Origin of the sequence: Pseudomonas sp. 13B_2.1_Bac1 (genome assembly GCF_025466155.1) — a bacterium.
GTDB classification, from domain to species: domain Bacteria; phylum Pseudomonadota; class Gammaproteobacteria; order Pseudomonadales; family Pseudomonadaceae; genus Aquipseudomonas; species Aquipseudomonas aylmerensis.
Genome location: NZ_JANLOH010000057.1, coordinates 1 through 115,343, shown reverse-complemented (window position 1 = coordinate 115,343; position 115,343 = coordinate 1). Strand labels below are relative to the sequence as shown.

The window sequence follows — 115,343 nt, the reverse complement described above, 5'->3', positions numbered from 1 at the left end:
TGGCGCCGAACAGACCGTAACGACGTTCATCCAGGCTGCTGTAATAGCGCTGCCACTCGATCGGCAGCAGTCCTGGCAAAGCGAAGTCCAGGTCGTCTTCACCGTCGAGGACCTTCGCGCCCGTGGCGCTGTGCACCGGGTTGGGCGAACCCGCGACCGCTGCAGTCACCACATTGCTTACCTGGCTGCTGCCCCACGACACCAGCCCGCCTACCGCCATGCACGGCAACTTGCTGAAGAACTTCGCGCCCCCGCCGCGCAACGCCAGCAACGCCGTCACCGCCAACCCCACGCCTGGCGTCTTGCCGCTGCGAATCTCACGCACCACCACGGGCGCGCCACCGATGATCACATTCGGCGAAATCTGTACGTTTCCGACCTTGGCTTCGCAGGTGCTCCGATCCCCACTGCGCACGGCGGGTTGACCATTGATAAAGACCCGGCTGGAGCCCTCCGCCAGGTATTGCTCCGGCATTGGCGGGTGTTTAGCGCAGTCGATCTTATCGGCAGGACAAGGCACAGCGCCTGCCACCGGGACAGCCACCGTAGGGCGCCATAGCTGAGAGAAAAAGCCTTCGGCGATATCCAGATAAGACGGCTCACCACTTGGCGCCGCGATGACATCCGAGAGTTTGCCGGCCGCCCGCGCGGCGGGTTTCCCGTTGATGAAGACGTTGGGCGAACCGCTGCTGATGAAGGCGTCGATGACCGGAGGGAACAGCGTATTGGCAAAAGACTCACATAATCGTGAGAGGCCTTTATCCGCGCCGGTTTGACTCATGCCGACGCCGACCACCACCCCCACGACGGCGCCCAGTACAACGCAGCCAAGGCCGCCCGTTGCCACGGTGAAGCCGGCTGCGGCAACAACAGCGGCTGTCGCCAAGGCCGTCATGGTCACGTTGGCGGCAATCTCCAGGACGCCGCCTAACACGTCGGTGAGCATTGAACTGTGCAGAAGCGCGTCACCCTCGCGGGCGGCCCACAGCGTGTCAGTCATGCGTAACGATCCGTGTCTGAAAAGACCAAGATCAAATCACGCGATTGTGTCCTTGCTCAGGTGAGACTTTCCGAGGGAGTTGTAGGACTGATCCCAAAGACCAGTTGAGCACCGGCCAGCGCGAGGCTGGCCGGAGATGGATCAGCGGCTGGCGAAGTACATGGTCACTTCGAAGCCGATACGCAGGTCGGTGAAGGCGGGTTTGGTCCACATGGGGAGAATCCTCTTGTTGTGCCGGAAGATTCCGGTAAGGGCATTAATGCATGGGGGGATGGGGGTGCGAATGCTACTTTCGAACGAAGCGGCGCCTGCATTGGTGGCGGGTGTACGCGGATCACAATGTGGGAGGGGGCTTGCTCCCGATAGCGGCATGTCAGTGCCATAAATATTGACTGACGCACCGCCATCGGGAGCAAGTAGAATCGTCGCACCGCCCTCCCACAGGAGACCACATTGCAGTCAGAGGGTCAGAAGAAACCCAGCGGGTTGATGTCGTAGCTCACCAGCAGGTTCTTGGTCTGCTGATAGTGGTCCAGCATCATCTTGTGGTTCTCACGCCCCACACCCGACTTCTTGTAGCCACCGAACGCCGCGTGCGCCGGGTACAGGTGATAGCAGTTGGTCCACACCCGACCCGCCTTGATCGCGCGGCCCATGCGGTAGGCCCGGTTGATGTCGCGGGTCCACAGCCCGGCGCCCAGGCCGAACTCGCTGTCGTTGGCAATCGCAAGTGCCTCGGCCTCGTCCTTGAAGGTGGTCACACCCACCACCGGGCCGAAGATTTCTTCCTGGAACACGCGCATCTTGTTATGGCCCTTGAGCAGGGTCGGCTGGATGTAATAGCCGCTGGACAAATCCCCCTCCAAGCGCTCGGCCGCGCCGCCGGTGAGCAGCACCGCGCCCTCCTCCTGGGCGATTTTCAGGTAGGAGAGGATCTTGTCGAATTGCTGCTCGGACGCCTGCGCGCCGACCATGGTCTCGGTGTCCAGCGGGTTGCCACGCTTGATCTTGACGATCTTCTTCATCACCTCGGCCATGAACGGTTCGTAGATCGACTCCTGCACCAGCGCCCGCGACGGGCAGGTGCACACTTCGCCCTGGTTGAAGAACGCCAGCACCAGGCCTTCGGCGGCTTTTTCGATGAATTGCGGCTCGGCCTGCATGATGTCTTCGAAGAAAATATTCGGCGACTTGCCGCCCAGCTCCACGGTGGACGGAATGATGTTCTCGGCGGCGGCATGCATGATGTGTGCGCCCACCGGAGTCGAGCCGGTAAAGGCGATCTTGGCGATGCGCTTGCTGGTGGCCAGTGCCTCGCCCGCCTCGCGGCCAAAGCCCTGGACGATGTTCAGCACGCCCGGCGGCAGCAGGTCGCCGACCAGCTCGGCAAACACCATGATCGACAGGGGCGTCTGCTCGGCCGGCTTGAGCACGATGCAGTTGCCAGCAGCCAGGGCCGGGGCGAGTTTCCACGCGGCCATCAGCAGCGGGAAGTTCCACGGAATGATCTGCCCGACCACGCCCAGCGGCTCGTGGAAGTGATAAGCGGCGGTCAGCTCGTTGATCTCGGCGGCGCCGCCTTCCTGGGCGCGTATGCAGCCGGCGAAATAGCGAAAATGGTCGGCCGCCAGCGGCACATCGGCGTTGAGGGTTTCGCGCACGGCCTTGCCGTTGTCCCAGGTTTCGGTCACGGCCAGCACTTCGAGGTGCTGCTCGATGCGGTCGGCAATCTTCAGCAGCACCAGGGCTCGGTCCTGGGCCGAGGTCTTGCCCCAGGCGTCGGCGGCGGCATGCGCAGCGTCGAGGGCCTTGTCGATATCGGCGGCGGTCGAGCGCGGGAATTCGGCGATCGCCTCACCGGTGACCGGCGAAGTGTTGGTGAAATACTCACCATTGACCGGCGCGACGAACTCACCGCCGATGTAGTTGCCATAGCGCGGCTTGAAGCTGACGACGGCGCCGGGGGTGCCAGGTTGTGCGTAGATCATGGTGAGGCCTCTGTCTGTTGTGGGTATTGTCAGGGGTTGATGCGTTGCATCTGCGTGCGTTCGTATTGCGGGTACAGATGGGTCACGCTGCGGATCAGTTCATAGCGGCTGAGGTTGATCGCCGCGAAACGTGCAGGGATCGGGCTGCGGATCAGTTCCGGCATGTCACTGCCGCGTGCAGCGGCGTCGCGCAGCAATTGATCGAGCCAGGTGAGGTAGTCGCGCATCTGCTCCAGCGGTTTGGCGTCGGTCGCCACAGGGCCGTGGCCAGGCACGATCAGGGTCCAGGGCAAGCCTTGCAGGGTGGCGATATCGCTCAGCCACACGGCCAGGCCCGGTGAGTGCGGGGTGGTGAGCGCACGCTGGTAGAACACCAGGTCACCGGCGAACAACACCCCCGTCTTCCGGTCGAGGATCGCCAGGTCCGCGCCGGTATGGCCGCGCAGCTGCAGCAGTTGCAGGTCGTGACTGCCGAAGGTCTTCACACCCGGCTGCAGGGTTTCACCGGGCAGCACCACTTCGGTGCCGCGCATCCAGTCACCGACCAGGCGATAGAGGTTCTCGGCCAGGCCGTCGCCCTGTTCATGCAGCAATGCGGTGGTGCCGGCGAGTGCGCCAATCGGCACGTCCTTGAACGCCTGGTTGCCCAGGGCATGGTCGGGGTGGTGGTGAGTCAACAGCACCTGGATCACCGGTTTGTCGGTGACTCGGGCGATGGCCTGGCGCAACGCTTCGCCGTAGCGCCGGGACGGCCCGGTGTCGATCACCACCACGCCGGGCTCGGTGACGATAAACCCGACATTGACGATGTTGCCACCATTGTCCTTGGCGAAATTGTCGGTGCTGCCTTCGAGCAACCAGGTGTTGTCGGCGATCAGCCGCGGCTTGAGGGCGTAATCCAGCTCGGCCAGCACCGGCAGGCTGAACAGGATCAGCCATAAGAGCGTCCAACGCAGGGTCATGGGATGGCCGCCTCGAACTGGCTGCCGCTGGTGTCGCGCAGGGTCAGCTGCGTGGGGCCGGTCGCCTGGATATCAAAGGCCAGGCTGGGGTTTTCGCTGACCGCGGGAAACAGCTCCAGCGTCGCCAATAACTGACCGTCGGCACCGTGGAGTTCGGCCGTGTTGATAAAGAATTCCGGAATGCCGCTGACCATGCCGTTATCCATCGGGTGCGCGACTTGCAACTTGACGCGGCTGAATTCGGCGCGCGGGTAGCGCCCGCCGAACACTTCGCCGAGGTGCTCTTCCCAACCCGCCTGGGTGCGCACCACGCTGGGTGCGGTGCAGCCGCCGCCGGCTGCATCGATCAGGGTCGAGCCGACATGCCAGAGGCCGTCCCTGGTCAGCACCGCCGCGCGCAACGGCGTGGCCTGTTCGATGCGAATCCGGATCGACAGCCACGGCAGCACACCCTCGCGGGGCTGGAAGTCGACGATATTCGGCAACGGGTTCAACTCGGCCCAGGCGAGGATTTTCACCACCTCGCCCTTGAACGCGCGGGCGTCGATTTCCAGCGGCACCTGGCGCGCATCTTCGGCGAACGGCGGGGCCAGCAGCTTGACGCGCGCGTCGAACACGAAGGGCGCATTGTCGAGAAAACGCTGGTAGTAGTAATCCCACATCACCGACGGCACCGGGTCCACGGGTGCGCCCCAGGCCAGCATCGGCAACCAGCAGATCCACCCCCCGCGCAGGCGCATGCCCTACTCCTCGACGTGCACGCTGTCGAGGTAGGTGCGCACTGCCCACAGGGCTTCCTGGCTCAGGTAGTCGGCCATTTTCGGCATGTAGACCCGGCCATCGCGCACCGCACCGTGACGCACCCGTTCGACAAACCATTCATCGCCGGCGTCGCCGACATCGAGCATGCGCAGGTCGGGTGCGATCCCGCCGGACTTGGCTTCCAGGCCATGGCAGGCGGCGCAGTTCTGGTTGTAGGCCGAGGCACCGACTTCCACCGCCTTGTCGTGCTCGGGCGAGGTGCGATAGGGGTTGGTGGCGGCCCAGCCATCGGCGTCCAGCGGCACGCCGGCGTCCTTGATCGGGGTCAGGCCCTTGGTTTCCACGGCGGTCGGTGTGACGTTGCCGTGGGCCATGACGGCACCGGCACCGAGTACCCCGGCAAACAGGCAGGCGGTCATCCAGGCGTTGCGTTTTGTTGTCATTATTTTTTCCCTCAGGAGTGCACGCAAAACCTCTTGGCAGAGGCTATGGCAACCATCTTAGGAAGCGCTCGGCGGCACCCGTATGCTGCTTTGGTGGTCGGGTTCTCATCCGTTGGTAGCAGGCCTTGTGGGGCACTGCTAAATCAGAGGCGGTTCGGGAAATTGTCCCGGCAACACCGGGACTTTTTCCGTATTCGCACACCCATGGACGTCGCACCCTGTGCAGGCCAAAACCTCCACTGGGAACTGCAACCATGACAATAAGATCGCTACCCGCCCTCTCACCCTTGAGCCTTGCCCTGCAAGCCTTTCTGCTGGTGGGCAGCCTGTCCCTCAGTGCTGCCAGCCATGCCGCTGCCGAACCTGCGAAGCAGACGCGCAACGTCACCTGGGAAGACATCGCCAACGACCACCTGACCACAAAGGACGTGCTGCAATACGGCATGGGCACCAATGCCCAGCGCTGGAGCCCGCTGGCCCAGGTCAATGACAAGAACGTGTTCAAGCTCACGCCTGCCTGGTCCTACTCGTTCGGCGACGAGAAACAGCGCGGCCAGGAATCCCAGGCCATCGTCAGCGACGGCGTGGTCTACGTCACCGGCTCCTACTCCCGCGTGTTCGCCCTCGACGCGAAGACCGGCAAACGCCTGTGGACCTACAACCATCGCCTGCCCGACAACATTCGCCCGTGCTGTGACGTGGTCAACCGTGGCGCGGCGATCTTCGGCGACAAGATCTACTTCGGCACCCTCGATGCGCGCCTGATCGCCCTCGACAAGAACACCGGCAAAGTGGTGTGGAACAAGAAATTCGGCGACCACGCCGCCGGCTACACCATGACCGGCGCCCCGGTGCTGATCAAGGACAAGGTCAGCGGCAAGGTGCTGCTGATCCACGGCAGCTCCGGCGATGAGTTCGGCGTGGTCGGCCAGCTGTATGCGCGCGACCCGGACACCGGCGAAGAAGTGTGGATGCGCCCGTTCGTGGAAGGCCACATGGGCCGCCTGAACGGCAAGGACAGCACCCCGACCGGCGACGTCAAGGCGCCGTCGTGGCCGAATGACCCGACCACCGAAACCGGCAAGGTCGAGGCCTGGAGCCACGGCGGCGGCGCACCTTGGCAGAGCGCGAGCTTCGATGCCGAGACCAACACCATCATCGTCGGCGCCGGCAACCCGGGCCCGTGGAACACCTGGGCGCGCACCGCCAAGGACGGCAACCCACACGATTTCGACAGCCTCTACACCTCCGGCCAGGTCGGCGTCGACCCGAGCACCGGCGAAGTGAAGTGGTTCTACCAGCACACCCCGAACGATGCCTGGGACTTCTCCGGCAACAACGAACTGGTGCTGTTCGACTACAAGGACAAGGACGGCAAAGTCACCAAGGCTACCGGCCACGCCGACCGCAACGGCTTTTTCTATGTGGTCGACCGCACCAACGGCAAGCTGCAGAACGCCTTCCCGTTCGTCGACAACATCACCTGGGCCAGCCATATCGACCTGAAGACCGGGCGTCCGGTGGAAAACGAAGGCCAGCGTCCGGCCAAACCGCTGCCGGGTGAAACCAAGGGCAAGCCGGTGGAAGTCTCGCCGCCGTTCCTGGGCGGCAAGAACTGGAACCCCATGGCCTACAGTCAGGACACCGGCCTGTTCTACATCCCGGGCAACCAGTGGAAAGAGGAATACTGGACCGAAGAGGTCAACTACAAGAAAGGCTCGGCGTACCTGGGCATGGGTTTTCGCATCAAGCGCATGTATGACGACCACGTCGGCACGTTGCGCGCGATGAACCCGACCACCGGCAAAGTGGTGTGGGAACACAAGGAACACTTGCCACTGTGGGCCGGCGTGCTGGCAACCAAGGGCAACCTGGTATTCACCGGCACCGGCGACGGCTTCTTCAAGGCCTTCGACGCGAAAACCGGCAAGGAGCTGTGGAAGTTCCAGACCGGCAGCGGCATCGTCTCGCCGCCGATCACCTGGGAACAGGATGGCGAGCAGTACATCGGCGTCACCGTCGGTTATGGCGGCGCGGTGCCGTTGTGGGGGGGCGACATGGCCGAGCTGACCAAGCCGGTGGCACAAGGGGGCTCGTTCTGGGTGTTCAAGATCCCGAGCTGGGACCTGAAAACCGCTCAGAAGTAACCCCTCCGAGAATGCGGGGTCGCCTTTTGTGGCGAGCGGGCATGCCCCGCGCTGGGCTGCGAAGCGGCCCCGGCATTCTTCCTTTCGCATCGGCTGCTGCGCAGTCGGTGCGACAGGTACCCCGCCACCTTCGAGGTCTCGTCATGAAATACCTGCCCTTGTTACTCCTGCTGTCCCTGCCCCTGGCCCACGCCGACGATGGCGACGACGCGCCCTTGGTGATCAACGGCTGCACCATCGCCGAACACAGCCAGTGCCCTGGCGCCAATCTCAAGGGCGCCAACCTGAGCAATCAGAACCTGAGCAAGATGAACCTGGCCGACGCCGACTTGCGCGAGGCCGATCTGCGCCACGCCAACCTCGACCTGGCCAACCTGGAAAAAGCCCAGCTGCAAGGCGCCAACCTGACCCGCGCGAGCCTGCAACAGAGCAACCTGCGCCTGGCCAATTTCACCGACGCGACGTTGATGGCGATCCAGGGCTGGGGCCTCTTCGCCCAGGGTGCGCAGTTCGAGAACGCCAACCTCAGTGCGGCCTACCTGCAGTTTGCGCGACTGTCCGGAGCCAAGCTGCACAAGGCCAACCTGCGCGCGGCGGACCTGGAAATGACCTGGCTGAGCAAGGCCGACCTGCAAGGGGCGGACCTGCGCGATGCAAATCTGCAGGAAGCCAAGTTCGGTGAAAGCAATCTGGAAAACGCCACCCTGACCGGTGCGCGCCAGCATTACGGGAATTTCCAGGACGCGAACATGGAAGGCTGCAAGGACTGCCCCACCACCTGGGATCGCTAGCACGCCGCTGACCAACATGTGGGAGCGGGCTTGCTCGCGAAAGCGCCGGGCCAGTCAGCACACCTGATACTGACACAACATATTCGCGAGCAAGCCCGCTCCCACAGGGGCCGCGTGCACCAGGTAGAGATCAGCCCGCCACTCGCACTACACCCATATCGATGCCCAGGTGGACCAGCTCGGCATGGGAACTCACCTGCAACTTACTCTTGAGCAAGGTCAGGTGGTTGGACACGGTCTTGCTGCTGATACTCAGTTGGGCCGCAATCGAGCGTGCCGGGGTGCCTTTGGCGAGCATCAGGAAAATCTCCAGCTCGCGCTGGGTCATGCCCTGCAGGCGACGGTCGGTGGGATGATAGGCCAGTTGCGTGGCCAGGTCCTGTTCGATGTAGGTGTGGCCGTCGAGGATGCGCTGCACCGCCTCAAGCATCACCGCCGGCGAGGCGTTTTTGGTCAGGTAACCGGCGGCGCCGGCGTCCAGGGCCTGGCGCACCACCGGCAGTTCCGCATGCTGGCTGAAGAACAATACGCGCAACTGCGGCAGGCGCTGGCGCAGGCGGCGGGTGGTTTCCAGGCCGCTGATCCCCGGCAGGCCGAAGCCGATGATCACCAGCGCGGGCACCGCCTCGTGCACCCGCGCCAGGGCCTCCTCGCCGCTCGCCGCTTCACGGACCACCACGCCCGGCAGCCCGTGGCGCAGCAGGCCGGCATACCCCAGGCGGACCACGGCGTGATCATCGACCAGCAGGATGTTCATAGTGCCTCCAATGGCAGCGTATCTTCCCCATGCTAGAACCCCGGGGTCTGCCGCGACCTACTACTTTGGTACTGGTTTTGCTGTCTATCGTCGCATTCCCAAGGCAGCGCGACTCACGTGTAATGGGCGCATAACGATAAGGATTGCCTTGCCATGCTGCCCGCTCGACTGCCCCTCGTGGCACTGCTGTGCCTGTTCGTCGGCTACACCTGCGCCGACACCCCACTGTTTTCCGCCGAAGGCTACCGTCTCAGCCTGTACCGCAGCCCTACGCCCGACCAATTGCCAGGCGCGACGATTGTCGACACCCAGGCCCTGCAAACCCTGCTGCGCCAAACGCCCGCTCCGGTGCTGGTCGATGTGTACCGCCGCCAGTGGCTGCAAGGCCGCTTCATCGAGGACCAGCCGCATGCCAACCTGCCCGGCAGCCACTGGCTGGCCAATACCGGCGACGGCGACCTCACGCCGGAATGGCAGGGTTATTTCGTGCGGCACCTGTACAAATACACCCACGGCGACCTGGGCCGGCCGCTGGTGTTCTACTGCCGCGCCGATTGCTGGCTGAGTTGGAACGCGGTAAAACGAGCCGCCAACCTGGGCTATACCTCTGTGTATTGGTACCGCGATGGCTTGGACGCATGGGAAGCGGCGAATCTGCCAGTGACGGCTGCAGCACCCGAACCCTTTGAATAAAAATCCACAACAAGAAGGTGAACGGCCATGTACAAAATTCTGATTGCCGACGATCACCCGCTGTTTCGCGAGGCGATCCATAACGTCATCAGCGACGGGTTCCCCGGCAGCGACGTGATGGAAACCGCCGACCTGGACAGTGCCCTCGCGCTGACCCAGGAACACGACGACCTCGACCTGATCCTGCTCGACCTGAACATGCCCGGCATGCACGGCCTCAATGGCCTGATCAACCTGCGCAACGAATCGCCGACCATCCCGGTGGTGATTGTCTCCGCCGAGCAGGACAAGCAGATCGTGCTGCAGGCCATCACCTATGGCGCCGTGGGGTTTATCACCAAGTCCTCGCCGCGCCTGCAAATGACCGAGGCGATCCAGCAGATTCTCAACGGCAATGTGTACCTGCCACCGGACATCATCCGCACCCACAAGCCCGGCACGCACCGGCGTCTCAACGAAAACCCCGGCTTCGCCCCCGAGCTGCTGCAAGCCCTGACCCGCAAGCAGCTGCTGGTGCTGGAGCGCATGACCAAGGGCGAGTCGAACAAGCAGATCGCCTACACCCTGGAGATTGCCGAGACCACGGTGAAGGCTCACGTGTCGGCGATTCTGCGCAAGTTGAATGTGCATAACCGGGTGCAGGCGATCCTCAGTGCCGGGGACATTGATTTCGGCTCGTACCTGCGTCGCTGATCCTGCCCAACTCCCCGGCCTACAGGGCGACGTGTTGGCCGAGCAAGTGACTCATCGCCGTCTTGAGCTTCATCGGCCGCACCGGCTTGTGCATCAGCGTGTGCCCCAGTTCGCGGATCTGCAGCTTCAACTCATTGCTGTAGTTGGCGGTGATCATCATCGCCGGGATCGCACGTCCGCGCCGGGCGTTGATGCGGGCGACGGCGTCCACGCCGTTCTGGTCGTGGTCGAGGTGGTAGTCGGCGATCAGCAGGTCCGCCTCGGCATGGTAGTTGTCCACTTGCCGCGCCAGGTCCTGCTCTGACAACGCCGTCACCACGCAACAGCCCCAGCCTTCAAGTAAGGTGCGCATTCCCGCGCAGATCGCCGCATCGTTATCCAGCACCCACACCCGCGCGCCCTGCAGGCGCTCCAGCAGCGGCTCGCTCATGCACGGCATCGGCAAGGACCTGGGCGCGATGGTGCTCAACGGCACCTCCACCGAAAACATCGAGCCCTGGCCCGGCCAGGACCTGACGCTGATGCGATGACCGAGTATCCCGGCGATTTTCTCCACGATCGCCAGCCCCAGGCCCAGGCCGCGATCCTGGTCCGGGCGCTGCACGTCACCGCGCTTGAACTCCTGGAAAATCTCCTCCAGCCGCTCCTCGGCAATGCCCATGCCGCTGTCCCACACCTGGATCAATACGCGCTGGTGCTGGCGTCGGCAGCCCAGCACCACGCGGCCCTTGTAGGTGTAGCGAATCGCGTTGCTGAGCAGGTTGCGCAGGATCCGCGCGAGCAGCTGGATGTCACTGTGCACCAGCGCCGAGCAGCCGACAAAATGCAACTGCAGGCCTTCGCTGCGGGCCAGCTCGGTGTACTCCGCCGCCAGGTTATCGAGCAATTCGCTCAGGGCGAACGGGGCGATATCGGCCTTGATCACCCCGGCATCCAGCTTGGAAATATCCACCAGGGTGCCCAGCAGGTTTTCCACGTCTTCCAGGGAGTTGCTCACGTTGCGCACCAGGGTTTCGCTGGGGCGTTCCAGTAATGCACTGGTAAACAGCCGCGCCGCGTTCAGCGGTTGCAAGAGGTCGTGGCTGACGGCGGCGAGGAATTTGGTTTTCGACAGGTTGGCCTGCTCGGCCTCGCGCTTGGCCTCGCGCAGGCGTGCTTCCATGCGCCGGCGCTCATCGATTTCCTTCAACAACTGGCCGTTGAGCGAGGTCAGTTCCGAGGTGCGCTGGGCCACGCGCTGCTCCAGGTGCTGATAGGCCTGGTGCAGGGCTTCGGCGGTGCGCCGGCGTTCGGTGATGTCGCGAATCAGCACGAAAATCCCCACCACTTCACCGTTGGCGAGCATGTTCGGCACATAGGAGCGCAGCATGTAGCGCTCCTGGTTATTGATGTTGGTCTCGGCGAACTCAAAGGTCACGCTCTCCCCGGCCAGGGCGCGGGCGACGTAGGCATCCAGGCGCTGGCAATGCTGCTCGCTGTGGACTTCGCGCAGGCTCTGGCCAAGCATCATCCCGCGCGGCCAGCAGTACCATTCTTCATAGACTTTGTTGGTGAACTCGTAGACCAGGTCGGCATTCAGGTAGCCGATCAGGGCCGGCACGTTGTCGGTGATCAGGCGAATCCAGCGCTCGCTGGCCTGGGCCTGCTGCGCCGCCACCTGTTCGCCGCGCAGGGCTTCGGCACGCAGCCGGGCGTTGATCAGCAGGTGGTTGCTGGCCTTGAGTTCGGCCATCGCCTGGTTCAGCGCGTCGGTGCGTTCGCGGACTTGCTCGGCCAGCACCACCGAATGCTGAAAGGTGGTGTAGGGATTGTTGCCCTGGGTCATGCCGGACTCGATGCGCTCGATCAGCGCCGCATTGATCCGCGCCAGCTTGTGGTTGTCCTGTTGCAGCCGGGCGACCTCGGCGAGCAGCTCAGCGCCGGCCACGGGCAATGGCGACCCCGGTGAAGGTCTGGTTGATGTGCATGCCATTGAACTGTTCTCCGTAGGTGTTGAACCCCATCACCCGCTGGTCACGCAGCAAGCCACCGATCTGCTCCAGGGTACCGGTGTCTTCCAGCTCCAGGCGGCGCAGGAAGCAGTCGCAGCCGATGGTCAGCAGCAGCTCGCCGAGGCGCGCGTGCAGGCCATCGAACAGGCCTTGCAGGTTCGGCAGGATCGGCCCGGGCTTCATCACGGTGAGGACGATGCCGTTTTCCACCGCGCAATAGAAACTCAGGCTCAGGTCGGCGTGCACTTGCTGGATCGCGCGCACGTAGTACTGGTCGTGGATGCGCACCGCGAGTGGGTGGGCGGCGAAGAGCCGGTGGTCGAGGTCGGCCACGGCCACGCCGATGTGCCGCGCGTACTCCTCGGCGGCGGGTTCGGCATTGAGCTCGAACACCCGGCGTGACGGGCTGTCGGCGCCGGTCACCACCAGCTTCTCGGTGCGCGGCAGGATGTGGTGGGTGGTGAAGACCTCGAAGTCCAGCCAGGTGTTGACCAGCACCACCACCGCCGCGCCGCTGTGGAAGGCGCCGTTGAAGTACACGTGGGTGTCGGTGAGGAAGTTGTCATCGCCGGCCGAACCGCCGAAGTGCGGGATGTCGCCGAGCGCCGCGCTGAGGGCGGCGAGCACCATTTCTTCACGGCTGGACAGGCCATCGAGTAAGGTCAGGGCGAAGGTATTGCCTTTGATCGGCGCCAGGGTATTGCTGCGACAGCCGCCGACCAGCCGCTCGACCATGTCCTGGGCGTTGATCAGGCTGAAGTGTTCAACCTGGTCGATGAGTTCGGTGGCAATGGAGAAGTGCGCGTGATTGAACCCCACCGCCGTGATGCAATTGCGGCCATAACCTTGGGGCGTGATCTCGCCGGCACTGGTGCAACCCACCACACGCACACTGCCAAAGCACTGCTGCAGGGCCTGGCCGAGTGCCTGGAGGTCGTAGGAAGCGGAACAGAAAAACAGCACGAACCCCAGGTACGGATGCAGCAGTTGCCGCGCCAACTCCTCGGCCGCGTGCCCGGCATCGGCGGCCTGGGACATGGCACTGACTACGCCTTCACTGTTGTGCATCGCTGGTTCCCCCTCTGAAGCATGAGTGTACGAAGGCCCGGGGGTGGGACCTATGCTACTTGGGTACTGGGTGGGGGGATGCGATGGGATGAATTGTCGTGGCGTCGCAGGCGTTTCACATCAGACCGCCGCCTTGACCAACATGCCGGCCGCCACCAGCACGCACAGGCTGGCAAACCCGACCTGCAGGGTCCGCGCGGGGATCACCGAGCACAGGCGCCGGCCGATCAACATGCCGACAATGCTCGCGGCGATGAACACCCAGCCCATCGACTCGATGCGCACACCGGCGTGGAACGCGCCGACCACGCCGATCAGCGAGATCAGGCTGATCACCATCAGCGAAGTGGCGACGATGCCGCGCATCTGCACATCGGTGAGTTGCTTGAACGCCGGCACGATCAGGAAGCCACCGCCGACCCCGAGCAGGCCGGACACGGCGCCCGTGACCGCGCCGAGTGCAGCGAGTGTCGCGCTGCACTTGGCGGTCCAGGCCAGGCGCCCGGTCTGCTGGTCGAGCATGCAGTTCTTCTGGCCCCAGGACGCGGCGCCATGGTCACTCGGCCCGGCTTCGACCTTTTCGCGCTGCAACATGCGCCAGGCCACCAGCACCATCAGCGCGCTGAACAGGCCCATCAGCAGCGCTTCCGGCATCTGGTGGGCGAGGAACACCCCCAGCGGCGAGAACAGCGCGCCGAGCAAGGCGATCAACAGCGCGGCACGGTACCGCACCAGGCCATGGCGCAGGCCGTCAATCGCACCCACCGCCGCCGCCGCGCCCACCGCCAGCAAGGACACGGGCGCGGCCTGGGTCATGCTCAGGCCCAACCCGAGCACCAACGCCGGCACGCCAAGGATGCCGCCGCCCGCGCCGGTCAGGCCCATGACCAGGCCCATCAAGATGCCTAAAACACTCGCCAGCAGCATTCAGTCCACCTTGCTCAAGCGGGTCAGCCACTCGCGCCCCTTGAGCATGCCGTTCCAGTAGAACCATGGCAGCAACGTCGCCTTGAGGAACCACATCGAACGCCGCGCGCGGGTCGGGTCGAGGGGAAAGGTCGGCAACAGCTTGCCGCCATAACCGAACTCGGCCAGCACCACCTTGCCCTTCTCCACCGTCAGCGGGCAGGAGCCGTAGCCGTCGTATTTGAGCGGCAATGGCGCCTGTTTGCGCAGGGCCAGCAGGTTTTCGGCGACCACCACGATTTGCTTGCGCACCGCGGCAGCGGTCTTGGCATTGGTGGTGCCGCACACATCGCCCAGCCCGAAGATGTGCGGGTAGCGCAGGTGTTGCAGGCTATGGGGGTTCACTTCGCACCAACCGGCGGCGTCGGCCAGCGCGCTCTGGTGGATAAACTCCGGTGCGACCTGGGGTGGCACCACGTGCAGCAGGTCGAAGGATTTCTCGACCACGGTGACGTTGCCCTCGGCGTCCTTCACGTCGAACCAGGCCTTGCGGGCCGGGCCGTCGACTTTCACCAGGTTGGCATTGAATGCCAGGCGGGCGTTGTACTTCTCCACGTATTTCATCAGCGGCGGCACGAAGGTCGCGACCCCAAACAGCGCCGCGCCGGCGAGGTTGAATTCGACGTCGATATTGTTCAGATGGCCTTGCTTGAGCCAATGGTCGCAGGACAGGTACAGGGCCTTCTGCGGTGCGCCCGCACATTTGATCGGCATCGCCGGCTGGGTAAAGATCGCCTTGCCGCCCTTCAATTGCTGCACCAACTGCCAGGTGTAGGCCGCGTACTGATAGCTGTAGTTGGAAGTCACGCCATTGCGGCCCAGCGTGTCCTGCAGCCCCTCGATCTTCTCCCAGGCCAGGCGCAGGCCGGGGCAGACGATGAGGTTTTGCCAGGTCACGCGCTGGCCGTTGTCGAGTACCAGGGTGTGTTCGTCGGGCAACAGCTCGGTGACCGCAGCCTGCACCCAGGTCACGCCATTGGGCAGCACATCGGCCAGCGGGCGGCGGGTCTTTTCCAGGTCATAGGCACCGCCGCCCACCAACGTCCAGGCCGGCTGGTAGCAGTGGTGGTCGCTGGGTTCGATCAGGGTGATGTTCAGGTGCGGGTCGCGCTTGAGCAGGCTGGCCAGCAGGCCGATGCCCGCCGAACCGCCGCCGATGACTACGATATCGCCACTGATGGTAGGGCCCCAGTGTTGGTCATTCATGGTCGATCGCCTTTCTTATACATGCACACAAGGGTCGCTGCCGGATGGCGTCACGCCCAGCTTTTCATGACCGCGCCGCAGTACAGCCCGGACAAGGTCTTCATCACTTGGATCACTTCGTGGCTGGCCAGCCCGTAGAAGATGTATTTGCCTTCCCGACGGGTGGCGACCAACCCTTCATCGCGCAAGATGCCCAACTGTTGTGACAGCGTCGGTTGGCGCACGCCGGTCATGGTTTCCAGCTCGCCGACGTTGCGCTCGCCCTGGGTCAGCTGGCAGAGGATCAACAAACGGTCTTCGTTGGCCAGCGCCTTGAGTAAGGAACAGGCCTTGGACGCCGATGCGCGCAACTGGGCGACTTCGCCCTCACTCAGAGTAGATTCCATTTGCCTCGGGTCCTTTCTGTCACTTAAGCTCAAAACATTATGTGTAAATGTAAACTGATTGTAACCACTTTTTTCTTCACCAGGGACCGCCGCCATGCCAGCGTTGATTCAAGCCTTTCTGGACGAGGCATCGTCGACCTACACCTACGTCGTGCATGAAACCGACGGTGGCCCCTGCGCCATCGTTGACTCGGTGCTCAACTACGATCCGGCTTCGGGGCGCACCGACACGGCCCAGGCCGACAAGGTCATCGCCTTCGTCCGCGAGCACGACCTGCACGTGCAATGGCTGCTCGAAACCCACGCGCATGCCGATCACCTGTCCGCGGCGCCCTACCTGCGCCGCCTCCTGGGTGGCAAGATTGCCATCGGCGCGTCCATCAGCAAGGTGCAGGGCGTCTTCAAGCACTTGTTCAACCTGGAGCCGGAGTTTCGCGTGGACGGCTCGCAGTTCGACCACCTGTTTGCGCCGGACGAGGTGTTTCATATCGGCAACCTCAAGGCCCAGGCGCTGCACGTGCCGGGGCATACGCCGGCGGACATGGCTTACCTGATCGACGACCAGTTGATCCTGGTGGGCGACACGTTGTTCATGCCGGACGTGGGCACGGCGCGCTGCGACTTCCCCGGCGGCGATGCGCGGCAGTTGTATGCGTCGATGCGCAAGCTCTTGGCGTTTCCCCCGCAGACCCGGCTGTATGTGTGCCATGACTATCCGCCCGAGGGCCGCGAGGCCAAGTGCCTGACGACCGTGGCCGAGCAGCGCGCGGGCAATATTCATGTGCATGACGGCGTCGATGAAAACGCGTTTGTCGAGATGCGCACCACGCGCGATGCCGGGTTGGGGATGCCGACATTGCTACTGCCGGCGATCCAGGTGAACGTGCGCGCGGGCAATCTGCCGCCGGCTGAGGAGAATGGCGTGACGTACCTGAAGATCCCCCTCAACCAACTGTAAAAACATCGATCCCGCGTGGTAGCTGGCTTGCCTGCGATGGCGGTGTATCAGGTGCAGATAAGCTGGCTGGCCCAGCGCTTTCGCAGGCAAGCCAGCTCCCACATTTGTCCGCGGTTGTGTCAGGGCTGGGGATGTCGACGCTGTTGCCAGCTGAGGAGAATGGCGTGACGTACCTGAAGATCCCCGCTCAACCCACTGTAAAAACATCGATCCCGTGTGGGAGCTGGCTTGCCTGCGATGGCGGTGTATCAGGTGCAGATAAGCTGGCTGGCCCACCGCTTTCGCAGGCAAGCCAGCTCCCACATTCGATCTCCATGCACCCGGAGACCTAGGCCTCACCCCTAATCCCCTGTGGGAGCGGGCTTGCTCGCGAAGGCGATCCGTCAGGTGGTGCATTCGGCGACTGATCCACCGCTTTCGCAGGCAAGCCAGCTCCCACATTCGATCTCCATGCACCCGGGGACCTAGGCCTCACCCCTAATCCCCTGTGGGAGCGGGCTTGCTCGCGAAGGCGATCCGTCAGGTGGTGCATTCGGCGACTGATACACCGCTTTCGCAGGCAAGCCAGCTCCCACGTTCGATCTCCATGCACCCGGAGACCTAGGCCTAACCCCTAATCCCCTGTGGGAGCGGGCTTGCTCGCGAAGGCGATCCGTCAGGTGGTGCATTCGGCGACTGATCCACCGCTTTCGCAGGCAAGCCAGCTCCCACATGTTGGGCTGTGTTTGGATCTGTGAGAGCGGTGTCAATCAATTGCCCAGGCTGATGCCATTGGCCGGCAGCGGCAGCGCGGTTTTGTAGCGCACTTGCTTGAGCGCAAAGCTGGAGCGGATGTTGGCCACGCCCGGCACCTTGGTCAGGAAATCCATCATGAAGCGCTCCAGCGACTGGATCGTCGGCACCAGCACGCGGATCAGGTAGTCCGGGTCGCCAGCCATCAGGTAGCACTCCATCACCTCCGGGCGGTCGGAAATCGCCCCCTCGAACTGCTGCAACGCCAGTTCGTTCTGCTTTTCCAGGCTCACATGGATGAACACGTTGACGTGCAGCCCCAGCAGGTCGGCATCGAGCAGCGTGACCTGGTCACGAATCAGCCCAAGTTCCTCCATCGCCTTGACCCGGTTGAAACACGGCGTCGGCGACAGGTTGACCGAGCGGGCGAGGTCGGCGTTGGTGATCCGCGCATTCTCTTGCAGGGCATTGAGAATGCCGATATCGGTACGGTCCAGTTTGCGCATGAGACAAAATCACCTGTTTATTATGTTTATGCAGTTTTTTTATCCGCAAATGATCCCGAGCGCAATGAAACACAGATAAATATTCTTCTACGCCACGCCTATGATTGTTGTAGGACAAGATTTCTTCTACCCGAAGACTGACTGTCAGCTAGCGCGCCCACTACAAGAAATTCACAAGATAGAGCGTAGAAAGCCATGACCCAGCAGTACGAACCACTGCGCCTGCATGTGCCTGAACCCTCAGGCCGCCCCGGCTGCAAGACCGACTTTACCTACCTGCGCCTGACCGACGCCGGCCTGGTGCGCAAACCCGCCATCGACGTAGAACCCGCCGACACCGCCGACCTGGCCAAGGGCCTGATCCGCGTCCTCGACGACCAGGGCCAGGCCCTGGGCCCGTGGGCCGAAGGTGTACCGGTGGAGATCCTGCGCAAAGGCATGCGCGCGATGCTCAAGACGCGCATCTTCGACAACCGCATGGTCGTCGCCCAGCGTCAGAAAAAAATGTCGTTCTACATGCAAAGCCTTGGCGAAGAAGCCATCGGCAGCGCCCAGGCCCTGGCCTTGAACATCGACGACATGTGCTTCCCCACCTACCGCCAGCAAAGCATCCTGATGGCCCGCGACGTGCCGTTGGTGGACCTGATCTGCCAACTGCTGTCCAACGAGCGCGACCCGCTCAAGGGCCGCCAGCTGCCGATCATGTACTCGGTCAAGGACGCGGGTTTCTTCACCATTTCCGGCAACCTCGCCACCCAATTCGTACAAGGTGTAGGCTGGGGCATGGCCTCGGCGATCAAGGGCGATACCAAGATCGCCTCCGCCTGGATCGGCGACGGCGCCACGGCCGAATCGGACTTCCACACCGCCCTCACCTTCGCCCACGTCTACCGCGCGCCGGTGATCCTCAACGTGGTCAACAACCAATGGGCTATCTCCACCTTCCAGGCCATCGCCGGCGGTGAAGCCACCACCTTCGCCGGACGCGGCGTGGGCTGCGGCATCGCTTCCCTGCGGGTCGACGGCAACGATTTCATCGCGGTGTACGCCGCCTCCGCCTGGGCCGCCGAGCGTGCGCGCCGCAACCTCGGCCCGACCCTGATCGAATGGGTCACCTACCGCGCCGGTCCGCACTCAACCTCCGATGATCCGTCCAAATACCGGCCTGCCGACGACTGGAGTCACTTCCCGCTGGGCGACCCGATTGCCCGTCTCAAGCAGCACCTGATCAAGATTGGCCAGTGGTCCGAAGAGGAACACGCGGCGGTCAGCGCTGAACTGGAAGCCGAAGTGATTGCGGCCCAGAAAGAAGCCGAACAGTACGGCACCCTGGCCGGTGGCCAGATTCCAAGCGCCGCGACCATGTTCGAAGACGTCTATAAAGAGATGCCGGAGCACTTGAAGCGCCAGCGTCAAGAGTTGGGGATCTGACATGAACGATCACAACAACAGCATCGAATTGGAAACCGCCATGACCACCACCACCATGACCATGATCCAGGCCCTGCGCTCGGCCATGGATGTGATGCTTGAGCGTGACGACAATGTGGTGGTATTCGGCCAGGACGTCGGTTACTTCGGCGGCGTATTCCGTTGCACCGAAGGCTTGCAGACCAAGTACGGCAGTTCGCGGGTGTTCGACGCGCCGATCTCCGAAAGCGGCATTATCGGCGTGGCCGTGGGCATGGGCGCCTATGGCCTTCGTCCGGTGGCAGAAATCCAGTTCGCCGACTACGTCTACCCGGCGACCGACCAGATCATCTCCGAAGCCGCGCGCCTGCGTTATCGCTCGGCCGGCCAGTTCACTGCGCCGCTGACCATGCGCATGCCTTGCGGCGGCGGCATCTACGGCGGCCAGACCCACAGCCAGAGTATCGAAGCGGTCTTCACCCAGGTCTGCGGCCTGCGCACCGTGATGCCGTCCAACCCGTATGACGCCAAGGGCCTGCTGATCGCCTCGATCGAAAACGATGACCCGGTGATCTTCCTCGAGCCCAAGCGCCTGTACAACGGCCCGTTCGACGGCCACCACGACCGCCCGGTGACGCCGTGGTCCAAGCACCCGCAAGCGCAGGTGCCGGACGGTTACTACACCGTGCCGCTGGACGTGGCCGCCATCGTGCGTCCGGGCTCGGCCGTCACGGTGCTGACCTACGGCACCACCGTGTATGTGTCGCAAGTCGCCGCCGAGGAAACCGGCATCGACGCCGAAGTCATTGATCTGCGCAGCCTGTGGCCACTGGACCTGGAAACCATCGTCAAGTCGGTGAAAAAGACCGGCCGTTGCGTGGTGGTGCATGAAGCCACCCGCACCTGCGGCTTTGGTGCCGAGCTGGTGTCGCTGGTGCAGGAGCATTGCTTCCATCACCTGGAAGCGCCAATCGAACGCGTCACCGGTTGGGACACCCCCTACCCGCACGCGCAGGAGTGGGCGTATTTCCCAGGGCCGTCCCGAGTGGGCGCGGCGTTGAAACGGGTCATGGAGGTCTGAATGGGCACGCACGTTATCAAGATGCCGGACATTGGCGAAGGCATCGCGGAAGTTGAACTGTCGGTGTGGCACGTGAAGGTCGGCGACATGGTCGTCGAAGACCAGGTGCTGGCAGATGTAATGACCGACAAGGCGATGGTGGACATTCCCTCGCCGGTGCACGGCAAGGTGATTGCACTCGGCGGCGAGCCGGGTGAAGTCATGGCCGTGGGCAGTATCTTGATCAGTATTGAAGTCGAAGGCGCCGGTAACGCCAAGGAAGCGCCTGCGGTAAGTGAACCGGTGAAAGCCGCTGCGGTGGTCGAAGCCAAGCCGGCGCCGGTTGAAAGCAAGCCGGCACCGGCAGTCATCAAGGCCCAGGCGCCCGTGGCGCGTGAAGCCGACGAACGCCCGCTGGCCTCCCCCGCCGTGCGCAAGCATGCGCTGGATGCCGGGATCCAGCTGCGCCTGGTCCAGGGCTCCGGCCCGGCGGGGCGCATTCTGCACGAAGACCTGGACGCTTATTTGCTGCAGCGCCCGGCGCACAATCACAGCGCCGCCAACCCCTACGCCGAACGCACCAGCGAAGAACAGATCCCGGTGATCGGCATGCGCCGCAAGATCGCCCAGCGCATGCAGGATGCTACCCGGCGCGCCGCGCATTTCAGCTACGTGGAAGAGATCGACGTCACCGCCCTCGACGAGCTGCGCGTACACCTCAACGAGAAGCACGGCGCCACCCGCGGCAAGCTGACCCTGCTGCCGTTCATCGTGCGGGCGATGGTCGTGGCGTTGCGCGATTTCCCGCAGATCAACGCGCGCTATGACGACGAAGCCCAGGTGATCACCCGCCTCGGCGCGGTGCATGTGGGTGTCGCCACCCAGAGCGACGTCGGCCTGATGGTGCCGGTGGTGCGACACGCCGAAGCCCGCAGCCTGTGGGGCAACGCCGAGGAAATCGCACGCCTGGCCACGGCCGCACGCACTGGCAAGGCCAGCCGCGATGAATTGTCGGGTTCGACCATTACCCTGACCAGCCTGGGCGCGCTCGGCGGCATCGTCAGCACCCCGGTGCTGAACTTGCCCGAAGTGGCCATCGTCGGCGTCAACCGCATCGTTGAGCGGCCGATGGTGATCAAGGGCCAGATCGTGGTGCGCAAGATGATGAACCTCTCCAGCTCCTTCGATCACCGCGTGGTCGATGGCATGGACGCGGCGCAATTCATCCAGGCCATCCGTGGCCTGCTCGAACAACCCGCCAGCCTGTTCCTGGAGTAAGGGCATGACTCAGACATTGAATACCACGCTGCTGATCATCGGCGGCGGACCTGGCGGTTATGTGGCAGCGATCCGGGCTGGCCAGTTAGGCATCCCGACCATCCTGGTGGAAGGCCAGGCGCTGGGCGGCACCTGCCTGAACATCGGCTGCATCCCGTCCAAGGCCCTGATCCACGTGGCCGAACAGTTCCAGCAAACCATCCACCACAGCCAGGGCTCGCAACTGGGCATCGAAGTGGACGTGCCGACCCTGGACATCCGCAAGAGCGTGGAATGGAAAGATGGCATCGTCGACCGCCTGACCACCGGCGTTGCCGCGCTGCTGAAGAAGCACAAGGTGCAGGTGATCCACGGCTGGGCCAAGGTGGTGGACGGCAAGACCGTCGACGTCGGCGACCAGCGCATCCAGTGCGAGCACCTGCTGCTGGCCACCGGTTCGAAAAGCGTCAACCTGCCGATGTTGCCGATTGGCGGGCCGATCATTTCCTCCACCGAAGCCCTGGCGCCAACTCGTGTGCCCAAGCGCCTGATCGTGGTCGGTGGTGGTTATATCGGCCTGGAGCTGGGGATTGCCTATCGCAAGCTTGGCGCGCAGGTCAGCGTCGTCGAAGCGCAGGACCGCATCCTGCCCGCCTACGACGCCGAGCTGACCCAGCCGGTGGCCGAATCCCTCAAGCACCTGGGCGTGAAGCTGTACCTCAAGCACAGCGTCACCGGGTTCGACAACAATAGCCTGCAGGTCCGTGATCCGAATGGCGACACCGTGTCGCTGGACGCCGATCAGGTACTGGTTGCCGTGGGTCGCAGACCCAACACCCAGGGCTGGAACCTCGAGGCACTGAACCTGGAAATGAACGGCGCCGCGATCAAGATCGACAGCCGTTGCCAGACCAGCATGCGCAATGTGTGGGCGATCGGCGACCTCAGCGGCGAACCGATGCTCGCGCACCGTGCCATGGCCCAGGGTGAAATGGTCGCCGAACTGATCAGCGGCAAGTCCCGCGAATTCAACCCGGCGGCCATCCCGGCCGTGTGTTTCACCGACCCCGAGCTGGTGGTGGTCGGCAAGACCCCGGACGAGGCCAAGGCGGCCGGACTGGATTGCATCGTGTCGAGTTTCCCGTTCGCGGCGAATGGCCGCGCCATGACCCTGGAGTCGAAAACCGGCTTCGTGCGGGTGGTGGCGCGGCGTGACAATCACCTGATCGTCGGCTGGCAGGCAGTGGGCGTCGGCGTGTCCGAGCTGTCCACCGCCTTCGGCCTGAGCCTTGAAATGGGCGCGCGCCTGGAAGACGTGGCCGGCACCATCCACGCCCATCCGACGCTCGGCGAAGCTGTGCAGGAAGCCGCTTTAAGGGCCCTGGGCCACGCGCTGCACCTTTAACGACCGCGGTGAGGCCATCGCGGGCAAGCCAGCTCCCACAGGTAAAATGCATTGCAAATGTGGGAGCTGGCTTGCCTGCGATAGCGGTGGATCAGCCAATACAGCTGCTGAATGGCCCGCCCACCCGCTCCCACACCGGCCAAGAATGAAGTATTGTTGCGCCCATCCAGAAAAAAACCGACAAGCCTGCCTTCGACCAGGCGGTTGACCAGAGATAGAGGGTGTCATGGGTAACGAAAGCATCAATTGGGACAAGCTGGGTTTTGACTACATCAAGACCGACAAACGGTTTCTCCAAGTCTGGAAAGACGGTGAGTGGCAAAAAGGCACCCTGACCGACGACAACGTGCTGCACATCAGCGAGGGCTCCACCGCCCTGCACTATGGCCAGCAGTGCTTCGAAGGCCTCAAGGCCTACCGTTGCAAGGACGGCTCGATCAACCTGTTCCGCCCGGACCAGAACGCCGCCCGCATGCAACGCAGCTGCGCCCGCCTGCTGATGCCACATGTGTCGACCGAAGACTTCATTGAAGCCTGCAAACAAGTGGTCAAGGCCAACGAGCGCTTCATCCCGCCGTACGGCAGTGGCGGCGCGCTGTACCTGCGCCCGTTCGTGATCGGCACCGGTGACAACATCGGCGTGCGTACCGCGCCGGAGTTCATCTTCTCGGTGTTCGCGATCCCGGTCGGCGCCTACTTCAAGGGTGGCCTGGTGCCGCACAACTTCCAGATCTCCACCTTCGACCGCGCCGCGCCACAGGGCACCGGTGCCGCCAAGGTCGGTGGCAACTACGCCGCCAGCCTGATGCCGGGTTCCGAAGCGAAGAAATCCGGTTTCGCCGACGCGATCTACCTGGACCCGATGACCCACTCGAAGATCGAGGAAGTCGGCTCGGCGAACTTCTTCGGGATCACCCACGACAACAAGTTCATCACGCCGAAGTCGCCTTCGGTGCTGCCAGGCATCACCCGCCTGTCGTTGATCGAACTGGCCAAGACCCGCCTGGGCCTGGAAGTGATCGAGGGCGAAGTGTTCATCGACAAACTGGCGGACTTCAAGGAAGCCGGCGCCTGCGGCACTGCCGCCGTGATCTCGCCAATCGGCGGCATCCAGTACAACGGCAAGCTGCACGTGTTCCACAGCGAAACCGAAGTCGGCCCGATCACCCAGCAGCTCTACAAAGAGCTGACCGGCGTGCAAACCGGCGACATCGAAGCCCCGGCGGGCTGGATCGTCAAGGTCTGACAGCCCACACCCGGCTGAGCCACACGACTCTGTAGGAGCCGGCGTGCTGGCGATGGCTACCTTGAATCCTGAATTGGATTCAAGGGCCTCATCGCCGGCAAGCCGGCTCCTACCGGTTTATGCCCCGCTCTTGGGGATGTTCGCGGCAATCTTCTTGCCCATGCTGATCCTCGCCTCCACCCCATACCCCAACGCCTCGTAGAACCCCGCCACCGCCTCGTTGCCACTGGTGACCTGCAGATTGATCTTCATGCAGCCCAGGGCCGTCAATGCCTGCTCGGCATAGCGCACCAGCGAGGAACCCAGGCCATGACGCCGATAGTCAGCGTGCACGGCTACCGAATACAGCCAGCCGCGATGACCGTCGTAGCCGGCCAGAATCGTACCGATCACCACCTTCTTGTCCGTTGCCACGAAAAACAGCCCATCGTTGACGGCCAGCTTCTTATCAATGGCCAGGGTTGGCAGGTTGTGCGCGGTGTCATACCCGAATGCCTCCTGCCACAACGCCACCACCTGCGCCCGGTGCTGGCGGTCGCGATAAAGCCCGATGGGATGGCGCGACAACAGCGTCTTCTCCATCACCAAGGTGCGCTCGTTGCCGTGGTAAACATCGCGGACCGTTTGAAACCCCAGCTTGGTATAGAACGGCTCGGCGGTCAGCGAAGACGGCACACTCAACACCGTCACCCCGGCCTCGCGGGCGCGCACTTCGATTTCAATCATCAACAGCCGGCCAATGCCCTGCCCTTGCAGCGCCGGATTAACGAACACCGAGCGCACCACATTGGCGTCCAGGGCGGCCGTGGCGACAATCACCTGTTCCTGCACCGCCACCAGCACCACCCGGCGCGTCAGCAATGCCAGCACTGCATCGGGGGTGAAGTTAGCCGCTACCCGGGCAATCACATCCGCGGGGTAATCCCGCGCATTGCTGCTGTGCAAGGCCGCCAGGATGACCTGGCTGATTCCCTCGGCATCGGCGGGTTGGGCAGTACGGACAGCGGTCGACATAGTTGCTCCTTGCTGCAGCGGTTTGGCAGACGCCACCATACCAATGTGGGAGCGGGCTTGCTCGCGAATGCGCAGTGTCAGTCACCCAATCCAGTGCTGACAGACCCCATTCCCGAGCAAGCCCGCTCCCACCTTTCGACCCTGCTCCAACCCTTACAGCCGATTCGGCTGCCCTACCCACCTTTTCAGCTTTCCCGGCTGAGCCACCCCTTCGTTTCAGCCGGGATTCATCCCGCACAAGCGACAAAATAGCGCCACTGCTCAACCCCATGGATCCGTGCACCCATGCAAACCACCAACACCGTCCTGATGATTCGCCCGGCGCGCTTTGCCTTCAACCCGGACACCGCGATCAACAACCGTTTCCAGCGCCCGCCCCTTGACCCGCTCAGTGCACAGCACAAAGCGCTGGAAGAGTTCGATGGCTATGTCGACACCCTGCGCCAGCACGGCGTGGAAGTCCTGGTGGTGCAGGACACGCCGACGCCCCACACTCCCGATTCGATTTTCCCCAACAACTGGTGGAGCAGCCACGCCGACGGCAGCCTGGTGCTGTACCCGATGGAAGGCCAGAACCGACGACTGGAGCGCAACAAAGGCGTGCTGCAAGTGCTGGAACAGCGCTTTGCGATCAAGCACACCATCGACCTGAGTCACCTCGAACAACAGAACATCTTCCTCGAAGGCACCGGCAGCATGGTGCTCGACCGCCAGCATCGCATCAGCTACGCCTGCCACTCCGGGCGCACCCACCACGACGCCCTGCGCCAGTTCACCGAACGCCTCGACTACCAACTGTGCGTGTTCCACGCCGTCGACCGCCACCACGCGCCGATCTACCACAGCAACGTGATGATGAGCGTCGGCCGCGACCTCTCGGTGGTGTGCCTGCAAGCCCTGCCCCATGCCGACGAGCGCCAGGCCCTGGAACGCTCCCTGCGTGACACCGGCAAAGACATCCTCGCCCTCGACTTCGACCAGCTCGAGGCCTTCGCCGGCAACATGCTTGAAGTCCACGACCGCGACGGCCAGCCGCTGCTGGTGATGTCGGCCAGCGCCTGGGGTGCCCTGCAACCGGCCCAGCGCGCGCACGTGGAACGCCACACCCGGCCGGTGGTGGTGAACATCGACAACATCGAACGCATCGGCGGCGGCAGTGCCCGCTGCATGCTGGCCGAAGTGCATCTGCCAGCCCGTCCCTCATTTCAATAAGGAGTCTTGCCATGACCCGTTATATCGACGTCAACGATCTCAGCTACCTGGTTTCGCAAAAAGGCCTGCAAACCTGCATCACCGAGATGGCCGAGTACATCCGCGCCGACTACCTGCGCTGGCAGGATTTCGAGAAGTGCGCGCGCCTGGCCAACCATTCGCCGGACGGCGTGATCGAGCTGATGCCGGTCTCGGACGCTTCGCTGTATGCCTTCAAGTACGTCAACGGCCACCCGAAGAACACCTTGGCCGGGATGCTCACCGTCATGGCCTTCGGCGCCCTGGGTGACGTCGACACCGGCAAGCCGGTGCTGCTCGCGGAAATGACCCTGACCACGGCGATCCGTACCGCCGCGACGTCGGCGCTGGTCGCCCGCTACCTGGCCCGCGACAACAGCCGCAGCATGGCGTTGATCGGCAACGGCTCGCAAAGTGAGTTCCAGGCCCTGGCCTTCCACGCCATGCTCGGCATCAACGAAATCCGCCTGTTCGATATCGACCCCAAGGCCACCGCCAAGCTGGCGGCCAACCTCAAGGCATTCCCGGCGATCAAAGTGATCCTCGCCGGCAGCGTGGCGGAAGCGGTCAAGGGTGCGGACATCGTCACCACCGTCACTGCCGACAAGGCCTACGCCACCATCCTCACCGATGACATGATCGAACCCGGCATGCACCTCAACGCCGTGGGCGGCGACTGCCCGGGCAAGACCGAGCTGGATCGACGTATCGTCGAGCGCGCCCGCGTGATCGTCGAGTACGAACCGCAAAGCCGTATCGAAGGTGAAATCCAGCACATGCCGGAAGATTCGCCGGTGACCGAGCTGTGGCAGGTGATCAACGGCCAACAGCCCGGCCGCGAGAATGCGCGCCAGGTGACCCTGTTCGATTCGGTCGGTTTTGCCATCGAAGACTACTCGGCCCTGCGCTACGTCCTGGACGTGGCCAAGGCGCTGGACGTGGGCAGCGAACTGGAACTGGTACCGGACCTCGCCGACCCGAAAGACCTGTTTGCGCGCCTGGCCCAACAACCCCGCGTACAGCAGAAAAAGCGCGCCTGAGACCGCTCTGGCCTGCCGCTTTGCGCCGGGGGCAGGCCAGAATTGAGGGGGTCAAAAGCCGATTCAGCGGGTGCGGCAGCCGATTCCGCTGCATTGGCAGTTTTAACAGCGCAATTTGCGCTTTAACCCCCAACCAAACGACACAAAAAACGCACCACTATGAAGCATTCTCTGTGCCGAGCGGGGTTGCCCGCGACGGGCTGTGAAGCGGCCCCGTACATGCTCCACGAACGACCCAAAAGACACGGTGACAGGATTTAGGACTGCTGCGCAGTCCAAGGGGGGCGAGCCCCCTCGCCACGAAGAGCCCTGCACCCTGGAAAACATTGCTTGATCCGTTTACTGCCCTGACATCAATTACAAAATATAGGGAATACACATGACTCCACTGCGATCACTTTTCGCTGCATTGCTGTTGCCACTGTGTGCAACCGCTGCCCACGCCCAGGATTGGCAAGAAATCCGCTTCGGCGTCTTCCCCGAGTATCCCCCCTTCGAATCCGTGGCCGCCGATGGCAGCCTGCAAGGCTTCGATATCGAATTGGGCAACGCCATCTGCGCCAAGCTCGAGGTCAAATGCACCTGGGTGCACAACGAATTCGACGGCATGATCCCGGCCCTGCGCGCGCGCAAATTCGACGCCATCATGTCGTCCATGGCCGTGACCCCGGCACGCGAGAAAGTCATCGACTTCAGCGACCGGCTGTTCCTCAGCCCAACGTCGGTGATCACCCGCAAAAACGCCGACTTTGGCGACACCCCGCAATCCCTCAACGGCAAGCAGGTCGGCGTGCTGCAAGGCTCGCTGCAGGAAGCTTACGCCCGCGCGCACCTGGCCAAGCTGGGTGCGCAGATCAAGGCATACCAGTCCCAAGAGCAAAACTACGCCGACCTGCAGAACGGCCGTCTCGATGCCACCCTGACCGACAAACTCGAAGCCCAGCTCAACTTCCTGTCCAAGCCTGAAGGCGCCGACTTCAAGACCGGCCCGGCCTTCAAGGACCCGACCCTGCCGCTGGACATCGCCATGGGCCTGCGCAAGAACGACCAAGCGTTGCGCGAGCTGATCAACAAAGGCATCGCCGCCGTCCAGGCCGATGGCACCTACGCCAAGATCCAGAAGAAGTACTTCGGCGACCAGGACATCTACAACGAGTGATGCCAACGCCTCACCCCTGTAGGACCTGGCCGGTGCGCAAGGCGCTTGCCGCCGATGACAGCGTGTCAGTCGACGCCGGTATGGACTGACCCACTGCTATCGGGGGCAATCCCCCTCCCCCATCAGCCGGCTGCTACAAGGGTCGTCTGCGCCCTTTAGAGACTCTCCCATGAACGAATTCCTCAACCTGCAAGGCTACGGCCCGATGCTGGCCCAGGGCGCCTGGATGACGCTCAAGCTGGCGTTCCTCGCGCTGGCACTGAGCCTTTCCCTCGGCCTGATCGCGGCTGGCGCCAAACTCTCCAGCGCCAAATGGCTAAGGGTGCCGGCCACGCTCTACACCACGCTGATCCGCAGCGTGCCGGACCTGGTGCTGATCCTGCTGATCTTCTACAGCCTGCAACTGTGGCTCAACGACCTCAGCGAAGTGTTCGGCTGGGATTACTTTGAAATCGACCCATTCACCGCCGGGGTGATCACCCTGGGCTTTATCTACGGCGCGTATTTCACCGAGAACTTTCGCGGTGCGATCCTCAGCGTGCCGGTCGGCCAACTCGAAGCCGCCACCGCCTACGGCCTGAGCCGCTGGCAGCGCTTTCACCTGGTGCTGTTCCCGCAGCTGATGCGCTTTGCCCTGCCGGGCCTGGGCAATAACTGGCTGGTGCTGCTCAAGTCCACCGCACTGGTGTCGATCATCGGCCTGTCAGACCTGGTCAAGGCCGCGCAAAACGCTGGCAAGACCACCAACGAGCCGCTGTATTTCCTGATCCTCGCCGGCCTCGTTTACCTGGTGATCACCACCCTGTCCAACCGCATCTTCAAGCGCCTTGAGCGGCGCTACAACCTCGGCATCAAGGGGATGGCGCGATGATCGAACTGTTCCAGCAATACGGCCTGGCCTATCTGTTCAGTGATGGCGCGGGGCTGTCCGGCGTCGCCATGACCCTGTGGCTGTTCATTATCTCGGTGGTGTTCGGCTTCGTCCTGTCGATCCCGCTGGCACTCGCGCGCGTCTCGGAGCACTTCTGGCTGCGCTGGCCGGTGGAGGTCTATACCTACCTGTTTCGCGGCACGCCGCTGTATATCCAACTGCTGATTTGCTACACAGGGCTGTACAGCCTGGAGGTGGTGCAAGACAACGCCCTGCTCAACCAGTTTTTCCGCAACGCGCTCAACTGCACCTTGCTGGCGTTCGTGCTGAATACCTGCGCCTACACCGTGGAAATCTTCGCCGGCGCGATCCGCAACATTCCCCATGGCGAAATCGAAGCCGCACGCGCCTACGGCCTGCACGGCTGGCGTCTCAACCTGTTTGTGGTGGTCCCCGCCGCCTTGCGCCGTGCGTTACCGGCCTACAGCAACGAAATGATCCTGATGCTGCACGCCACGTCGCTGGCGTTTACCGCCACCGTCGCCGACATCCTCAAGGTGGCCCGCGATGCCAACGCCGAGACGTTCCTGACGTTCCAGGCCTTCGGCATCGCCGCCCTGCTCTACATGCTGCTGTCCTTTGCACTGGTGGGCCTGTTCCGACTGGCCGAACGTCGCTGGATGCGTTTTCTTGTTCCTACCCGAGGCTAACCCATGAATCAGTCCGCGCAGGCCCTGGCCACTTATCCGGTCGACATACCCGTCAGCAAAACTGCAACGGCGGCCGTCAAGCTGCAAGTCGAAGGTATCCATAAACGCTACGGCGAACACGAAGTGCTCAAGGGCGTGTCCCTCAACGCACGCAACGGCGATGTGATCAGCCTGATCGGCGCCAGTGGCTCGGGCAAGAGCACGATGCTGCGCTGCATCAACTTTCTCGAACAACCCGATGCCGGGGTGATCACCCTGGATGGCATCAGCATCGAAATGCGCCAGGGCCGCGCCGGCACCCGCGCGCCGCACCAGGAGCAACTGCAGAATCTGCGCACGCGCCTGGCCATGGTGTTCCAGCACTTCAACCTGTGGAGCCACATGACCGTGCTGGAAAACATCACCATGGCGCCGCGCCGGGTGCTTGGCGTGAGTGCCGCCGACGCGGAAAAACGTGCACGCATGTACCTCGACAAGGTCGGTCTGCCCGGCCGTGTGGCGGATCAATACCCGGCGTTCCTGTCCGGTGGCCAGCAGCAGCGCGTGGCTATCGCACGCGCATTGGCGATGGAGCCGGAAATCATTCTGTTCGATGAGCCGACGTCGGCACTCGACCCGGAACTTGTAGGGGAAGTCCTCAAAGTCATACAGACGTTGGCCGAGGAAGGTCGTACCATGCTGATGGTCACCCACGAGATGGGCTTTGCCCGCCAGGTGTCCAGCCAAGTGTTGTTTTTGCACCAGGGCCGGGTCGAGGAACAAGGCGGCGCCGAGATTCTCGACCACCCCAACAGCGAGCGCTTGCAGCAATTTCTTTCCAACCGTTTGAAGTGAAACCCATGGATACCAAGGCCAACGGACCCCATTCTTCCCCTGCGCTGGACCGCATCGACGAGGCAATCATCGACGTACTGCGCCATCAGGGGCGTATCACCTACGAAAAGCTCTCGTCGCTGGTGCACCTCACGCCCAGGCCCTGTCTGGAACGGGTGCGCAAGCTGGAGCGACGCGGGGTGATCCGTGGGTATGGGGCGATCATCGATGTGCAGATGGTCTCACCGGGGCTGTCGCTGCTGGTGCTGGTGGCCTTGTCCAACCAGAGTGGTCGCTCGGCGCAAAAGGCCTTCGAAGCCTGCATCAAGGCCTGTCCGCAGGTGTTCGAATGCCAGTTGATCAGCGGGCCGTTCGACTACAGCCTGCGCATGCGCTGCCGCGACATGGAACACTACCGGGTGCTGACCGAGACCTGGCTGAACAATGATGAATTGCACATCGACAAGCTGGTGGCGCACCCGGAATTGGCGGTGGTCAAGAACACCGCCACCGAACTGACCTGAGGCCCCACCTGCCTGGACCATGAAGATCCCGTATGTGTGTGTGTGTGGGATTGGGTGTCGACCAATATTTGAGCGGGTGATACAACCCTGTTGCAACCTTGGAATACAGTCCAATGTGGGAGCGGGCTTGCTCGCGAAGGCGGTAGATCGGCCACCATTTTCGGCGACTGATACACCGCTTTCGCGGGCAAGCCCGCTCCCACAGTTTTGATCGCTGTTGGGGCTGGGGACTGGGGCTACATCCGAGCTGGCGACACAACCCGGGTCTGACCTTGGAATACAACCCAAGGTAGGAGCGGGCTTGCTCGCGAAGGCGGTAGATCAGCCACCATTTTCGGCGACTGATACACCGCTTTCGCGAGCAAGCCCGCTCCCACAGTTTTGATCGCTGTTCGGGCTGGGGACTGGGGGCTTGCCAATATCCGAGCTGGCGACACAACTCGGTTCAAACCTTGGAATACAACCCAATGTGGGAGCTGGCTTGCCTGCGATAGCGGCGCACCCGTCAACGTTGATCCAACTGGCCCGCCGCCATCGCCGGCAAGCCAGCGCCGCCATTGATCGGATTGGCAATTCTCTTTCCGGGTCGGGCTCCAATCAGCTTTGCCTGCCCGTCCTTCTGCTTGCCGGTGCGCGCCTCGCTGATCAATCCCGGGATCAACTTGCCCTCCGGCAGGTTCTTCCAGAACCGGCTGGGCAAGTGGCCTTCCATGACCTTGGGGTTCAAGCGCGCCGGGTTGAAGATGTGGCTGTAGTAGGTCAACCACATGGCACTGTGCGGGTCTTCGATATTCTGCGCCAGTTGCTGCCAGGCCTCGGGGCACTCGCGCTGATGAATCAACTGTTCGCCGTCGTAATACACCCCATCCAGCGGCGTGGCGATCATCCAGCGATGGCGTCCCATGCGCCCGATAAAATGCTGGCTCGCGCTTTTCAGGATGTCATGGGCCGGCTCATGCCAGGCGACGTACTCCGGCAACTCCGGCCCCGCCTCTGCTGGCACGGCGATAAAGCGCACAAACGCGTGCAAGTGATGGGCCTCGCGACTCACCTGCTTGATCCGCCGCTGCAGCTCGCTGCCGAGCTTGTCCCCCGCCAGCATCGCGGTGCGGTCGCCATGGCTGACGCGCCATAACACCTCATACAACAGGCTCCAGCGCTGATCGCCGTGGTAACAGGCAGCCGACTCGAGCAACTCCAGGAGTGCCTTGGGAATCCGCGCCTGGAACGGACCAAGCCCCGCCGGAATCGGCTCGTCGGTGGCAAACAGGTCCGCCACCTCGGCCTCGCCCCAGCTCACCTGGCTGGGGTCGACCTGATGGCTGAGCAACCAGCGCGCCTGCTCGCGCCAGGTGCTGAAGAGGTTGTCGCATTCGAGGCTGATCATCCCCACAGCCCCATCTGTTGCGGCTGTGGGCGGTCGCGCAATTGTTCGCGCAGCAACACGCTGGTGCTGTCGGCCTGCTGCGGGTGGTAATCGCTGGTGATGAAAAACGGCTTGGCCTTGGCCAGCACACAACGCATGCGCGCCAGGTCTTCGAAGCGGATCTTGCGCTCACGCCGCAGGTCGACCAGGCGTTGGGTGGTGCGCAGGCCAATGCCGGGGATACGGGCGATGAGCGTCGGCTCGGCGCGGTTGAGGTCCAGCGGGAACACCTCGCGATGTTCCAGCGCCCAGGCCAACTTGGGGTCGATGTCCAGGGCCAGGTGGCCGGGGCCCTGGAACAACTCACCGGCACTGAAGCCGTAGCTGCGCAGCAGGAAGTCCGCCTGGTACAAACGGTGCTCACGCATCAATGGCGGCGCGGCCAGCGGCACGCTTTTCGGGCTGTTGGGGATCGGGCTGAAAGCCGAGTAATACACGCGGCGCAGCTTGAAGTTGCCGTACAGCGCCTCGGCCCCGTGGAGGATGGTGCTGTCGTCGGTATCATCGGCGCCGACGATCATCTGCGTGCTCTGCCCGGCCGGGGCAAAACGCGGAGCGCGCGGTTCGTTGAATACCGTCTGTTCGCCGGTGTAGATGGTCTGCATGGCCTGCTTGATCGAGCCGATCTGTTTCTCCGGCGCCAGCGTCTGCAGGCTGGCATCGGTGGGCAACTCGATATTCACACTCAGCCGATCGGCGTAGCGCCCGGCCTCGGCGATCAGCGCCGGGTCAGCCTCGGGGATGGTCTTGAGGTGGATGTAGCCGCGAAAATCATGTTCTTCGCGCAGCAATTTGGCCACGCGGACGAGTTGCTCCATGGTGTAGTCGGCCGAACGGATGATGCCCGAGCTGAGAAACAGCCCGCTGACGCAATTGCGCCGGTAGAAATCCAGGGTCAGGGTCACCACCTCCTCCGGGCTGAAACGTGCGCGGGGCACATCGCTGGAACGGCGGTTGACGCAGTATTGGCAGTCGTAGAGACAGAAGTTGGTGAGCAGCACCTTGAGCAGCGACACACAGCGCCCGTCCGGGGTATAGCTGTGACAGATGCCCATGCCGTCGGTGGAACCCAGCCCCGCCTTGCCCTCCGAGCTGCGCTTGGCCGCGCCGCTGCTCGCGCAGGAGGCGTCGTACTTGGCGGCGTCGGCGAGGATGCTGAGTTTTTCGATCAACTGCATGGAGGGCTACCGATACTGGTTTTTTGTACAGTATCAGCGAGCAATCCCGAATACCAGCCTGGAATGATGACTGGTAGGCGCGGGGCTTGTCGTATCGTCGCACCGCGGCGATTCGACAAGCCGGGTTCCTACAGTGTCAGCTGGCGGTGGCGAGCAACAGGTCCTGCACCGAACGTGCGTTGCCGCGATGCCGGTCCAGCGCATGCAGCGACGCCGCGATCTCGTCCGCGCGGATCGGCAGCACCGACAGCAAGGTATCGCTCAAGCCGTGGCTGGCCTGGCTGAAGCCCTGGATGTAGATGCCGGCCTTGCAGCGCTCGTCGGTGACGATGCGGTAATCGCGGCTGACTTCAAAGTCGCCCATGTAGGCTTCCAGCGGTGCCAGCAGTTCGCGGTGCATCTGGCGCTCGTAGCCGGTGGCCAGGATCACGGCGTCGTAATGGTGGACGCTGGTTTCGCCGTTGGCGTTGTTGCGCAAGGCCAGTTCGATGCCCAGCGGACCCGGCGTGGCCTTCTCGACCACGGTCATGGTGCGGAAGGCCTGGCGGGCGATGCCGGAGACTTTCTGGCGGTAGAAAATCCCGTAGATGCGCTCGATCAGGTCCAGGTCCACCACCGAATAGTTGGTGTTCTGGTACTCGGCGACCAGTCGCTCACGCTCCGCGCCGACTTGCTGGAACACCAGGTCGGTAAAGGCCGGCGAGAACACTTCGTTGACGAACGGGCTGTCGTCGGCTGGCTTCAGCGCCGAGCCGCGCAGGATCATGTCGACCTGCACCGACGGGAAGCTGTCGTTGAGGTCGATAAAGGCTTCGGCCGCGCTCTGGCCACCGCCGATGATCGCAATGCGCATGGCCTTGCCGTCGACGCAGGGCTGCGAGGCCATGCGCTCCAGGTATTGGGAGTGGTGGAACACCCGGCTGTCGCCCTTAAGCGCCTTGAACGCGTCGGGAATACGCGGAGTGCCGCCGGCGCTGACCACCACCGAACGGGTGGTGCGCACATGCTGCTCGCCCAGCGCATCGCGGGAGATCACGCGCAGCGCCTCGACGTGCTGCTGGTGCAGGATCGGCTCGATCGCAAGCACTTCCTCACCGTAGCGCGCCTGGGCCTGGAACTGCCCCGCGACCCAGCGCAGGTAGTCGTTGTACTCCATGCGGCACGGGTAGAAGGTGCCCAGGTTGATGAAATCCACCAGGCGGTCGTGGGCTTTCAGGTAATTGACGAAGGAGTACGGGCTGGTGGGGTTGCGCAGGGTTACCAGGTCCTTGAGGAAGGAAATCTGCAGCTCGCTCTGGGTCACCAGGGTATTGCCGTGCCAGCGGTAGTCAGCCTGTTTGTCGAGAAACAGCACGTCCAGTTTGCCCTGGGCCTTTTCGCGCTCCTGCAGGGCGATGGCCAGCGCCAGGTTCGAAGGGCCGAAACCGATACCGATCAGGTCGTGAACCGCGGGCGAAGCAATTGCCTGTGTCATTCCAGTGTCCTCTGGATAAGCCCCTTGGCGGTGGGGCGGGAATACCTTCAAGACCTGCACAACAGGTCATGTGTTGATAGGAAACGAGGACAGTGAAATAAAATTTAACTGATCGGTGATCAGTGCGCGTCCCACTCGCGCATCCGCACCCGGCAGTGCTTCATCGCGTTGACGATGTGTTTTTCCACCAGCGCGCGGGAAATGCACAGGCGCTCGGCGATCTGCACGTGGGTCAAACCATCGAGCTTGCGCAGCATGAAACTGTCGCGGCACACCGCCGGCAGCTCGGCAAGGGCGCGTTCGAGCAGTTCCAGGCGCTGGCCGTGGTCGTGGGTGGCGTGGGGCGAACAGGGGGCGAAGCGTTCTTCGCTGTCCAGCACATCCAGCGGCTCGACCTGGCGCAAGGCGTTACGCCGGTGGCCGTCGATCACCAGGTTCAGTGCGGTGCGGTATAAAAAGGCGCGGGGTTGTTCGATGGGGGTGTCGCTGGAACGTTCCAGCACCCGGACATAAGCGTCATGCACCACATCCTCGGCAACCTGGCGGTTGCCCAGCTTGGCGTTGAGGAAACACACCAGCTCGCGATAGTAGTTTTCCAACATGACTCCCGACCGCCGGGTGGCGGCATTAGGTCCTTGAGTGCGAAAAAGACAGCGTATGAGGTAATGGCAGTTTGGGTGCGTGCAATTTATAGTAATTCTCATCTACTTTTAAAGCAGACTTGCACCGATGGACGATTATTTTTCTTCAAAGGACCTGTAACCGCTTGTGTAACAGCCTAAATCCCCGGGCAATTCTCTCGTTTAACTGTCAGCTCTGCGCAACTGCGCTCCGAACTTTCCTGGCTGGAACCTAAGCATGAAACGCCCTCGCCCTGCCCGACGCGCCTTGCTTGTTATCGCGTGCCTGATCCCCCTCATCGCCGTTGCCGCCTGGCAGGTGTTGCCGCCGGGGCGTGACACGCTCACCACCGTCACCGTCAGCCGCGGCAATATCGAAAACAGCGTCACGGCCCTCGGTACCCTGCAACCGCGTCGATATGTGGACGTGGGCGCCCAGGCCTCCGGGCAGATCCGCAAGATTCACGTCGAAGCCGGCGATCAGGTCCAGGAAGGCCAGTTGCTGGTGGAAATCGACCCGTCCACGCAAAAAGCCAAGCTCGACGCCAGCCGCTACGCCATCGAAAACCTCAAGGCCCAGTTGCAGGAGCAGAAAGCCCAGCACGAACTGGCGCGCCAGAAATACCAGCGCCAGCAGCGCCTGGCGGCCGGCAACGCGACCCGTGAAGAAGATGTGCAAACCGCCAAGGCCGAATTGAGCGCGACCCAGGCGCGGATGGACATGTTCCAGGCGCAGATCCTCCAGGCCCAGGCCAGCCTGCGCAGCGACGAAGCGGAACTGGGCTATACGCGCATTTATGCGCCGATGACCGGCACCGTGGTGGCGGTGGACGCGCGGGTCGGCCAGACCCTCAACGCCCAGCAGCAGACGCCGTTGATCCTGCGTATCGCCAAGTTGTCGCCGATGACCGTGTGGGCGGAAGTCTCGGAAGCCGACATTGGCCACGTCAAACCCGGCATGACCGCCTATTTCACCACCCTGAGCGGCGGCAACCGGCGCTGGACCAGCACCGTGCGGCAAATCCTGCCGATTCCGCCCAAGCCGTTGAATGAAACCCAGGGCAGCGGCAGCCCCAACAGTTCCAACAAAAGCGGCAGCGGCCGCGTGGTGCTCTACACCGTGCTGCTGGATGTGGACAACAGCGACAATGCCTTGATGGCCGAAATGACCACCCAGGTGTTCTTTGTCGCGGGGGCCGTGAAGGACGCGCTCACCGTGCCGGTCGCTGCGTTGCAGGGCACCTCGAGCGCCGATAGGCAGATTGCCCGCGTAGTGGCGGCAAACGGGCGCATCGAGGAGCGCGAAGTGCGCCTGGGCATCAGTGATCGCCTGCGCGTCGAAGTGCTCGACGGCCTGCATGAAGGCGATCACCTGCTGATCGGCCCGGCCGACGGCAACGGGGGTTGAGGTGACCACGCCCCTGATCGAACTCAAGCACATCCGCAAATCCTACTGCGGCGGCGACAGCCCGCAGGTCGACGTCTTGCGCGGCATCGACTTGTCGATCCACGCCGGGGAATTCGTCGCGATTGTCGGCGCGTCCGGCTCCGGCAAGTCCACTTTAATGAATATCCTCGGCTGCCTCGACCGGCCCACAACCGGCGACTACCTGTTCGCCGGCGAAAATGTCGCGCACCTGGACAGCGATGAGCTGGCCTGGCTGCGCCGTGAAGCGTTCGGCTTCGTGTTCCAGGGCTACCACCTGATCCCGTCGGGTTCGGCCCAGGAAAACGTCGAGATGCCGGCGATTTATGCCGGCATCAGCGCCGCCGAACGGCACGCCCGCGCCAAGGCCCTGCTCACCCGCCTGGGCCTGGCCGACCGCACCGGCAACCGTCCGCACCAGTTGTCCGGCGGCCAGCAGCAGCGCGTGTCGATTGCCCGCGCCTTGATGAATGGCGGGCACATCATCCTCGCCGATGAACCCACCGGCGCCCTCGACAGCCACAGCGGCGCCGAGGTGATGACCTTGCTCGATGAGCTGGCGAGCCAGGGCCACGTGGTGATCCTGATCACCCATGACCGCGAAGTCGCGGCGCGGGCCAATCGCATCATCGAGATTCGCGACGGCCTGATCATCAGCGATTCGGCCGAGGCCGACAGCTACGTCCCCGCACCCGCCAGCAACGGCGCGTTGCAGGCCGTGGACCTGCGCCAGCGCCTGGCCGACGGCGCCGAGCACAACGGCGCCTGGAAAGCCGAACTGATCGACGCAGTGCAGGCCGCCTGGCGGGTGATGTGGATCAACCGGTTCCGCACGGCGCTGACCCTGCTGGGCATCATCATCGGCGTGGCGTCGGTGGTGGTGATGCTGGCGGTCGGTGAAGGCAGCAAGCGCCAGGTCATGGCACAGATGGGCGCGTTCGGCTCCAACATTCTTTACCTCAGCGGTTCGTCGCCCAACCCGCGCACGCCGCTGGGTATCGTCACCCTCAATGACGTCGCGGCGCTGGCGGCACTGCCGCAGGTCAAGCGCATCATGCCGGTCAACGGCACCGAGGCAGGGGTGCGTTTTGGCAATGTCGACTACATGGCCTATGTGGGCGGCAATGACACCAACTTCCCGGACATTTTCAACTGGCCGGTGGTTGAGGGCAGTTATTTCACCGCCGCCGATGAGCGCGCCGGTGCCACGGTGGCGGTGATTGGCCACCGCATCCGCGAAAAGCTGTTCAAGGGCCAGGTCAACCCGATCGGCCAGTACATCCTGATCGAGAACGTGCCGTTCCAGGTGATCGGCGTGCTCGCGGAAAAAGGCGCCAGCTCCGGCAACAAGGACAGCGACGACCGCATCGCCATCCCCTACACCGCCGCCAGCGTGCGCCTGTTTGGCAGCTACAACCCCGAATACGTGGTGATCGCCGCCGCCGATGCGCGCAAGGTCCACGAGGCCGAGGTGGCCATCGACGCGCTGATGCAAAAGCTGCACAACGGCAAGCGTGACTACGAATTGACCAACAACGCCGCGATGATCCAGGCCGAGGCGCGCACCCAGAACACGCTGTCTTTGATGCTCGGCTCGATTGCGGCGATTTCGCTGTTGGTCGGCGGCATCGGCGTGATGAACATCATGCTCATGACGGTGCGCGAGCGGACCCGCGAAATCGGCATCCGCATGGCCACCGGCGCGCGCCAGCGCGACATCCTGCGCCAGTTCCTCACCGAGGCGGTGATGCTTTCGGTGGTCGGCGGCCTCTGCGGCATCGCCCTGGCCCTGCTGGTGGGCGGCGTGCTGGTGCTGGCCAAGGTGGCGGTCCAGTTTTCCCTGGTGGCGGTCCTTGGCGCATTTGGTTGCGCGCTGGTCACCGGCGTCGTATTCGGCTTTATGCCGGCCCGTAAAGCTGCCCGGCTCGATCCGGTTAAGGCATTGACCAGTGAATAAACCATCCCTGCCCACGCACCTGTCCCTGCTCAGCCTGTGCCTGATGTTGAGCGCCTGCACCGGCAGTCCTGGCGCTATCGACAGCGGTATTGCGCCGCCGGCCGCCTGGCAATTTGCCGAGCGCGACGCGACCCAGGCCACCAACCAGCGCTGGTGGACGCACTTTGGCAGCCCGCAACTCAATCGCCTGGTCGACCAGGCGCGGCGTGACAGTTTCGACGTCGCCGCCGCCATGGCCAGGGTCCGCCAGGCCCAGGCCAGCGCAGTGATTGCCGGCGCGCCGCTGCTGCCCGAGGTCAAGCTGAATCTCGACACCAGCCGCCAGAAACTGCTGCGCGGCAAGGGCGGACCGAGCCTGGACGCGTCGCGAAGCGATGAGGTTGTCGACAACTTCGGCGCCAACCTCACCGCCAGTTACGAAGTGGATTTCTGGGGTGGCCGCGCGGCTGCCCGCGACAGCGCCCTGCACAGCCTGCGGGCCAGCGAGTTTGACCAGGCGACGGTGGAACTGACCTTGCTCGCCAATGTGGCCGACCGCTACGCGCAAACCCTGGCAGCCGTTGAGCGCAAACAGATTGCCCAGCTCAACCTGGCGAACGCGCGCAACGTGCTCGACCTGGTGCAGACGCGCTACGACGCCGGCTCCGCCACGGCCCTGGAACTGGCCCAGCAGAAAAGCCTGGTGGCCAGCCAACAACGGCAATTGCCGCTGATCGAGCAATTGGCCGAAGAGTCGCGGATCACCCTCGCGGCGCTCCTCGGCCAACCGGTGCAAGCCCTCGACCTGGGCGCCGAACCATTTCAGGCGCTGAGCTGGCCGACCATCGGCGCTGGCCTGCCCAGCCAATTGCTCAGTCGCCGCCCCGACATCGCCAAGGCCGAGGCGCAGCTGGCGGCGGCACAAGCCGATGTAACCGTGGCGCGGGCGGCGATGCTGCCGGCCGTGACCCTCGGTGCGACCCTTGGCTCGGACGCCTACAAAGCCGCAGAAATGCTGCGCAGCCCGTACTACACGCTGACCGCCGGGCTGGTCGGGCCGATCTTCAACAACGGCCGTTTAAGCGCCGAGCGCGACAAGGCCCGCGCCCGCCAGGATGAGCTGCTGCAAACCTACCGTGGCGCGATCATCAACGGCTTTGCCGATGTGGAAAAAGCCCTCAGCAGCATCACCCGCCTCGACCAGCAGCGCGAATGGCAAAGCGAAGAACTGCAACAGGCGCAGACCGCGTTCCAGATCGCCGAGAGTCGCTACCAGGCAGGCGCCGAGGACTTGCTGACAGTGCTGGAGACCCAACGCACGCTGTACGCGGCCCAGGACTTGAACGTGCAACTGCGGCTGTCGCGCCTGCAGGCCAGCATCGCCTTGTACAAAGCGCTGGGGGGCGGCTGGGAGACTGATATCCGCTAAACAAAACTCCACTTTCGTACACGAGCTGTTTTCTCGACCTACATTCTTCAACCCAGGTCCTTGGTAAAAAAGCCGCCATCACACGGCTGCCCGGGACCTCCTGATGACTGTTGCAAAACACCTCGCTTGTGGCGGTATCTGGCTGATGGCAAGCACCGCCCTGGCCCAGCCACTGATCACCGAAAGCGCCATCGACTGGCTGCTCGACTGCCCCATCCCCCAGGTCGAACACCTGGACCCGGAAGTGCTGGCGCGCACCCAATGCGGCGTCGTCAGTGTCCCGCGCAACTACGCCGCGCCGCGCCAAGGCAACCTGCGCCTGTATGTCACCCGTGTCGGCGCGCGCGATCCGCTGAGCCGTGAAGGTGTGGTGTTCGCCCAGGCTGGCGACACCACCCGGCGCAACCGCGCCGGCACCTTCGCCGTGCAACTGGCCAGCCGCTGGGGTGCCTATTCCAACCAGGCTTATCGCACGCTGCTCAATCGCTATGACGTGATCGAACTCAGCCCGCGCGACCTCAAGCACAAGAATGGCCTCGAGCAGGCCGTGCGCGACATGGAATTCGTGCGAGCCCAACTCGGTGACGCGCAGCTGTACTACCTCGGTAACGCCGGCGCCACGCGCTTGGGCAGCCATTACGGCGCGCTGTTTCCCGACCGCGTCGCGCGCATGGTGCTGGTGAATGCGGCGCCCGGCGAAAAAGCCGCGCCCCGGGTTGCACAATTGCACCTCAAGGACACCGCCACGTCAGGCCCCAGCGGCTGCGTCAACCAATGGGTGGGCGACTTCCTTGCCTATGGCAAGCAGCCGCCGGCGTCGACGCGCTGCCTCGATTCAGGCGTTTGGGAGTAGCGCGCCGTTTGCGACCTGTTGCGGCCGAAAACGACACCCTGCGTTGACGCTGCGACCCAATCGTTATTAAGTACTATTTATCCGCATTAATACGATAAATCGAACCCATGCTAAGCCGCCCGCTACGACGCAAACGCCAGAAGCTGTCCGATGTGATTGTCGAGTCGGTCAAGCGCTCTATCGTCACCGATGCACTCAAGCCCGGCGATCGCCTGCCCACCGAGCGCGAGCTGATGGAAAGCTTCCAGTGCTCCAAGGGCTCGGCGCGCGAGGCGCTCAAGGCGCTGGAAGTCGAGGGCCTGGTGAGCACGCGCACCGGCCCCAGCGGCGGCGCCTACCTCAACCAGGCGGGCACCGAGCCGGCCAGCCGCGCCTTGCGCAACTACTTGCACTTCCAGCACCTGGATGGCGAGCAGGTCTACCAGTTGCGCAAGGTCATCGAAGTGGAACTGGCCGTCTCGGTACTCGGGCGCCTGAGTGAGGACGACTACCAGGCCCTGCAGGACAACGTGGATTTCTGCAGCGCGCCGGAAGACAGCGAGGCCGGCCAGCGTGAACAGCGCCTGGCGGAACTGGAGTTCCACAACCTGCTGGCCAAGGCGTGCCCCAACCCGTTGCTGAGCTTCATGGCGCAGTTCCTCAATGACCTGTTGCGTGACCTGGTGGTGCTGAAAAAGGCCTACAAGCCCAAGCGCAAGCAGTTCGACGCGGCCAACCTCGACTATCACAAACAGTTGCTGAGCGCGTTTCGCGCCGGCGATGAAAAAGCCGTGCGCAGCCTGATGCACGAACACATGTGCGACGCCGAACACCACATGACCGCGCTGGAAGGCCAGGTCAGCCCGCATTTTCTACTGGAGTTCGATCACTCTTAAAACACCACAGACCCAGTGCGGGAGCGGGCTTGCCCGCGAATACGGTGCGTCAGCAAAGCATCCGGAGACTGATGCGCCGCATTCGCGAGCAAGCCCGCCCGCACAATTCATGACCGCGTTTCGCCTCAATAAAAAGGCCTGCCCACAGGCCCTGCTCCACCGTATCGCCATTGCTACTCCTGCCAATAACTAAACCAGGGAGTCACCCCATGCAGCGTCGTACGTTGTTGAAAGCCAGTCTCACCGCCGCCGCCGCCCTCAGCCTTCCGCTGAGCGTGCGTTCGGCATTCGCCGCCGAGCCCTTTACCTTTTACGGCCTCAAGTCCATGTCCGGCGCCTTTGCCAGCTATGGCAAGTTTGCCGACATGGGTTCGCGGCTGGCGGTGGAACAGCACCCCGAAGTGCTCGGTCGCCCGCTGAATTACAAGGTGATCGACACCGAAGGCAACGCCGGCAAGGCGGTGCGCAAAGTCCAGGAAGCCATCCAGCAGGACGGCGCGCGGTTCTTCCAGGGGTGCACGCTGTCGTCGTCGGCGCTGGCCGTGGCCAAGGAAGTGGACAAGGTCGGCGGCGTGTTCATGACCCCGGTGGGTGCCGACGAAGTCACCGGCAAGGACTGCAACAAGGCGACGTTCCGCTGGTCGGTGCCGACCTACGGCGCGATCCGCGAAACCATGGTGCCGCTGATCAAGCTGCTGCCGGACGCCAAGCGCTGGTACACCATCACCCCGCAATACGTGTTCGGTGAAGCCCTGCTCGAAGGCGCCAAAAATGTCCTCAAGGAACACGGCCTGGAGCACGTGGGCAACAGCTATCACTCGTTGCAGGAACAGGAATTCTCCGGCTACCTGACCAACGCCATCTCCACCAAGCCCGACGTGCTGGTGCTGCTGAATTTCGGCAGCCAGTCGTCCAACACCCTGCGCCAGGCGGTGAACTTCGGCATCAAGGAGCGCATGAAAGTGCTGCTGGTGTGGTCCGCAGGCCTCGATCAATTCCAGGAACTGGGCAGCGATGTGCTCGAAGGCGTGTACCTCGGCGCGCAGTACTGGCACCAGGTCGACACCCCGCTCAACCGCGAGCTGGTCAAGCTGACCCAGGCCAAGTACGGCATCAACCCCACCTACCCGCTGGCCGCTGACTACATCAGCACCAAGGTCATGCTCGAAACCATCATCGCCACCGGCAGCTTCGAAGGGCCGACCGTGGCCAAGGCCATGCAGGGCCTGAGCTACGAAGGCCCGACCGGCAAGGAATCGATCCGCGCCGGCGACCACCAGGTGATCAAGGACTACTACCTGCTGATCGGCAAGGCCGCCGGCGACATGGCCGACAAGGACGACCTGGCCAAGGTGCTCAGCGCCGGCCAGTCCTTCCCGCCGGTGGACGCCACGGGCTGCACGCTCGCCTGACCCGCTGACTCGCTAAACACGACAGGGCCGCGTTCGCGGCCGCCTGTCCGAGGGTTTCTGCATGCTTAATCTTTATCTGTTCCAGATACTCAACGGCCTGGGATTGGGGATGATCTACTTCCTGATCGCGGTCGGGCTGACGATCATTTTCGGCCTGCTCAACTTCGTCAACTTCGCCCACGGTGCGTTCTTCCTGCTGGGCGCCTACATCTGCTACACCGCCGTGAGCCTCACCGGCAACTTCTGGCTGGCCCTGCTGATCGCGCCGCTGGTGGTGGCTGCGTTGGCGTGGGTGATCGAGCGCCTGTTAATCCAACGGATTTACCACCTGCCACACATGTTCCAGATCCTCGTCACCCTGGGGATCGCGCTGATCATCCAGGAAGCCAGCGTGATGATCTGGGGCCCGGTGGGCAAGAGCGTCGCCGTGCCGGAACTGCTGCGCGGGGTGCTGGTGGTCGGCGACTTCGTCTACCCCTACTACCGCCTGTTCCTCATCGTGTTTTCCGGGCTGGTCGGCCTCGGCCTGTGGCTGCTGCTGGAACGCACGCGCTTCGGCGCACTGGTGCGCGCCGGCAGTGAAAGCACCGAAACCGTGTCGCTGCTGGGCACGAATATCTTCCGCCTGTTTTCCATGACCTTCGCCCTCGGCGTGGCCCTGGCCGGTGTCGCCGGCGTGCTGTTTGCGCCGTTGCGCGGCGCGCAGCCCTTTGTCGGCCCGGAGATCCTCGGCGTGGCCTTCGTGGTCGTGGTGATCGGCGGCATGGGCTCGTTCAGCGGTGCGCTGGTCGGCGGTTTGCTGGTGGGCGTGGTGCAGAGCCTGATGACCACACTCTGGCCCCAAGGCGCGAGCCTGATGATCTACGGCGCAATGGCCGTGGTGATTCTGGTACGCCCTTACGGCCTGTTCGGGAGAGCCTGAGATGAGCGAGAAAAATCCGCTGCCGTTTGCCAAGACCCAATCCAAAGCCATGTTGCTGTGGGTACTCGCGGTGCTGATCGGCCTGCCCCTGGTGCTGCCCTCGGCGACCCTGGCCACCGAGATCCTGATCTTTGCCATGGCCGCCCTCGCCTGCAACCTGTTGCTCGGCTACACCGGACTGCTGTCGTTCGGCCAAGGCATCTTCTTCGGCGCCGGCGCCTATTGCGCGGCGCTGCTGATGATTCATCTGCAGCTGGGCCTGTTCACCGCGTTGCTCGGCGCTGCCATGGCCGGTGGCTTCCTGGCCTTGCTGGTGGGCGCCCTGGCGATCCGGCGCACCGGCATCTATTTCGTGATGCTGACCTTGGCGTTCAGCCAGATGGCCTATTTCGTGGCCTACACCTTGAGCGACTGGACCGGTGGCGACAACGGCCTGCTCAGCGTGCCGCGCCCGGAAATCCGCCTCGGCGACACCGTGCTGCTGTCGCTGGCCGATGCCCGTGCGTTCTATGGGTTTGTCGCGGTGCTGTTCCTGCTGATCTTCATCGGCGCACGCCGGGTGATCGCTTCGCCATTCGGCAGCACGCTGATGGCGATCCGCGAAAACGAAACCCGCGCCTCGGCCATCGGCTACGACACCCGCCACTTCAAGATCCTGGTGTTCGTGCTGTCCGGCGCGGTCACCGGCATCGCCGGCGCGCTGTACGCGATGCTGCTGCACTTCGTGCCGCTGTCGAATATCGACCTGGCGATGTCCGAGAACATCCTGATCATGACCATCGTCGGCGGCACCGGCTCGCTGTTCGGCTCATTGCTGGGGGCCGGTTCCATCGTGCTGCTGGGGGATTTTCTCTCCGACCTGTGGCCTCGCTGGCTGATGCTGCTGGGGGTGATCCTGATCCTGGTGGTGATCTTCATGCGCGGTGGGTTGTGGGGAGGCCTGGCGTCGCTGTTCGAGAAGGTGCGAGGCCCGCGCAAGGCCGCTGTCGTCACCAAGGAGGAAGTGCTATGAGCATCCTGCTGGAAACCAAAGACCTGGAACTGGCCTACGGCGCGTTCCATGCGGTGAATGGCGTGAACCTCAAGGTCGAAGCCGGCACCATCCACACCATCATCGGCCCCAACGGCGCGGGGAAGACCAGCCTGTTTCACTGCTTGACCGGTGAGCGCCAGGCCACTGCCGGCGCAATCCACTTCGATGGCAAGAACCTGATGCGCAAGCCCGCCCACGGCCGCGTCGGCCTGGGCATGGCGCGCTCGTTCCAACTCACCAGCCTGTTCCAGAACCTCAGCGTGCGCGAGAACCTGCGCCTGGCCGCCCAAGGCCGCGACGGTGCCCGCGCACTGAACTTCTGGCGCCGGGTCGACAGCAAGCGCGAACACCTGGAGATGGCCGACCAGGTGCTCGAGCGCCTGCAGCTCAGCGCGCGTGCCGACACCTTGGCCGGCGAGCTTTCCCACGGCCAGCAACGCGTGCTGGAGGTGGGCATGTCGATCTGCTCGAAACCGAAACTGTTGATGCTCGACGAGCCCACCTCGGGCATGGGCATCGATGACATTCCGATCATGACCCAGCTGATCAGCGACCTCGGCCGCGACCACACGGTGCTGCTGATCGAACACAACATGAGCATCGTCATGTCGATCAGCCAACGCATCACGGTGATGAGCCACGGACAGATCCTGGTGGAAGGCACGCCGGAATTCGTGCGGGCCGATGAACGTGTGCGCACGGCTTATCTTGGGGAGGCTGCCTGATGCTGATCGTCGACAATATCCATTCCTACTACGACAAGAGCCACGTGCTCGAAGGCGTGTCGCTGACCGTCAACCCCGGCGAGCTGGTGACGCTGCTGGGGCGCAACGGCGCCGGCAAGACCACCACGCTGCGCAGCATTCTCGGGATCATCTGCCCGCGCCAGGGCCAGATTCACTTCAATGGCCAGGCACTGGTGGGCCAGAAGATCTTTGAAATCGCGCGCCAGGGCTTGGCGCTGGTGCCGGAGAACCGCGGGATTTTCCGCCTGCTCACCGTCGAGGAAAACCTGCGCATCGCCGCGCGCAAGACCAGCCGCTGGCAGCTGGAAGACGTCTATGGCATGTTCCCGCGCCTCAAGGAGCGGCGCAAAAACGCCGGCCACGCGCTGTCCGGCGGCGAGCAGCAGATGCTCGCCATCGCCCGCGCCCTGCTCAACGATCCCAAGCTGCTGATCCTCGACGAACCCACCGAAGGCCTCGCCCCGGTGATCGTCGACGAGTTGGTGAAGATCCTGCGCAAGGTCAAGGACGACGGCCTCCCCGTGCTGCTGGTGGAACAGAACCTGATGGTCTGCGACAAGCTCGCCGACCGCCATTACGTGCTCGAACAGGGCCGCGTGGTCTACGAGGGCAGCGCCGCCGCCTTCCGCGCCGACCCGACCATCAAGAATCGCTACCTGGCCCTGAGCGCCTGACCGGAGAACACTGATGAATAGCTTTGCGCAACCGCTCCAGAGCAATGCCCCACTGATCAATCGCGACCGCCTGTGGCAATCGCTGATGGACCTCGCCCAGCTCGGCGCCACGGTCAAGGGCGGCGTGTGCCGCCTGGCCCTCACCGACCTCGATCGCCAGGCCCGCGACTTGTTTGTGCAGTGGTGCGAGGCCGCTGGGTGCAGCGTGAGTGTCGACGCCATCGGCAATATTTTTGCGCGTCGCCCTGGGCGCAACCCGGCCCTGGCGCCGGTGATGACTGGCAGCCATATCGACACCCAGCCTACCGGTGGCAAGTTCGACGGCTGCTACGGGGTGATGGCCGGGCTGGAAGTGATCCGCACCCTCAATGACCTCAACATCGAAACCCAGGCGCCGATCGAGGTGGTGGTCTGGACCAACGAGGAAGGCTCGCGCTTTCCGCCCTGCATGATGGGCTCCGGGGTGTTTGCCGGGAAATTCGACCTGCAGGACACGCTCGACAAGCTCGACGACCAGGGCCTGTCGGTGGGCGCCGAGCTGCAGCGCATCGGCTATGCCGGGTCCCGTGCGGTGCTCGGCCATCCCGTGGGGGCGTATTTCGAGGCGCATATCGAACAGGGCCCGGTGCTGGAAGACCAGGCCACCACGATTGGCGTGGTGATGGGTTGCCTGGGCCAGAAGTGGTTCGACCTGACCCTCACCGGCGTCGAAGCCCACGCCGGCCCGACGCCGATGCACCTGCGCAAGGACGCCCTGGTCGGCGCCGCCGAGGTGGTCAGCGCGGTCAACCGCATCGCTCACCAGCAGCAACCTCACGCCTGTGGCACCGTCGGCTGCCTGAGCCTGCACCCCGGCTCGCGCAATGTGATTCCCGGCCAGGTGCACATGACCCTCGACTTGCGCCACCTGCATGCGGACAAGCTGCAAGCGATGGTCGATGAAGTGCGCAGCGTGATCGAAGCCAGCGCGGCCCGGCATGGGTTGACGTTCGAGCTGACGCCGACCGCCGACTTCCCGCCCCTGGACTTCGCCCCGGCATGCGTCAATGCCGTGCGTGACGCGGCAGGCGCGCTGGGTTTGAGCCACATGGACATCGTCAGCGGTGCCGGGCATGACGCGATTTTCGTCGCCGAACTCGGCCCGGCCGGGATGATTTTCGTGCCGTGCGAAGGCGGTATCAGCCACAACGAAATCGAAAACGCCGCGCCGGATGACCTCGCGGCAGGCTGCGCGGTGCTGTTGCGCGCCATGGTCAATGCGGCACAGGGGGACCGGGCATGAGTGAGATGGGCCAACTGACAGCGGTGCAACTGCTGCAGCATTTTCGCGACAAGACCTTATCACCGGTGGACGTCACCGAGGACGCCCTGCTGCGTATCGAACGCTACAACCCGGTGGTGAACGCCTACTGCCACGTCGACCCCGAAGGCGCGCTGCAGGCTGCGCGAGCCTCGGAGCAGCGTTGGTTCAAGGGCCAGCCCTGCGGCGCGCTGGACGGTGTACCGGCGTCGATCAAGGACCTCACGCTGACAATCGGCATGCCCACCCGCAAGGGCTCGCGCACCTCATCCGCCGAAGGGCCGTGGGACGTCGACGCGCCGTTTTCCGCCTTGATGCGCAAGGCCGGCGCCGTGCTGCTGGGCAAGACCACCACCCCGGAGTTCGGCTGGAAAGGCGTGACCGACAACCCGCTGTACGGCATCACGCGCAACCCGTGGGACACACGCACCACGGCGGGCGGTTCGTCCGGCGGCGCCGGTGCAGCGGCGGCGTTGAACCTCGGCGTATTGCACCAGGGCAGCGATGCCGGCGGCTCGATCCGGATTCCGTGCGCGTTTACCGGCACTTTCGGGATCAAGCCGACGTTCGGTTATGTGCCGCAGTGGCCGGCCAGTTCCATGACGATTCTGTCGCACCTGGGGCCGATGACCCGCACCGTGGAAGACAGCGTGTTGATGCTGCAGACCATCGCCCAGCCGGACGCGCGGGACGGCCTGATCGGCGCGCCGCGGACCACGCCTTGGTTGACGGGCGCTGCGGACCTCAAAGGGTTGCGCGTGGCCTATAGCCCGACATTCGGCTATGTGGAGGTCGATCCGCAGGTTGCCAAGGTCGTGGCCCAGGCAGTCGAGGGATTGGTGCAATTGGGCGCCCATGTCGAGCAGATCGATCCAGGCTTCAGCGACCCACTGGAAGTGTTCAATACCCTGTGGGCCGCCGGTGCCGCGCGCCTGACCGGCGCCATGAGTGATGCGCAAAAACAGCTGCTGGACCCCGGTCTGTTGCGCATCGCACAACGCGGTGAACAGCTCAGCCTTGGCGACTTCAACGACGCCCTCGAAGCCCGCGCGGCGCTGGTGGCGAAGATGGCTGCGTTCCATGAGCATTACGACATACTGGTGTCGCCGATGCTGCCGATCACCGCGTTCGACGCCGGGCACAACGTGCCGCCGGGTTCCGGGATGCAGGCATGGATGGAGTGGACGCCGTTTACCTACCCGTTCAACCTGACCCAGCAACCGGCGGCATCCGTGCCATGCGGGCTGGCGGCGAATGGTCTGCCGGTAGGGTTGCATGTGGTGGGCGCGCGCTTTGCCGATGAACAGGTACTGAAGGTCTGCCAGGTGTACGCCAAAGCGTTCCCCACACCGCACTTGCAAGCGCCGCAGACCTGAAGTGGACTCAACTGAGGGGGCTTTCGGGGGTGGCAGGTCAGCCAACCCCTGTATCGCCCATGCCGCCGCCTTCGTAGCCTCGCCAAGGCTCGACAACTCCCACACTTGGGCTGCGTCGCGCCGGCTACTGCAATGCCACAGGGGATTGAAATAAGGGCCACACCGCCAATCCCCTGTGGGAGTTGTCGAGCTTTAGCGAGGCTGCGAAAGCGGTGTCTCAGGCGCAGAAAATGCCAGCAATGCCGCCGCCTTCGCAGCCTCGCTGGGGCTCGACAACTCCCACACTTGAGCGTCGTCGCGCCGGATATTGCGATCACACAGGGGATTGAAATCAGGGCCACACCGCCAACCCCCTGTGGGAGTTGTCGAGCTTTAGCGAGGCTGCGAAAGCGGTGTCTCAGGCGCAGAAAATGCCAGCAATACCGCCGCCTTCGCAGCCTCGCCAAGGCTCGACAACTCCCACACTTGGGCTGCGTCGCGCCGGATATTGCGATCACACAGGGGATTGAAATCAGGCCGACACCGCCAACCCCCTGTGGGAGTTGTCGAGCTTTAGCGAGGCTGCGAAAGCGGTGTGCCAGGCGAAGAAAATGCCAGCAATACCACCGCCTTCGTAGCCTCGCCAAGGCTCGACAACTCCCACACTTGGGCTGCGTCGCGCCGGATATTGCGATCACACAGGGGATTGAAATAAGGGCCACACCGCCAATCCCCTGTGGGAGTTGTCGAGCCTTGGCGAGGCTGCGAAAGCGGTGTCTCAGGCGCAGAAAATGCCAGCAATGCCGCCGCCTTCGCAGCCTCGCCAGGGCTCGACAACTCCCACACTTGAGCGTCGTCGCGCCGGCTACTGCGATGCCACAGGGGATTGAAATAAGCGCGACTCCGCCAATTCCCTGTGGGAGTTGTCGAGCTTTAGCGAGGCTGCGAAAGCGGTGTGCCAGGCGAAGAAAATGCCAGCAATACCACCGCCTTCGCAGCCTCGCCAGGGCTCGACAACTCCCACACTTGAGCTTCGTCGCGCCGGCTGCTGCGATGCCACAGGGGATTGAAATAAGGGCTACACCGCCAATCCCCTGTGGAAGCTGTAGTGGGCACCCGCCCCCGGTCTTGATCGCATTCCATTACACTGTGCCCCATTCATTCCCGGGGGCTTCATGGACATCGAACTGGCACGCACTTTCCTCGAAATCACCCGCTGCGGCAGTCTCGCCGCCGCGGCCGAGAAGCTGCACGTTACCCAGACCGCCATCACCGCGCGGGTCAAGAGCCTGGAAAGCCAGTTGGGCAGCACGCTGTTTATCCGCAACCGCGCCGGTGCGCGCCTGACCGCCGACGGCGAGGCCTTTGTGGTGTACGCCAACCAGCTGCTGCAAACCTGGGAAGCCGCGCGGCGTGACCTGCCGTTGCCCGATGGCTATCGCAACGTGCTGCATATCGGCGGTGAAGTGAGCCTGTGCAACCCACTGATGCTCGGTTGGGCCCAGGCCCTGCGTGAGCAGATCCCTGGGCACGCGCTGCGCACCGAAGTGCGTGAGGGCGAATACCTGCTGCGCCAACTCGAACTCGGTGTACTCGATGCCGCGCTGGTCTTCCAACCCCAATATTGGCCTGGGCTGCAGGTCGAGCAGGTGCTGGAAGAAAAACTCATCCTGGTGCAGTTGGTGAGCAAGCCGGACCCGTACGTCTACATCGACTGGGGCCCGGGCTTTCGCCAGCAGCATGACGCCGCCCTGCCCGACCGCGCCCGTGCCGCGCTGAGTTTCAACCTCGGGCCGCTGGCGTTGCAGTACATCCTGGAGAATGGCGGCGCCGGCTACTTCCGCACGCGGGTGGTGCAAAGCTACCTGGACAGCGGCGTGATGCAGCGCGTGCCCAAGGCCCCGGAATTCAACTTCCCGACCTTCGTGGTGTATTCGCGGGCGCGCGATTCGGCAGTGCTGCAACAGGCCCTGGCGTTGCTGCGCGACGTGGTCAAGGCCGAGAGTGACTGGTCGCAACGCTGGGACCCCTTGATTTAACCCGCGCACGGGGCAAAAACTCGCACATTCGCGCGCACCAACTAAGCTCAGTTTCCAATAAAAAAACCCTGAGCTGCCCGCCATGCCCCATCCCACCGAGACCTTCCGCGCACGTTACCGCGCGGCCGTCAGCCCCCTTTACAACCCCTGGCTGCACGCCAGCTTCGTCCTCGGTTATGGGGCGTTGTGCATCACCCTGGCCTGGTCTTCCACGGAAAACATCACCGCGCTCCAGTGGCTGACTATTCCCCTGACCCTGGTGTTTTTCAACCTGTGCATCTACCTCGTGCACCGTCACCTCGGCCACCACAAACACGCCCTCGCCCGCTTGTTCTACGCCCGCCACACCGGCGATCACCACAGTTTCTTCACCCCCGGGCACATGACCTACGACAGCCCCAGGGACTGGCGCGTAATCCTGTTCCCGGCCTGGCTGATCGTGCTGCACAGCCTGGCAATCACGCTGCCCGCCTGGTGGCTGCTCAAGCAACTGAGTCCCAACGTCGCCGGGCTGTTTGCCGGCTGCATGATTCTCGGCTACTTGCTGTACGAAGTGTTCCACGCCTGCGAGCACTTGCCTGTCGAGCACCCGCTCGCGCGCCTGCCGTGGATTCGCCAGATGCACCGCCTGCACGCGCTGCATCACCGCCGCGAGCTGATGCAGGGGCGCAACTTCAATATCGTCATGCCGCTGATGGATTACCTGTTCGGCACCCTGTACTGGGAGCCCGGCCCCCACGACAACCAGGAATCGTCATGAGTACCCGTCCCAGAAAACTGCGTCATCTGTTGTTTGTGTTGCTGCTGGTCGTGATCGCGTTTCTGCTGCTGATGCCCACCAAGGTGCAACCGGTGAACTGGACACCGCCCAAGGCGCCCTCCATGCAGGACGGCGCCTACGTGGAAAACCAACGCCTCAAGGGCGTGCAGAAAATCGGTGCCCAGGGCATCGACGGGCCCGAGGCGTTGCTGATGGATGGCCAGGGATTGCTGATCAGCGGGCTGCACGATGGGCGCGTCATCCGTACCTCGCCCGACAGCCGCAGCCTGGAAGTGCTGGCCAATACCGGCGGGCGCCCGCTGGGCATGGCGCTGCACCCGGATGGGCGCTTGATCATTGCCGACGGGATCAAGGGCTTGCTCGCACTCGACGCCCATCGCCAACTGACGTCGCTGAGCACCGCCGCCAATGGCGTGCCCTTTGGCTTTACCGATGACGTCACGGTGGATGCCAGCGGGCGTTATGCCTATTTCAGCGATGCTTCAAGCCGCTGGGGTTATGGCCAGGACGGCGAGGCAGTGATCGAGCACGGCGGCGACGGCCGGCTGCTGCGCTATGACTTCAGCAACGGCAACACCGAGGTATTGCTCGACCAGTTGCAATTCGCCAACGGCGTGGCCCTGGGGCCGGAGGAAAACTATGTACTGGTGAATGAAACCGGTGCCTATCGCATCAGCCGTTATTGGCTCAAGGGCGAGCGCGCGGGGCAGCACGATCTGTTTATCGACAACCTGCCCGGTCTGCCGGACAACCTCAGCTTCAACGGCCAGGACCGCTTCTGGGTGGCACTTTACTCGCCGCGCAATCCACTGCTGGACAGTTTTGCCGGCTACCCACGGCTGCGCAAAGTCATGGTGCGGGCGCTGATGGTGGTGCCCAAGCCGATCGAGCGCAAAGCCTTCGTGCTGGGACTGGACACCGACGGTAACGTCATCGCCAACCTGCAGGATGGCAGCACCGGCAATTACTCGCCGATCACCACCGCCCGGGAGTATGGCGAGTGGCTGTACCTGGGTTCGCTGAAGAGCACAAGCATGGCGCGCCTGCCGTTGAAGGTGGCGTTGGCACCATAACGCAAAAAGGGCATACAGGCGCCTGGCCTGTATGCCCTGGGTACTACGAGTCAATCATGTTCAGCTCTTGGTGCTACTCAGCAGGGTCTGCTTGCACAGGTGGCCAAAACTGACGAACTGGGTATTCTCGCCACCGACACCGATGCCCGGGTATTCCAGCACTTCCATGCGCCACACGCCGTAGTTGAAGTCGGTACGCCAGGTGTTGTTGTAGCCCTGGGAGTAATCGACAAAGGTGGTCTGGAAATCACCGCCGCTGCACGCGCCCACATTGATCGTGCCAGAGGCTTGCCCCGAGCTGTCGGTCGCTGCCGAATACGCCTTGTAGACGATGTCGCCGTTGGCCGGGTCGATCCGCTGGTCGAGATAGACGATCGGGTGCAGGCCCACCAGCGGTGCACCGGTGCTGTCCGACAGGCCCATGGTCCAGGTCAGGTCTCTATAGGCTTGGGTGGTCATGTAGCCATAGCCCACGTTGGAGGCCGAATACGGGATGCGCAACACGTTCGCCTCGCCCTTCACATCCGGGCTGTTGACCCGCGGGTTGGAACCAAACGACAGGTTGTACTTGCCCGTCGCGCTCCACGGCTCATTGGGGTGCTGGTTCGGCCGCACACGCACCTTGACTACGCCACCGACGCCCGGGCTGGGGATCGATGTCGACACGACGTTGGCACCCACGGTGACCCACTGGCCGCCATCGAAACGCTCGAGGATCCACTTGTTACGCGTGCTGCCACTGGCCGCATCGGCCGTCAGCGCAATACCGACACTCTGCCCACGGACGGCGGTGAAATCGAAGTAATCGACGTCATCCAGGCTGTCGGCATTGCCGTTGATGTAGTTGAGAGTGTCCGGCAGTTGGAAGGCCGTGTCCGGGGTGTCATTGGGCTCATAGGCGTCGAGGTTGGTATCGACCGCAACCCCGAACTGAAAGCTCGACCCCTGGACCGCCGCGTTGGCCTCCATGAACCAGTAGTAGTCACCGGCCGGCACCACGCCGCCAAGGCTTTCGTCGCCGGTGCCGGGGTTATTGGAAGTGCCCAGGGGCAGCGGATTGCCCTGGCCATCGTCCTGGAACAGCGACAACGACATATCGGTGCCTGCGGTCTGGTTGACCAGCAGAACGTTGATCCGCGCTTTCTGCGGCAGGTTGAAGTGGTAGCACAGCAGGTCGCCGGTTTGTACGCCATTGATCGTGTAGAGAGAGTTGATATCCAGCGTCTGTTCACAACCCTGGACCAGCGCGGCCTGTACGGCGGGCGCCGACTGGGCCGTGGCTTTTTGTACCTTGGTCACCCTGGCCGGCGCGGTGTTGTCTTCGACCACCGAGTCGGCTTTCGCCTTGGCGGCAAACAATGGTTTCTTCTGCTGGGCCCCCGCCAGCAGTTGCTGCTTGAGGGCGGCCGTCGCCTTGTTGGCGTTGATCTTCACAGCGCTTTTCAAGCCGTGCTTGACCGTGGGAGAAGCCGCTTGCGCAGCCAGGTGAGGGTATTGTTCAGCGAGGGCAAAGGCCGAGACAAAGCAGGTGGCCGCCATGGCCGCGCCCAGCATGAGAGCTTTTTTCGATTTCATTTTTTATCCATCCATAGTTAAAAAGTGAAGCTCAGGTGACATCCGGTCACCTGGGATGGAATGTAGGATAAGACTGGATGGATGTACAGTATTTTTATGAAAAAAATGCAGCCCCTTTCAGATGGGGATGTCGGCCCATCTACGCCAAACAGTCCAAACGACTGTTGCGATAACCCAAATAAAGCCAACGTAATAGGGCCACAACACCCAACGCTTCAGTCCTAATGGAACAGACGCCAGCTCGGCCTCGGTCACAACACCTGCTTTCACATAGCGTGCCGAGTCAGATAGGAAATCAAACATCAACAGCATGCGGTATTGCCTGTCGATCCATCGGTTTCGTCTCCAGAATCGCTTATTGGCGCGGACCCTTTCGTTATGACTGAAATAACCTTCCACCTCGTCGAGTTTTGTATATTCGGCAAACAGCGCCAGCCCCAAAACGACAAACGCCCCAACAAAATGCACAATGGTGAAGGCAAGAAAAAACGACACGATTAAGCCCCCTCTCGCTCGAAGATCAAATCACCGTTGACCTCCAGGATCTTTCCACCCAATAAGGCACCTTCATCACCTAGACCAGAGCCTACCGCCTGCCCACCCGCAGCGCCGCCAATAACTGCGCACGCAAGCGCACCTTGGCCCTTCATCGAAATACCCAAAAATAGGTGACAAGCACGAAGAGCGAAGGCTGCACCATACTTTCCCCCGACAGCCGCCCCCGCCACTCCCCCCACCAACCTCCCCGTCTCCACATACTTAGCCCTCCTGCACTGCGCCTCCCGTCCCGTCACACACGCCTCCTTGATCTCCAGCCCGGTCACGCCCACATCCAGCGCGATGCCAATGAAAGTCCCGTTTCCCAACCACTTGGACATCTGCGCAATCTCGCGCATGCGCTGTGCATACCCCGCAATCTCGCCTTTATGCAGATAGCTCCTGGTCGAAATCCCCAGCACCTTCTTCAACGACTCATTGCCCTGCAACCCCGTGCCGAACCGTGCCGCGCCTTGCAGTTGCAGATCCAAGCGCTGGAACAAGGCCTGGCGCTGTTTGATAAAGCCATCCCGGTCCAACGCACCGTCCTTCAGGCGCTGATGCAACCGCTCGATGTCCTCCAGGGTCTGCGCCACCTCATTCAGATGCCGCGACCAGGCCGATGTCGCCACTGCCGATACCCATCGAGCCGTAGGCCATGAAGCTCTGCAGCAAGTCATAGTTGCCGATCAATTCCCTGCCCGCCGAGGTATCCATTTCCAGGTTGCGGCGAACGGTTTCGGCATGGCGCATCAACCAGGCTTCCTCGCCCGAACAGCTCACGCTATACGGATCGGGAATAATCACCAATTGACCCGGCGCGACCAGGCCGGGGCGCAGGTGACGGTTGAGCACATCAAAATGATCGGAGCGCTGCTGGCTCGGAGCGCCGCCCATGAGGCGGGATTTCAAATGGGTGTAGTCCGTTGTGCGGTCGTTGATATAGCTCTGCGCCATGCCCTACATCCGAGATGCAAAGAAGATGGCGTCGAAATATAAGCAAGCACCTACGCCCCGAACACAAGCGCAGGTGGGTCGAATTGCATTTGGGAAGTTGCCTACTTCACGAAGAAACAGCGCCTACAGAAACAACCCTAATATCCGGTCATCTCCAAGTAACCCACCCCACCGTCAAACCGCACCGGTCCTTCCCAGTACGGAATACTCAGGTTCATCCAGGCGTTCGGGTTGACAGCCTGGGTGGTGATATCCAGCTGCTTGCTGGGAATCTTCAGCGACCAGCGTGTGGGAATGTGGCGTCCGTCGATGGCCGTTGTGTCCAGCGGTGCCAGTTGGATATCGGCGTTGTGCAGGGTCTGGGTGTGGCCTTCGTGGTCGATCCAGGTGCCGGTCAGGTAGGACCCGCCATCGGTTTGCCGCACCCGAAACAGCATCAACTGCTCGCCACGGTCCAGATGCAGGGAGAACCAGTCCCAGCCCGTCTGGCTCGCGCTCAGGGGTTGACTGCTCCATTCGCGATCCAGCCACGCCGGGCCCGTGACTTCATACACCTGGCCGTCGATGCTCACGCTGCCGCTGGCACTGAAAAACGGCTGGCTGTAGTAGTACGAGGCCTGGCCCTGGTCGGATTTGCGGCTGTAGCCGTTATCCCCCTGCAGCACCAGCGGGCGGCTGGAAGTCAGGTGCAGGTCATAGGCGAAGTGCGCGCCGCTGGCCTTGAGTTGCATATCGGCCAAGGGGCTCACGGCACCGGGACGGCTGGCGAAGTTCCAGTCGTCGATCCAGGCGTTGAACGGCACGGCCTGGGCGCCAGCCTGGCCGACGCCGCCGCGGGCGTAGCGTTCGGCGGCGTAATGGCGGGTGGCTGAGGTGACGGCGGCGTGGCCGAGCCAGACTGTCGCGTCCTGCCAGCCGGTTTGCGTCGGCCCGGCCTTGAGGGCGTTGCGAAACAGCGTCCATTGCACGCCGAACACGTTGCCCGGCGCATCCTTGAGGTTGGCGGTGACGTACCACCATTCAATGCGAAAGCCAGCATGCGGCCCATGGTCCTCGGGAAAACTGAAGACCTTGCCCGGCACTACCTGGCTGAAGTCCGCCGCATCGCTGCCCAGGCCGGCGAAACTTTCCGGTGGTGCGGGCGCCTGGTCGCACGCGCTCACCAGTAACAGCGCCAGCCACAGCAAGGATTTAATCTTCATGCGCAAACGTCCTCAACAGGTCCGCCGGACGGCTGCGGTACAACTGCCACAACGGCCAGGCCGAGGCCAGCAACGTGGCGAGCAATGCCAGCCCGAGCAATTGCGCCAGTTGCCAAGGAAATACCTGCAGGGGCAGGCGCCAGCCAAACGCTTGCACGTTGATTACCGCATCCAGGCACCACGCCAGCAGCAGGCCCAAGGGCAATGCCAGGATCAGCGTGAGCACCGCCAGCAGCCAGGTCTGGCCCAGGTTCAGCAGCATCAATTGGCGGCGCGTCACCCCCAACGCCCACAGCGGCGCAAGTTGGCCCAGGCGGCTTTGACTCTGGGTCAGCAGGCTGATGAACAGCGCCACCCCGGCCACGCCGAGGGTGAGGCTGTTCAGCGCCGCGGTGGCGGCAAAGGTGCGCTCGAACACCTGGCTCGACCAGCCCTTGAGCTGCTGTTGATCGACGATGCGGCTGTCTTCCAGGGCAAAGGCGCGTTGCACCGCCTGGACCAGCGGCGCGACATCCGCCGGCAACACCCGCAGGTTGAACCGCGCCGGTGACAGCGTCGGCCAGTGGGCCAGCAGGTGTGCGGCATTGACCAGCATGTGGCCCTTGGGGTTGCCATAATCGGCGTAGATCCCCACCAGCGTCGGTGACCACACGCCCTGCGGCGTAGGAATGCTCAGCGTGTCGCCCAGCTTGATCGCCAGCCGGCGCGCCAATTGCTCGCTGAGCATCAACGTGTCGTGGTGCTGCAACTGATCCCACGGCTCACTCACCGCCTCCAGCAATGGCCAGTGCTGGCGATAGGTCGGGTCATCGACCACGCCAAACAGATCCGCCGGCCAGCCCTGCAATTGCACCGCGACCTGCCAGGTCGGCAGCACGGTCTGCACGAGCGGTTGTTGCTTGAGCCACGTGTTGAGTTGTTCGGCCTGGGCCGGGGTCTGGGGATTGAGGTACAGCTCGGCGGTGAGGCGCTGCTCCAGCCAGTTATTGAAGGTGTGACGAAAACCCGAGGTCATCGAGCCCGCGCCGATATTCGCTGCCAGCGCCAACAGCAGGGCCATCAGCGCCAGGCTCAAGGCCGGCAATTGCTGGCGACAGTCGGCGAGAAACCATTGGCCGAGCACCGAGCGGCTACGTCCCAGTACCGCTTTGAGCAAGGCATTGAGCAGTACCGGCAAACCCAGGGCGGCGCCGAGCAACAGCGCGGCCATCAGCACAAAGCCGGCCGCCAGGCTATTGCCCAGCCACAGCGCCAGCACCGCGATCAGCACGGCCGTGCCCGCGACCCAACCCTGGCGTCGCAACCAGCGCCCGTGGGCCTCGTGCCAGGCCTGGGCATTGGCCAGCGTCAGCAACGGCAGGCGCGCCGCCCGCCACAGGCTGCTGGCACCGGCGAGCAAGGCACCGAGCAGACTCAAGCCGAGCCCCGCCAGCCACCACCCTGGACTCAGGCTCAACTGCCCTGGCACTTCGGCGCCATACAGGCCGCGCAGGCTGGCCGCCACGTCCGGCAGCAGCAAGCTCGCGAGCAGGTAGCCACTGGCGACGCCGAGCACACCGCCAAGCAACGACAAGGCGCCCAACTCGACCCCCAGGCCGAGGATCAACATGCGTGCGCTCACCCCACAGGCACGCAGGGTGCGCAGCAGCCCGCGCCGTTGCTCAAGGGCCAGGCCGATGGCCGCGTGCACGATAAACAGCCCGACCACGAAGGACAGGAAGCCCAGCGCGTCGAGGTTCAGGTGAAAGCTCTCGGTGAGGCGCGCGAGGTTGTTGTCCTCGCCCTGCTTGAGTTGCAGTTCGACAGGTGGCGTGGGATGGCCGGCGGCAAACGCCTTGTCTACCAGCAGTCGTGACAGTCGGTCGGGCATCGCCAGGAGCGGCTGGGCGAAGCCGATATCGGTAAGCAACAACCCCGGCGCCATGTCCGGCTGGACTTGCAACGGTGGCAGGCGCTGCCCGTTCAGCGTGAGCGGCTGCTCACCGGCGTGCAGCCCCAGGGCCTGCAAGGTCTGCGGCGCGATCCAGGTACGCCCGGGCGGATCGAAGAACGCCAGCATTTGCGCCTGGCTCAGACGCTGCCCCGCCACTGCGCCACTGCCGGGCAGCGACACCGGGTCGATGCCCATCAGTTGCAGGCGCATGTCCTCGTGGCCCTGGAGCTGCACCCGCCCCTGTACCACCGGCGACACCGGCCACCCGGCGCGGCGCAATTGGGCAAACAGCGCCTGCGGGAAACTCGCGCCGTCCGGCGTACTGAGGCTGGCCTGGGGCTCGCCGCCGATCAACTGGCTGGCGCGCGCATAACTGTCGCGCGCCTGGCTGTTGAGGGCCTGCACGCCGGTCAACAGGGCGGTGGCCAGCCACAAGCCGGTGAGCACGCTGAAGAACTGCACCGGATGGCGCCGCCAATGGCTGAGCAAGGCGCGCACCGTCCAATAAAACACACTCACATCGCCACCACCTGTCCGCGATGCAACACCACCTGGCGGTCCAGTCGCGCAGCGATCCGCGGGCTGTGGGTGACCATCAACAGGCTGGTGGGGCTGTCACGCAGCAGGTCCAGCAACAGTTGCAGGACTTCGTCGCTGGTGGCTTCGTCGAGGTTGCCGGTGGGCTCGTCGGCCAACAGCAACCCCGGGCGCGAAGCCAGTGCGCGCCCCACCGCCACCCGTTGCTGTTGGCCACCCGAGAGTTGTTCCGGATAACGCTTGAGCAAGTCCCCCAGGCCCAGGCGCTCCACCAGTTGCGCCTGCCACCGGGCATCGAAGCGTCCCGCCAGGCGCGCCTGGAATGCCAGGTTGTCGTCGACGCGCAAACTGCCGATCAGGTTGAACTGCTGGAACACCAGGCCGATTTCAGTGCGTCGCCAATGCGCCAGTTGCGCTTCGCCGAGTTGGTCGAGCCGCTGCTGGCCCACCTGGATGCTGCCGCCGTCCACCCGATCGAGCCCGGCCACCAGGTGCAGCAGCGTGCTCTTGCCGCTGCCGGATTCGCCCATCAGCGCCAGGCTGCTGCGCGCCGCCAGGTGCAGGTCGACACCGGCCAACACCGCCAACGGGCCTTGGGGCGTGGCATAGCTTTTGAAAACACCTTGCACCTGCAGCATGGGAACACTCGTGTGAGGGGTGGCCATCGAGAATAACGGCTGGTGATGGCGGCCACGCAAATTTTTCACATGGATTTCACCGGTTGCCCACCCACCGCACTTTAAATTACCGGCCAAACGTCAGGTATCGGCAACTTGTTAGTTGCCACGCCTGACAACTTTTACCCGCCACGTGTTCAGCGAAAAGACAGCCGTCCTGTGCCAGCCTCAAGTCATACTGCAGGCATTCGCCAACACGTTGCGTCAGCTAACTAATACAACACTGCCAACAGTGCCCAAGGTGAATGAAGTGGTTGACCTGACCCTGACCAAACCACGCTCGCGCAGGGCCGTCATCAAGCGGCTGCAACCGCTGTGGCTGGGGATTGTAGTGATCAGCCTGTTGCTCACCGCCAGCCTGCTGTGGCCGGCGTCACCGCGTGACCTGGGGGTGGGCAACCGCCTGCTGACCTCCCAGGTACTGCCGCTGTGGCGCGACGGTGACCTGATCGTACTGGTGCGTCATGAAGAGCGCTGCGACCGCTCGTCGAATGCTTGCCTGGGGCCGGTGGAAGGCCTGACGATCAAAGGCAGCCAACAAGCCGAAAACCTCGGCAAGGCCTTCAAGGCACTGGGCATGGACGGCAGCGATGTGCTCGCCAGCCCGGCCATTCGGACCGCCCAGACGCTGCGGTTCATGTTCGGTAAAAACGAGCTGACCTCCGGCCAGCAAGCCGTCTGCGGTGCGGCCATGGGCGAAGAGTTGCTCAGCCACAAGACCCCGGGACGCAACCTGGTGTTCGTCACTCACAGCGGCTGCATCGCCGACTTCGAAAGCACCCTGGGTTTCCCCCACGCCACCTTCCCCGAGTACGGCAGCGCGCTGTTCGTGCAGGTCTTGCCCAACGGCAAATTCAAGACCCTGGGCCTGGTCAATAATCAGGACTGGCCAGCCGCGTTAAAACAACTGTAAGTACTTTCCTGCCCGCCGCCGCCCTCTATGTTCAGCAAAAAGACAGCCATGTTCTGGCATGTTTAGTTGCGCCTTTTAATTAAGGACGTCATGAATATCTTCTGTCACTCAGTGAACGCTTTGATGTTTTCCGCTATTACTTTCTTACTGCAAATGTTTGCCAGTACACGTCAAGGAGCGACGTTGTGACGATCCGATTCAAACCCCTGCCGTTGTTGTTATTGGCCTTCGCCGCCTTTTACCTGTTGCCGCTGGGCCTGCACGGCCTGTGGACCCCGGACGAAACCCGCTACGCCCAGGTCAGCCAGGAAATGCTGCTGAGCGGCAACTGGGTCGCGCCGCATTACATGGGCATTCGCTATTTCGAAAAACCCGCCGGCGGCTATTGGCTGATCGCCCTGGGCCAGGCCGTGTTCGGCCAGAACCTGTTCGGTGTGCGCATCGCCTCGGCCCTGACTACCGGCTTGAGTGTGCTGCTGGCTTATGTGATCGCCCGCCGCCTGTGGAACACCCCGCGCAAGTCTTTCGCCTGCGCCCTGCTGTACCTGAGCTTTGGCCTGGTGGCCGGGCAAGCCGGGTATTCCAACCTCGATCCGCAATTTACCCTGTGGGTCAACCTCAGCCTGGTTGCCCTGTGGTTTGCGCTCGACAGCACCAGCACCCGTGGACGCCTGCTAGCCTGGGCCGTGGTGGGCCTGGCCTGCGCGATGGGCTTCATGACCAAGGGGTTCCTCGCGTGGGCGTTGCCGGTGCTGATTGCCGTGCCCTACATGCTCTGGCAACGGCGCCTGGGCGAATTGCTGCGCTATGGTCCGTTGGCCGTGGGCGTGGCGGTCCTGGTGTGCTTGCCTTGGGTGGTGGCGATCCATCTGCAGGAACCAGACTTCTGGCGCTTCTTTTTCTGGAATGAACACATTCGCCGCTTCAGCGCCGACGATGCGCAGCACGTACGCCCGTGGTGGTTTTTCCTGCCGATCATCGCCGTGTCCTGCCTGCCCTGGACCGGGCTGCTGCCCTCGACCCTGCGCACCACCTGGCGCGAAAAACGCCAGCCGGCGATCGCCTTCCTGGCCCTGTGGCTGCTGTTGCCACTCGGGTTCTTCAGCCTGAGCAACGGCAAGCTGCCGACCTATATCATGCCGTGCCTGCTGCCCCTGGCGCTGTTGATGGGGCACACGCTGGGCGACCTGCTCGACAACGGCCGCGCACGCACGATCAGCCTCAATGGCCTGCTCAACTTCGCAATCGGCATGGCCGCGATGATCGGCCTGATCTACCTGCAAATCGCCCGGCCGCTGTATGGCCACAGCCATGCCGAAATGTTCGGCCTGTCCCTGGCCTTTATCGTGTTGCTGGGGTGGATCCTCAGCAACCTGCTGCAGGCCTTCCGCCCGTTGACGCTGTGGGCGATGCCGACCCTGGGCATTGGCTTGCTGGTGATCCTGTTGCCGGCGAGCATGCCGGCACAGATCGCCGATAACGAAATGCCCGACCAGTTCGTGCTGGAGCATATGAACGAACTCCAGCAAACCCAGGCGTTGCTCGCCAACTCCCTGGAAAACGCCAGCGCCCTGGCCTGGCGCCTCAAGCGCACGCAAGTGTCGCTGTACGACACCGAAGGTGAACTGCGCTACGGCTTGCAGTACGCGGGCTCGATGCACCGCAAGGTGGAATTGGAACAGGTCCAGGCCTGGATCAGCGAGGCCCGCCAGCACGGTTCGGTCGGCGTGCTGATGCGCGTCAACAGCACCAGTGAAATGCGCGAGGCCGGGCAACTGCCGCCAGGCGGCAAGCGTTATCACAAAGGCTATCTGGAATTGATTGTGTATCCGCCGTTGCAGTGAGGTCAGCGCGGTTTGGACGTTGCAGGGCTGACCTCTTCGGTCGGCGCGACGCCGCTGCCCAGCACCTGCTCCTGCACCGCCCGCCCCTCCGCCCGGTTGCGGATAAACCCGGCGCGGGTAAAGCGTTCCAGGAATGGCACCGGCAAGGCTTTATCCGCGGTGATGGGCGGATGTTCGGCCGTGTCGCCGAACAGGGTGTAAGCCGCGCTCGGCAGATGCCGGGTATTGAGGTCGCCGGTGAGGCGCCCTTGCTGCAGCACAATCGCGCGGTTGGTCACCCGTTGCAGGTCAGACAGCCGTTGAGAGATGCACAGGATCGCCACGCCACGCGCGCGCTGGCTGTCGATCAGCCCGAGCAGGCGTTCGGCGTCGACGGCCGAGAGGGCAGCGGTGGGTTCGTCGAGAATCAGCAGCTTGGGGTGCAGGGCAAACGCGCGCGCCAGCACCAGCAGTTGGCGGTCGGCCTGGCCCAGGCGCTCTACCGGGAGTTGCAACGGCAGCTCCAGGCCCAGCCCGGCGGCGATGGCTTCGGCACGTTGCAACAGGCTTTTGCGATTGAGCAGGAAGTCGGCGTCAGGCTGGCCCAGTTCGTCGAGCAACAGGTTTTCGGCCACGCTCAGCCCCGGCGCGATGGCATCATCGGGACATTGGTGCACCGCCACAATGCCAACGCGGCGCGCCGATAGCGGCGAGGTGAAACGCTGGCGCTGCCCCTCCACCCACACTTCGCCAGTGTCCGGCGCGAGGCTGCCGCTGAGGATTTTCACCAGGGTCGACTTGCCCGCGCCGCTGGCCCCCAAAACCGCCACCCCTTCCCCCGGATAAATATCCAGATTGACCTGATCCAGCGCCCGCTGGGCACCAAAGGACTTGCTCAGGTCCAGCAGGCGGACCAGGGGCACGGGGGCAACGAGGTTGCTCATGGCGAATCTCTAAGGCGTAACGATGGCTCATTGCAACGCACGAGGGCGCTGATTTATTCAGCACAACAATGAGTTAGGCCTCGGATTAAATGCATTACCTTATGAACAATCCAATAGCTGAATCGCATAGCAAAAAGATTTTGAGTTATAAGCGCCTTGCCAGCAGTTTGTTGAATGCTTTCAGCACCAAGGCAGGCTTCTCCAGCATCAATTGATGACCACAGGCCTCCAGCACCTGGAAGTCAGCGTTCGGTAACTGTTCAGCCAGCGCCTGGCCACCGCTGGCAGGGGTCAGGCCATCACTGTCACCGGCCACCACACTGACCGGCAATGTCAGGCCGGGGATCTGTTGCGCATCCGGCCATTGGGCCTTACTGGTCAGGGCCTTGAACATGTGCAGGCGGTTGCGCTCGGTGAGTTTCTCTTCGTAAGCCACCAGCGCCGGGTCGACCGAGGCATGCCAGGCATGCTTGCGAAAGCCCTTGGCCAAGACCGGGCGCAGCCATTCCAGGAGCCACGCCGGCAAGGCCATCAACCCGCCGTTGACCACAGGGCGGTGAAGGCGCGCACCCAACAGCAATGCTGCGTCGATGCGCGCGGTGGGCTTGGCCAGCAACGCGCTGAGGCTCAGGCCGGTGCCGAAGGAATGCGCGACAAGCAAGTTACGCGTGCCGGCGTAGCGCTGGAGGATCGCCAGATAGTCGGCCACCAGCTCGGACCAGGCGTAGGCCTGGGCATTGCGCGGCCGGCCACTGTCGCCATGGCCCAGCAGGTCCCAGGCCACCAGGCTGTAGCCTTCGGCCTTGAGCGCCGGCCATTGCAGGCGCCATTGGTCCTTGTTGCCGCCGGCGCCATGGCAGAAAAACACCACGGTGTCGGCCTGGGTGGTGCCCACGTGGTGGGCAATGCTCAAGGTGCGATTGGGGCGGATTTCCAGCAACTCGCCGCGCACCACGGGTAAATCGGCAAAAGAGAACGTCATACACAGCCTTGGGTAGGCGCCGGTGTGCCGGCGATGAAAGATTCGGACGTGGCAGCGCTCGACAGGGCGCTATCGCCGGCAAGCCGGCCGCCACAGTGCAACAAGGTCCGGGTATAGGGATGGCGTGCATCGGCAAACAGCGTCGCCGTGTCGCCCTGCTCGACCACCCGGCCGTTCTGCATCACCGCAATGCGGTCGCACAGGCGCGCCGCGACACGCAGGTCATGGGTGATAAAAATGATGCTTAATTTGAGCCGCCGTTGCAGCGACTCCAGCAGCTCCAGGATCTGCACCTGTATCAACGCATCCAGGGCCGAAACGCACTCATCGGCGATCAGCACCTTGGGCTCCACCGCCAAGGCGCGGGCGATGCCGATACGCTGGCGCTGGCCACCGGAGAACTCATGGGGGTAGCGTTCGAACGCCGTGGCGGGCAGGCCCACCAGTTCCAGCAAGGCCCGCGCCCGCTGTTCGGCGTCGGCGCGGGTGCGCCCCTGCACCAACGGCCCGGTCATGATGATGCGCCCGACGGTCTGGCGCGGGTTGAGCGAGGCAAACGGGTCCTGGAAGATCATCTGCACTTCGCTGCGCAACGGGCGCAGGCGGGCTTCGGACAACCCTGCAACGTCCTGGCCCAGCCATTCGATCTGGCCGCTGTCGGCGCGCAGCAAGCGCACCAGGCAGCGGCCCAGGGTGGATTTGCCCGAGCCCGACTCACCGACAATGCCGAGGGTCTCGCCTTCACGGACCTGCAACCCCACGGCGTCCAGCGCCCGCGTGGTGTGCTTGCTCCACCAGCTCGTGCGGCGACTGAACACCTTGCCCAGCCGCTCGGCCTTGAGCACCACCGCACCGTCCACCGTGGTGCGCGGTGCCAAGGGTTGGGCCGACACGGCCGCAAGCAATTGCCGCGTGTAAGCGGCCTGCGGCTCGCGCAATACTTGCCGGGCGCTGCCCTGCTCCACCACCTGGCCCTTTTCCAGCACCAGCACGCGGTCGGCAATCGCCTCGACCACGGCAAAATCATGCGTGATAAACAGCAGCGCCATGCCCTTGTCCTGCTGGATGCGGCGCAGCAGCTCGAGGATCTGCGCCTGGGTAGTCACGTCCAGGGCCGAGGTCGGTTCATCGGCAATCAACAGCGCCGGATCAAACGCCAGGGCCATGGCGATCACCACGCGCTGGCGCTGGCCACCGGAAAGCTCGAACGGATAGGCCAGGCGCAGGCGCTCAGGGTCCGGCAAGCCGACATAGCCGAGCAACTCCACCACCCGAGCGCGCCGTTCACTGGCGGATTTCACCCCGTGGGCGCGCAGGGTTTCATCGATCTGCTCGCCGACCCGCAACAGCGGGTTCAGCGCGCTCATCGGCTCCTGAAAGACCATGCTGATGTGGCGCCCGCGCAGTTCGCGCATGGCCGCTTCGCTGCGCGCCGCCAGGTCTTCGCCGCGAAACAAGAGTCGCCCGCTTTGCACGCTCAACGGGCGCGGCAACTGGCGCAACAGCGCCTTGGCCAACATCGACTTGCCCGACCCGGACTCGCCCACCACACACAGGCATTCGCCGCTGCGCACCTGCAGCGACAGGTCATACAGCGCATGGCTGCGGTCGGCTCCCGGCGGCAAGGCAATGCGCAGGTGCTCGACACTCAATAACGTCATAGCGACCTCTCTGGTTCAAATGCCACGCGCAGGCCTTCGCCGACCTGATTCACCGCCAGCACGCACAATGCAATTGCCAGCCCCGGCAGGAAGCTCATCCACCACGCATCGCGCAGCAGGCCACGGGAGGCGTTGATCATGTAGCCCCAGCTCATCGCCTCGGGGTCGCTGAGGCCGAGGAATGCCAGGGCGGATTCGGTGAGGATCGCCGTGGCCATCACAAAGGTCATGACCACCAGCAACGGCGCCAGCGCATTCGGCAGGATCTGTTGGCTGATGATCCCCCACGGCGACTGGCCCAACACCCGCGCCGCCTGCACGAATTCGCGCTGGCGCAGGGTGAGGAATTCACTGCGCACCAACCGCGCGACGGCCGGCCACGCCACCAGTGCAATCGCCAGCACGATGGTGCCCAGGGACGGCTCCAGCACCGCCACCAGGATCACCGCCAGCACCAGTTGCGGGATGATCTGGAAGAACTCGGCGATGCGCATCAGCACGCCGTCGACCCAACCGCCGAAGTAGCCGGCGATGGCGCCCACGAGCAGGCCCATCAGCAAAGTCGCCAGGCTGGTCAGCACGCCCACGGCCAGTGACACTCGCGCGCCATACAGCAAGCCGATGCCGAGGTCGCGGCCAAGCAGGTCGCTGCCCAGCCAATGGGCCGGATCATGGAACGGCGCCAGCATCGGCTGGCTGTTCATTTCCCACGGCGAGCTGCTGGTCAGCCACGGTGCAGCAATCGCCAAGGCGGCCAGCACCAGCAAAAACACCGCGCCGAGCAGCGCCGAGGGTTGGCGCACAAAGCGCTTCAACAACCGCATCAGCCCTGCCCTCCAGCGCCAATACGCGGGTCGAGCACGCGGCAGAGCACGTCCGTCAACACGTTTAAACCGACCACCAGCATCGAGATCACCAGGAAGCCGCCCATCAACACGCCATAGTCGCGCTGGGCCAGCGAGTCATACATCAAGCGCCCGATGCCGGGCCAGGAATAGACCACCTCCACCAGCAAGGCGACGCTGGCCAACTGGCCGAGTTGCAAGCCGGCAAAGGTCACCACCGGCAACAACGCGTTGCGCAGCACATGCACCCAGAGAATCCGCCGTGGGTGCAAGCCCTTGGCGTGCGCGGTGCGCACGTACTCCTGGGCAAGGGCATCGAGCACGGCGGCGCGGGTCAGGTGGATGTACAACGCGAGGAACATCACGCTCAGCGACAGGCACGGCAACAGCAGGTGCTGCAGGCGATCGAGCAGCGAAAAGTCGCGGCCCACGGTCTCCATGCCAAACGCCGGCAACCAGTCCAGGCTCACCGAGAACAGCAGGATCAGCAGCATCGCCAGCCAGAACGACGGCATCGCATACAGCAGCAAGGCACCGTGGGAGATCAGGCCATCGAGCCAATGGCGCTTCTGCCGCGCGCGCGCCGCCAGCACGCCAAGGGTCACCCCCAGCACCGACGACAGCACGAACGCCGAGCCCATCAACGCCAGGGTCGCCGGCAAGCGCTCGGCGATCAGCGACCACACCGGGGTCTGGTTGCGGTAGGAGTAACCGAGGTCGAGGTGCGCGATATTGCCCAGGTAAATCAGCAGTTGCTGGAGCAGCGGTTTGTCCAGGCCCATGGTCTGGCGCAATTGCTCGATGAACTGCACATCATCCACCCCGGCCTCACCGGCCAGCAGCAGCGCCGGGTCACTCGGCGCGAGGTGAATCAACAAAAAGCTCAACACCAGCACGGCCACCACCATCAGCAGCGCCTTGCCCAGGCGCCCACCGATATACAGCACGCCATTCATGGTGCCGGCGCCTCGAGGTACACGCTTTCGTAGTCCTCGTTAAGGCTGGTGGCGGTCTGCAGCAGGTTTTTCACCTGGGTGTGGAACAGCGTCGGGTAGCGCATTTCGAAGATCGGCGCGATGGGCAGGTCGGTGTTCAGTACGTTCTCCAGTTGGCTGAAGAGTTGTTTGCGCTCGGGACCTTCCGGGGTATCCGCGATTTTGCTCCACAGCGCATCCGCCTCGGGGCTGTTGTAGCCGCTGACGTTGGCGAACGGCGAGGTCTTGAGGATGTAGTCGGAGCGGAACAGGTAGGCGCTGGTCAGGTACGGGTCGCCGATCTGGAAGATAAAGTTGTAGGTCAGGTCAAAGTCCCAATCACTCACGCGCTGGAACCAGGTCGCCGCATCGGACGTCACCACCTGCACCTTGAAGCCCAACGGCTGCAGGGCCTGCTTGGTGTATTCGGCCAGGCGCTCCCAGGCACCGCCCTTCTCGCCATTGAGCAGGCGAATGCGCACCGCGCCGACGTCCACGCCGGACTCGGCAATCAGCGCCTTGGCCTTTTTCACGTCATAGGTGTACTGCGGCAACTGCGGGTCGTGGTACGGCGTGGTCGAGACAAACTCACCCTGGGCGACCTTGCCCGAGCCGAAGAAGATGTTGTCGACGATGAACTGGCGATTCAGCGCGTACAGGATCGCCTGGCGCACCTTGGGGTTGTTCAGCGGTGGCTTGCGTGTGTTGATCTGCAGGAAGGCCAGGCCGGCATACAGCTCCCAGCCTTTCTCCGAGGACTGCACATTCGGCAAGGCGCTGAGCCGCTTGAGGTCGGCGTAATCCGCATCACCGCTGCGCAGCACTTGCACGTCATTGCGCTCGAACGCGGCGGCGCGCGAAGAGCCATCAGGGATCACGTGAAAGATGATGCTGTCGAGGTGCGGCAGGCCTTTTTTCCAGTAATTGGGGTTCTTGGCCAGCTTGATGTAGGCGCCGCGTTTCCACTCCACGAATACAAACGGCCCGGTGCCCACCGGCTTGAGGTTGTAGGGGTTGTTGCGAAAATCGGTGTGCTCATAGAGGTGCTTGGGCACCACCGGGCGCAGGCCGCTGCCGAGTGCCGAGAGCAATGGCGCGAAGGGTTTCTTCAGGTGGAAGACCACTTGCAGCGGGCCCTTGGCGGTGATGCTGTCGACGTACTCGGTGATGATCCCGCCGAGGCGCTTGTCGACCTCGGGGTAGAAGGTCTGGAAGCTGAACACCACGTCATCGGCGGTCAACGCCGGGCCGTCGTGCCAATGCACGCCGTCCTGCAGGTCGAAGGCGTAGGTGAGGCCGTCGGGGGAAATCGTCCAGGCCTTGGCCAGTACCGGCTTGGGGTTGAGGTCGGTGTCGAAGGTCAACAAGCCCTGCAGCACCTTGCCGCTCACGTATTGGGTGGACACGTGGCTGACCACGCCGTGCATCAGCGATGGCGGCTCCGGCTGGGCCACCAGGTTCAGCACCCCGCCGTCCTGGGGTTGCGCCAGTGCCTGGCCGGCCAGCAACGCGGTGCACAGTGCCACGGAGGTGAGGGCACGGCGGAAAGAAAATGGGCGCATGAAGGCTCCTCGACTGGAAAGACAGACGAGGGATTTTGCAAGGGCTGTGCCATGGGGGTATTGACGGGGGATTGCTGAGCCAAAGGCCCGGCAAGGTGATGAAAAAACCACAGCGGCCTGCGTGAGTGTGCAAAAAGCAACAGCCCGTGCAGGAGCCAGCTTGCCGGCGATGGTGGTGTATCAGCTAACGAATCCATCGCCGACCCACCGCTATCGCCGGCACGCCAGCGCCCACATGAGCGCCACGGTGTCAGCTGGCACAAGGTTTGCCCCTTCAAACCCATCTGAAACCAAGAGCCTCTTCACCATGCCACTGGATTACCTGGGCAACCCCATCGACACCACCGACCCCATCACCCGCCAGGGTTTGGACGATTTCATCGGCGGCTTCCTCGGCTACCAGCCCCGCGCCGAAGGCATCCTTGCCGCCGCCGATGCCAACCCGGACTCGGCGCTGGCCAATGCGTTTGCCGGCTTGCTGCTGATGTTCATCGAGTCTCCGCAAGGCCCGGCGCTGGCGGAAAAATACCGCCAGCGCGGCGCAGCCGTGAAGACCGACCACCCGCGTGCCCAGTTGTACCTTGACGTGCTGCATGCCTGGATCAAGGACGACCTCGATCAGGTCCTGCAGTTGAGCGAAAACCTGCTCGACCGCTACCCTCGCGACCTGTTCGCCGCCAAGCTCAACCAGTACCTGGAGTTCAACCGCGGCAACTGGCCGGCGCTGTTGCGCATCGGGCTCAAGGCCCGTGCCGGAGCGCCCGACATTGCCCACAGCCACGGCCTGCTCGCCTTCGCCTACGAGCAATGCCACCTGCTCGAAGAGGCCGAAGCCAGCGCCCGCGAAGCCCTGCGCCTGCAACCGTCGGAGCCCTGGGCCCAACACGCCCTCGCCCACGTGCTGCTGACCCACGGGCGCATCGAGGAAGGCACTGCGTTCCTGGAAAGCGTCAAGCACCACTGGGACGGCCTGAACTCCTTCATGTACACCCACAACTGGTGGCACCTCGCGCTGTTTTACCTGGCCCGGGGCGAGGATCAACGCGTATTGGCGATTTACGACCAGCATGTGTGGGGCATCCTCCCGGAGTACTCCCAGGACCAGGTCGGCGCCGTGTCCCTGCTGGCGCGCCTGGAATTGGCCGGCATCGACGTGGGCCAGCGCTGGCAGGCCTTGGCGCCCTATCTGCAACGCCGTACCGCAGACACCGTGCAACCGTTTTTGAGCGTGCAGTACCTGTATGGCCTGGCTCGCGCGGGCCAGCCGGAGGCAGACACCCTGCTGGCGGCGCTGCAGCACCACAGCCTTCACGCACGGCCGGTGTGGGGCGAAGTGACGCTGCCGTTGGCGCGTGGCCTGCTCGCCCATGCACGCGGCGATGCCCACGTCGCGCTTGAACAACTGGGCATTGCCCTGCCGCGCCTGAACGAAATTGGCGGCAGCCACGCCCAGCGCGACCTGTTCGCCCAGGTCGAGCTGGATGCGCGCTTGCAAGCCGGGGATTGGTTCAGCGCCCAGCAGGCATTGGAATTGCGCCGCCGGTATGACGGCTGGGACGTGCCGACCAATCGCAGCCTGGTGCGGGTATATGAGGCGCTGGGGTTGCCGGAGCAGGCAGCAAAAGCCCAGGAGCGGCTTGCACGCTTTACCTGATGTTCACAGATCCAAACAGTAGGCGCTGGCTTGCCTGCGATAGCGGTCGGTCAGCGGCATGTGGCCCAACTGACAGATTGCCATCGCCGGCAAGCCAGCCCCGACAGGAGTCCGTGCAGCTTATTGGCTTCGCGCGGCAAACACCCCCCGTGCAATCGCCCGCGCCACACAATCGGCCGCCGCCGAGCCAATACAGCCAATCTCCACCTGACGCCGTGGTCCGGCGGTCAGCTCCACTGCCGCCGACGCCAGCGCAAAGACCGTGTCGCCATCGAACGGCAAATGCGCCGGGCGCACGGCGCGGGCGATGCCGTCCTGGGCCATGATCGCCACGCGCTTGCACTCGGCAACACTGAGGCGCGCAGTGCTGGCGACCACCACCAACGTGGTGTTCGCCCCGGCTTGCAGGCGGCCCATGGAATCCAGGCGCGACAGCTCGGGGATCGGATCGCTGCAGTCCATCACGCCCTCGGGCCGCTGGCCGCCGAACTCACCGGCGACTTCCCAGGGCCAGGCCCAGAAGGTCTTGCCGTCGGGCATGTACACCGAGCCGATCGGGTTGGCGACCACCAGGGCCGCGACGATCAGCCCGTCGCCCAGGTCCAGCGAGGCCGTGCCCAGCCCGCCCTTCAACACCCCGGCCATGGCGCCACGGCCGGCGCCGACCGAGCCCAGGTCGAAGTCCTTGGCGGCATTTGCCAGCGCTTCAAAGCCCAGGCGCCGATACGGCGGTTCCAGGCCCCAGGCTTTGTCGCCGCCATTGGCCAGGTCATGCAACACCGCAGCGGGCACGATGGGGATCGCCGGGGCGCCCGGTTTCAGGTGCAGCCCGACCTGGTCCTGGGACAGCTTCGCGGCCACGGCATCCGCAGCGCCGAGGCCAAACACCGAGCCGCCGGCGAAGACCAGCGCATGCAGCTGGCCGACCATGTTTTCCGGCTCCAGGGCTGCCGTCTCGCGCCCGCCGGGGCCGCCGCCGCGGATGTCGATACTGGCGGTCCAGAAACCATCGGGGCGGATCACCGTGACGCCGGTGTCGACGTGCAGGTCCGTGGCGTGGCCGACCGTAAGGCCTGGGATATCAGTGAGGGCGTTGCGCGGGCCGGGTCTAGGCATACAGAAAAAGCTTCCTTGGGTTTAGGTATGGCGTGGGGAGAGCAAGGGGTGTGCCAAGCATCGGCGCCCCGGTCTCGCGAGGCAAAACCGGATGGCCCGGAAAAAACCCTGCACAAAAACCAACACCCTGCCTTCGCGCCTGTTAGAAAAACACCAGCGCCCTGCTCAACAACTCACCAACTCACTGTTTTTAAACGACTTTTCCACATGGCATAGGCCTTGCTCTCAAGCCTCCCACCAGAGCTTGAACTCAACAAGCCACCCTACCCATTGGAGTGTTGCCCATCATGAATGCATCCCGCGCCGCCGGCCGCAGGCCCCGCAAGGCCTTCGCCCACACGCTGTTATTCCTCGCCCTGTGCGAGGCCGCCAGTTACAGCAGCCTGACCCTCGCCGCCGACGCCCCGGCCAGCGACAACCCCCTGGACACCGTGGTGGTGATCGGCAACCGTGGCCAGGCGCGCACCCTCGCCGAAAGCCCGGCGCCGGTGGATGTGATCTCCTCCAAGCAACTGCTCGCCACCGGCCAAGGCGACCTGACCCGCGCCTTGAGCAAGGTGCTGCCGTCGCTCAATCAGCCGGCGTCCTCCGGCTTCGGTTCCACCTCGGTGGTCCGCCCGATCAGCCTGCGCGGCCTCAACGGCGACCAGGTGCTGGTGCTGGTCAACGGCAAGCGCCGCCACAACAGCGCGCTGCTCAACAACGGCACTTACCTCAACTCCGGCTCGCAACCCGTGGACCTGGACATGATCCCCACCGCCCTGGTGGATCACGTGGAAGTGCTGCGCGATGGCGCCTCGGCCCAGTACGGCTCGGATGCGATCGGCGGCGTGGTCAACGTGGTGCTCAAGCAGACCGACCACGGCGGCAGCCTGTCCACCAGCTACGGCCAGAACTATGAGAACGGCGACGGCGAAACCGCTCGGCAGACCGGCAATATCGGCCTGGCCCTGCCCAACGACGGGTTTATCAACCTGGCGCTGGACGTGAAAAAACAAAACATCTCCGACCGCTCCGACAACGCGCCGTACACCGACTCTGCCGGCAACACCAGTCTGCAGCACACCTACTACGGCACCGGCCTGCCCGAGGCAAAGAACTTCAGCCTGGGCTACAACGCCGAGCTGCCGGTGGACGATGCGCTGACCTTGTATTCGTTTTCCACCTACACCCACCGCAACTCGGAAAAGCCCCTGGCCTTCCACCAGCCGTCGAGCTTCAACGGCATCCAGACGCCCTATCCGGAAGGGATTGAAGACAACCTGCGCTTTATCGAAGAAGACTTCCAGGTCGCGTTCGGCGGCAAGGGCAAGGCCGCCGGCTGGGACTATGACCTGTCCAGCACGTTTGGCCAGGACCACGCGCGCGCCACCCTCACCGACACCTACAACCTGAGCTACGGCCCGACGTCGCCGACCTCGGTGGACACCGGGGTAAAAACCTTCAGCCAGTGGACCAACAACCTCGACCTGACCCGCGCCTTCGACCTCGGCCTGTACAAGCCCACGCAGATTTCCTGGGGCCTGGAACATCGCTACGAGGATTACAAGATCGGCAAGGGTGACGTAGCCTCCTACGCCAGCGGGCCGTTCAGCACCGGTGCCAACGGCGCGCTGATCCCGCCTGGGACCATTTCCGGTGCCGGTACCACGCCCGCCGACGCCGCCGAGAAAAGCCGCGACAGCCTGGCCGCCTACGGCGAAATCGGCCAGGACTTCACCGATAAATGGCACGTCGACCTGGCCGGGCGCTACGAGCATTACGACGACGGCTCCGGCAACACCACCAACGGCAAGCTCTCCACGCGCTACCAGTTGACCCCGATCCTGGCCGTGCGCGGCACCGTCAGCACCGGCTTTCGCGCACCATCGCTGGCCCAGCAGATCTACAGCGCAACCTCGCAGACCAGCGTGAATGGCCAGCTGTTCGACTACCGCAACGTGGCGGTCGATTCCGACGTGGCCAAGGCCCTGGGCGCGAGCAAGCTCAAGCCGGAAAAATCCACCAACTTCAGCCTTGGCATCACCCTGCAACCCACGGACGCCACCAACATCACCCTCGATGCGTACCAGATCAAAATCAAGGACCGCATCGCCCAGACCGGCTACCTCGGCGGCACCCCGCAGATCAGCGCGATTCTCGCCGCCGCCGGGCTCAACCCGAACCAGGCCGTCACCTACTTCACCAACGCCCTGGATACCACCACCCGAGGTATCGACCTGGTCGGCGACTATCGCCAGGACATCGGCGCCTGGGGCAGCCTGAAATACTCCGCAGGCTTCAACTGGAACACCACGCAGATCGACGACATCCACGCGTCCGCCGTCGCCGCCCAGGCCCTCGGCCCGGACGGTGGCTACGACCGTCAGCGCCAGGGCAACCTCAAGTACGGCCTGCCGCAATCCAAGCTGCTGCTGGGCACCACCTGGACCTACGACAAGCTGGAAGTCGGCCTCAACCTGACCCGCTACGGCGAATACACCCAGTACGGTACGGCTGAAATCTACGACCGCACCTTCTCGCCGGCGTGGATCACCGACCTCAATATCGACTACCACCTGACCCCGGCAATCACCCTGAATGCCGGCGCCAACAACCTGTTCAACAAGTACCCGGAACGCACCGACCTGGCCAGCAGCTCGGGCGGCTTCCCCTACGGCAACTTCTCGCCCTACGGCACCACCGGCGGCTACTGGTACACCGGCGTGACCTACAACTTCTGACCCAGCCCACGGGGCCGGTTCGCCGGCTCCGTGCCTGACCTCGATGGGAGCCCGTTCATGACCCGCCGCACCGATCAACTCAAACTGGGGGCCTTCCTCGCCAACAGCGGCCACCACGTGGCTGCCTGGCGTCACCCCCTCGCCCAGGCCGATGCGAGCCTGGATTTCGAGCACTTCAAGCACATCGCGCAGACCGCCGAGCGCGGCAAGTTCGACGCGCTGTTCATCGCCGATGTGGTCGCGCTGTGGGGCCATCACCACGACGCCCTCAGCCGCACCGCCCGCGCCGAACACTTCGAGCCGCTGACGCTGATGTCGGCCCTGGCCGCCGTGACCCGCAACATCGGCCTGATCGCCACCGCCACCACCACCTACAACGAGCCGTACCATATCGCGCGCAAGTTCGCCTCCCTCGACCACCTGTCCAAGGGCCGTGCCGCCTGGAACCTGGTGACCTCGGTGGTCTCCGACGAAGCCTGGAATTTCGGCCGGGAAAACCACGTGGACCATGGCGACCGCTACCAGCGCGCCGAAGAATTCCACGACGTGGTCAAGGACCTGTGGGACAGCTGGGACGACGACGCCTTCACCCGCGACAAGGCCAGCGGTGAATACTTCGACCCGGCCAAGTTGCACACCCTCAACCACCGGGGCGAACACTTTGCCGTCCGGGGCCCGCTCAACGTGGCACGTCCACCCCAGGGCCACCCGGTGCTGGTGCAGGCCGGCGCGTCGGAGCCGGGCAAGCAACTGGCCGCGCGCGTCGCCGAACTGATCTTTGCCCACGCCCATAGCCTTGAAAGCGCCCAGGCGTTCTACCAGGACATCAAGCAACGCGCCGCCGCCCTCGGGCGCGACCCGGACCACGTCAAAATCCTGCCCGGTGTCACCCCGTTCATCGCCGAGACCCGCGAGCAGGCCCAGGCGCTGTTCGAGGAATTCCAGGCGCTGATCGACCCGGTGCTGGGCCTGCGCCTGCTGGCCGACACCCTGGGCGATGACATCGACCTGTCCGGCCATGACCTCGACGGCCCGCTGCCGGACACCCCGGTGGGCCAGCGTGGCAGCCGTCGCGACAAAGTGCTGGAACTGGCGCGCAGCGAAAACCTCAGCATCCGCCAGTTGTACCTGCGCCTGGCTGGCGGCAACCCGGTGATCGGAACCGCCGAGGACGTCGCCGATTACTTCGAGCGCTGGTTCCAGGCTCGAGCCTGCGATGGCTTCAATGTGTTCTTCCCATACTTTCCCGGCGCCATCGACCTGTTCGTCGAGCAGGTGATTCCGCTGCTGCAGGCGCGCGGCGTGTTCCGTCTCGAGTACGAAGGCACCACCCTGCGCGACAACCTCGGCCTGCCGCGCCCGCCCAACCGCTTCACCCAAGGAGCCACCGCATGAAACGCAGCGCATGGATGCTCGCCTTTGCCAGCCTGATCGCCTCCAAGGCGTTTGCCTTGAACATTTTGCTGAGCAACGACGACGGTTATCAGCACCCCAATATTCGCGCCCTGTACACCGAGCTCAAGGCCCAGGGCCACAACGTCAAGATTGCCGCGCCGCAAAGTGACCAGAGTGCACGTGGCGGCGCGTTCTTTTTCGGCCGCGAAGTAACGGTCGGCCACGACAGCGACCCGGCCTATCCGGACAGCTATTACCTCAGCACCCTCGAAAAAGGCGTGTGCCAGAGCGCCGACTGCGCCGGCAAGGAGGTACAGATCGAAATCAGCGGCACACCAGTGATGGCGCTGCTGATGGGCCTGAATAAAATCCTGCCGCACCCCGACCTGGTGATCGTCGGTCCCAATCCCGGCAACAACCTGGGGGCGATCAATATGGCCTCCGGCACCTTCAATGCTGCCAGCGTGGCGTTGCAGGCCGGGATCCCGGCGTTGGCGGTGAGTACCGACCTGAAGGAAAAAGACCCGCAGCGCGCCGCCCTGCTGGTGGCGAAACTGGTCAAGGCCCTCGATCAACATCGCCAGCCCAACGGCGCGCTGTTGCCGCCGGGCCTGGGCCTGAACATCAACTTGCCCAAGGACGCGCAGATCAAAGGCGTGAAACTCACCCGGGTCGGCAGCTATGTGGGTTTCGAGGCGCTCTACACCGACGACCTCAAGCAGTTCAACCTGCCGGGCAAGCCGGGCATCGGTTTCCAATACAGCCCTGCCGCGACGGCTGCGCAACAGAACGACGAAGCGGTTTGGCTGAACAAGGGTTACCTGACCATTAGCCCCTTCAGTGGCCTGCCGGAATCAGTCAGCGCCGGCCCGGCGCTGCAAAGGCAATTGGCGCAGGAGGTGAAACCATGAGTGGCGGCTTTTCCCTGGGGTTCCTCAGCCGGGTCTACAGCCCCAGCGTTGACCCCAAGGTCTACCGCGACACCCTGGAACTGTTCAAGGTCGCCGAGTCGCTGGGCTTCGACAGCGGCTGGGTGGCGCAGCACCACTTCGCCAGTGAGCACGGACGCCTGCCTGCGCCGCTGGTATTGCTTGCCGCCGTGGCCCAGCGCACGCGGCACATCAGCCTCGGCACCGGGATTATCGTGCTGCCCCAGGAACCCCCGCTGCGCCTGGCGGAAGACGCGGCGGTGCTCGACCTGCTGAGCAATGGCCGCCTGGAGTTGGGCCTCGGCGCAGGTTTCGACCCCGAGACGTTCCTCGCCTTCGGCCGCGAACATGACGCGCGCCATCGTGACTACGAACAACACCTGCACCAGTTGCTCAACGCACTCGGCAACGCGCCCCTTACCGACAGCGGCTCGCGCCTGCTGCCACGCGCCAACGGCTTGAGCCATCGGTTATGGGAGGCCACCTCCCGCGTGGAACTGGTCGCCGAACGCGGCCACGGCCTGATCATGGCGCCCAACCCGCACCAGCCCGCCGACGCCGGCACAGACCTGGTGAACCGCTACCGCAATGCCTGGACCGGCGACAACGGCACTCCGGCGCGGGTCGCGCGGGTGCAGGCGCTATTCCCGGCACCGGACGACGCCACCCGCAACGACATCCGCGCCTATGTGCAGCGCCAGCAACGCATTGGTGTGTTCAAGGGCGCGATCGATGACGATTTCGACACGACTCTCAAGCGCCTCGGCGTCCTGCACGGCCCGGTACAGCAGATGATCGAGCAGTTGCAGCAAGGCCCGGCACTGACCGCCCACGACCATTTGATCCTGCAGGTGCAGACCGTCAGCACGCCGTTGCGCGATGCCATTCGCGCGCTGGAAATCATCCGCGAACACATTGCCCCAGCCCTGGGCTGGCAGCCCACAGGAACCCCGTCATGACGTTCAAACTGGGCTTTCTCAGCCACGCTTTTGGCGATGATCCACAGCAGGTCTACCGCGACCTGATCGAACAATTCGAAGTGGCCGAAGCCCTCGGTTTCGACAGCGGCTGGATTGCCCAGCACCACCTCAGCAACGGCTTTGGGCGCCTGCCGTCACCCTTGGTGTTGCTGGCGGCGGTGGCCGAGCGCACGCAGCGTATCGAGCTGGGTACCGGGGTGATCGTATTGCCGTTCGAAGACCCGATCCGCCTGGCCGAGGACGCCAGCGTGCTCGACGCCTTGAGCGGCGGCCGTGTGCAACTGGGCCTGGGCAGCGGCGGCGCCAACCTGGACAATTTCAGCGCGTTCGAACGCGACCCGAGTCGACGCCAGGCGGAGTTCGCCGAGCGCCAGCAAACGCTTCAACGGCTGCTGGAGGGCGAGCCACTGACGGGTGGGCTCACCCTGCAGCCGCCCGCGCGCGGTTTGCGCCAGCGCCTGTGGCACTCCCACGCCAGCATCGACGGCGCCACCTACACCGCCGAACAGGGCAACGGCCTGCTGCTGGGCACCGCGACCCATGATCCGCTGACCGTGCAAAAGCCCTTGGCCGATGCGTACCTCAAGGCCTGGGCCCACCCAGGCCGCGCGCCGCGTATCGGCGTGGTCCGGGCGGTGTTCCCGGCGGCGGACCGCGCCAGCGCCCAGGCGGAGCTGGCGGTGGATATCGAGCGGCACATCCCGCGCCTGCAACGCGAAGGGCTGATCGACCAGGCCGTCGATCTGCAGGAACACCTGCGCCTGATGAACGTGCACCACGGCCATCCCGATGAAGTGATTGAAAGCATGCAGCACGATCCCTCGCTGCTGCCTTATGCTGATGACCTGATCGCTGTCGTCCAGGCCGAAAGTTCGACCCAGGCGCAGATCCTCAAGCGCCTGGAAATCCTCGCCAGGGACATTGCCCCGGCCTTGGGTTGGAAAAGACCATGAAGAGTGGAGCGTGTGCATGCCCTTAGCATTCAGCTGGCTGATGCCCCTGTGTACCCCTGACTGGGCGGCACGGCCGGGGCAGTGGATTCAGCTGGCCCAAGCCGTGGAATACGCCGGCCTCGACGGCCTGTGGATTCCCGGCGGGGCCTTGTGTGCCGACAGCCTGGGCGTGGCGGCGGCGTTGTGCGCACACACCCAGCGGGTGCAATTGTCGGTGAGCGTGCCGCCCGAGGTGATGCTGCCGGCGGCGCTGGCCACGACCTTGCAAAGCCTGCAATCGATCAGCAACCACCGTGTGCAGTTGCACCTGCCCAACAGTGAGCGCAGCGCGTTTGGCGAGTGGCTCAACCGCGACCAGCGCAGCGAACGCATCGGCGAATACCTGGACATCCTCCAGCAACTGCTCGCGCCCAATGACACCGGCCTCGACTACCAAGGCCGCTACTTCCAGCTGGAAAACGCCGGCGTCGCCCGCCGTGAATTGCCCGCGCCCGCGCTGGTGCTGGACGACAGCCAGAGCCACACGTTGCTCGCCGCGCATGCCCAGACCTGCCTGCTTGCGCCCGGCCCTCCCAAGGCGCTGGCCAAGGAAATCCAACGCTGGCGCGCGATTCAACCGTCGCTCAAGTTTGCCTGCACCTTTGGCCTGATCCTCGGCGACAGCGAAGACCTCGCCTGGGAAACCGCCGCCACGCTGCTGCCGGTGCCGGCGTTGCCCGACGAGCTGCTGGCCACCCTGCCCCGCGCCCGCCACCCGCTGCGCCAATGGGAAGTGCACCCGAACCTGCTGCAGTTGGCGCCGGGCCAGCCGCTGATCCTGGTCGGCACGGCGCAACAGATCGCTACGCGCCTGCAGGAACTGCACGGGCTGGGTTTGAGCCAATTGATCCTGGAAGGCGGGCCGGCGGTCAGCGAAGTGCTGCGCTTTGGCGAACAGGTTGTCCCTCTCTTGCGCAAGGAGCGCTCATGAACACTGATGCACGCCCACCGATCCAGCTGGACTGGTTCCTGCCCACCAATGGCGACGGGCGCCACCTCACCAGCAGCGGCTTGCCCAAGGTCGGGCTGTTCCAGCAAGGCGAACGCGCGCCGACCCTGGATTACCTGCGCCAGATCGTCCGCGCCACCGAACAGGCCGGCTTCGACGGCATCATGGTGCCGACTGCCAGCGGCTTTGAAGACCCCTGGCTGATCACCGCGGTGCTGGCCCAGGAAGTGCGTCGCCTGAAATTCCTGCTGACCCTGCGTCCTGGCCTGGAGCTGCCCGCCTACACCGCGCACCGCGCGGCGACCTTGCAACTGCTCAGCGAAAACCGCCTGGCATTGCACGTGGTGACCGGTTCCAGCCGCTTCGAGCAGCGTTCCCTCGGCGACTTTCTCGAGCACGACGAACGCTACGCGCGCACCGCCGAGTTCCTGCAAGTGTTCCAGGCCGTCTGGGCCGGCCAGCCACCGACGCACCCCGGCCGTTATTACCGCAGCGGCATCCACACGCCCATGGCGCCGGGGGCGACTGCGCCGCCGATCTACTTCGGCGGCGCGTCCGAAGCCGCCGAACGCGTCGGCGCGGCCCATGGGCAGACCTACCTGATGTGGTGCGAGCCGCCTGCGATGATCGCCGAACGTATCCAGCGCATGCGCGACCTCGCTGCCGCCCAGGGCCGTACCCTGCGCTTCGGCCTGCGCCTGCACGTGTTCGCCGCGCCTACCGATGAGGCGGCATGGGCGCATGTGGAGCGCTTGCTGGAAGAAATCCCCAAGGATGCCATCGACCAGGCGCAACGGCAGATGGCGACGTATGAGTCCGTCGGCCAGAGCCGGCAGACCCAGTTGATGCAAGGCCGTGGCCGTGGGGCGCGGGAGCTGGAAGTGTCAGCCAACCTGTGGGCCGGGGTCGGCCTGGTGCGGGGTGGCGCCGGCACCGCGCTGGTGGGCAGTTATGCACGGGTGGCGGAGCGGATCGAGGAGTATCACCAGTTGGGCGTGGACAGCTTTATCCTGTCCGGTTTTCCGCACCTGGAAGAGGCGATTCATGTGGGGGCGGAGGTGTTGCCGCTGCTGCGCTAGCGGCACAGGTGTGCTCGACCTCTTGGGGATTGGCGAAGGGCTCACTGCTGAAACGATTAAAGGGCTGTAGGAAATTGGCTATATCCCGGCGCTGAATTTTTTTCAGGAATGACTTTTTAAAGTTATTTTTATCTTATTTATCAGCCAGTTATCCATATCTAAAGACTATTTACGATTTATCTCAGCCGGAATGGACCGTCAGAAACGTCGAATTAATGACGATGTTTTTATGGCACGTTGTGTCCCTCGTTTCTGCTACATACGTAGGACGAACCCCCAGGATAACTAAACGGTCGAGTGCCGACTCTGCTTCATGAAGAACGGATCGTCCCGTAGAGGCCCAGGGAGTGTGTGACGGTTTTCGACATCAAGGATGAGATGGCTATGAGTTTGACGAGTAGTTTTGCCAAAACGCAAAGCACGCATTTTTATGCCGAAATGGGCGAGTTGATTGCCAACTGTGGGCACGCGGATTTTGCCGCCCACATGCTGCACCTGGTGGATAAATGGGTACCGATCCACCTGGTGGACCTCAGTGAATGGACCCTGGACGAGTTGCGCGAGCGCGTGCTCGATATCAAATTGCTCGGCAGTGCCGGCCAGAACCAGGACCTGCCGCCGCCCCTGACCCTGCACTCGATCAACGACCACCCGCTGCTGCGCGACATGCTCGGCATGCAGGACCCGTTGCTGATCCAGCTCAAGGCCAAGGCCGACAGCGCGCACCCACGGGGCACCTCGCACCAGTGCAACCTGGTGTCACGCCAGGGCAATCGGCGCTGCGTGATTTCGTTCTACCGCCCGCCGACCCAGCGCGGGTTTTCCCTGGCACAGCTGTCGTTTCTCAAGTGCCTGTCGGACACGTTGCTGCCGTTGATCGAGTGCCACGCCCAGAGCCTGCGTCAGGCGCCGTCTCCCGCGCTGGAGCCGGCCCACACCCTGCTGGAGCAGTCGCAGTTGCAGCAGGCGTTCTACAAACGCCTGTCCCTGGGCGACATCACCCTGTCGGCGCGCGAGCAAGAGGTGTGCCTCGGCCTGTTGACGGGCGGCACCGTGCCGCAGATGGCGGAAAAACTCAGCGTGAAAAACAGCTCCATCGAAACCTACCTCAAGCGCGCCGCCGCCAAGCTTGGTGTGAGCGGTCGACACGGCCTGGCCAAATGGATGGTCGGCGCCTGATGAACCGACCAGCTCGCGGCCAACCAGGTCTGCGGCGTCTGCTGCGCCTAGCGAAGGAAAAACCGGCGCTAGGCCTCCCGCATCACCCGCTCCAGCGGCCAATGCTCCAGGTAGTGAGCCTCGATCGGTTTGTGGTGAGCGGGCTTGCCCCGCGTTGGGCTGCGCAGCGGCCCCAGTAAGATCGACGCGGTATTTCCTGGCAAATCACGCCGCCTGGTTTGGGGCCGCTTCGCAGCCCAACGCGGGGCAAGCCCGCTCGCCACAGGAAGCCCGCTTAGCATAAGAAATCACTTGGCCCAGAAGGCCCACTTGCCACAAGAAATCACTTGGCCCAGGAAGCCCACTTGCCATAAGAAGTCACTTGCCCCGGGAAGCCTACTTGCCATCAAACATGGGGATTTCAGAGCACCAGCTACCCCAGCCTCACGGCTTGTCCCGCACCACCCGCCACACCGTATTCCCCACATCATCCGCCACCAGCAATGCGCCCTGCGCGTCCAGGGTCACGCCCACCGGACGGCCTTGGGCTTCGCCCTCGGCATTGAGGAAGCCGGTGAGGAAGTCCACCGGTGTGCCCGTCGGCTGGCCGTCCTTGAAGGCGATAAACACCACTTTGTAGCCCGCCTGTGGGTTGCGGTTCCACGAGCCGTGCTCGCCGACGAACACGCCATCGGCAAACGCCGCCGGCATGCTGCGGGCGTCGGAAAAGGTCAGGCCCAGCGGCGCGACGTGGGTGCCGAGGGCGTACTCGGGGGCGATGGCCTGGGCGACTTTGTCCGGGCGTGGCGGCTGCACGCGGATGTCGACGTGAGCACCGTAGTAGCTCCACGGCCAGCCGTAGAAAGCGCCGTCCTGCACCGAGGTGAGGTAGTCGGGCACGAGGTCGCTGCCGATTTCGTCGCGTTCGTTGACCACCGTCCACAGCTGCGTGGAGCCGGGTTTCCACGCCAGGCCGTTGGGGTTGCGCAGGCCACTGGCAAACAGGCGTTTCGCGCCGCTGGCGATGTCCAGTTCCCAGATGGCCGCGCGGCCTGCCTCGGCGTCGAGGCCGTTTTCGCCGACGTTGCTGTTGGAGCCCACGGTCACGTACAGCCGCGTGCCTTCCGGGTTGGCCAGCAGGTTTTTGGTCCAGTGGTGGTTGATGCCGGCCGGCAGGTCAGTGACGTGGACCGGGGTGGCGTCGATGTGCGTCTGGCCCGGGGTATAGGGCACCTTGACCACCGCGTCGGCATTGGCGATGTACAACTCATCGCCCACCAGCGCCATGCCGAAGGGCGACGCGAGGCCGGTGAGGAACTCGCTGCGCACCTCGGCATGCCCATCGTGATCGGCATCGCGCAGTAGGGTGATGCGGTTGGCGCTCGGCGTATCCGCGCCGACGCGGCCCATGACGATGCCCATCGCGGTGCGGCGGGCCCAGGCGATCAAGCCGCTGCCCCCATCGGTCGCGCCTTCTGGCATCGGCGGGTGATTGCTTTCGGCGACCAGCACATCGCCGTTGGGCAAGGTGTAGACCCAACGCGGGTGGTCGAGATGGTTGGCCAGCGCGGTGACGGTGAAGCCTTCGGGAGCACGCGGCTGCACCTGCTCGGGCCAGCCCACGGCCTTGGACACCTTGAGCGTGGGCATCAGCGAAGTGCTGGGCTCGGGCAGTTGGGGCGTGGGACCGACACCGGCCTGGAAGGGCAGCTTGGACGATTCGCCACAGGCAGTGAGAACCGCCGCAGCAGTGATCAGGAGCGCCAGTCGGCTCGGGTTGTTCATGCTTGAAACCTCGGGAAAAATCCCGACGCAGTATTGCCTGATGACCCGGGGGTAAACACCGGCGATGGCGCAATTGAGTTTTAACCGCAGGGCACGAATGCCTTGAGCCCACGAAGGGCCATCGCACTTGCTGGCGACAGCGACCCTGATGCAATCGCGGGCAAGCCGGGCTCCTGCAAGGGATCAGCTATCATTAAGCCATCACTCAAGACATGGACAGTCCCTATGCGCCCGCTATCTGCTTCCGCTGTTGTGCTGACCGCCCTTTTCCTCTCGGGGTGCAGCATTACGCAGACCGTTACCCCGGTGGCCTTGTCACCCGCCCAGTCGGCTGAAATCTGCATGATTCCCGCCGCTGGCCTGCGCAGCGGGTTCAACAGCACCTACACCGCGCAGCTGCGCAGCAAGGGTTTCCAGACCCGCGAGTTGCCGCCGGGCAGTCCGCCCGCGAGCTGTGCACTGTCGACCACCTACATCGGCACCTGGAGCTGGGACTTTGCGCTGTACATGACCTTTGCCGACATCCAGGTGTTTGAAAACGGTCACCGCGTCGGCCAGGCGCTGTATGACGCGACCTGGGGTGGCGGGCGTCCGGACAAGTTCATCAGCGCACAGAACAAGATCATCGAGATGACCAACCAGTTGTTCCCTGCAGCCTCCTATGCCAATCCCCAGGCTACCCATTTCCCATAGCCAGGCTGTGCGGCGAGAACTCCACGAAGCGCCACCTCAACGCGAGGGCTGCCGGACGCCGCACCAGATGCTCCACGGTGACCGTCCACAAGCGTTGCGCGCCTTCGAAGCGGGCGACTTGCGGTCCGTCGAGGATCAACGAGGTGCGCCCGGCGACCTGCAGGACGTCCCCCGATTCGAAATCGATGAACAACAACCCCGCCACCGGGTTCACGTGCAGGTTGCCCAGGGTGTTGAAGAACAGGTTGCCGGCGAAGTCGGGGATGGTCAGCAGATTACCTTCCACGTGTACAAAACCGCGGTAGCCGCCGCGATGGGACACGTCCACCGAGCGTTCGCCGGCGACATCGACATAGCTGGCGACGAAGAACGTGTCGGCGTTGCGGATCATTGCGTGGGCCGCAGCATCCAGGCCGTCGAGGCGCTCGACCCGCGTGTCGGGCCTACGTGCGACGCCAACCACCGGCCGTAGCTGGATGTATTTAGGGCAGTTGCCATAGGTGTGCACCACCTCGATCGAAAAACCCTCGTGCCCCAGGCTGCCGATCCGGCCATTCAGGCGGTTGCGTCGGCGTGTGTTCAGGTCGATGCCAAGCACGCCCACGCTGGCGCCGCGATGCAACGCAGCACGGGCGGGGTCGCTCACGGACGGCACGCTGTCGATCTGCAAGGTCTGCGGGTCGGGTGAATGCGCGAACCCTGGCGCGGCTTCGATCATCGTCGCCCAGGGCAGCCCTTGTTCATCCACCACGCCGAGCACCAGGTACGGCAACAGGGGATAGAAGTCCCGATGCTGCTCCGGCAAGTGATCGCGGATCACCTTGGGCCCGACCACGGCCATGCGCTCGGCGGCGCCGGCGTTCTGCTGCAGATACCGTTCGCCGGCATGCCAAGGGGAATGTTCGATGGGATTCATGCTGCTCACCTCCGAGTGGATAGGCCGATGGTGCGCGCTGGCACCCCACAGGAGAATGCCCACGCCGGGCAATCGACTGTTACACCAACTGAAATGCCGGATGATCCCGCAGCGCCGCCACGCAATGGTCGACAAAACTGCGCACGCGCATCGGCGCATGACGGCCGTCGCGGTACACCACGTGCACCGGCAACGGCGGCGGCTCATAGTCCGGCAGCACACGACACAGCTCACCGCTGAGGAGGTGCTCATGCACGGGATAGCTCAGGCAGCGAATCAGCCCCGCCCCCTGCACGGCCGCATTGATCGCACCTTGCACCGTGGTGCACCTCAAGCGCGCACGCGCCTTGAGCGGGCCGCCTTTGAAAACCCAATCGACCGGGTTGGTGCTGGCGACCAGTCGATGCTGCTTGAGCGCGTCCGGGTGCCGCGGCTCGCCATGGGCAGCGAGATAGCCAGGGCTGGCACACAGGATCGGCCGCACGTGCCCGACCGGTCGCGCAACCAGGGAAGAACTGGGCAGCTCGCCCACCAAAATCGCCACGTCCAGCCCCTCTTCGTGCAGGTTGGGGTAGTAGTCGTGGTAGTGCGCCACCAGGCGCACGTCGGGGTAGCGATCCATATAACCGGCCAACACGGGCGCCATCACATAACGGCTGAAGAGCAGCGGCAGGAACACGCGCAAATTACCCTGGGCCTGATCGTGCATGCCCTTGGCCGAAGCCTGTGCAGCGTCCACGGCGGCAAGCAGGCGCACGCAGTCGGCCAGGTAGGCCTGGCCAGCCTCGGTCAGGCTGACGCCGCGCGTACTGCGCGCCAGCAGCGCCACGCGCAGGCGGGCTTCCAGGCGGGCAACCGCGCGCATCAGGGTCGGGCCGGACACCGCGACACTGCGCGCCGCCGAGGCCAGGCTCGGGTGCCCGGCCAGCGCGGCGAACAGCTGCATATCGCGGTATCGCTCCATCATCCGCGTCGCTTCATCGCCGGGTTCAGGGCTGCGTCCTGACCCAGGCGGTGGGTGAGGAAATCCACGAAAGTGTTGATCTTGGGCGGCACTCGCGGGCTTTTCTGGAACACCACCTGGATCGGCAGCGCCGCGGGCTCGAAAGCCTCGAGGACAATCTCCAGCTCACCGGCCGCCACCGCTGCGGCGACTTGATAGGACAGCACCCGCGTCATGCCCCAGCCCTGCCTCGCCAGGTTGATCGCCGCATTGTTCGCCGTCACCACCAGGCGCGGCTCAATCGGCACGGTCAGTGGCTGGCCATCCTCGACAAACCGCCATTCGCTGACAAGTTGACTGGAGGACGAGGTCGCAATCTTCGCATCGCGCAACTGCGAGGGGTGCCGGGGCCGGCCGTACTGCTCCAGGTAAGCCGGCGCCGCACACACCACGCGGCGCACCTCACCGACCTTGATCGCCTGCTGCCCCGGCTCCTGCAGATGGCCGATGCGCACGGCCACGTCGATACCTTCGTCGAGCATGTTGACCACGCGATCGACCAGCAGCGCATTGATACTCACCTGCGCAAAACGGTCGAGATATTCCCCCAGCGCCGGTGCGACATACAGCTCGCCAAACAACACCGGCGCGGTCACCGTCAGGTGGCCGCAGGGAATCGAATAACTGCCCGCCGTCGCTTCCTCGGCCTCGTCGAGTTCAGCCAGGATGCGCCGACAGTCTTCCAGATAACGCTGGCCCGCTTCCGTCAGGTGCAGGCTGCGGGTGGTGCGCGCAAGCAACTGCGTGCCGATCCGCGCTTCCATGGCGGCAATGGCGCGGGTCACGCTGGGTGGCGAGGTGTTGAGGCGGCGCGCGGCGGCGGCAAAGCCCTCCTCCTCGGCCACCGCCAGGAACACCTGCATTTCATGGAATCGGTCCATCGACAGGCCTCGTGAAAATCAGTGTGATTGCAGCCCCACCGCCGTGCGCGGCATGCCGACAAACCCTGGCAACGCTTCAATGCTGGCGAGCCAGGCGCGTACATGAGGGTAGTCGGCCAGCGACACATTGCCTTCCGGCGCATGGGCCACGTAGGTGTAGAAGGCCACGTCGGCAATGCTCGGCTGTTCGCTGGCCAGGAAGCGGCTCTGGTGCAGTTGCTGCTCCACCAATTGCAGCAGGGCGTGGGAACGGCTGATCGCGGTGTCGGTATCGACCTGGGCACCAAACACCAGGGCCAGGCGTGCCGCAGCGGGGCCGGCGTGCAGTTGCCCGGCGGCGGCCGACAGCCAGCGCTGGACGCGCGCCTGGCCTACGGGATCGCTCGGCAGCCATTGGCCTTTGCCGTAGGTGCTCGCGAGGTACACCAGGATCGCGTTAGAGTCCGCCAGTACCGTGCCGTTGTCGTCAATCGCCGGCACCTGGCCGAAGCTATTGAGAGTGGCGACGAATTCAGGCGCTTTGTGCGCGCCCTGCTTGAGGTCGACCAGAATGAATTCACTGGGCAAGCCCAGCAGGGACAGCATCAGCTCGACCCGATGAGTGTGGCCGGACAATGGATAACCGTAGAGTTTGATCGCAGGCTGGGACATGGAAGGCTCCGAAAGAGGGGTTCGACACACCGCATGTTCCATCGCTGCCCGGGTCGATGGAATCACCAGGTTTTACAATCCAGCATTTCACCCGGTGAAACAATCACTCACCAAACAAATCGACGATCAGATCGAACAGAGTGCGCTTGACCGCGCTGTCCAACGCGGTCCAGGCCAGCCCCGTGCTGGTCTCGAACCCACCCAGTTGCAGAGGCCGAGACACGCAATTGGCCGGCAGGGCCCGCGTCGCCTGCACCGGCAGCACGCCAACACCCAACCCGGCGCAGACCAGCGCGAGCATGGTGGTGAACTCGCCCAGCTCCGAAGCGATCTGCAGGGGAATCCCCAGCGCCTGGATAAACTCATCGTAGAAGCCCGGGGCATAGCGCCGCGCGAGGATGTACACCGGCACATCGAGCAGGTCGGCGGGCTGGATGGACGCCTGCGCCGCCAGCGGGTGATCCACGGGCAACGCCACGCAGAAACTCTCGTGCAGCACCGCGCGGGTCTGGATCCCCGGGTGCGCGGCCGGCAGGCGCATCAGGCCGAAATCCAGCAGGCCGTTCTTCAGTGCGATGGCCTGGTCGGGGCCGGGCATGTCCTTGAGTTCCAGCTCGAGGCGCGGGTAACGCTGGTGCACCGCGCGGATCAGCTCGGGCAACCACTGCGGGAGTACCGAGGACACAAACCCCAGGCGCACCCGGCCAATCTCGCCACGACTGGAGGCGCGCGCCGCATCCGCCGCACGCGTCGCCTGGTGCAAGGTGGCCTGGGCTTCCGGCAGGAACACGCGACCGGCTTCGGTCAGCGCGACCGAGTGGCGATTGCGGTCGAGCAGGCGCACGCCGAGGCCGCTTTCGAGCAACTTGATCTGCATGCTCAGCGCCGGTTGCACAATCGACAGCTGGGCTGCCGCCCGACCGAAATGCAGCTCCTGGGCGAGCACCACAAAGGCCCGCAAGTGTTTGAGCTCCATACCCTACCCTGGTGATCACCGATATTGATCAGAAGATCATAAATGAACATTGGACCTCCCCCCAGGATTGCAGCGAAGTTAAGCCCATCAAGGCCTGTTTGGTTATCACCCGCGCGTTCGGAGAACGGTTCCATGCACAGTGTTTTAGACAACTTCCGCCTGGATGGCCGGCTCGCGCTGGTCACCGGTTCCAGCGCCGGTATCGGCCTGGCCATTGCGCGTGGGCTGGCCCAGGCCGGCGCACGGGTGGTGCTCAACGGACGCAATCGCGGCAACTTGTGCGATGCAGCCGCGCTGCTCACGCTGGAGGGCCTGGAGGTGCACACCCAGGCATTCGATGTCACCGACAGCGCGGCGATCCAGGCCGCGGTGGCGGATATCGAGGAGCGCCTCGGCCCGCTGGAAATCCTCGTCAATAACGCCGGCATGCAGCGCCGAGGGCCGCTCGAAGACTACAGCGAGCAGCACTGGCGCGAATTGATCAGCACCAACCTCGACAGCGCGTTTCTGGTCGGCCAGGCTGTGGCGCGGGCGATGATCGCGCGCCAGCGTGGGCGCATCATCAATATCTGCTCGGTGCAAAGTGAACTGGGCCGCCCGGGCATCGCGCCGTATGCGGCGAGCAAGGGCGCGTTGAAGATGCTCACCAAGGGCATGGCCATCGACTGGGGCCCGCATGGGTTGACCGTGAATGGCATCGGCCCCGGTTACTTCAAGACCGAACTGAACGCTAACCTGGTGACCCACCCCGAATTCAGCGACTGGCTGGTGCAGCGCACCCCGAGCCGCCGCTGGGGCGACGTGGCCGAGCTGGCCGGCGCCGCCGTGTTTCTCGCCAGCGACGCCGCGAGCTTCGTCAACGGGCATATTCTTTATGTGGATGGGGGAATTACTGCGTCGTTGTGAGGGTGGGAGCTGGGAATGGGATTGTGGTTGAAAGTGAAACTGTGGTGAGCGGGCTTGCTTATTGTGGCGAGCGGGCTTGCCCCGCGTTGGAGCGCGAAGCGCTCCCAATAAGACCGCCGCATTCCGTCAGACACAATGCGGAGGATGGTTTTAGGGCGGCTTCGCCACCCAACGCGGGGCAAGCCCGCTCACCACAATAAGCGCGTCCCCCAATAAGACCGCCGCGTTCCGTCAGACACGATGCGGTGGATGGTTTTAGGGCGGCTTCGCCACCCAACGCGGGGCAAGCCCGCTCGCCACAATAGGCGCGTCCCCCAATAAGACTGCCGCATTCCATCAGACACAATGCGGTGGATGGTTTTGGGGCGGCTTCGCCACCCAACGCGGGGCAAGCCCGCTCACCACAACAGGCCCGCTCACCACAATAAGCGAGCCTGCCAGGACAATCTTGCTCACCACAATAAGCGCGCCTGCCAGAACAAGCGTGTTCACCAACAAGCGTGCCCGCAACCAAGCGTGCCATAACAACCAGCCCGCACTCAGCGCTCTTGCAACCGATCACGCAAAAACCGGTGGCTGGCGGAGAACAGCCGTCGGTAGGTGAGCAGCACCGCCCCCACCGTGCCCAGCGCCGACGATGCGGCGATCAGGAACATGATCACGATCTGATACCGCACCGCGTCCACCGGGCTTTCCCCCGCCAGCACCTGGCCGGTCATCATGCCAGGCAGGCTGACGATGCCGACCACGGTCATCTGGTTCAGCGTCGGGATCATGCCGGCGCGCACTGCCTGGCGGATCGCTTCCTGCGCGGCTTCCCAACGCGAGCCGCCGAGGGCGAGGATCATCTCGATGGTGTTGCGGCCCGAGGTCAGTTCCTGGGTCATGCGCTCGATGCCCAGGGACACGCCGGTCAGGGTGTTGCCGAGGATCATTCCCAGGATCGGAATTGCGTACTGCGGCTCGTACCAGGGATGGATGCGAATCACCGCGAACAGCCCCACCGCCGTCACCAGCCAGGAACTGCCCCACACCGACAGGATGCTGTCGACGCGCTGCCCGCGATACGTGCGGCGTCCACGGCCGGCGGCCGAGAGGCCGGCAATCAAGGTCATCGCGCACATCAACGGCAGCACCACGTACCAGTAGGCAAACTCGAACACCCATCCCAGCAGGTAACCGATCGCCAACAGTTGCACCACGGTGCGTACCGCCGCCCACAGCAACTCTCGGCCCAGGTCCAGGCGCAACAGCACTGACAGCGCGCCATTGATCAGGATCAGCGAGGCGGCGATGCCCATGTCCAGGGCCGTGAGGTTCTGATAATTCATGGCTGGGCCGCTCCATCCAGCACGCCTGCGCTCATCTGCAAGTGGATATCACTCATGCGCCGGGCCTGGTCGAGATCGTGGGACACCCAGACATAGGCGCGCGCGTTGTCCGCGGCGAACCAGGCGTCGATAAGCGCTTCGACGTCCCGCGAAGATGCCGGGTCGAGGGCGGCGGTGGGTTCGTCCAGCAACAGCACTTCGGGGTCAAGTTGCAGGGTGCGGATCAGCGACACCACCTGGGATTCACCGCCGGACAAGTCCAGCGCGTGCTTGGCCAGGAAGTCCGGCGCCTTGCCTGCATGCTCCAGCAGCGTGATGACTGACGCGCGGCCAAAGTGGCGCTTGCGCAGGGTCTTGAGGCTGAACGGGAAACGCAGGTTGTCTTCCACCGTGCCTTCGAGCAGCGCCGGGCGTTGCGACAGGTAGCTGATGTGGCTGCGGTAGTGGGGAATCTGCGCATTGGCGATCGGCTGGCCGTTCCACAGGATCTGCCCCGAGGTCGGCGTATCCAGCAACGCCAGGGCGCGCAGAAACACACTTTTGCCGGAGCCGGACGAACCGGTGATCGACACGCGGTCGCCGGCGTGCAAGGTGAAATCCGTGGGTTGCAGCAAGGCCACCTGGCGGCGTTCATCCACGCGCGTGAGGGCGCGGGTTTGTATCAATGCGCTCATGGACGCGGGGTTCCTCGTAATTCCTGCCAGGCGCAATGGTGCGGCACACGCGGGAAGATTTCATGAAAAAATTCAAACTATCGCCAGCCACGTCGTTCACACCTTCACGTGCAACGTAAACAGGAGGCGACATGCAGTACCGACAACTGGGCCATTCCGGCCTGCTGGTATCCGAAATCATCCTGGGCACCGTGCCGTTTGGCGGTCGTGCCGAGTTCGAAAAATGTGGCTCGGTGGACGTGCCCCAGGCCAAGCGCATGTTCGACATCGCGTTCGACGCCGGGGTGAATATGGTCGATACCGCCGACCTCTACTCCCACGGCCTGGCCGAAGAAGTGGTCGGCAAGGCGTTGGGCGACAAGCGCAACGACATCCTGCTGGCGACCAAAGGCCGCAGCCCGGTGGACAAGAACCCGAACAACTCCGGCTCGTCGCGCTATCACCTGATCCGCGCGTGCGAAGCCAGCCTGAAGCGACTGGGCACTGACCATATCGATCTCTATCAACTGCACAACTGGGACGGTATGACGCCCATCGAGGAAACTCTCGAAGCCCTGCGGCTGTTGGTGGGATCGGGCAAGATTCGCTACTTCGGCACCAGCAACTTCACCGCCTGGCAAATGATGAAAACCCTGGGCAAAGCCGAATTGCACGGCATGCTCAAGCCCATCACCCAGCAGATCTACTACACCCCGGAATCGCGCGAGGCCGAGTATGAGTTGCTGCCACTGGCGCTGGACCAGTCCATCGGCACCCTGGTGTGGGGCCCGATGGGCGAAGGTTTGCTGACCGGCTCGACCCGGCGCGGACACCAGCCACCGGCCAATACCCGCCAAGGCAGCGGCTGGCCGGAACCCTACGTGCATGACCAGGAGCGCGCGCTGGATATCATCGAAACCCTTGCTGCCGTCGGCGACGAGCATGGCGTCTCGGTGGCCCGCACATGCCTGGCCTGGCTCAAGGATCGCCCAGGGATCACCTCGTTGATCGTCGGCGCACGTACCGAAGAACACCTGCGCGACAACATTGCGGCGACCGAATTGAAGCTCACTGAGGAGCAATCCTCGCGCATCGAGGCCGTGACCCGTCGCCAGCCGCTGTACCCATACTGGCACCGGTTTACTGCAGGCATCGACCGTTTTGATCCGGCAGAACAGCCGTTCCTGGCCGAGCATCAAAAGACCATGGACGCGCGCAAGGACAAGTAAGCTGGCCTGAATGTGGGCGCGGGCATGCTCGCGCCCCCCTCTTGAGGGTTGCAGTGAACGGCAATGCTGCCTATATTTCCCGCCTGGCGCTCTCTACGCCACCTTCCGCGGAAAGGGCTGCGCCCAAGACACTGCAACCTCCTTTTTTCTACGACTCCCCAGCCTTAAAGCGGAAAAGGTCTGTGCAAGGAGATCGTATGTCCCAACACTTCAACACCGATGGCCGCCTCAACCTTGAGCAGCAGCGCAAGCGCGCCAAGGAACTGTTGCCGCGCCTGAAAACCCAAGACCCGAACGCGACTTTGTCCCAGGCCCAATGGACGATTGCCAAACAGCTGGGCTTCAGCAGCTGGCCCAGGCTCAAGGCGCATATCGATGCCATCGACTTCGCCGCGCAGCACCCCGACTTCACCGCCAGCGATGAAGCGCGCACCACCCATTGGCGCTGTGGCAATGACATCGCCCATAGCTTGCAACTGGCCGGGTTCAAGGGGCAGTTCCGGATGCTCACCGACCCGTTGTGCATGGGCCCCGTGCGTGATGTGCCGGATGAAGCATTCCGCGCGCTGCGCAGCGCATTCATCAGCCAGGCCTTTGCCTTGGACCACGCCGAGACAGCGCGCCGCGTGGACGATGAATACCAACAGCTGAACGCCTTGGCCGGCGCCGATCACAGCGTGCTGTGGTGCGAGGCGGACGCCTATGACCAACTGTTCCTGGTCCGCACACTGGCAAGTCTGGAACACGCGCCGCGCAAGCTGGAGCTGATCGAGGTGGGCCGCATTCCGGGCGTCGAGCGCTTCATCGGCATCGGCCAACTGGCGCCTGACGTCCTGGCGTGGCTATGGCCGCAGCGCCGGCTGATCGACGATGACGCGGTGCAATTGGCCAGACAGGTGTGGTCGGCGTACTGCGACAACTCGCCCGTCACCCTCGCCGAACTGGCGCACGGCAATCACCCTTCCCTGCCCTTTCTCGCGCCGGCGCTACTGCGTCAGTTGCAGGAGTTGCCCAGCCAGCACAACGGTCTGTCACTCACCGAACAGTTATCGCTGAGCTACATCGCCGAGGCTGGACCGGTGCCTTTCGGCCGGGTGTTTGCCGAGTTGATGGCCAAGCGTGAGCCGTTGCCGTTCCTGGGCGACATGATGTTCCACGCGCTGCTGCGCCCGTTGATCGACGCCGAGCAGCCGTTGCTGATCGAGACCAGCACCGACCAGCCATGGCCTCGGCGCCCGTTGACACTCACCGCGTTGGGCCACGCGGTACTCAAGGGCGATGCCTATTGGCTGGACCATGCCAGCGACGTGCGCTGGGTTGGCGGCGTGTGCCTCTCACCCCGCCAGCCGCATTGGACGCTGAATGATCAACGATGGCCGTTATGGCGTGGCTGACGGCCGTGGCTCATGGATCGGGCAGCCGTTGTGCTCGGCCCGGAACCCGGACGACATCTCATAAGCGGGCTTGCGCACCCGCATCACCCCGCCCAGGGGCCGATGCGCCGCCAGCCCGTGCCACGGGCTGAAGGCCATGCCATCGTCGATCTGCTGCACATTTTCCGGGCTCCAGGCCGCTTGCAGTGCAAGGTCGATGCGCGCCACGGTCACATACGGGCTGAGGTCTTCAGGCCACTGCACCGAGGCGTCCTCGATGGGCATTTTTTCCAGGTCGGTGGCCAGTTGGACGCGCACCTCCCAACTGCCGCCGCTTTGGGCAAAGTAGGCTTCGACCGCTGCACGCAGGCCATCGGGGTTGCCGCCGAAATCCACGTGCAGGTCGGTCAGCGCCGTCAGGTTCGACGACACCGGCACCACCGCGACCTTGGCGTAGTAAGGCCCGTAGAGCATCGGCACGACGCTGGAAAAACTCTCGCCGAGGATATGCGTCTGCGGGTGGCCGCCCAGGCTCTTCAAGGTACCGCTTTCGCCACCGAGCGACTCCAGCGTCGCCTCCACGCCGCGCAGCACTGCCGACAAGGCTTTCTTCATGCCGGGGGCCTTGTCGGTAGTCTTGGCCAATAACTTCAGGGTCTTGAGGAAATCCTTCGGCGTCGCGGCGGTGAAGGCCTTGGCGTTTTGCATGACGAAATCCTGCGTCACCTCGCCATCGCTGCCCGGCAGGCGCGCACCCTCGACGCCGACGATCTTGACCGCCAGCCCGCGCGGGGTGGACACCTTGTCATCGAGGATGTCGCCAGGGTTGGTCGAAAAACGCATGAACACCGGCAGTGTCACCGGCTTGGCGAAGGCGCCCTGGGCCAGTTCGGCCGGCAGGTTATCCAGCACCGTGATGTGCCCGCGCAACAAACCGTGGGCCTTGGCGTGGACACTGCGGGTGGCGTGCCCACTGTCGCGAAACGTGGTCTGCATAATGCCGTGAAGGGCTTCAGCCAGCTCCGCGCTGGTCTGCGCTTCATCATCCGGGATCTGTTCGAAGGACGCCTCAAAGGGCAACGGCGCACGCACTGGATTGACTACAGGTAGGTCGTTCATCAGGTATCTCTCCGCTCGGCATAGGGATCACGGCAGGCTTTTTCTAATAGTCAGGCACGCCGGAAAAAATCCAGGCGTGGTGATTCATAGGTCCGGGGCAATCAGATGGATGTTCAACAAATCGGCATGACGTCGGACGAGCGGTGGTCGCCTACCGTCCGGAGATCAGCTCGAACCTTTTGCAGCGCGCATTCGTCACAGCCTTATCCCTCCTGATAGCACCCGGGTGCCGCCATGCTGATCTATCCAAAAGCCCACTTTCACCCCTACACCCATGCGAGCGGCGGCTGGGGCTCGGCGCAGTCGGTGATGAAAATCCTGTGGCGCGAGCAGGCTTTCGCCAAGGGCCCGCGCGCGCTGATGAAACAGAACAAGCCGGACGGCTTTGCCTGCGTCAGCTGTGCCTGGGCCAAGCCGGGCAAGCCGCACGCCCTGGAATTTTGCGAGAACGGCGCGAAGGCCACGGCCTGGGAGTTGACCTCGCTGAAGACCTCGCCGGCGTTCTTCGCCGAGCACACCCTCAGCGAACTGCGTCAATGGTCGGATTACGACCTGGAGCAACACGGGCGGCTGACCCACCCGCTGCGCTACGATCCGGCCACCGACCGCTACCAGGAGACCACCTGGGAGCAGGCATACCGCGAGATCGGCGCGCAGTTGAAGACGATGCAACCCGACAGCGTGGTGTTCTACGCCTCCGGGCGCGCGTCGCTGGAAACCTCGTTCATGTACCAACTGTTCGCCCGGGCCTACGGCACCAACAACCTGCCCGACAGTTCGAACATGTGCCACGAGAGCACCTCGGTGGGGCTGCAGGAAAGCATCGGCATACCGGTCGGCAGCGTGACCCTGGAAGATTTCGAACACACCGACTGCCTGTTTTTCTTTGGCCAGAACGTCGGCAGCAACGCCCCGCGCATGCTTCATCAACTGCAGGATGCGCGCAAACGCGACGTGCCGATCATCACCTTCAACCCGCTGCGTGAGCGCGGGCTGGAGCGCTTCGTCAATCCGCAGTCGCCGGTAGAGATGCTCACGCCGGAATCCACCGTGATCAGCACGCAATACCACCAGGTAGCGATTGGCGGCGATAGCGCCGCCCTGCTCGGCCTGGCCAAGGTGCTGCTGGAGATGGACGACCAGGCGCAGCGCGAGGGGCGCGCGGCGGTGCTCGATCACACCTTTATTGCCCAGCACACCCAGGGTTTCGAGGCCTTCGCGGCGCTGGTGCGGGCTTGCCAATGGCAGACTGTCGAGCGCCAGTCCGGGCTGAGCCGCAGCGCCCTGGAGGCGGCCGCGCAGGTGTATGCGCGCAGCGAGCGGGTGATGATGATCTATGGCATGGGCCTCACCCAGCATCGCCACGGGGTGCAGAACGTGCAGATGCTGGTGAACCTGTTGCTGATGCGCGGCAACTTCGGCAAGCCGGGCGCCGGGATTTGCCCGGTGCGTGGCCACTCCAACGTGCAAGGCCAGCGCACCGTGGGCATTACCGAAGACCCGAAGAAAGTCCCGGTCGAATTGATCGAACAATACTTCGGTTTCAAGGTGCCCGAGCAGATGGGCCTGTGCACCGTTGACGCCTGCGAAGGCATCCTCGCCGGGCGCGTGCGCGGTTTTATCGGGCTGGGCGGTAACTTCCTGCGCGCGATCCCGGACACCTCGCGCATGGAACCGGCCTGGCAGACGCTGCAACTCAACGTGCAGATCGCGACCAAGCTCAACCGCACGCACTTGTTGCCTGCAGCCCACCAATGGCTGCTGCCGTGCCTGGGACGGATCGAAATCGACCGGCAGAACGGCGTCGCCCAGACCTGGGCCACCGAGGACAGCACCGGTTGCATCCACGGCTGGCGCGGCAGCGCAGAACCGGTCGGCCCGCAGGTGCGGGCCGAGGCCAGCATCGTCGCCGGCCTGGCCCTGGCGACCTTGCCGGCCGGCAGCAAGATTGACTGGCAAGGCTGGAGCGCAGACTACTCGCAGGTGCGCACCGCCATTGGCGCAATCTACCCGCAGATCTTCCACGACATGGAAACCCGCATGGCCGAACCGGGTGGTTTCCACCGCCCCATCGCGGTCGCTCGGCGTGAGTGGCTGACCCACAGCGGCAAGGCACAATTCGTGCTGCCCAGCACCCTCAACGAAGATGACGACGTCAACCCCGGGGTGCTGCCACGCGATGTGCTGCAGTTGATGACGCTGCGCAGCAACGATCAATTCAACACCACCATTTATGGCTACGAGGATCGCTTTCGCGGTATCAGCGGCACGCGCGAGGTGATTTTCATGCACCGCAACGACATCGCGCGGCTGGGCTTCGAGAATGGCCAGGGCGTGATGCTGACTACCGCCATAGAACCGGAGGTCAAGCGCCAGGTGGGGCCGCTGGAGATCGTCGCCTATGACATTCCCGAAGGCTGCGCCGCGGCGTATTACCCTGAATGCAACCCGCTGGTGCCGCTCTGGCACCATGCCGAACGCAGCAAGGTGCCGGCGGCCAAATCGGTGCCGATCCGCCTGAGCCTGGCGGGTTGATCAGCGCTTGGGAGACAGCCCGACCGCGCACGCCACCACCGCCGAATCCTGCGGATAGTGAGCGCGCGGGGCCATCGCAGGCGACAGCAGCCGACCGTCTACGGCGCGCAACATCGGCCGCTCGACGGCTGGCGCGCAATGCTGCGGGTCGATAATTTCCATGCAGCGGCGCAACGAGTTGAAGTCCGGCGACTGCGACAGCGACAAATGCAACGTCTGGCTCACCGACACCGACACCACCGACCCCTGCACGCATTGCCCGTCATAGATCAGCGCGTGGCGGATCAGCGGGTTGTCATGGCAGTACTTCAGCAGGTTGAATGGCCGCGCGCACACCAGTGCCGTGTTGATGATCAACAGGTCGAACGCCACCGTGCCCGAGCGCGTCAAGGCCTGCAGCTCGTCGAACGTGCTCAGCGGGGCGATACGGTAATAGCCCAGCTGGTTGAGCATTTTCTCGATCTTGATCCGTTGCAGCAGGTCTGCATCGGCAATCAGAAGGCGTAACGCTTTATTGGACATAGGTAAACCTGACAGTTGGGCATCCGCGTCGATCATTCAACGCTGAATACGTTAACCGTCAGCCAGCAAACCTGACTTTAAGGCGATTCTGAAACGGTAGCCGCTCCACCCACGCACTTTTAAGAATCGCCTCAAAGCCCTCGCACTGCCCTGCCCCTACCATGGGCCGCGTCCCTCACGCTCCCCTGGATTCGCCCGTGCTCATGTTTCTACTCAGAATGGTGTTTTTAGCCTGCGCCTTGCTGGCCCTCGCATCACGTCCCGTCAATGCGGCGTTGAAGATCGAGGGCACGCGCCTGATCTATTTTGGCCAGGACAGGGAAGCCACCCTCGGCGTGGTCAACCAGGCGCCGCGTGAAGTAGTGGTGCAGACCTGGATCACCGGCGAGGACGACGCAAGCGGGCGCACCGTGCCGTTCGCCGCCACCGAGCCGCTGGTACAACTGGGCGCCGGCGAGCACCACCGGCTGCGCATCCTGTATGCCGGCGAGGGCTTGCCGACCGATCGCGAGTCGCTGCTCTGGCTCAACGTCATGGAAATTCCGCTCAAGCCGCAGGACTCCAACAGCGTGCAGTTTGCAATCCGCCAACGGCTCAAGCTGTTGTATCGCCCGCCCGCGCTCAAGGGGGGATCGAGCGAGGCGGTGCAGCAGTTGGTCTGGAGCCGCAACGACGGGGGCAGCGTGACGGTCAGCAATCCCAGTGCATTTCACCTGTCGCTGGTGGACGTGCAGACCGACAGCCAGGCGCTCAGCGACTACCTGTTGCTCAAGCCCTACGAGCGCAAAACCCTGGACACGCCGAGCCCGCTGGCCGCCGGCACCACCCTCCACTTCACCGAAATCAACGATATCGGCCTGCAGGCGCGCCGTAGCGCCCTGCTCAAATGACCGGTCGCGGGGTACTTGCACCTATGTCACCGACCAAACGTTTCCTGCCCCTGCTGCTGTGGGCCTGCGCCGTGTTGCCCGCCACCAGCCATGCGCTGGCCTGCCGCGAGGACGGTACCAATTCGATCATCACCGAGGAGGCGCTGGGCACCGCGCTGGCGGTGGCTGCCGATGCCCCCAACGGCAGCATCATCTGGGAATCCGGCCCGCGCTCGACCAATGTGATCTGCAAGGACGACTACAACCATGGCCGCGAGGAAGTGTATTTCTACGTCAACCCGGCCAACGTGAGCATCGGCACCGGTATCCGCGTGGGCATCCGTTACAACAACCAGCCAATTACCCAAAGCAGCGGCAAAGTCGGCACCGGGTTCTATTCCGACCGTGGCTGCAACCTGGCCAACTGCGTGGGCTGGGACAAGGCGCGCTTCACCCTCAACTTCAGCGTGTTCATCGAAAAATACGACCCTACCCCACCGAGTGGCCAGGCCAGCACCCTGACCTCTTACCGGGTGTTCCAGCTGGACGGCGTACGCGGTCTCAACTCGCGGCCCAACAGCAACTTCAACTATGTGGTCACCGGCATGAACGGCATCCGCTTCGTGCCCTGCACGCCCGAGCTGACCATCACTCCCAGCGTGGTCAACTTCCCGACACCGTCGCGCAAAGCCTCGATCGGCGAAGTCGCCAGCAGCGCCAACTTCAGCCTGAACCTGCGCAAGGGCTGCGACACGCCCTACACCGTCAGTGCGCGCTTCGCGACCACGGCGGGCGGCGGCAGTGTGAGCAATGGCTTGCTGGTGCCGGACAACAACAATTCGGTGGGCATTTCGTTGTCGCGCGCCGAGAGCCAGCAGCAACTGCCGTTCAACGCGTGGTTCACCCTGCAGGAACTGATGGGCCTGGGCCAGAGCCACGATGAATTCCGCGCCGACCTGAAATGGCGCACCCTGCCGCTCCCCGGCGCCTTCGACGCCTCCGTGGTGGTAGATATGTATTACAAGTAGGCGAATTTTAAGGATCGTCTTATGCCCTTGGCGCACGCGGGTCTCTACAGTGCGCCGATGCGATTGAAAAGTTACCTGCTGCAGATCAACCCCGTCCTCTCCCGACCCGAAGCAGCCAGAAGGCTGCTGCGTATTTTTGCGACCGTGCTGCTTATCGGCATCTTCAGCGGGGTGTATACCTTTCTGCTGTCGACCTTCAACAACGACATCTCCCAGCGCCGCGGCTACATGAGCAGCGCCATCGCCGAAGCCCACACTTTTTTCACCAACCGCGAGGCCTTGCTCGAAAGCCTCAGCCTCTCGGCAGTGCGCAAGCAGGCGCGGCTCTACCCCTCCTCCGAAGAAGAACAACACCTGCAACTGGGGGACACGCCGGGCAACCAGTGGAGCATCTGGCTGACCGCGCGGATGCGCGACTACCTCAAGGCCAAGCAGGTCAACCTGCTCTATGTGAACACCGGCCCCGAGCCGCAGGTGACGCGCCTGTACGACTCGACCGCGCAAGTGCTGCCGATTTCCAAGTGCCTGCTCAATCGCCTCAAGGCCTTGCAACGCAGCGACCCCTCGACGCTCAAAGAGCTGTGGCTCAGCGACAAGACCGAGCACCACTCGCACCTCTATCTGTTCATCCGCCTGGACGAACGCGACCCCCGCTCCGGCTGGCTGGGCCTGGAGATGGAAAGCCGCGAGGTGTCCCAGACCCTCAGCGACCAGAGCGCCGGCGAGTTCATGATGCTCAATTCCCAGGGCATGCTGGTGTTCACCAACAGCGACGATGCGCAGTGGAGCCAGCAACGCCTCAAGCCCCAGGAAGAGAGTTTTTTCGGCTTTGTCGGCAACGGCTGGCTGCCCGATCACCTGGTGATTCGCAAGCACCTGAAGTCTTCGGATTGGCAACTGATGTACTCCATCGACCTGCACGCCGTGGTCTCCGGGCTGTGGAAGCAGCTGCTCGGCTCGCTGCTGTTCTGCCTGCTCAGCGTGACGCTGATCTGGCTGGTGATGCGCCGTGTCGACCAGCGTTTCATCATCCCCTCGATCCACCGTATCCAGGCGCTGATCGAAAGCGAGGCGTTCGGCCGCGATGTGATCCAGACCGCGCCCGTCGCCCTCTGCGTGCTGCGCCGCACCGACGGCCAGGTGGTGCTGGAAAACACCCTGGCCCAGCAATGGCTGGGCCATGGACCGGAGCGTGAGGCATTGCGCGCTGGCTGGATCGAGCAGGCGTTTGCCGATGACGCCCACGAACACTGCGATTACTTTGAAACCATCGACGGCCGCCACCTGTACCTGAGCAGCGCCCCCACCCGTTATCGCGGCGAAGACGTGCTGTTTTGCGCATTCAGCGATATCAGTGCGCGCAAGCAGGTCGAAGCGGCGCTGGAGGAAGCCCGCCAGTCAGCCGATGCCGCCAACGCTGCCAAGACCCTGTTCCTGGCGACGATGAGCCATGAAATCCGCACGCCGCTGTATGGCGTGCTCGGCACCCTCGAACTGCTGGCCCGCACGCAACTGGACGCCCAGCAGAAGGACTACCTGCACGCCATCGAAGGGTCGTCCTCGACCCTGCTGCAGTTGATCTGCGACGTGCTCGATGTGTCGAAGATCGAGGCCGGCCAACTGGCCCTGGAGTTGAGTGAGTTCTCGCCGCTGGAGCTGGTGCACGAAATCATCCAGGGCTACGCCGCAGCCGCGCAGGGCAAGGGCCTGCAACTGTATGCCTGCTTCGACCCGAAGTTGCCGGAGCGGCTGATCGGCGACGTGACGCGCATCCGCCAGATTCTCAACAACCTGCTCAACAACGCGGTGAAGTTCACCGACTACGGGCGCGTGGTGTTGCGGGTCAAGGTGCTGGGGCGCGACGGCGAGCGCTCGAGCCTGCTGTGGCAGGTGTCGGACACCGGCAAAGGCATCGCCCAGGAAGACCAGGCGATGATTTTCGAACCGTTCTACCAGAGCGAAGGCAACACCAACGTCGTCGCCGGCACGGGCCTGGGGCTGCCCATCTGCCAGCGCCTCACGGAGTTGATGAACGGCAATATCCGCATGGTCAGCGAAATGGGCCTGGGCAGCAGTTTCAGCCTGATCCTGCCGCTGGAAGAAGCGCCCACACCACCGATGACCCCGCTGCTGGCCGAGACCATCTACGTGGTCGCGCCGATCCCCGAGCTGGCGCACTCCATCAGCGGCTGGCTGCGCCGCTGGGGCGCCAGGGCGCAGACCGGCCTGCCGACGCTGGCGGACAGTCATCTGCTGCTGCAAGTGCATCCGGGCAGCATCGACCCGTCGCTGGCGCCCGAGTGGCCGGGCCCGGTGATCCACGTGAGCAGCAACGCCTGCACTGCCGTGGAAGCCGACGCCGGCGCGTGGCACGTCAACCTCAATCACCTGGCGGCGATTCACCAGGCCGTCAGCCAGGCGCAAGGGCTGTGGGTGGCCCGTAGCGACGAGCAAATACGCCAGCGTGACTTGAGCAAACTCAACCTGCATCTGCTGGTGGCCGAGGACAACATCATCAACCAGCTGATATTGCGCGACCAACTCGAAGAACTCGGCTGCACCGTGGAGCTGGCGGCCGATGGCCAGGAAGCGTTGCAGCTGTACACCGCCGGCAACTTCGATGTGGTGTTGACGGACGTGAACATGCCCCACATCAACGGTTATGAACTGGCGCGCGAATTGCGCCGCCAGGGCTGCCCGTTGCCGATCATCGGGGCCACCGCCAACGCCATGCGCGGCGAGGCCGACCTGTGCCTGGCCGCCGGCATGAACCATTGCCTGGTCAAACCCTTTGCGTTGCGGGCTCTATTCAACTCCCTGGCGCCTTATGCACGGAACACCCATGAAGCCCCTTAGTATTTTGATAGTCGAGGACCACCCCCTGCAGCACATCTACCTGCAGCACCTGCTCAGTGAGTTGGGGGATTTCAGGCTCGAAACCGCCGAGGACGGCAAAGAAGCGCTGGAGCGATTGCGCCAGCGCGATTTCGACCTGGTACTCACCGACCTGCTGATGCCCGGCATGGACGGCGTGCAGTTTATCCAGTGCCTGGCCAGCCTGCGCTGCAAGCCGGCGCTGGCGATCATGAGCGCAGCGTCGCGGCGCATGTTGATGGCGGCGAGCCTGGTGGCGAAAAACCTCGATGTGGAGGTGATCGGGCTGATCTCCAAACCGGTCGCCGCCGACGCCTTGCGCAGCCTGGTGGACCAGTTGCGCAACCGGGTACGCACGCCCTCCCCCGAACTGCCCGAGCACCTGGACATCGACCGCCACACGCTGGTCCAGGCCATGAGCGCGGGCCAGTTCCAGGCCTGGTTCCAACCGAAAAAATCCCTCGCCAACGGGCGTATCGTCGCCGCCGAGGCCTTGGTGCGCTGGATGCACCCCGAGCAAGGCGTGATGCTGCCCGCCGCGTTCCTGCCGGCGATCAAGGCCTTCGAGCTGGAGGAACGGCTGTTGTGGCTGGTGCTCAAGCAGGCAATCTACGCCCAGGAGCAGTGGCGCCAGCGCGGCTATGAAATCCCGGTGTCGATCAACCTGCCCACCCACCTGCTCAACAGCCACGACCTGGCCGACCGTTTGCTGGAATTCGTGCTGCACCACGACGGTATCCCGGGGATGATCTGCTTCGAGTTGATGGAATGCTCGGTGCCACAGGACATCAGCAACTTCTACGCCGGCGCCTGCCGCTTGCGCATCAAAGGCTTCGGCCTGTCCCAGGATGACTTCGGCAAGGGCTACAGCTCCTACCTCAACCTGGTGTCCACGCCGTTTACCGAACTCAAGATCGACCAGGCGCTGGTCCAGGGCAGCCATGACAACGAAGGCATCGCCCAGGCCTTGGCGAGCATCATTGCGCTGGGCCGCAAACTCGGCCTGACCGTGGTCGCCGAAGGCGTGGAGACGCCCCAGCAACTGGCGTTGCTGCGCAAGATCGACTGCAACCAGGTGCAGGGTTTCCTGATCTCCCACGCGGTGTCTTCGGATCAATTTCAACAACTTCTGAACAATGATGGCCCTGCGACATCTCACTAGCAGCCGGCCCTGGATTATTTGCTCTTTAATAAGGAGTAAGCTCCCTCCAGTGCCGATTTATCCTGCGCCTGCGGAACCTCCTGATGAAGCACAACAACGCGATACTCGAAGCCTTCACCCGCAGCTCCCTGCGCCTGAACAAAGGCCTGATGGTGCTGATTGGCATCGCGTTGTTGCTGATACTGACCAACTACTGGTCGCTGCAACGCGGGGTCGAAACCCGCTACGGTGCGACGCGCTTTCATTTCGCGCGGCTGATGGAAAACCTGACGGAGCAGGAGTCGTACCTCAGGAGCCTGACGCACCCCGGCATCCAGGCCGAACTGCTGCGCGCGACCAACGTGCAGGTGAGCCTGAAAAGCCGCATGGTCGACAACCACCGCACGTTGTACGAAGGCCAGAAGTACTCGTTTTCGGTGCCCTTCAGCGTCAAGTTCGATGAGCAGCAGGTCGGCCCCGCCGCGCGGCCGCAGATTTTCGCCCTCGGCGCGCACCTGACCAGCTACTACAGCGCCTTCTGGTCTTCGTCGCCGTACGAGGCGCCGCAAACCTTTCTATTCAATCGCCACACCCACTACACCATCACGGTGCCGTCGGTGGGCTACCAGCGTCGAGAGAACACCGAGGAAACCGGCAACCTGGTGGCGCTGGTCAACGCCGTGCAGCAAACCCTGGAAAACACCCCGCAGCCGCTTGAGCAGAACCGCGTGTATTGGCAGGCCGGCCCCGCGCCCGGGCACTTGCTGGCCTATATCGGCCTGCCGCTGGACGGCCAGGAACAGGCGGTGGTCGGCACCTTGCTCGACCTCGCGCGGGTCGACGATGTGCAGCGCGCGCTGGACCGCTCGGCCTTTGATCGCCTGACCCTGATCGCGCCCGACGGCACCCGGCTGGCAGGACCGGACGTCGGGCAGCTCAGCGATGGCGTGCACTTCAATGCCGATGGCTTTGAATTCAAGATGACCCAGCCAGGCGACCAGCCGTGGAGCGCGGTCTATGGCCTGAACTACTCGCACTTCTTCCACTCCGCGCTGTGGCCGCTGAGCAGCCTGGCGCTGTTCTTCGTCGGCCTGGTGACCCTGGGCTGGGGCGGCAGCCGCTGGTACCGGCGCCAGGTGATCAACCCGGCGCGCCTGGCCCACGAGCGCATTGCCGAAAGCGTGGCCTTCAGCCGGGTGATCATCGACACCGCGCCCACCGGCTTGTGCGTGGTGCGGCGCAGCGACGGCAAAGTCCTCATCGAGAACCAGCGCGCCCAGCAATGGCCCGGCACCGCGCGCCTGGTGGCCGCCATGGCCGGCACGCATGACAGCGCCGAGAGCGGCGAGACGCACCTGGAAATCGAAGGCCGGCACCTGCAGATCGGCTTTGTGTCGACCCGCTACCAGGCCGAAGACGTGCGCCTCTACGCCTTCAACGACATCACCCGCCACATCGACGACGCCCAGGCACTGGAAGATGCACGCCGCGCCGCCGATGCCGCCAACGAGGCCAAGACATTATTCCTGGCGACCATGAGCCATGAAATCCGCACGCCGCTGTATGGCGTGCTCGGCACCCTCGAACTGCTCGGGCTGACCGACCTCGACCCGCACCAGCAAACCTACCTGCACACCATCCAGCGTTCGTCCGGCACGCTGTTCCAGCTGATCAGCGATGTGCTGGACGTGTCGAAAATCGAGTCCGGGCAAATGGCGATAGAGGCCGTGGATTTCTGCCCGCTGGACATGCTCGAAGACACTCTGCACACCTACGCCGCGTCCGCGCTGCGCAAGGGCTTGCAGCTCTACAGTTGCATCGATGCGCAATTGCCCGATTGCGTGATGGGCGACCCGATGCGTATTCGCCAGATCCTCAACAACCTGGTGAGCAACGCCATCAAGTTCACCGACATCGGGCGCGTGGTGATTCGCGCCAGGGTCACGGCGCGCGACGCCGGCAACGTCGACCTGGAATGGCAGGTCACCGACTCCGGCGTCGGTATCCCTGAGGCCCAGCAGGCCAAGCTGTTCGATCTGTTCTACCAGGCACCGGACACCGCCAGCGAAGGCGGGGCCGGGCTGGGGCTGCCGATTTGCCGGTGGCTGGCGCAGATGATGGACGGTGAGATCCGCGTAGTCAGCGAGCCGGGCCTGGGCAGCAGCTTTACCCTGAAATTGCGCCTGCCACTGTGTGGCGGTGCGCTGACCCAGTTGCCGTTGATCGAGCCCAGCCCGACGCCGGTGTATGTGCAGGCCCCAGTGCGCGAGCTGGCGCAGTCGATGAGTGACTGGCTCAATCGCCTGGGCATCGCGGCGGCGCTGGCGGCGACCACCCAGGAGCAGGACAGCCGCCATGCAGTGCTGGTCGACCTGCTGCCCGGCGACCCCGCCCACCCCTGGGCCGGCCAACGCGTGCGCTGCCTGCCAGGCGCTCACAGCCCGCCACTGCACACCGAGCAGGGCTGGGTCGTCGACTTGCACGACGTGCGCGCCATCGCTGCCACCGTGTCGCTGGCGCAGCACGGCAAGCACGAGCAACCGCCAGCGGCCCGGCCGCACAGTGCCGGGCAACTGGGGCTGCGCATCCTGGTGGCCGAGGACAACCCGGTCAACCAGGCGATCATCAAGGAACAGCTGGAGGCGCTCGGTTGCTCGGTGACCCTGGCGGCCAACGGCGAGCAGGCGTTGCAGCTGTGGCTGCCGCAGGCCTTCGACCTGGTGCTCACCGACGTGAATATGCCGTTGATGAATGGCTATGAACTCGCCCGAGCGCTGCGCGAGCATGATCCGCAGTTGCCGATCATCGGCGTGACCGCCAACGCGATGCGCGAGGAAGGCGTGCGCTGCCTGGCGGTGGGCATGAACGCCTGGATCGTCAAGCCGTTGAGCCTGCAGACCTTGCGCGGCCAGTTGATCAGACTGTGCAAGGTCAAGCCGCCGGTCGAGCCCGACCTCGTGCCCTGCGACGACAGCGTGCAGTTGTCGGACACCATGCGCCCGTTGTTCATCAGCAGCGTAGAGCAGGACCTGCAACGCATCGGCGCGGCGCTCGAACGCCGCGATGCGCGTGCCCTCGGCCAACTGCTGCATTCGGCCGCCGGCGCATTGGGCGCCGTGCAGGCCCTCGACCTGGCCCAGGCCTGTATCGAACTGGAAGACCAACTTAACCGCGGCAGCCTCGACACTGCCCTTGCGCTCAAGGTGAAGGCGGTGATGCAGCGCCTGTCGGCCGTCCTGGACACGCTTCGGCCCGGGCACCCTTCACTCACCTGAACTGGCACTACGGACGGCCCTTTATGAAAAAATTCAACGTGGTAATCGCGGACGATCACCCGATCGTATTGCTGGGCGTTCGCGAGCTGGTGGAGCGCGACACCCGCTTCCAAGTGGTCGGCGAGGCCGTGTGTTCAGCCGGGCTGATCGCGCTGTTGCAGCGCCAGGGCGTCGACATTGTGATCACCGACTACAACATGCCGGGCGACTCGCCCTACGGCGATGGCCTGAAACTGGTGGAGTACCTCAAGCGGCATTTCCCGCAGGTGCAGATCCTGATCCTGACGATGATTTCCAACCAGCTGATTCTCACGCGCCTGCAGGAGTTGGGCGTGGTCGGCATCATCCAGAAAAGCCAGTTGCACACCGAGATCCAACTGGCGCTCAAGGCAATTGCCCAGAAGAGCGCCTATCGCAGCCTGGAACCGCCGAAGACATCAGTGATCGAGACCCTCACGGACTTCGACGAGCGCTTCACCAGCCTGTCGCCCAAGGAGTTCGAGATCCTGCGTTTGTTTATCTCCGGCATGAGCGTGAGTGATATTGCGCGCAGCCAGAATCGAAGTTCCAAGACCATCAGTGCGCAAAAGATATCGGCCATGCGCAAACTTGAAGTGAGCAGCGACCAGGACCTGCTCGCTTATTGCCTGGCGCGTAATATCTTCAACTGACCTGCCCCTCCAGCAAGCCATTCAAGGCAATGGCTTCGCCCTGCCACCGTGCCTGCCCGCTCTAGACCGCAGTTCTCCTGCCTGCTCCGGGGTTTATAAGAATCGTCTTATGTCGTCCAAACCTTGGACTTTTTATTCTTGCCCCGCAGTTCAACAACCGCACTTTCCAACTCACACTAACGGACATCATCATGAAGAAGTTTTCCCTGGCTGTTATCGCCTCGGCCCTGGTTGCGGCCTCCGGCAGCGCATTTGCCGATGAAACGGCACCGACGCCGACCCTGGGCGGCAGCGGCAAAATTACCTTCACTGGCGTGATCAACAATGACGCGTGCTCGGTGGACGGCGCCAACTCCGACCGTACCATCTCCGTGGACATGGGCAACGTCTCGATCAAGGACATGGGCACCGCCGAAAACCCAACCGCAGGTCGCGTGACCGCCAAAGACTTCAACCTGAACGTCAACTGCAACCAGGGCACCAAAGTCGCGATGATCTTTGACGCCAACAACGGCGGTTCGGGCCTGGTCACCGGCAAGAAAGTCCTGGCCCTGAACCCGGGTTCGGCCACCGCGCAAAACGTCGGCATCGCCCTGCTCGACAGCAAAGGCAGCCTGATCGACCTCAGCTCGCCGAGCACCGCACGCATTGAAAGTACCATGCACGGTCAGGGCACTGAAGGCGGCGACGCCACCATGAGCTTCGCAGCCGCCTACGTCACCACCGGTGCCGCCGGTGCCTCCACCGCCGGTCGCGGTGACGCGACCCTGCCGTTCATCCTGCAATACGAGTAACTCGGCGCCCCTGAGCACCGAACGCGCGAGGCCCTGCGGCCTCGCCATTTATTTTTGATGACACCGGACACCCTCATGCAGCCTCGTATTATCACCGCGAGCCTGGTGCTGCTGGGCATGCTTATGGCTACCCAGGCCACCGCCAGCATTTCACTCAACGCCACGCGTATCGTGTTCGATGGCAGCCACAAGGAAGCCAATATCACCGTGCGCAACGGCAACCAGGACGTGTTGATTCAGTCCTGGGTCGACATGAACGACGCCAGTGGCAGCCGTGCACCGTTTGCCGTCACCCCGCCCCTGGCGCGGGTGTTTGCCAAGGAGCAACAACTGCTGCGCATCCTCTATCAAGGCGCCGGCATGCCGACCGACCGCGAGTCGGTGGTGTGGCTCAATGTGCAGGAAATCCCCAAGGCCAGTGAGGCCGAGAACACGTTGCAGTTGGCCATCCGCCAACGCATCAAGATCTTCTACCGCCCTGCCGGCCTGCCCGGCAATGCGTTGCAAGCCCCGGCGCAGCTGGAGTGGCGCCTGGCCAAACAGGGCACGCAAACCCTGCTGCAGGTGAAGAACCCGACGCTGTACCACGTGTCGATGGCCGACATCAAAGTGCAGGCGCAACTGGCCAGCGACTCCACCATGATTGCGCCCGGCGAGGCAAAACAGTTCCCGCTCAGCGCGACGCCCGCCAGCGGTCCGGTGCAGTTGTCGTTTTCCAGCATCAATGACTACGGCGCGCAAAACCACTACACCGCGCCCCTGTCCATCGGCGCTGCGGCAGCCGCGTACGCGACTGAATCGCGCCTCAAACCCTAAGCACTTCGTCTAACCCACAGGCTCACTTCGCGTGCGTGTTTGCGTGCCCGGCTGTTCGCCAACCAGGGATGTCACAGGTCTTCGCATGTCTTTTATTTCCAGCAACAGGCCCGTACGTGGCGCACTGAAGTTGAAGACGCTGTCGCTCGCGATTGCCGCCAGCCTGCCTGCCTGGGCACTGGCCGACGAGCCTGCGGAAACCTTCAACACCACCTTCCTGCAAGGCGCGCAGTCCGCCGTCGACCTGCAGCAATTGCTGTCGGCCAACAGCGTGTTGCCGGGCACTTACCGCGTCGACCTGTACAGCAACGAAGTGCTGGTGGGTCGCCGTGACATCGACTTCAAGCGCAACCCCGGGAACGGTCGCGTCGAAGCCTGCCTGACCCTCGACCTGCTCAAGCAACTGGGCATCGACATGGCCCGCTTGCAGGCCCAGGGCAAGCTGGATCCGCAACACCCGCAGGACTGCTACGCCCTCGCCGACATGATTGAGGAAGCCAGCGTGCGCTACGACAGCAGCCGCCTGCGCCTGCTGGCGAGCATCCCGCAGGTGGCCATGCAGCGCGGTTTGCGCGGGTATGTCGACCCGCAGTTGTGGGACGACGGCGTGCCTGCGGCGTTCATCAACTACCAGCTCAACAGCAACCGCAGCGCTGGCGACGCCGACACCCGCATCAACAACAACCTCGGCCTGCGCAACGGCATCAACCTGGGTGCCTGGCGCCTGCGCAACGAGTCGAACATGAATGGCGGCACCGGGCGCTCGAACACGTTCACCAGCAATCGCACCTACCTGCAGCATGACGTCACGCCGATCAAGGGCCAGTTCAGCGCCGGTGAAATTTTTTCCGACGCCGACCTGTTTGACAGCGTGCGCTATCGCGGCTTGAAACTGGCCTCGGATGACGGCATGCGCGCCGACAGCGAACGCGGTTATGCGCCGGTGATTCGGGGCGTGGCGCAGACCAACGCGACGGTCGAAATCCGCCAGAACGACTACATCCTCTACACCGCCAACGTTGCGCCGGGGCCGTTCGAAATCAACGACATCTACCCCAGCGGCTCCAACGGCGACCTGGAAATCACCGTGATCGAGTCCGACGGCAGCCGTCGCGTGACGATGCAGGCATTCTCCAGCCTGCCGATCATGGTGCGTGAGGGGCAAGTCAAATACAGCCTCTCGGCGGGTACCTTCAAGAGCAATGCCGACGGTTTGGCGACGCCGCGTTTTATCAGCAGCACCCTGGCGTACGGCTTGACCAGCAACCTCAGCGGCATCGTCGGCGTGCAAGACAGCGAGGACTACAGCGCGCTGTCGATCGGCGCCGGCAAGAACACCGCGCTGGGCGCGTTTTCCCTGGATGCCACGCATTCATCCAGCAAGGCCCGTGGGCAAACCACCCAGGGCAGCAGCGTGCGCGCGCTGTATGCCAAGACGTTTGCCGGCACCGACACCAACTTCACCCTGGCCGCCTACCGCTACTCCACCGAGGGCTACCGCACCCTCACCGACCACGTCGAGGACATGAGCGAAGACGTGCGCGTGCGCACCGGCCATTCGAAAACCCGCACCGACCTGACCATCAACCAGAGCCTGGGCCGCAACAATGCGTTCGGCAGCCTGTATGTGAACGCCAGTGACCAGCGCTACTGGAATCGCGGTGGGTCGCAGAGCTTTTCGGCCGGCTACACCAGCAACTGGGGTGACTTGAGCTACAACCTCGGCGTGACGCGCACCAAGCAAATCGTGACCTGGGGCGCGCCGAGCAGCGACACGCAATTGAACCTGTCCATCTCGTTCCCGCTGGGCAGCCAGGCGCGCGCACCGCGGGCGTTTGTCACCACCAGCCGCCAGCACGGCGACACCACCACCCAGGCGGGTATCAATGGCTACGTCGCCGACACCAGCGACACCTTTTATTCGGTGCAAGCGGGCCACAGCGACACCAGCGGCAGTTCCGGTTCGGTGAACCTCAACAGCCGCACCTCCATGGCAGACGTGAGCCTCGGCTACAGCCAGGGCCAGGGCTACAACTCGCAGAACCTCAACATCGCCGGCTCCGTGGTGGCCCATGCAGGCGGCATCAACCTGGGGCAAACCGTCAGCGAGACCTTTGCGCTGGCTGAAGTACCGGGCATCTCCGGGGCGAAGATCAGCAGCTACAGCGGCGTGGAGACCGGCTACAACGGCTATGCGGTGATCCCGACGGCGCAACCTTACCGGGTCAACTGGATCAGCCTGGACACCCGCGACCTGGGCGGCAATGTGGAAGTCACCAACGCCACCCAACAACTGGTGCCGCGCCGAGGCGCCGTGGTCGTCGCGCATTACAGCGGCACCACCGGACGGCGGGTGCTGTTCGAGTTGTTTGATGCACAGCACAAGCCGCTGGCGTTCGGCGCTTCGCTGGAAGACGGCAACGGCAAGCAACTGGCAATTGCCGACCCGAATGGAAATGCGCTGGCGTTGGTCGAGCAGGATCAAGGTACGTTAGTGATCAAGTGGGGCGACCAGCAATGCAATGCCCACTATGCGCTGGCACCACAGAACAAGGCGCTGAACTATGAGCGCCAGGCGTTGGTGTGCGCGCCTTGAAGCTGGGGTAGAAGGCCAACAGGTGGGATTGAGGTAGGGCCCAGGCACCCGGGTGTATGGAGATCAAATGTGGGAGCTGGCTTGCCTGCGAAGGCGGTGGGTCAGGTAGCGAATGCATCAACTGATACACCGCCTTCGCGGGCAAGCCCGCTCCCACAGGGGATTGGGGTGGGGCTCAGGTACTCGGGCATATGGAGATCAAATGTGGGAGCTGGCTTGCCTGCGAACGCGGTGGGTCAGGCAGCGAATGCGCCAACTGATACACCGCC

Annotated in this window: 95 protein-coding genes and 3 pseudogenes (1 of these 98 running past the window's edge); 57 read left to right on the top strand and 41 right to left on the bottom strand. The window is 63.8% G+C overall.

All coding sequences use genetic code 11. From position 1 onward, the window contains the following. From NTD80_RS15080 to pedF, 6 genes are all read right to left on the bottom strand, one after another. Positions 1 to 1,000, bottom strand: the start of a protein-coding gene (locus NTD80_RS15080; RefSeq protein WP_262134169.1) for an RHS repeat-associated core domain-containing protein. It extends 3,191 nt beyond the left edge of the window; 1,000 of the gene's 4,191 nt are visible here — the first part of the coding sequence; it begins with the start codon at positions 998 to 1,000; its stop codon lies off the left edge, out of view. 141 nt (positions 1,001 to 1,141) lie between these two features. Then, a complete protein-coding gene (gene pqqA, locus NTD80_RS15075; RefSeq protein WP_010209364.1) occupies positions 1,142 to 1,213 on the bottom strand; it encodes a pyrroloquinoline quinone precursor peptide PqqA in 72 nt (23 codons plus the stop codon). 254 nt (positions 1,214 to 1,467) lie between these two features. Further along, positions 1,468 to 2,988: an aldehyde dehydrogenase family protein gene (locus NTD80_RS15070; protein WP_262134168.1), complete on the bottom strand. Its 1,521-nt coding sequence runs from the start codon at positions 2,986 to 2,988 to the stop codon at positions 1,468 to 1,470. A gap of 29 nt (positions 2,989 to 3,017) precedes the next feature. After that, positions 3,018 to 3,944 carry a quinoprotein relay system zinc metallohydrolase 1 gene (locus NTD80_RS15065; RefSeq protein ID WP_262134213.1) on the bottom strand — a complete coding sequence of 309 codons (927 nt, stop codon included), beginning with the start codon at positions 3,942 to 3,944 and terminating at the stop codon, positions 3,018 to 3,020. Positions 3,945 to 3,946: 2 nt separating this feature from the next. Further along, positions 3,947 to 4,690 carry a quinoprotein dehydrogenase-associated SoxYZ-like carrier gene (locus NTD80_RS15060; protein ID WP_262134167.1) on the bottom strand — a complete coding sequence of 248 codons (744 nt, stop codon included), beginning with the start codon at positions 4,688 to 4,690 and terminating at the stop codon, positions 3,947 to 3,949. Positions 4,691 to 4,693: 3 nt separating this feature from the next. Continuing rightward, complete coding sequence (gene pedF / locus NTD80_RS15055) at positions 4,694 to 5,155, bottom strand: cytochrome c-550 PedF (RefSeq protein ID WP_065903930.1); 462 nt, start codon at positions 5,153 to 5,155, stop codon at positions 4,694 to 4,696. Positions 5,156 to 5,409: 254 nt separating this feature from the next. Between pedF and exaA the strand changes: the two genes are divergently transcribed. Together exaA and NTD80_RS15045 are read left to right on the top strand one after the other, a co-directional pair. Then, the gene (gene exaA, locus NTD80_RS15050) at positions 5,410 to 7,302 is read left to right on the top strand and encodes a quinoprotein ethanol dehydrogenase (RefSeq protein ID WP_262134166.1); all 1,893 of its coding nucleotides are present in this window, start codon (positions 5,410 to 5,412) and stop codon (positions 7,300 to 7,302) included. Between the two features lie 143 nt (positions 7,303 to 7,445). Continuing rightward, positions 7,446 to 8,093 carry a pentapeptide repeat-containing protein gene (locus NTD80_RS15045; protein WP_262134165.1) on the top strand — a complete coding sequence of 216 codons (648 nt, stop codon included), beginning with the start codon at positions 7,446 to 7,448 and terminating at the stop codon, positions 8,091 to 8,093. 130 nt (positions 8,094 to 8,223) lie between these two features. Here NTD80_RS15045 and NTD80_RS15040 read toward each other — a convergent pair whose 3' ends face one another. Beyond that, on the bottom strand, positions 8,224 to 8,850 hold the full coding sequence (locus NTD80_RS15040; protein ID WP_065903938.1) for a response regulator transcription factor: 627 nt from the start codon (positions 8,848 to 8,850) through the stop codon (positions 8,224 to 8,226). Positions 8,851 to 9,003: 153 nt separating this feature from the next. Here NTD80_RS15040 and NTD80_RS15035 point away from each other — a divergent pair, with 153 nt between their 5' ends. Next, a complete protein-coding gene (locus NTD80_RS15035; protein WP_262134164.1) occupies positions 9,004 to 9,543 on the top strand; it encodes a PQQ-dependent catabolism-associated CXXCW motif protein in 540 nt (179 codons plus the stop codon). Positions 9,544 to 9,570: 27 nt separating this feature from the next. Then, positions 9,571 to 10,236 carry a response regulator transcription factor gene (locus NTD80_RS15030; RefSeq protein ID WP_262134163.1) on the top strand — a complete coding sequence of 222 codons (666 nt, stop codon included), beginning with the start codon at positions 9,571 to 9,573 and terminating at the stop codon, positions 10,234 to 10,236. Between the two features lie 19 nt (positions 10,237 to 10,255). Here the strand turns inward: NTD80_RS15030 and NTD80_RS15025 are convergent. From NTD80_RS15025 to NTD80_RS15005, 5 genes and pseudogenes are all read right to left on the bottom strand, one after another. Beyond that, positions 10,256 to 11,887: pseudogene (locus tag NTD80_RS15025) on the bottom strand (NahK/ErcS family hybrid sensor histidine kinase/response regulator); the annotation flags it as partial. Between the two features lie 262 nt (positions 11,888 to 12,149). Next, on the bottom strand, positions 12,150 to 13,295 hold the full coding sequence (nosP, locus tag NTD80_RS15020; protein WP_262134162.1) for a nitric oxide-sensing protein NosP: 1,146 nt from the start codon (positions 13,293 to 13,295) through the stop codon (positions 12,150 to 12,152). A gap of 120 nt (positions 13,296 to 13,415) precedes the next feature. Next, the gene (locus NTD80_RS15015) at positions 13,416 to 14,222 is read right to left on the bottom strand and encodes a sulfite exporter TauE/SafE family protein (protein WP_120449063.1); all 807 of its coding nucleotides are present in this window, start codon (positions 14,220 to 14,222) and stop codon (positions 13,416 to 13,418) included. Beyond that, positions 14,223 to 15,467, bottom strand: a complete 1,245-nt coding sequence (locus NTD80_RS15010) for an FAD/NAD(P)-binding oxidoreductase (RefSeq protein WP_262134161.1) — start codon at positions 15,465 to 15,467, stop codon at positions 14,223 to 14,225. 50 nt (positions 15,468 to 15,517) lie between these two features. Then, positions 15,518 to 15,853 carry an ArsR/SmtB family transcription factor gene (locus NTD80_RS15005; RefSeq protein ID WP_053256978.1) on the bottom strand — a complete coding sequence of 112 codons (336 nt, stop codon included), beginning with the start codon at positions 15,851 to 15,853 and terminating at the stop codon, positions 15,518 to 15,520. A gap of 94 nt (positions 15,854 to 15,947) precedes the next feature. Between NTD80_RS15005 and NTD80_RS15000 the strand changes: the two genes are divergently transcribed. Continuing rightward, positions 15,948 to 16,811 carry an MBL fold metallo-hydrolase gene (locus NTD80_RS15000; protein WP_262134160.1) on the top strand — a complete coding sequence of 288 codons (864 nt, stop codon included), beginning with the start codon at positions 15,948 to 15,950 and terminating at the stop codon, positions 16,809 to 16,811. A 749-nt stretch (positions 16,812 to 17,560) separates the two neighbouring features. Here the strand turns inward: NTD80_RS15000 and bkdR are convergent. Beyond that, positions 17,561 to 18,049 carry a Bkd operon transcriptional regulator BkdR gene (bkdR, locus tag NTD80_RS14995; protein WP_056861361.1) on the bottom strand — a complete coding sequence of 163 codons (489 nt, stop codon included), beginning with the start codon at positions 18,047 to 18,049 and terminating at the stop codon, positions 17,561 to 17,563. 195 nt (positions 18,050 to 18,244) lie between these two features. On the opposite strand from bkdR, the gene NTD80_RS14990 reads away from it, so the two are divergent. The 5 genes from NTD80_RS14990 (at position 18,245) to NTD80_RS14970 (ending at position 24,427) form a co-directional block, all read left to right on the top strand. Then, positions 18,245 to 19,480 carry a 3-methyl-2-oxobutanoate dehydrogenase (2-methylpropanoyl-transferring) subunit alpha gene (locus NTD80_RS14990; RefSeq protein ID WP_065903960.1) on the top strand — a complete coding sequence of 412 codons (1,236 nt, stop codon included), beginning with the start codon at positions 18,245 to 18,247 and terminating at the stop codon, positions 19,478 to 19,480. 1 nt (position 19,481) lies between these two features. Continuing rightward, positions 19,482 to 20,540 carry an alpha-ketoacid dehydrogenase subunit beta gene (locus NTD80_RS14985; protein ID WP_065903963.1) on the top strand — a complete coding sequence of 353 codons (1,059 nt, stop codon included), beginning with the start codon at positions 19,482 to 19,484 and terminating at the stop codon, positions 20,538 to 20,540. Beyond that, the gene (locus NTD80_RS14980; RefSeq protein WP_262134159.1) at positions 20,541 to 21,797 is read left to right on the top strand and encodes a dihydrolipoamide acetyltransferase family protein; all 1,257 of its coding nucleotides are present in this window, start codon (positions 20,541 to 20,543) and stop codon (positions 21,795 to 21,797) included. A 4-nt stretch (positions 21,798 to 21,801) separates the two neighbouring features. Further along, on the top strand, positions 21,802 to 23,181 hold the full coding sequence (gene lpdA, locus NTD80_RS14975; RefSeq protein ID WP_065903968.1) for a dihydrolipoyl dehydrogenase: 1,380 nt from the start codon (positions 21,802 to 21,804) through the stop codon (positions 23,179 to 23,181). A gap of 226 nt (positions 23,182 to 23,407) precedes the next feature. Further along, positions 23,408 to 24,427 (top strand): branched-chain amino acid aminotransferase, encoded by a 1,020-nt coding sequence (locus NTD80_RS14970; protein WP_065903971.1) that lies wholly within the window; start codon positions 23,408 to 23,410, stop codon positions 24,425 to 24,427. Between the two features lie 117 nt (positions 24,428 to 24,544). On the opposite strand, the gene NTD80_RS14965 is transcribed toward NTD80_RS14970, so the two are convergent. Continuing rightward, positions 24,545 to 25,441: a GNAT family acetyltransferase gene (locus tag NTD80_RS14965; RefSeq protein WP_083221379.1), complete on the bottom strand. Its 897-nt coding sequence runs from the start codon at positions 25,439 to 25,441 to the stop codon at positions 24,545 to 24,547. A gap of 285 nt (positions 25,442 to 25,726) precedes the next feature. On the opposite strand from NTD80_RS14965, the gene ctlX reads away from it, so the two are divergent. From ctlX to NTD80_RS14930, 7 genes are all read left to right on the top strand, one after another. Next, complete coding sequence (gene ctlX / locus NTD80_RS14960) at positions 25,727 to 26,653, top strand: citrulline utilization hydrolase CtlX (RefSeq protein WP_262134158.1); 927 nt, start codon at positions 25,727 to 25,729, stop codon at positions 26,651 to 26,653. A gap of 11 nt (positions 26,654 to 26,664) precedes the next feature. Next, the gene (locus NTD80_RS14955; protein WP_065903976.1) at positions 26,665 to 27,711 is read left to right on the top strand and encodes an ornithine cyclodeaminase; all 1,047 of its coding nucleotides are present in this window, start codon (positions 26,665 to 26,667) and stop codon (positions 27,709 to 27,711) included. Positions 27,712 to 28,090: 379 nt separating this feature from the next. Next, entirely contained in the window at positions 28,091 to 28,870 is a 780-nt protein-coding gene (locus NTD80_RS14950) for an ABC transporter substrate-binding protein (protein WP_106803317.1), read from the top strand. Between the two features lie 169 nt (positions 28,871 to 29,039). Next, positions 29,040 to 29,741, top strand: a complete 702-nt coding sequence (locus tag NTD80_RS14945; protein WP_065903981.1) for an ABC transporter permease — start codon at positions 29,040 to 29,042, stop codon at positions 29,739 to 29,741. Beyond that, a complete protein-coding gene (locus tag NTD80_RS14940; protein ID WP_065903984.1) occupies positions 29,738 to 30,451 on the top strand; it encodes an ABC transporter permease in 714 nt (237 codons plus the stop codon). Before NTD80_RS14945 ends, NTD80_RS14940 begins: the two co-directional genes overlap by 4 nt. 3 nt (positions 30,452 to 30,454) lie before the next feature. Beyond that, complete coding sequence (locus NTD80_RS14935) at positions 30,455 to 31,285, top strand: ABC transporter ATP-binding protein (RefSeq protein WP_262134157.1); 831 nt, start codon at positions 30,455 to 30,457, stop codon at positions 31,283 to 31,285. Positions 31,286 to 31,290: 5 nt separating this feature from the next. Continuing rightward, entirely contained in the window at positions 31,291 to 31,788 is a 498-nt protein-coding gene (locus NTD80_RS14930; RefSeq protein ID WP_065903991.1) for an Lrp/AsnC family transcriptional regulator, read from the top strand. Between the two features lie 505 nt (positions 31,789 to 32,293). Here NTD80_RS14930 and NTD80_RS14925 read toward each other — a convergent pair. The 4 genes from NTD80_RS14925 to NTD80_RS14910 all read right to left on the bottom strand — a co-directional run bounded on the left by NTD80_RS14925 (position 32,294) and on the right by NTD80_RS14910 (position 36,468). Next, positions 32,294 to 33,175, bottom strand: a complete 882-nt coding sequence (locus NTD80_RS14925; protein WP_065903994.1) for a TIGR03915 family putative DNA repair protein — start codon at positions 33,173 to 33,175, stop codon at positions 32,294 to 32,296. Then, positions 33,172 to 34,392 (bottom strand): putative DNA modification/repair radical SAM protein, encoded by a 1,221-nt coding sequence (locus NTD80_RS14920; RefSeq protein ID WP_262134156.1) that lies wholly within the window; start codon positions 34,390 to 34,392, stop codon positions 33,172 to 33,174. The genes NTD80_RS14925 and NTD80_RS14920 overlap by 4 nt, the downstream gene beginning before the upstream one ends. A 136-nt stretch (positions 34,393 to 34,528) precedes the next feature. Continuing rightward, the gene (locus tag NTD80_RS14915; RefSeq protein ID WP_065903997.1) at positions 34,529 to 35,866 is read right to left on the bottom strand and encodes a lysine N(6)-hydroxylase/L-ornithine N(5)-oxygenase family protein; all 1,338 of its coding nucleotides are present in this window, start codon (positions 35,864 to 35,866) and stop codon (positions 34,529 to 34,531) included. A gap of 119 nt (positions 35,867 to 35,985) precedes the next feature. Continuing rightward, complete coding sequence (locus NTD80_RS14910; RefSeq protein WP_262134155.1) at positions 35,986 to 36,468, bottom strand: sigma-70 family RNA polymerase sigma factor; 483 nt, start codon at positions 36,466 to 36,468, stop codon at positions 35,986 to 35,988. A gap of 256 nt (positions 36,469 to 36,724) precedes the next feature. Between NTD80_RS14910 and NTD80_RS14905 the strand changes: the two genes are divergently transcribed. The 15 genes from NTD80_RS14905 to NTD80_RS14835 all read left to right on the top strand — a co-directional run bounded on the left by NTD80_RS14905 (position 36,725) and on the right by NTD80_RS14835 (position 54,340). Beyond that, a complete protein-coding gene (locus tag NTD80_RS14905; protein ID WP_120449074.1) occupies positions 36,725 to 37,894 on the top strand; it encodes an efflux RND transporter periplasmic adaptor subunit in 1,170 nt (389 codons plus the stop codon). Between the two features lies 1 nt (position 37,895). Beyond that, positions 37,896 to 39,869 (top strand): MacB family efflux pump subunit, encoded by a 1,974-nt coding sequence (locus tag NTD80_RS14900; protein ID WP_262134154.1) that lies wholly within the window; start codon positions 37,896 to 37,898, stop codon positions 39,867 to 39,869. Positions 39,870 to 39,912: 43 nt separating this feature from the next. Then, complete coding sequence (locus NTD80_RS14895) at positions 39,913 to 41,277, top strand: efflux transporter outer membrane subunit (RefSeq protein ID WP_262134212.1); 1,365 nt, start codon at positions 39,913 to 39,915, stop codon at positions 41,275 to 41,277. A 103-nt stretch (positions 41,278 to 41,380) separates the two neighbouring features. Continuing rightward, complete coding sequence (locus NTD80_RS14890; RefSeq protein WP_262134153.1) at positions 41,381 to 42,130, top strand: alpha/beta hydrolase; 750 nt, start codon at positions 41,381 to 41,383, stop codon at positions 42,128 to 42,130. Positions 42,131 to 42,237: 107 nt separating this feature from the next. Next, complete coding sequence (locus tag NTD80_RS14885) at positions 42,238 to 43,005, top strand: FadR/GntR family transcriptional regulator (protein WP_065904017.1); 768 nt, start codon at positions 42,238 to 42,240, stop codon at positions 43,003 to 43,005. Positions 43,006 to 43,214: 209 nt separating this feature from the next. Then, a complete protein-coding gene (locus tag NTD80_RS14880) occupies positions 43,215 to 44,417 on the top strand; it encodes an ABC transporter substrate-binding protein (protein ID WP_262134152.1) in 1,203 nt (400 codons plus the stop codon). Between the two features lie 61 nt (positions 44,418 to 44,478). After that, positions 44,479 to 45,339, top strand: a complete 861-nt coding sequence (locus tag NTD80_RS14875) for a branched-chain amino acid ABC transporter permease (RefSeq protein WP_015884776.1) — start codon at positions 44,479 to 44,481, stop codon at positions 45,337 to 45,339. Position 45,340: 1 nt separating this feature from the next. Next, entirely contained in the window at positions 45,341 to 46,351 is a 1,011-nt protein-coding gene (locus tag NTD80_RS14870; protein WP_262134151.1) for a branched-chain amino acid ABC transporter permease, read from the top strand. Beyond that, a complete protein-coding gene (locus NTD80_RS14865; protein ID WP_015884778.1) occupies positions 46,348 to 47,097 on the top strand; it encodes an ABC transporter ATP-binding protein in 750 nt (249 codons plus the stop codon). Before NTD80_RS14870 ends, NTD80_RS14865 begins: the two co-directional genes overlap by 4 nt. Next, a complete protein-coding gene (locus tag NTD80_RS14860) occupies positions 47,097 to 47,792 on the top strand; it encodes an ABC transporter ATP-binding protein (RefSeq protein ID WP_106803310.1) in 696 nt (231 codons plus the stop codon). Before NTD80_RS14865 ends, NTD80_RS14860 begins: the two co-directional genes overlap by 1 nt. A gap of 13 nt (positions 47,793 to 47,805) precedes the next feature. Further along, on the top strand, positions 47,806 to 49,074 hold the full coding sequence (locus NTD80_RS14855; protein ID WP_262134150.1) for a Zn-dependent hydrolase: 1,269 nt from the start codon (positions 47,806 to 47,808) through the stop codon (positions 49,072 to 49,074). Continuing rightward, positions 49,071 to 50,468: an amidase gene (locus tag NTD80_RS14850; RefSeq protein WP_262134149.1), complete on the top strand. Its 1,398-nt coding sequence runs from the start codon at positions 49,071 to 49,073 to the stop codon at positions 50,466 to 50,468. The genes NTD80_RS14855 and NTD80_RS14850 overlap by 4 nt, the downstream gene beginning before the upstream one ends. 1,154 nt (positions 50,469 to 51,622) lie before the next feature. Continuing rightward, positions 51,623 to 52,486, top strand: a complete 864-nt coding sequence (locus NTD80_RS14845; RefSeq protein ID WP_065904037.1) for a LysR family transcriptional regulator — start codon at positions 51,623 to 51,625, stop codon at positions 52,484 to 52,486. Between the two features lie 82 nt (positions 52,487 to 52,568). After that, entirely contained in the window at positions 52,569 to 53,246 is a 678-nt protein-coding gene (locus tag NTD80_RS14840; RefSeq protein ID WP_262134148.1) for a sterol desaturase family protein, read from the top strand. After that, the gene (locus NTD80_RS14835) at positions 53,243 to 54,340 is read left to right on the top strand and encodes an SMP-30/gluconolactonase/LRE family protein (protein WP_262134147.1); all 1,098 of its coding nucleotides are present in this window, start codon (positions 53,243 to 53,245) and stop codon (positions 54,338 to 54,340) included. Before NTD80_RS14840 ends, NTD80_RS14835 begins: the two co-directional genes overlap by 4 nt. A 60-nt stretch (positions 54,341 to 54,400) precedes the next feature. On the opposite strand, the gene NTD80_RS14830 is transcribed toward NTD80_RS14835, so the two are convergent. From NTD80_RS14830 to NTD80_RS14805, 6 genes and pseudogenes are all read right to left on the bottom strand, one after another. Beyond that, complete coding sequence (locus NTD80_RS14830) at positions 54,401 to 55,915, bottom strand: hypothetical protein (protein ID WP_106803305.1); 1,515 nt, start codon at positions 55,913 to 55,915, stop codon at positions 54,401 to 54,403. Positions 55,916 to 56,032: 117 nt separating this feature from the next. After that, entirely contained in the window at positions 56,033 to 56,410 is a 378-nt protein-coding gene (locus NTD80_RS14825) for a hypothetical protein (RefSeq protein ID WP_201145326.1), read from the bottom strand. A 2-nt stretch (positions 56,411 to 56,412) separates the two neighbouring features. Continuing rightward, a pseudogene (locus NTD80_RS14820) lies at positions 56,413 to 57,409 on the bottom strand (hypothetical protein). Between the two features lie 137 nt (positions 57,410 to 57,546). Then, complete coding sequence (locus NTD80_RS14815) at positions 57,547 to 58,611, bottom strand: lipocalin-like domain-containing protein (RefSeq protein WP_262134146.1); 1,065 nt, start codon at positions 58,609 to 58,611, stop codon at positions 57,547 to 57,549. Next, the gene (locus tag NTD80_RS14810) at positions 58,601 to 61,063 is read right to left on the bottom strand and encodes an FtsX-like permease family protein (RefSeq protein WP_262134145.1); all 2,463 of its coding nucleotides are present in this window, start codon (positions 61,061 to 61,063) and stop codon (positions 58,601 to 58,603) included. The genes NTD80_RS14815 and NTD80_RS14810 overlap by 11 nt, the downstream gene beginning before the upstream one ends. Further along, positions 61,060 to 61,719, bottom strand: a complete 660-nt coding sequence (locus NTD80_RS14805; protein ID WP_262134144.1) for an ABC transporter ATP-binding protein — start codon at positions 61,717 to 61,719, stop codon at positions 61,060 to 61,062. Before NTD80_RS14805 ends, NTD80_RS14810 begins: the two co-directional genes overlap by 4 nt. 271 nt (positions 61,720 to 61,990) lie before the next feature. Here NTD80_RS14805 and NTD80_RS14800 point away from each other — a divergent pair, with 271 nt between their 5' ends. Together NTD80_RS14800 and arnT are read left to right on the top strand one after the other, a co-directional pair. Beyond that, entirely contained in the window at positions 61,991 to 62,671 is a 681-nt protein-coding gene (locus NTD80_RS14800; RefSeq protein WP_262134143.1) for a histidine phosphatase family protein, read from the top strand. 185 nt (positions 62,672 to 62,856) lie between these two features. Then, positions 62,857 to 64,515, top strand: coding sequence for a lipid IV(A) 4-amino-4-deoxy-L-arabinosyltransferase (gene arnT, locus NTD80_RS14795; RefSeq protein WP_262134142.1), 1,659 nt, complete (start codon positions 62,857 to 62,859; stop codon positions 64,513 to 64,515). A 2-nt stretch (positions 64,516 to 64,517) separates the two neighbouring features. On the opposite strand, the gene NTD80_RS14790 is transcribed toward arnT, so the two are convergent. The 6 genes from NTD80_RS14790 to NTD80_RS14765 form a co-directional block, all read right to left on the bottom strand. Beyond that, positions 64,518 to 65,438: an ATP-binding cassette domain-containing protein gene (locus NTD80_RS14790; protein WP_262134141.1), complete on the bottom strand. Its 921-nt coding sequence runs from the start codon at positions 65,436 to 65,438 to the stop codon at positions 64,518 to 64,520. Between the two features lie 145 nt (positions 65,439 to 65,583). Then, the gene (locus tag NTD80_RS14785) at positions 65,584 to 66,420 is read right to left on the bottom strand and encodes an alpha/beta fold hydrolase (protein WP_262134140.1); all 837 of its coding nucleotides are present in this window, start codon (positions 66,418 to 66,420) and stop codon (positions 65,584 to 65,586) included. Next, entirely contained in the window at positions 66,417 to 68,081 is a 1,665-nt protein-coding gene (locus NTD80_RS14780) for an ABC transporter ATP-binding protein (protein ID WP_262134139.1), read from the bottom strand. The genes NTD80_RS14785 and NTD80_RS14780 overlap by 4 nt, the downstream gene beginning before the upstream one ends. Continuing rightward, entirely contained in the window at positions 68,078 to 68,905 is an 828-nt protein-coding gene (locus NTD80_RS14775; protein ID WP_106803297.1) for an ABC transporter permease, read from the bottom strand. The genes NTD80_RS14780 and NTD80_RS14775 overlap by 4 nt, the downstream gene beginning before the upstream one ends. Further along, positions 68,905 to 69,882 carry an ABC transporter permease gene (locus NTD80_RS14770; RefSeq protein ID WP_262134138.1) on the bottom strand — a complete coding sequence of 326 codons (978 nt, stop codon included), beginning with the start codon at positions 69,880 to 69,882 and terminating at the stop codon, positions 68,905 to 68,907. Before NTD80_RS14770 ends, NTD80_RS14775 begins: the two co-directional genes overlap by 1 nt. After that, positions 69,879 to 71,462, bottom strand: coding sequence for an ABC transporter substrate-binding protein (locus tag NTD80_RS14765; RefSeq protein WP_262134137.1), 1,584 nt, complete (start codon positions 71,460 to 71,462; stop codon positions 69,879 to 69,881). The genes NTD80_RS14770 and NTD80_RS14765 overlap by 4 nt, the downstream gene beginning before the upstream one ends. A gap of 307 nt (positions 71,463 to 71,769) precedes the next feature. On the opposite strand from NTD80_RS14765, the gene NTD80_RS14760 reads away from it, so the two are divergent. After that, positions 71,770 to 73,116, top strand: coding sequence for a tetratricopeptide repeat protein (locus NTD80_RS14760; RefSeq protein WP_262134136.1), 1,347 nt, complete (start codon positions 71,770 to 71,772; stop codon positions 73,114 to 73,116). Between the two features lie 120 nt (positions 73,117 to 73,236). Here the strand turns inward: NTD80_RS14760 and NTD80_RS14755 are convergent, their stop codons facing one another. Further along, the gene (locus NTD80_RS14755; protein ID WP_262134135.1) at positions 73,237 to 74,232 is read right to left on the bottom strand and encodes a P1 family peptidase; all 996 of its coding nucleotides are present in this window, start codon (positions 74,230 to 74,232) and stop codon (positions 73,237 to 73,239) included. 287 nt (positions 74,233 to 74,519) lie between these two features. Between NTD80_RS14755 and NTD80_RS14750 the strand changes: the two genes are divergently transcribed. The 8 genes from NTD80_RS14750 to NTD80_RS14715 all read left to right on the top strand — a co-directional run bounded on the left by NTD80_RS14750 (position 74,520) and on the right by NTD80_RS14715 (position 84,458). Then, positions 74,520 to 76,955, top strand: coding sequence for a TonB-dependent receptor plug domain-containing protein (locus NTD80_RS14750; RefSeq protein ID WP_065904104.1), 2,436 nt, complete (start codon positions 74,520 to 74,522; stop codon positions 76,953 to 76,955). A 57-nt stretch (positions 76,956 to 77,012) separates the two neighbouring features. Further along, positions 77,013 to 78,350, top strand: coding sequence for an LLM class flavin-dependent oxidoreductase (locus NTD80_RS14745; RefSeq protein WP_262134134.1), 1,338 nt, complete (start codon positions 77,013 to 77,015; stop codon positions 78,348 to 78,350). Next, complete coding sequence (locus NTD80_RS14740) at positions 78,347 to 79,261, top strand: 5'/3'-nucleotidase SurE (RefSeq protein ID WP_262134133.1); 915 nt, start codon at positions 78,347 to 78,349, stop codon at positions 79,259 to 79,261. The genes NTD80_RS14745 and NTD80_RS14740 overlap by 4 nt, the downstream gene beginning before the upstream one ends. Further along, positions 79,258 to 80,238: an LLM class flavin-dependent oxidoreductase gene (locus NTD80_RS14735; protein WP_262134132.1), complete on the top strand. Its 981-nt coding sequence runs from the start codon at positions 79,258 to 79,260 to the stop codon at positions 80,236 to 80,238. Before NTD80_RS14740 ends, NTD80_RS14735 begins: the two co-directional genes overlap by 4 nt. Continuing rightward, positions 80,235 to 81,212: an LLM class flavin-dependent oxidoreductase gene (locus NTD80_RS14730; protein WP_262134131.1), complete on the top strand. Its 978-nt coding sequence runs from the start codon at positions 80,235 to 80,237 to the stop codon at positions 81,210 to 81,212. Before NTD80_RS14735 ends, NTD80_RS14730 begins: the two co-directional genes overlap by 4 nt. A 16-nt stretch (positions 81,213 to 81,228) precedes the next feature. Beyond that, positions 81,229 to 82,182, top strand: coding sequence for an LLM class flavin-dependent oxidoreductase (locus NTD80_RS14725; RefSeq protein WP_262134130.1), 954 nt, complete (start codon positions 81,229 to 81,231; stop codon positions 82,180 to 82,182). Next, positions 82,179 to 83,279 carry an LLM class flavin-dependent oxidoreductase gene (locus tag NTD80_RS14720; RefSeq protein ID WP_262134129.1) on the top strand — a complete coding sequence of 367 codons (1,101 nt, stop codon included), beginning with the start codon at positions 82,179 to 82,181 and terminating at the stop codon, positions 83,277 to 83,279. The genes NTD80_RS14725 and NTD80_RS14720 overlap by 4 nt, the downstream gene beginning before the upstream one ends. 384 nt (positions 83,280 to 83,663) lie before the next feature. Further along, entirely contained in the window at positions 83,664 to 84,458 is a 795-nt protein-coding gene (locus NTD80_RS14715) for a helix-turn-helix transcriptional regulator (RefSeq protein ID WP_262134128.1), read from the top strand. A 423-nt stretch (positions 84,459 to 84,881) separates the two neighbouring features. Here NTD80_RS14715 and NTD80_RS14710 read toward each other — a convergent pair whose 3' ends face one another. Further along, on the bottom strand, positions 84,882 to 86,222 hold the full coding sequence (locus tag NTD80_RS14710) for a PQQ-dependent sugar dehydrogenase (protein ID WP_262134127.1): 1,341 nt from the start codon (positions 86,220 to 86,222) through the stop codon (positions 84,882 to 84,884). 225 nt (positions 86,223 to 86,447) lie between these two features. Between NTD80_RS14710 and NTD80_RS14705 the strand changes: the two are divergent. Beyond that, a pseudogene (locus NTD80_RS14705) lies at positions 86,448 to 86,873 on the top strand (Sbal_3080 family lipoprotein); the annotation flags it as partial. Positions 86,874 to 86,898: 25 nt separating this feature from the next. On the opposite strand, the gene NTD80_RS14700 reads toward NTD80_RS14705, so the two are convergent. The 5 genes from NTD80_RS14700 to NTD80_RS14680 form a co-directional block, all read right to left on the bottom strand. Next, a complete protein-coding gene (locus NTD80_RS14700) occupies positions 86,899 to 87,831 on the bottom strand; it encodes a pyridoxamine 5'-phosphate oxidase family protein (RefSeq protein ID WP_262134126.1) in 933 nt (310 codons plus the stop codon). 79 nt (positions 87,832 to 87,910) lie between these two features. Beyond that, positions 87,911 to 88,795 carry a LysR family transcriptional regulator gene (locus NTD80_RS14695; protein ID WP_262134211.1) on the bottom strand — a complete coding sequence of 295 codons (885 nt, stop codon included), beginning with the start codon at positions 88,793 to 88,795 and terminating at the stop codon, positions 87,911 to 87,913. Next, positions 88,795 to 89,715 carry a LysR family transcriptional regulator gene (locus tag NTD80_RS14690; RefSeq protein ID WP_262134125.1) on the bottom strand — a complete coding sequence of 307 codons (921 nt, stop codon included), beginning with the start codon at positions 89,713 to 89,715 and terminating at the stop codon, positions 88,795 to 88,797. The genes NTD80_RS14695 and NTD80_RS14690 overlap by 1 nt, the downstream gene beginning before the upstream one ends. Positions 89,716 to 89,733: 18 nt before the next feature. Further along, positions 89,734 to 90,366 carry a glutathione S-transferase family protein gene (locus tag NTD80_RS14685; RefSeq protein ID WP_262134124.1) on the bottom strand — a complete coding sequence of 211 codons (633 nt, stop codon included), beginning with the start codon at positions 90,364 to 90,366 and terminating at the stop codon, positions 89,734 to 89,736. Between the two features lie 103 nt (positions 90,367 to 90,469). Then, positions 90,470 to 91,342 (bottom strand): LysR family transcriptional regulator, encoded by an 873-nt coding sequence (locus tag NTD80_RS14680; protein ID WP_065904165.1) that lies wholly within the window; start codon positions 91,340 to 91,342, stop codon positions 90,470 to 90,472. A 132-nt stretch (positions 91,343 to 91,474) separates the two neighbouring features. Here NTD80_RS14680 and NTD80_RS14675 point away from each other — a divergent pair, with 132 nt between their 5' ends. Then, entirely contained in the window at positions 91,475 to 92,248 is a 774-nt protein-coding gene (locus NTD80_RS14675) for a glucose 1-dehydrogenase (RefSeq protein WP_262134123.1), read from the top strand. A gap of 539 nt (positions 92,249 to 92,787) precedes the next feature. Here the strand turns inward: NTD80_RS14675 and NTD80_RS14670 are convergent. Both NTD80_RS14670 and NTD80_RS14665 read right to left on the bottom strand, forming a co-directional pair. Then, positions 92,788 to 93,579 carry an ABC transporter permease gene (locus NTD80_RS14670; RefSeq protein WP_262134122.1) on the bottom strand — a complete coding sequence of 264 codons (792 nt, stop codon included), beginning with the start codon at positions 93,577 to 93,579 and terminating at the stop codon, positions 92,788 to 92,790. Then, positions 93,576 to 94,253, bottom strand: a complete 678-nt coding sequence (locus NTD80_RS14665) for an ATP-binding cassette domain-containing protein (RefSeq protein WP_262134121.1) — start codon at positions 94,251 to 94,253, stop codon at positions 93,576 to 93,578. The genes NTD80_RS14670 and NTD80_RS14665 overlap by 4 nt, the downstream gene beginning before the upstream one ends. 131 nt (positions 94,254 to 94,384) lie before the next feature. Here NTD80_RS14665 and NTD80_RS14660 point away from each other — a divergent pair, with 131 nt between their 5' ends. Together NTD80_RS14660 and NTD80_RS14655 are read left to right on the top strand one after the other, a co-directional pair. Continuing rightward, a complete protein-coding gene (locus NTD80_RS14660; RefSeq protein ID WP_262134120.1) occupies positions 94,385 to 95,461 on the top strand; it encodes an aldo/keto reductase in 1,077 nt (358 codons plus the stop codon). Positions 95,462 to 95,658: 197 nt separating this feature from the next. Further along, complete coding sequence (locus NTD80_RS14655) at positions 95,659 to 96,855, top strand: DUF1835 domain-containing protein (RefSeq protein ID WP_262134119.1); 1,197 nt, start codon at positions 95,659 to 95,661, stop codon at positions 96,853 to 96,855. Here the strand turns inward: NTD80_RS14655 and NTD80_RS14650 are convergent. After that, a complete protein-coding gene (locus NTD80_RS14650) occupies positions 96,841 to 97,956 on the bottom strand; it encodes a catalase family protein (RefSeq protein ID WP_410017416.1) in 1,116 nt (371 codons plus the stop codon). The genes NTD80_RS14655 and NTD80_RS14650 overlap by 15 nt on opposite strands. Before the next feature lie 231 nt (positions 97,957 to 98,187). Here NTD80_RS14650 and NTD80_RS14645 point away from each other — a divergent pair, with 231 nt between their 5' ends. Further along, positions 98,188 to 100,488 carry an FdhF/YdeP family oxidoreductase gene (locus NTD80_RS14645; RefSeq protein WP_262134117.1) on the top strand — a complete coding sequence of 767 codons (2,301 nt, stop codon included), beginning with the start codon at positions 98,188 to 98,190 and terminating at the stop codon, positions 100,486 to 100,488. Here NTD80_RS14645 and NTD80_RS14640 read toward each other — a convergent pair whose 3' ends face one another. After that, complete coding sequence (locus tag NTD80_RS14640) at positions 100,489 to 101,010, bottom strand: chemotaxis protein CheY (RefSeq protein ID WP_262134116.1); 522 nt, start codon at positions 101,008 to 101,010, stop codon at positions 100,489 to 100,491. Positions 101,011 to 101,213: 203 nt separating this feature from the next. Between NTD80_RS14640 and NTD80_RS14635 the strand changes: the two genes are divergently transcribed. The 9 genes from NTD80_RS14635 (at position 101,214) to NTD80_RS14595 (ending at position 115,074) form a co-directional block, all read left to right on the top strand. Beyond that, entirely contained in the window at positions 101,214 to 101,900 is a 687-nt protein-coding gene (locus NTD80_RS14635) for a molecular chaperone (RefSeq protein WP_240435242.1), read from the top strand. A 23-nt stretch (positions 101,901 to 101,923) separates the two neighbouring features. Further along, entirely contained in the window at positions 101,924 to 102,907 is a 984-nt protein-coding gene (locus NTD80_RS14630) for a fimbrial protein (protein WP_262134115.1), read from the top strand. 57 nt (positions 102,908 to 102,964) lie between these two features. Beyond that, positions 102,965 to 105,763: an ATP-binding protein gene (locus NTD80_RS14625; RefSeq protein WP_262134210.1), complete on the top strand. Its 2,799-nt coding sequence runs from the start codon at positions 102,965 to 102,967 to the stop codon at positions 105,761 to 105,763. Continuing rightward, complete coding sequence (locus NTD80_RS14620) at positions 105,750 to 106,943, top strand: EAL domain-containing protein (protein WP_065904201.1); 1,194 nt, start codon at positions 105,750 to 105,752, stop codon at positions 106,941 to 106,943. The genes NTD80_RS14625 and NTD80_RS14620 overlap by 14 nt, the downstream gene beginning before the upstream one ends. 83 nt (positions 106,944 to 107,026) lie before the next feature. Then, positions 107,027 to 110,197: a hybrid sensor histidine kinase/response regulator gene (locus tag NTD80_RS14615; protein ID WP_262134114.1), complete on the top strand. Its 3,171-nt coding sequence runs from the start codon at positions 107,027 to 107,029 to the stop codon at positions 110,195 to 110,197. A gap of 23 nt (positions 110,198 to 110,220) precedes the next feature. After that, positions 110,221 to 110,868 carry a response regulator gene (locus NTD80_RS14610; protein ID WP_065904208.1) on the top strand — a complete coding sequence of 216 codons (648 nt, stop codon included), beginning with the start codon at positions 110,221 to 110,223 and terminating at the stop codon, positions 110,866 to 110,868. A 191-nt stretch (positions 110,869 to 111,059) separates the two neighbouring features. Further along, positions 111,060 to 111,662, top strand: a complete 603-nt coding sequence (locus NTD80_RS14605; RefSeq protein ID WP_065904210.1) for a fimbrial protein — start codon at positions 111,060 to 111,062, stop codon at positions 111,660 to 111,662. A 75-nt stretch (positions 111,663 to 111,737) separates the two neighbouring features. After that, complete coding sequence (locus NTD80_RS14600; protein WP_262134113.1) at positions 111,738 to 112,478, top strand: molecular chaperone; 741 nt, start codon at positions 111,738 to 111,740, stop codon at positions 112,476 to 112,478. 85 nt (positions 112,479 to 112,563) lie between these two features. Continuing rightward, on the top strand, positions 112,564 to 115,074 hold the full coding sequence (locus tag NTD80_RS14595; RefSeq protein WP_262134112.1) for a fimbria/pilus outer membrane usher protein: 2,511 nt from the start codon (positions 112,564 to 112,566) through the stop codon (positions 115,072 to 115,074). Positions 115,075 to 115,343 lie beyond the last annotated feature (269 nt).

Excerpts from the sequence above, each read along its gene's own strand:
- NTD80_RS15030 (WP_262134163.1), top strand. The coding sequence starts at position 9,571 with ATGTACAAAATTCTGATTGCCGACGATCACCCGCTGTTTCGCGAGGCG.
- NTD80_RS14715 (WP_262134128.1), top strand. The coding sequence starts at position 83,664 with ATGAGTTTGACGAGTAGTTTTGCCAAAACGCAAAGCACGCATTTTTAT.
- NTD80_RS14945 (WP_065903981.1), top strand. The coding sequence starts at position 29,040 with ATGAACGAATTCCTCAACCTGCAAGGCTACGGCCCGATGCTGGCCCAG.
- NTD80_RS14610 (WP_065904208.1), top strand. The coding sequence starts at position 110,221 with ATGAAAAAATTCAACGTGGTAATCGCGGACGATCACCCGATCGTATTG.
- NTD80_RS14700 (WP_262134126.1), bottom strand. The coding sequence starts at position 87,831 with ATGAATCCCATCGAACATTCCCCTTGGCATGCCGGCGAACGGTATCTG.
- NTD80_RS14880 (WP_262134152.1), top strand. The coding sequence starts at position 43,215 with ATGCAGCGTCGTACGTTGTTGAAAGCCAGTCTCACCGCCGCCGCCGCC.
- NTD80_RS14840 (WP_262134148.1), top strand. The coding sequence starts at position 52,569 with ATGCCCCATCCCACCGAGACCTTCCGCGCACGTTACCGCGCGGCCGTC.
- NTD80_RS15015 (WP_120449063.1), bottom strand. The coding sequence starts at position 14,222 with ATGCTGCTGGCGAGTGTTTTAGGCATCTTGATGGGCCTGGTCATGGGC.
- NTD80_RS14930 (WP_065903991.1), top strand. The coding sequence starts at position 31,291 with ATGGATACCAAGGCCAACGGACCCCATTCTTCCCCTGCGCTGGACCGC.
- NTD80_RS15010 (WP_262134161.1), bottom strand. The coding sequence starts at position 15,467 with ATGAATGACCAACACTGGGGCCCTACCATCAGTGGCGATATCGTAGTC.
- NTD80_RS14910 (WP_262134155.1), bottom strand. The coding sequence starts at position 36,468 with ATGTTGGAAAACTACTATCGCGAGCTGGTGTGTTTCCTCAACGCCAAG.
- NTD80_RS14735 (WP_262134132.1), top strand. The coding sequence starts at position 79,258 with ATGAGTGGCGGCTTTTCCCTGGGGTTCCTCAGCCGGGTCTACAGCCCC.
- NTD80_RS15060 (WP_262134167.1), bottom strand. The coding sequence starts at position 4,690 with ATGCGCCTGCGCGGGGGGTGGATCTGCTGGTTGCCGATGCTGGCCTGG.
- NTD80_RS14890 (WP_262134153.1), top strand. The coding sequence starts at position 41,381 with ATGACTGTTGCAAAACACCTCGCTTGTGGCGGTATCTGGCTGATGGCA.
- NTD80_RS14655 (WP_262134119.1), top strand. The coding sequence starts at position 95,659 with ATGTCCCAACACTTCAACACCGATGGCCGCCTCAACCTTGAGCAGCAG.
- NTD80_RS15045 (WP_262134165.1), top strand. The coding sequence starts at position 7,446 with ATGAAATACCTGCCCTTGTTACTCCTGCTGTCCCTGCCCCTGGCCCAC.
- NTD80_RS14720 (WP_262134129.1), top strand. The coding sequence starts at position 82,179 with ATGAACACTGATGCACGCCCACCGATCCAGCTGGACTGGTTCCTGCCC.
- NTD80_RS14600 (WP_262134113.1), top strand. The coding sequence starts at position 111,738 with ATGCAGCCTCGTATTATCACCGCGAGCCTGGTGCTGCTGGGCATGCTT.
- NTD80_RS15035 (WP_262134164.1), top strand. The coding sequence starts at position 9,004 with ATGCTGCCCGCTCGACTGCCCCTCGTGGCACTGCTGTGCCTGTTCGTC.
- NTD80_RS14785 (WP_262134140.1), bottom strand. The coding sequence starts at position 66,420 with ATGACGTTCTCTTTTGCCGATTTACCCGTGGTGCGCGGCGAGTTGCTG.
- NTD80_RS14905 (WP_120449074.1), top strand. The coding sequence starts at position 36,725 with ATGAAACGCCCTCGCCCTGCCCGACGCGCCTTGCTTGTTATCGCGTGC.
- NTD80_RS14865 (WP_015884778.1), top strand. The coding sequence starts at position 46,348 with ATGAGCATCCTGCTGGAAACCAAAGACCTGGAACTGGCCTACGGCGCG.
- NTD80_RS14935 (WP_262134157.1), top strand. The coding sequence starts at position 30,455 with ATGAATCAGTCCGCGCAGGCCCTGGCCACTTATCCGGTCGACATACCC.
- NTD80_RS14745 (WP_262134134.1), top strand. The coding sequence starts at position 77,013 with ATGACCCGCCGCACCGATCAACTCAAACTGGGGGCCTTCCTCGCCAAC.
- NTD80_RS14755 (WP_262134135.1), bottom strand. The coding sequence starts at position 74,232 with ATGCCTAGACCCGGCCCGCGCAACGCCCTCACTGATATCCCAGGCCTT.
- NTD80_RS14640 (WP_262134116.1), bottom strand. The coding sequence starts at position 101,010 with ATGTCCAATAAAGCGTTACGCCTTCTGATTGCCGATGCAGACCTGCTG.
- NTD80_RS14855 (WP_262134150.1), top strand. The coding sequence starts at position 47,806 with ATGAATAGCTTTGCGCAACCGCTCCAGAGCAATGCCCCACTGATCAAT.
- NTD80_RS14895 (WP_262134212.1), top strand. The coding sequence starts at position 39,913 with ATGTTGAGCGCCTGCACCGGCAGTCCTGGCGCTATCGACAGCGGTATT.
- NTD80_RS14635 (WP_240435242.1), top strand. The coding sequence starts at position 101,214 with ATGTTTCTACTCAGAATGGTGTTTTTAGCCTGCGCCTTGCTGGCCCTC.
- NTD80_RS14615 (WP_262134114.1), top strand. The coding sequence starts at position 107,027 with ATGAAGCACAACAACGCGATACTCGAAGCCTTCACCCGCAGCTCCCTG.
- NTD80_RS14625 (WP_262134210.1), top strand. The coding sequence starts at position 102,965 with ATGCGATTGAAAAGTTACCTGCTGCAGATCAACCCCGTCCTCTCCCGA.
- NTD80_RS14730 (WP_262134131.1), top strand. The coding sequence starts at position 80,235 with ATGACGTTCAAACTGGGCTTTCTCAGCCACGCTTTTGGCGATGATCCA.
- bkdR (WP_056861361.1), bottom strand. The coding sequence starts at position 18,049 with ATGCGCAAACTGGACCGTACCGATATCGGCATTCTCAATGCCCTGCAA.
- NTD80_RS14790 (WP_262134141.1), bottom strand. The coding sequence starts at position 65,438 with ATGAGCAACCTCGTTGCCCCCGTGCCCCTGGTCCGCCTGCTGGACCTG.
- NTD80_RS14835 (WP_262134147.1), top strand. The coding sequence starts at position 53,243 with ATGAGTACCCGTCCCAGAAAACTGCGTCATCTGTTGTTTGTGTTGCTG.
- NTD80_RS14970 (WP_065903971.1), top strand. The coding sequence starts at position 23,408 with ATGGGTAACGAAAGCATCAATTGGGACAAGCTGGGTTTTGACTACATC.
- NTD80_RS14710 (WP_262134127.1), bottom strand. The coding sequence starts at position 86,222 with ATGAACAACCCGAGCCGACTGGCGCTCCTGATCACTGCTGCGGCGGTT.
- NTD80_RS14870 (WP_262134151.1), top strand. The coding sequence starts at position 45,341 with ATGAGCGAGAAAAATCCGCTGCCGTTTGCCAAGACCCAATCCAAAGCC.
- NTD80_RS15070 (WP_262134168.1), bottom strand. The coding sequence starts at position 2,988 with ATGATCTACGCACAACCTGGCACCCCCGGCGCCGTCGTCAGCTTCAAG.
- NTD80_RS14765 (WP_262134137.1), bottom strand. The coding sequence starts at position 71,462 with ATGCGCCCATTTTCTTTCCGCCGTGCCCTCACCTCCGTGGCACTGTGC.
- NTD80_RS15005 (WP_053256978.1), bottom strand. The coding sequence starts at position 15,853 with ATGGAATCTACTCTGAGTGAGGGCGAAGTCGCCCAGTTGCGCGCATCG.
- NTD80_RS14670 (WP_262134122.1), bottom strand. The coding sequence starts at position 93,579 with ATGAATTATCAGAACCTCACGGCCCTGGACATGGGCATCGCCGCCTCG.
- NTD80_RS14830 (WP_106803305.1), bottom strand. The coding sequence starts at position 55,915 with ATGAAATCGAAAAAAGCTCTCATGCTGGGCGCGGCCATGGCGGCCACC.
- pedF (WP_065903930.1), bottom strand. The coding sequence starts at position 5,155 with ATGACAACAAAACGCAACGCCTGGATGACCGCCTGCCTGTTTGCCGGG.
- NTD80_RS14725 (WP_262134130.1), top strand. The coding sequence starts at position 81,229 with ATGCCCTTAGCATTCAGCTGGCTGATGCCCCTGTGTACCCCTGACTGG.
- NTD80_RS14780 (WP_262134139.1), bottom strand. The coding sequence starts at position 68,081 with ATGACGTTATTGAGTGTCGAGCACCTGCGCATTGCCTTGCCGCCGGGA.
- NTD80_RS14660 (WP_262134120.1), top strand. The coding sequence starts at position 94,385 with ATGCAGTACCGACAACTGGGCCATTCCGGCCTGCTGGTATCCGAAATC.
- NTD80_RS14915 (WP_065903997.1), bottom strand. The coding sequence starts at position 35,866 with ATGACACAGGCAATTGCTTCGCCCGCGGTTCACGACCTGATCGGTATC.
- NTD80_RS14675 (WP_262134123.1), top strand. The coding sequence starts at position 91,475 with ATGCACAGTGTTTTAGACAACTTCCGCCTGGATGGCCGGCTCGCGCTG.
- nosP (WP_262134162.1), bottom strand. The coding sequence starts at position 13,295 with ATGCACAACAGTGAAGGCGTAGTCAGTGCCATGTCCCAGGCCGCCGAT.
- lpdA (WP_065903968.1), top strand. The coding sequence starts at position 21,802 with ATGACTCAGACATTGAATACCACGCTGCTGATCATCGGCGGCGGACCT.
- NTD80_RS14920 (WP_262134156.1), bottom strand. The coding sequence starts at position 34,392 with ATGCAGTTGATCGAAAAACTCAGCATCCTCGCCGACGCCGCCAAGTAC.
- NTD80_RS14940 (WP_065903984.1), top strand. The coding sequence starts at position 29,738 with ATGATCGAACTGTTCCAGCAATACGGCCTGGCCTATCTGTTCAGTGAT.
- NTD80_RS14875 (WP_015884776.1), top strand. The coding sequence starts at position 44,479 with ATGCTTAATCTTTATCTGTTCCAGATACTCAACGGCCTGGGATTGGGG.
- NTD80_RS14925 (WP_065903994.1), bottom strand. The coding sequence starts at position 33,175 with ATGATCAGCCTCGAATGCGACAACCTCTTCAGCACCTGGCGCGAGCAG.
- NTD80_RS14750 (WP_065904104.1), top strand. The coding sequence starts at position 74,520 with ATGAATGCATCCCGCGCCGCCGGCCGCAGGCCCCGCAAGGCCTTCGCC.
- NTD80_RS14860 (WP_106803310.1), top strand. The coding sequence starts at position 47,097 with ATGCTGATCGTCGACAATATCCATTCCTACTACGACAAGAGCCACGTG.
- NTD80_RS14685 (WP_262134124.1), bottom strand. The coding sequence starts at position 90,366 with ATGTCCCAGCCTGCGATCAAACTCTACGGTTATCCATTGTCCGGCCAC.
- NTD80_RS14985 (WP_065903963.1), top strand. The coding sequence starts at position 19,482 with ATGAACGATCACAACAACAGCATCGAATTGGAAACCGCCATGACCACC.
- NTD80_RS14850 (WP_262134149.1), top strand. The coding sequence starts at position 49,071 with ATGAGTGAGATGGGCCAACTGACAGCGGTGCAACTGCTGCAGCATTTT.
- NTD80_RS14775 (WP_106803297.1), bottom strand. The coding sequence starts at position 68,905 with ATGCGGTTGTTGAAGCGCTTTGTGCGCCAACCCTCGGCGCTGCTCGGC.
- NTD80_RS14740 (WP_262134133.1), top strand. The coding sequence starts at position 78,347 with ATGAAACGCAGCGCATGGATGCTCGCCTTTGCCAGCCTGATCGCCTCC.
- NTD80_RS14990 (WP_065903960.1), top strand. The coding sequence starts at position 18,245 with ATGACCCAGCAGTACGAACCACTGCGCCTGCATGTGCCTGAACCCTCA.
- NTD80_RS14665 (WP_262134121.1), bottom strand. The coding sequence starts at position 94,253 with ATGAGCGCATTGATACAAACCCGCGCCCTCACGCGCGTGGATGAACGC.
- NTD80_RS14980 (WP_262134159.1), top strand. The coding sequence starts at position 20,541 with ATGGGCACGCACGTTATCAAGATGCCGGACATTGGCGAAGGCATCGCG.
- NTD80_RS14760 (WP_262134136.1), top strand. The coding sequence starts at position 71,770 with ATGCCACTGGATTACCTGGGCAACCCCATCGACACCACCGACCCCATC.
- NTD80_RS14770 (WP_262134138.1), bottom strand. The coding sequence starts at position 69,882 with ATGAATGGCGTGCTGTATATCGGTGGGCGCCTGGGCAAGGCGCTGCTG.
- NTD80_RS14630 (WP_262134115.1), top strand. The coding sequence starts at position 101,924 with ATGTCACCGACCAAACGTTTCCTGCCCCTGCTGCTGTGGGCCTGCGCC.
- NTD80_RS14605 (WP_065904210.1), top strand. The coding sequence starts at position 111,060 with ATGAAGAAGTTTTCCCTGGCTGTTATCGCCTCGGCCCTGGTTGCGGCC.
- NTD80_RS14885 (WP_065904017.1), top strand. The coding sequence starts at position 42,238 with ATGCTAAGCCGCCCGCTACGACGCAAACGCCAGAAGCTGTCCGATGTG.
- NTD80_RS14845 (WP_065904037.1), top strand. The coding sequence starts at position 51,623 with ATGGACATCGAACTGGCACGCACTTTCCTCGAAATCACCCGCTGCGGC.
- NTD80_RS14595 (WP_262134112.1), top strand. The coding sequence starts at position 112,564 with ATGTCTTTTATTTCCAGCAACAGGCCCGTACGTGGCGCACTGAAGTTG.
- NTD80_RS14680 (WP_065904165.1), bottom strand. The coding sequence starts at position 91,342 with ATGGAGCTCAAACACTTGCGGGCCTTTGTGGTGCTCGCCCAGGAGCTG.
- NTD80_RS14805 (WP_262134144.1), bottom strand. The coding sequence starts at position 61,719 with ATGCTGCAGGTGCAAGGTGTTTTCAAAAGCTATGCCACGCCCCAAGGC.
- NTD80_RS15040 (WP_065903938.1), bottom strand. The coding sequence starts at position 8,850 with ATGAACATCCTGCTGGTCGATGATCACGCCGTGGTCCGCCTGGGGTAT.
- NTD80_RS14965 (WP_083221379.1), bottom strand. The coding sequence starts at position 25,441 with ATGTCGACCGCTGTCCGTACTGCCCAACCCGCCGATGCCGAGGGAATC.
- NTD80_RS14815 (WP_262134146.1), bottom strand. The coding sequence starts at position 58,611 with ATGAAGATTAAATCCTTGCTGTGGCTGGCGCTGTTACTGGTGAGCGCG.
- NTD80_RS14950 (WP_106803317.1), top strand. The coding sequence starts at position 28,091 with ATGACTCCACTGCGATCACTTTTCGCTGCATTGCTGTTGCCACTGTGT.
- ctlX (WP_262134158.1), top strand. The coding sequence starts at position 25,727 with ATGCAAACCACCAACACCGTCCTGATGATTCGCCCGGCGCGCTTTGCC.
- NTD80_RS14690 (WP_262134125.1), bottom strand. The coding sequence starts at position 89,715 with ATGGACCGATTCCATGAAATGCAGGTGTTCCTGGCGGTGGCCGAGGAG.
- NTD80_RS14695 (WP_262134211.1), bottom strand. The coding sequence starts at position 88,795 with ATGGAGCGATACCGCGATATGCAGCTGTTCGCCGCGCTGGCCGGGCAC.
- NTD80_RS14955 (WP_065903976.1), top strand. The coding sequence starts at position 26,665 with ATGACCCGTTATATCGACGTCAACGATCTCAGCTACCTGGTTTCGCAA.
- NTD80_RS14645 (WP_262134117.1), top strand. The coding sequence starts at position 98,188 with ATGCTGATCTATCCAAAAGCCCACTTTCACCCCTACACCCATGCGAGC.
- exaA (WP_262134166.1), top strand. The coding sequence starts at position 5,410 with ATGACAATAAGATCGCTACCCGCCCTCTCACCCTTGAGCCTTGCCCTG.
- NTD80_RS15000 (WP_262134160.1), top strand. The coding sequence starts at position 15,948 with ATGCCAGCGTTGATTCAAGCCTTTCTGGACGAGGCATCGTCGACCTAC.
- NTD80_RS14620 (WP_065904201.1), top strand. The coding sequence starts at position 105,750 with ATGAAGCCCCTTAGTATTTTGATAGTCGAGGACCACCCCCTGCAGCAC.